Origin of the sequence: Streptomyces sp. NPDC056835, assembly GCF_042789485.1 — a bacterium.
In the GTDB taxonomy this organism is placed as follows: domain Bacteria; phylum Actinomycetota; class Actinomycetes; order Streptomycetales; family Streptomycetaceae; genus Streptomyces.
Window position 1 is genome coordinate 173015 of record NZ_JBHUBB010000009.1, and the last position, 102994, is coordinate 276008.

Consider the following 102994-nt stretch of genomic DNA (forward strand, 5'->3'; position numbering starts at 1 on the left):
GAAGGTGAGACGTTCGACGATGGCAGAGCCGGGGATCGGTGAAGGTCTTCGTCCAGCCGCTGAAAGACTCGTTGGAGACGATGGCGACGCAGTTCTTCTCCCCGCGTTCGGTCAGCACCATGAACAGCGGCTCAGCGCCCCGCCGGTCCAGTTCCATGCAGCCGAGTTCATCGATGCGGAGAAGGTCGACGCGGCCGTAGCGGGCGATCGTCTTCGACAACTCCTTCTCGTCGGCCGCCTCGGCGGCCCGCGAAGGGCTGCCGCGAGGGCGTGAGGAGCGGTCGGCGGTGCCGGCTTCGCCGTGACGGTGTCCGCGGGGTGTCACTTGGCCGGGCGGCGGCGGGACATCCCGGCTCCGCGGCAACGTGAGCGATTGGCCGTCCGCCGTCGACACCGCGGGCACAGCCGCGTCCGGCCTCCGGGTGTCAACGGTGCGTTCTTGTGGGTGGTCCGGCACCTGCATAATGGACTGGGAAGTCCATTTCGGGAGGGTAGCGATGAGCGGTGTGCTGACGGCGAAGGGGCAGGCCACGAGGGCTCGGATCATTGACGGCGCGGCCGAGGTGCTGCGGGAGAAGGGGGTCACGTTCACGACGCTGGACGATGTGCGGGCGCGCACCGGTACCAGCAAGAGCCAGCTGTTCCACTATTTCCCCGAGGGCAAGGAGCAGTTGCTGCTCGCGGTCGCGCAGTTCGAGGCGGACCGGGTACTGGACGATCAGATGCCGTATCTGGGGTGCCTGAACTCCTGGGACGCCTGGGAGCAGTGGCGGGAGGCGGTTGTGAAGCGCTACGAGGAGCAGGGGGACCACTGCCCGCTGGGCTCACTGACCATGCAGGTCGGGCGCTCGACGCCGGGCGCGCGGGGGATCGTCACGGAGTTGCTGCGCCGGTGGCAGGAATATCTGGCTGTGGGCATCAGGGCGATGCAGACGGCCGGATGCCTGCCGGCGTCGTTCGACGTCGACCGTAGTGCCGCCGCGCTGCTCGCGGGTATCCAGGGTGGTGTATCGATCATGCTGTCGACCGGCCGGTCCACGCATCTGCGGGCGGCGCTGGACAGCGGTATCGGACAGCTGCGCATGGCCGGGGTCGGCTGAGACCTCCAGTGCCGGCGCGGCCGCCCCGCGCAGCCACCGGGGCACCCGGTGGTGTGCGGAGCGACCGCATGGCCGGCGGATACCGCGCGGCCCTCACGGCCCCCCGACGCGGCGGCGTCCCGCGTCCGAGTCACACATCGTAGGATCCGCCGTCGATGTGCAGGGTCGTGCCGTTGATATAACCGGCGGCCGGGCCGGCCAGAAAGGCGACCAGGTTGGCGTACTCGTCGGGCCTGGCGATATGACCGACATCGTTGGGGGCGAGTGCAACGGCCTTCGGTTCGATTTCAGCCCAGGTCTCTCCCCAGCCCCGCGCCTTGCCCGCCCCGACCACGAAGTCCAGTGCGGCGGGGGTGAGGATGCCTCCCGCCGCGACAGCGTTGGAGGTGACGCCGGAGTGCTTCAACTCGCGGGCGAGCGAGGTGGCGAGGTTGTTCCGGGCGGCGTTGGTGGCGGCGTAGTGGGGCTGGCTCGCGGTGGGCCGGTGGCCGGTGACGCTGCTGATCTGGATCACCCGTCCCCAGCCGCGTTCGCGCATACCCGGCAGGAGGCGCTGGACCATACGCACACTGGCGATGACGTTGACGTTGTACATCTCGGCCCAGGCCTCGGGCGGGGTCTCGCCCCACCGCGCCGCAGGATCGTAGATACCGGCGTTGTTGACGAGGATGTCGATGGGCCCGTCCTCGACCGCTGCGGCCTGGACTTCCCCGGCACCGGCATCCGTGGCGAGGTCGCCGATGGCGATGCCGGCGATACCGCCGTCTTCACGGATGGACCGCGCCACCGCGGCGGTCCGTGTCCGGTCCCGTCCATGCACCACGACAGCGGCGCCTTCGGCAGCCAGGCGCCGCGCGATCGCCTCGCCGAGGCCGCTGCTCGATCCGGTGACCAGTGCCCGCCTGCCAACGAGCTGAAGATCCATTGTTCTGATTCCTTTCACGGGGACGGGACGCCCGGGCGGGGGGTGCCGGCGGCGTCGGCGACTGCGGGTCCGTGCCGTCAGGGCAGGAGCAGCAGTTTTCCGGTGGTGCGGCGGGATTCGATGTCCCGGTGCGCCTTCTCGGCGTCTTCGAGGGCGTAACGCTGCCCGACGCGCGGCCTGAGCTGTCCCGCCGAGACGAGACCGAAGATCTCCGCGCTCCGGGTGAGGAGCGCGTCGCGGGTGGGCACATGGTCGGCGACGGCCGGGTAGGACAGCAGGATGCTGTTGGGCAGCTCCATCGGGTTGAGCGAGAGGTTGCCCATCAGTACGCCGTAGTAGGCGAGCACGCCGTGGCGGCGCAGGGACAGCCGCGACGAACGGAAGGTGGCCGGACCGGCGCCGTCGTACACGACGTGCGCCCCCTCACCGCCCGTGAGCTCTTTCACCCGGTCCTCGAAACCGCCCCCGCTGGAGACCAGAACGTGGTCGGCCCCGGCCTCCTGCGCTACCGGAACTTTCTCCGCGCGGGAGACCAGGCCGATCACCGTGCCCCCGCGCGCCTTGACCATCTGCGTCACCATCAGGCCGACGCCGCCCGCCGCCGCGTGCACGACAGCGACATCGCCCGGCTTGACCGCGTACGTCTCCGTGGTGACGTGGTTGGCGGTCAGCCCCTGCATCATCACCGCCGCCGCGCTCTCGTCGTCCACGCCTTCGGGGACCTTCACCAGACGGTCGGCGGGAATGGCGAGCTGTTCCGCGTAGCTGCCCCGGTGGTAATACCAGGCGACACGGTCGCCGACCGCGAGCCCTCGCACGCCCTCGCCGAGTGAGGCGACACGGCCCATTCCTTCCACCCCCAGGACGGTGGGGACCGACCACCCGGGCAGGGGCCTGGTACGGACGCCGACGTCCATGAAGTTCACGCCCGCGACACCGAGCCGCACCAGCACTTCTCCCGGTCCCGGAACAGGGTCCGGGAGCTCGGTCCAGGTCATGACCTCCGGGCCGCCGCGCTGCTCCACGAAGATCGCGCGCATGGGACACCTCCTCGTCTCGCTTCGGAGTACGGCGGACTGGGTCTCCCGCCGGACACTGGCGACCGTAGGGCGACAAAAGTGGACTAGCAAGTCCAGAAATATGCGGTGTCGGCCCCCGGGCGAACCACTGTGGATCGGTGTGCCGACCGGTCGCGTCCGATACCTGACGGTCCCGGTGAGGTAGTCGCGCACGGCAGAGAAGGAACTTGGTCAACTTGGAGGCCGCCCCACCTATCCGCGCGGCCTCTTATGCGGTCCCGGCCCGACGGTCCGTACGCCGCTGCGAACGCGACCGGCCCGGCGCACTCGTCCACGTGGACATCAAGAAACCCGGCGACATCCCCGACGGCGGAGGCCACAAGACGAAGGAAGCCCACCTACGCCGCCGGGCACTCCGTCAAGTCGCCCGAATCCAGGAGAGCTTGCGGCGCAGCGCCGACAAGAGACAGCAGGCTGGAGCTGGAACGCCTGCGAGCCCAAGCTGACGGAGGCGAGCACGGTGTTACCGCGCTGAGCCAGGCGATCACGCTTCGGCGATGATCTGGGCCTTCAACCGGTCGTACTGGTCCAGGGCATCGGGGAGGTGGTCGAAGTAGTCCTCCCAGAAGCCGGGTCGTTGCCATTCCTTGGGTGCCAGCGTCAGCCCACCGTCATTGAGCCCGGCCACCCAGCAGGCCGGCATCCGATCGGACACGACCTCGAACATGGCCGCATCCCACAGCCCAGGGGTGTCGACGGAATCCCAGCTGTCGGCCCGAGGAGGGATACGGAACATCACCCGGGTCCGGTTGGCGAGGACTTCGAGAACCTGGTACTCCTCACCGATGTGGATACCGGGGTGTTCGCTCACCACCGCCATGGTCGCGGGGCTGATGATCTTTACGCATCGGACGATCACACACGCAGACTAGGTCCTGTCACCGCCTTTCCGGACAGTGATGCGACCGCTTGACACAACCAGCGCGTGAACGTCCCTGAGCTGTTGGAGGCCGCTTTCCCACTGAGGGTGGGCCAGTTGTGGGAACCGCGACGATTCTGGAAGTCCAACCTCCCGTGTGGAGAAGTGTGTTCGCCTCTTGTGGCCGGGAAGCCTTCTTCGAAGGCCACGTCCACGCGCTGCGGACACGGGGCGGGTTCCCGCGGACCACGGTCGGCTGCGCCAACCTGAAGGCCGCTGTTGCCCGGGTGCCGGGGTGGAGTCGAGATCGAGGAGATCCTGAACGCGATGGAGCCCTCCAACGGCTATGATCGACGCTCCCAGCGAGGTTCGGGCAGCGCACTGCCTGTCCGGGGGAGGGAGCGCGAGCATGCAGGTCGCCATCGTCATCGACGGAGAGGCCGACGCGGAAAGCGACGACCAGCCGTTGACGTCCCTGTACCGCTGGTTGACCCAGGACCCCGATGTGTCACGGCATGCCGTGATTTCGCTGGTGCCCGAAGAGTCACGGGCGGGGGACATGGGGGGCGCGTTCGAGGTGATCAACGCGGTCGTCGCCCAAGGGATCGCCCTCGGCAGCCTGGCTGTGGCGTGTGCGACATGGCGGGCTTCTCGTTCCGCAGCCCCGGTGGTGCGCCTTGAACGCGACGGAGTAACAGTGACTGTGGAGGACGGCTCTCCGGAGACGGTGACCCGCATCGTGGATGCCTTGAACCGGCCACAGCCAGAGGCTCGTGGAGACAGGACGGACGAGCCGTAGCCATGGGGACCGTCCTGCCCGATCCCGCCGCCTCACAGGCGCTGCTCATCGGCGTCCATACGTACGACAGGCTTGAGGACTTACCCGCGGTCAGGGAGAACCTGGCCGGACTCGCGAAGGCGTTCACCGATCCGGACTTGTGGGGGCTGTCTCCCTCGCACTGCACCCCGTTGCTCCAGCCGCGCAGCGCACAAGAAATCCTCGACACCCTCACCGACGTCGCGATGCGCGCCACCGACACTCTGGTGGTCTACTACGCCGGTCACGGCCTCTCCGACCCCCACAGTGACGAACTGCACCTCACGCTGACCGGCTCGGACAAGGAGCGCCTGTACACCACGCTGCCGTACGAGTGGCTGCGCCGGGCGGTGCTGGATCCGCGGGTCAAAGCCCGGCGGAAGGTGGTGATTCTGGACTGCTGCTACAGCGGACGCGCTCTGCTGGGCGGGATGGGCGGCACCGACCAGGTCGCCGACCAGGCTCTCATCGAAGGCACGTGCCTGCTGGCGGCCTCAGCGGGAACGCGCAGGGCCCTGTCGCCACCAGGCGAGAAGTTCACCGCGTTCACCGGGGAACTGATCACCGCCCTGGACGAAGGCATCGCCGACGGTCCACCCCTGCTCGACATGGACACCCTGTACCGGCACCTGTACACCACGCTCGCGGCGAAGGCCAGACCGCTGCCTCAGCAGCGCAACCGCAACACCGGGGGGCGGATCGCACTTGCCCATAACCGCGGCCACGTCCCCTGCCCCGTCCCTGTCCCCGCTCCCGCCTCCGCTCCTGTCCCCGTTTCCGTGCCCCGCCCCTCGGAGCCGGGGACGCCGAATCCTCCGGATGATTCCCCCTCGGGGGTTCTCCCAGGGGATGCTGCCGTCGAGGGCACGCTGCCCGTACCTCCTCCGAGGCCCGTCGCCCCCGCGGCCGGTGAGCCTCGTACCCAGCCCGGCCGGACGATCCCGGCCCAGCAGAGCCCGACGCCCGCAGGCCGCCCCGGCCTTCCCCCGGCCCCGGTCGTACGTCCTGGAAGATTCGGCTCTGCCCGGGTCGTCTTCGGCGCCGCCACCGCCGTATGTGTCCTGGCCGTGGCAATCCCCATGGCTCTCAGCTGGCGCGAGGATTCGCCCGGCTCCAGTGATGACGGCTCTCGAACCGGGTACAACGCCGCCATCACGGGTGTCGTCAACGCGTCGGACGCCAAGGGCGGCACGCTGAAGTTCGTCAGTGCCCAGGACGCCGACTCATGGGACCCGCAGCGCGGATACTACGGATTCATGTGGAACTTCTCCCGTTACTACACCCGCCAATTGGTCACCCACGCGCCTCAGCCGAGCGGCACAGGCGCCGAGACCCCCGAACTCGTACCGGACCTGGCCACCTCGCTGGCCAAGGTGTCCGACGGCGGCAGGACGTACACCTACACGCTGCGCGCCGGGATCACCTGGGAGGACGGCTCGCCGGTCACCTCCAAGGACATCAAGTACGGCATCGAGCGTATCTGGGCCAAGGAGACCATCACCGGCGGCCCGGTCCACCTGCGCTCGGTCCTCGACCCCGCGGGGACCTACGAGGGTCCGTACAAGGACACCGCCAAGGACAAGCTCGGCCTGAAGTCCATCGAGACCCCCAACGCCCGGACCATCGTCTTCAAGCTGCCGCTCCCTCATTCGGACTTCGAGCAGATGCTGGCGATGCCCTCCGCGTCCCCGGTGAAGGCGGAGAAGGACACCGGGGCCCGGTACGGGCTGGATCCGTTCTCCAGCGGCCCGTACAGATTCCAGTCGTACGCGCCGAACAAATCGCTCGTGCTGGTGCGCAACACCCATTGGAAGAAGTCGTCCGATACGGTCCGCGCGGCACTGCCGGACAAGATCACCGTCACCTTCACCAGCACCAGCCCGGGCGTTTCGCTCCTCTCGGACGTCTACGACCTCGATCTCACCACGGTGGGCCTGGACGGGGTGAACCGAGCCCGGGCGCTGGCAACCAAGGACCTGAAGAAGTACCTGGACAACCCCCGCACCGGCTTCGTCCGCTACGCGGCCCTCCCGCAGACGGTCAAACCCCTGGACAACATCCACTGCCGCAAGGCCGTCATCTACGCGGCAGACAAGCAGCAGTTGCAGACCGCGAGAGGGGGTCCGTCGGTTGGCGACATCGCCCCGAACCTGCTCCCGCCGGGCCTGAGTGGTGCCGACCCCACGTACGATCCGTACGGCACACTCCAGAACGGCGGCAAGCCGGACGTGGCCAAGGCCGAGCGGGAACTGAGGGCGTGCGGCAAGCCGGAGGGATTCTCCACCACCATCGTGGTGGGCAACGGCGGAGCCGCCGACGTCGGCTCCGCCGAGTCCCTGCGGGATTCCCTGGCCAAGGTCGGCATCGACGCGGAGATCAGTCAGTTGGGCAAGGAGATCTACGAGAGCATCGGTACGCCGAACGTCGTGAAGGACAAGGGCTACGGCGTCATCCTGGCGAGCTGGGCCGCCGACTTCTCAAGCGGGCAGAACTTCCTCCAGCCGCTGACCGACGGCCGCTGGATCACACCGAGCGGCAACCTCAACTACGCCGGGATCGACGACCCCGCGATCAACAAGCTTTTCGACGACGCCGTCGCGCAGACCGACCGGGACAAGGCCGGTGAGATCTACCGGCAGATCAACCGCAAGGTCTCGGAAGGGGCTTACCTTCTGCCGCTTCTCTACCAGAAGAGCACTCTGTGGCACAGCCCTCGCCTGACCAATGTCTATGTCTCCGGCGCCTACGGCGGCTACGACTACGCGTCGTTGGGGGTAGGGAACACCTGATAGGCGGATCCGTCACTGTTCGGGGAGGGGAGAGCCATCTCGGTGCGCGGATATCCCACATCGCGCCCGGCCGCGTACACATCATGCTTCCCAGTCGGCCCGAAGTCACCCAGCAGTACGGGTACTTCCACGCGGGCGCGACCAGCGCCATCGCGGACAGCGCCGGCGGCTACGCGGCCTACACGCTGTTCCCCGAGAACACCGAAGTGCTCACGGTCGAGTACAAGATCAACCTGCTGGCGCCCGCCGTCGGCGACCACATCGAGGCGGTCGGAACCGTCCTGAAGTCCGGACGCACCCTGACCGTCTGCCAGTTGGAGGTGTTCGGCGTGCAGGATGGCAGGCAGAAGCTCGTCGCCAACGGTCAGCAGACGCTGATCCGGGTCAATAGACCGGGCGGTGAGTAGCCCGCAGCCGCTGCCGACGGCGACGGGGAGGTGCGCCGCAAACCTTCCCCCAAGGAGACCCCCGGCTTCCATCCAGCCGATGACGTATCTGGCGTCACACCGCCTCGGCGTTTGTCCGGACCGGCGAACCGCCGGCCGCTCCGTCGGCCGCGCCGGCCAGGACTTCGACCAGTTCCGCACCGAGAGGTCGGGGGTGGCCGCTACCACCCCCGACCAGCGCCGGGTCAGATCGGTGTCGAAAACGACGGGGCGGCCCCTGACGTCCAGCACCACGCCCTGCGGCTCGGCCGTGATGGCTGAGTCACTTTCCGGCTTTGACGCCCGCCTTGTGGAGCGCCAGGTAAAGCGCCTTCGTCGTTTCGGCGACAGCGTTCTTGTTCGAATCGGTTCCGGACAGCGCGTTGAGCATCATGAAGTCATGCGTGACGGCCGGGTAGTGCGTGAGTGTGACGGGTACGCCTGCCTTCTTGAGGTTGTCGGCGTACGCCGTGGCCGCGTCGAGCAGCACGTCGGAGTCCGTGATCACCAGCGCGGGCGGCAGCCCGCGCAACTGGTCGAGGCTCGCGCGCAGAGGGGAGGCGATGGGGTTGTCGCGGTCCTTGACGTTGGGGGCGTAGGCGTCCCAGAACCACTTCATGGCCGGCCGGGTGAGCCAGCAATTCTCTTTGAAGCGGTGGTAGGAGGACGTGTCGAAGTCCGCGTCCGTCACGGGGTACAGCAGCACCTGCTGCTGGAAGTGCGGGCCACCGCGCTGCTTGGCCAGCAGGGTGACGGCGGCGGTCATGTCGCCTCCGACCGAGTCGCCCGCGACGGCGAGGCGTGTGGGGTCGACGCCGATCCGGCGGCCATGTGCCGCGACCCACTTGGCGACGGTGTACGCCTGCTCGACGGGGACGGGAAACCGCGCCTCGGGTGACGGGGTGTAGTCGACGAACACGACGGTGGCACGCGCCCCGTTGGCGATCTGCCGCACCAGCCGCTCATGCGTCTTGAAGTTGCCGAGCACCCATCCGCCACCGTGGATGTAGACGATGCCGGGCAGGTCCCCGCCGGCGTCCTTGGGGCGGACGAGGTGTACGGACACCGGGCCGGTGGGACCGCCGGGGACGGACCGTACGGTGATCTCGGCCGGCAGCATGTTCACCGGTCCGGCCTGCAGCTTGTTCAGTACCTCCCGGGCCGCGGGGTATGACAGCTTGTAGAGCGGCGGGCCATCGGCGGCAGCCAGCCCGTTGAGGAAGTCCTGGTCCTGTTCCTCAAGCTTCACCGGCGGATTTCCGCACGGGACGTTGGCGGCGGAGGCCGCCGCGAGGGCGGGATGATCCAGAGCGCCGGGGCTCTTCTTCTGTGTGCCACACGAGGAGAGAACAGTGGCCAGAGCGAGCGTGAGGGCTATGGCGCCGGTGCGGCGAGCCTTGCGCCGCGATCCGGAGAGCACTCTCGGACGGGGACGGTTCATAGTCGGGGCTCCTAGCTCACGTGTGAACCTGGGGCCCAGCCTGTTTGCAGAGGGACGTTCCGGACCAGTGGAGATGAGCTGGTGGAGTGATCGGCGGAGGGACCCGGGGCGGGCGGAGGGACTGCGGTCAAACACGCCGCTCGGTCATGACACACCCCTCACGCAGCTCGGGGGCAGCACACGTTCATGCCACACGTCGATGTGGTTCCTGGTCACGCAGTGCTCAAGGCGCATGGCCGCACCGTGGCCGGCCCCTTGATGCCCTGACGGGCCCGCCGGTCGCGCGGACTCTCTTGCGGCACGTGGCTAACGATGTTAGCTTATTGGCTACTGAGCTAAATCAAGGAGGTTCTCATCATGGTTGGGACCACACACTCCACCCAGTTCCTCGCCGTCGACGGCGGCCGGATCGCCTACGACGACACCCGGGGCGACGGGCCGCTGGTGGTCTGCCTGCCCGGGATGGGCGACAACCGCACCACCTATCGCTTCCTCGCCCCGGTCCTCGCCGAGCGCGGCTACCGGGTCGTCACCGCCGACCTGCGCGGCGCCGGAGAGTCCGACGCCGCGTTCGCCGACTACTCCACCACCGCGGTCGCCGCCGACCTGCGCGCCCTGGTCCGGCACCTGGACGCCGGACCGGCCGTCGTGGTGGCCAACTCCTATTCCGCCGGCGCCGCCGTGATCGCGGCGGCCGACGAGTCATCGGCCTTCGGGGGCCTCGTCCTCACCGGCCCGTTCGTGCGCAGCCCGAAGCAGCCGGGCGTCGCGACCCGGCTGGCCATCGCCGTCGTCGGGCGCTTCCCGCGCGCGTGGACGGCCTTCTGGGGAACGCTGTTCGCCGGTGCGAAGCCGGACGACTTCGCCGCGGCCCGCGCCCGGCTGCTCGGGCAGCTGCGCGAACCGGGGCGGATGGCCGCGCTGCGCGCCATGGCCGCGGGCGGGCATGACGCGAGCGAGCGACGGCTGGGCGAGCTCGCCGCCGCCGGGCAGCCGGTACGGATCGTGATGGGCAGCAAGGACCCGGACTTCAAACCGGACCCGCGTGCCGAGGCCGACTGGATCGCCGAACGGTCCGGCGGGGACGTGGTGATGGTCGACGGCTCCGGCCACTACCCGGCCGCCGAGGACCCGCGGGCCACCGCCGACGCGGTGCTGCCCTTCCTGGCAGGGGTCGCCGGTGCCGCGCAGTAGGACGGGCACCGGGAAGGCCGGGAGCAGGGCGGGGCTGAGCCCGGCCGCGGTGGTGGACGCGGCACTGGCCACGGTCGACGAACAGGGCCCGGCGGCGCTCACCCTCGCCGCCGTCGCCGCCCGTACCGGGGTGGCCGTGCCCTCCCTCTACAAGCACGTCAAGGGATTGCCGGAGCTGCGGTTGATGCTGGTGAAGCGGGTGTTCGGCGAGCTGGCGGAGCAACTGCGGGACGCGGCGCTGGGGCGCAGCGGCGACGACGCGGTCGCCACCGTGCTGCACGCGTACCGCGACTACGCCCGCGCGCACCCCGAGCGCTACGCGCTGCTGCCGCAGGGCGCGGGCCCGCAGGCGACCGAACTCGGCGCCGAGGTCGTGAAGGTGATCTTCGCCGCGCTGCGCGGCTACGGCCTGGCCGACGCCGACCTGGTGCACGCCACCCGCTGCCTGCGGGCAGCGGCGCACGGCTTCGCCGCCCTGGAGACGGCCGGTGCCTTCGGCCTCCCGGACAGCGTCGATACCTCCCACGACCACCTCGTCACCACGATCACCTCCGGCCTCGCCACCGCGTTCCGTATCGGCGCCTGACGACGAGCTTCACTCAGGCTTGTCGTAACGATTCCCGTCTACCTCGCCGAGATAGGTGCCCAGCGGCTGGAGAGCCGCCCAAAGCTGATCAAAATAGGCGGTGAAGTAACTCATGAAAGTGGGATCCTCGATGCTGAGGCCGTTCAGCTTCTGACGTGGGCCCCCGGAGAACGCCAAGAACACCACCCTGTCGTCGATCAGCGCCATGTTCAGGCCGTCAGCCGACGCGGTCCACCGCAGCACGTTCGCCTCGTAGTTGAGGATGTGCTTGCTGTCCTTATAGTGCTGGCGGGCCCAGGACAGCATGTCCTTGTCCGGGCTTCCGCCGTGTTCGGGCACGCCGATGACGCGTCGCACACACCGCTCGTCATCACTGTCTTCGCCGGCCCACCCCAAGATGGACGCGAAGTACTCGGCGGATGCTCGGGTGGTGTACTGAGTCGGTGGATAGCGACGCGTGTAAGTGACTCGAATCTCTGACCGGGCCTGGCGGACGCGTTCCGAAGCCGCCTCGTAGAACTCACGATTGTTCCGGTACCAGCGCGCGGCCAGCATCGCCTCCCCAGTGGCATGAAGCCCCTCCACGATCGGCATCCGCGCGACCGCTGTGGCGGAACCCTTCGAGCTTTGGCGCAGTTCGTCGTTCTGCCGCTTGGCCTGTAGCCATCGCTCCTGCCAGTCCTTCGTGATCCCACCACACGTCTCCACGAATGCCGCGGTGTGTGGCCAGCTCGGAAACCGGCGACCGTTCAGGATGGCGGAGACCGTGCTGCGCGCGCAGCCCATCTTCCGGGCGAGGGTCTCCTCGGTGGGTTCGTTGAAGGTGCGTCGCCGAAGCTCGCGCAGCTGAGCCGCGAAAGCGAGCTGGGGCTCCGGCAGAGGCGATGGTGTGCGCTGGCCAGACACGATTCTCCCCCATTGATGGACACAGAACGCTACTGAGTGTCCGTCATTGTCCTTCATTGCCACGGGCGTTCGCCGGCTTTCGTGGATGAGTCCCCTCTGCCCGTGAAGTTCTACGCGCGTCTCCAAGGCGTTGTCCCTGTACGGCCCCGGCTCCACACTCTGGGGAGCGGCCGCCACTGGCCGCTCCGGCAAGAGGAGGGAGCGTCCCATGTGATCTGTCCAACCCCTGCGAAATAGGCCTCGGACCCCGAAGCAGGCCACGGGCCGGCGCCGTACCAAAAGCCAAGGCCGCCCCCTGATGCTTCTGGGTGGAAGCAGGGAGCGGCCTTCTGCTCAAACACAAGGAGACCTCGTGTTCGTCAAGTTCAGGATAGACCTGCCATGTATGAGCGTGGCCTTCGTGGCCACGCTCGTGATGGGTATCGTGCTGGTGATGTCCCCCTCGGCCCAGGTGGCCGTCCTCCAGGAGGAATGGCTGCTGCCGGCAGTCGCCTGCCTCCTGATCGCTGTACGGCCCGACGAGAGGGGTCGGCGATGACATCTCGCGATCCCGTAACAGCATGCCCGCAGTGTGGGGAGAACACCTCGCGCTTGACCTACACCGAGCTCGTCCGCACATGCAACGACGACTTGAAGGTCGCTGAGTGGTCGGAGTGCGGACGGTGTCACAGGTGGCTCACCTACCGCATCGGGGGGCATGGGGAAACGCGCCCCAGGACGTCGGCGCCGTAACCGGAGCCTCATCCGCTTGGCTGCCCATCGGGGAGGGATCCGTCCAGTACCTCGCCCGCCGGCCGCGCGATGCCCACCGCGACGGGCAGCCCTTCCAGCCGTCCCGCCTGGCCGACCTGACACCGGCTCTGCCCGGTACGAGCCGGCCGCCGACCATCGCATCCGAACCGGACGCCGTGGCTGGGGGCCGGCAGGGGCTCAAGGGCTGTCCCGTGATGCCCGGCCGGCGTGCGACACCACGTGCGTAACGTACTCGTTCGGGTGCCGAGGCCAGGAGCGCGAGGTCGTCATACTCCTTGAGTGTCAGAGCCACCACGGCCTGACCGTCGACGACAACGTGCCGGGGATCGGGCTTCGCCCTATGGTGCCTTCCGCCACTCGACTCTCAACGTGTCCGGTCTGCGGGGCTGCTGCCCGCTCGTGGCCGGGCCGGGGCGGACACCCATGGGTCTCCGCCCCGGCGCGATGGGAATCAGGGGTTCTCGGAGGCCAGTTCCGCGCGGATCTCACGGGCGGCGGTGACCAGGTTCTCCAGTGAGGCCCGGGTCTCGGGCCAGCCGCGGGTCTTCAGACCGCAGTCGGGGTTCACCCACAGTCGTTCGGCCGGGATGGCCTCAAGTCCCTTACGGAGGAGAGCCGCCACCTCCTCGGCGCTGGGGACCCGCGGGGAGTGGATGTCGTAGACACCGGGGCCGGCCTCGCGCGGGTAGCCGTGCTCGGCCAGTTCACGTGCGACCTGCATGTGGGAGCGTGCGGCCTCCAGGCTGATGACGTCGGCGTCGAGGTCGTCGATGGCCTGGACGATGTCCCCGAACTCCGCGTAGCACATATGGGTGTGGATCTGGGTGTCCGGCCGTACGCCGCTGGTGGTGAGCCGGAACGACTCGGTCGCCCAGGCCAGGTAGGCGGCATGGTCGGCGGAGCGCGGCGGCAACGTTTCACGCAGGGCCGGTTCGTCGACCTGGATGACCGATGTACCCGCCGCCTCAAGGTCATTGACCTCGTCGCGCAGGGCGAGCGCGACCTGGCGCGCGGTGTCGCCGAGCGGCTGGTCGTCGCGGACGAAGGACCAGGCGAGCATGGTGACCGGTCCGGTGAGCATGCCCTTGACGGGGCGGTCGGTCAGCGACTGCGCGTACGTCGTCCAGCGCACCGTCATCGGCTCGGGACGGGAGATGTCCCCGGCCAGTACCGGGGGCCGGACGTAGCGGGTGCCGTAGGACTGTACCCAGCCGTGCTGGGTGGCGAGGTAGCCGGTGAGCTGTTCGGCGAAGTACTGCACCATGGCGTTGCGTTCGGGCTCACCGTGGACCAGCACGTCGATCCCGGCCTTCTCCTGGAAGGAGAGGACTTCCCGGATCTCGTCCTTGATCCGCTCCTCGTATCCGGCGGTGTCGATCCGCCCGGTCCGCAGGTCGGCCCGCGCGGTGCGCAGTTCGGTGGTCTGCGGGAACGAACCGATGGTCGTCGTCGGCAGCGGCGGAAGGCCGAGGTGTGCGCGCTGGGCGGCGGTCCGTTCGGCGTACGGCTGCGTGCGCCGTCCGTCCGCGTCGGTGATGGCCGTGGTGCGGGCACGCACGGCGGGATCATGGGTCAGCGCGGACCCGGCCCGGGATGCCAGGTCGGCACGGTTCGCCGCGAGTTCGGCCGCGATGGTGTCGGTGCCCCGGTCAAGACCGCGCGCCAGGACGGTGATCTCCTGTGTCTTCTGCCGGGCGAAGGCGAGCCAGCGGGCGATCTGCGGATCGATATCGCGTTCGGCCGCGGCGTCCAGCGGTACGTGCAGGAGCGAGCAGGACGCGGAGACGTCCACGCGGTCGGCGAGACCGAGGAGCGTGCCGAGGGTCGCGAGAGACTTCTCGTAGTCGTTGATCCAGACGTTGCGGCCGTTGACGACACCCGCGACCAGGCGCTTGCCGGGCAGTCCGCCGACCGCCGCGAGGTCTTCGAGGTTGGCGCCGCCCGATTCGGTGAAGTCGAGGGCCAGCCCCTCGACCGGTGCCTTGGCCAGAACGCCCAGCGCGTCGCCGAGCCGCCCGAAGTACGAGGCGACCAGCAGCTTCGGCCGGTCGGTGGCGGCGCCCAGCTCACGGTAGGTCCGGGTGACGGCGTTCAGCTCGGCCGGAGTGCGGTCCTGGACCAGGGCGGGCTCGTCGAGCTGGACCCACTCGGCGCCGGCCGCGCGCAGATCGGCGAGCACTTCGGCGTACACCGGCAGCAGCCGGTCCAGCAGGGTCAGCGGCTCGAAGTCCGCGGCCACGCCCGGCGCGGGCTTGGCCAGCAGCAGATAGGTGACGGGGCCGACGAGGACCGGTCGGACGGTGTGTCCGAGCGTGAGGGCTTCCGTCAGCTCGGCGACCTGCTTGGTGGAGTCGGCGGAGAAGACGGTGTCCGGGCCGAGTTCGGGAACCAGATAGTGGTAGTTCGTGTCGAACCACTTCGTCATCTCCAGCGGGGCGACATCCTGGGTGCCCCGGGCCATGGCGAAGTACCCGTCCAACGCGTCGGCCTCGACCGCCGCGCGGTGCCGCTCGGGGACAGCGCCGACCATGACGCTGGTGTCCAGGACATGGTCGTAGTACGAGAAATCACCGGACGGCACTTCGTGGATGCCGGCGTCGGCCAGCCGCCGCCAGTTCGAACGGCGGAGATCCGCCGCGGTCTCCCGGAGGGCGTCGGCGCTGACGCGGCCCTTCCAGTAGCCCTCGACGGCCTTCTTCAGTTCACGGTTCTGTCCCTGGCGGGGGTAGCCGTACACGGTGGCTCGTGCTGCCGCGGCTGCGGGCTTCGCTGTCACGGAACTCTCCTTCGCGAAGATGTGTCCTGGTATCCCGGAGACGGGACCGAGGACGCGAAGGGACGACCGACCGGGCGGCCCACGACGCTGTGCCGTCCGTGTCTGCCGCTCGATATGTACGCCGACCCGCCCACGAGGTCACCGGGATGTCCGCACGCGATCGGTCGCGTGCGGGCAACGGGCAGGTCTTCGGACTCACGGGCCCGCCTCGTACGTACTGTCACGAGACACCTACTGGCCGTCGCTTCCCAGACCCGTCCGGGTCCAGTGCGTATGACGGCGGTCGTTCCCACTCACCGCTGCGGGGCAGTCCCGGATTTCCACCGGGTTCCCTCTTGCGACGCCCCGCCTGGCGGACAGGGCGAACCAGTTGCAGGGCCACCCTAGAGGGAGGAGGGGGGAGCGCGCATCCCTGCCCGGCCCCGGAGCGCGATACGGGCCTCCGCGCGCGGAGGCGTCGCGGCACGGCGGGGCGCGCCCGGCGGGCACGAGGAAGACGTCACGTCTCCCGGTGGAAGCTCACGCGCCCCTCAGAATTGAATGGGCCCGCTCCGTGGTGGTGCGGAGTGGTTCAGCGGCCGACCGTGTCGGCGTGGGCTCCGTCGCCGGGGACGAGGAGGGCGAGGTGGCCCCCGTCGTCGAGCGGTGTCGGGACGGTGAGTGTGACCAGTTGGACCGCTCGCTCCGCGTCGAAGAGGTGGATCTCGCCGTGCCCGCCCCGGGAGACGGCGACCAGTGTGCCTCCCGGCGAGCCCGCGATCGCCCGGCGCTGGACGCCGTCCCACGGTGTACCGCCGCGACGAGGGGCCCCGGTCATCGCCGGCAGAGGGAGCCGTGCCGTGACGTACGGACGCCCGCCGGGGCCGGTCGGCGCGGCGAGGAGGACGAGTTCGTCGCCGTCGGGGTGGACGCGGGCGTACGCGATATGGCGGGCGGTCACCGCCAATCGGAAGACGAGGCCGGGGCCCAGGTCCAGCCGGCCGGTGCCGCCGGTGTCGAGGTGGTGCCACCAGGCGTCGTTGGTCCAGTCCGGCCACTGCTCGGGATCGGCGGGCCCGCCTCGTACACAGGACCACAGGATCCGCCGGACAGGATCGAGCCGCAGGTAGAAACCTCGTCCGCCGGTCCTGCCGTCGGCCTGCCAGGGCAGTGGCGGCTCGGCGACGAGCCTGTCGCCGTTCCGTCGGGCGCGGTGCACACCTGAGCCCGCCGCGGCGAACAGCCGTCCGGTGAGCGGGTCCAGGGCGTCCCCGTGCCCGTCGTCGTCCGGGAGAGGGAGGCGCTGAACGGCTTCGGCGGGCGGGCAGGCGGGAGCGGCGGCCATCAGGTCGCTGTGCCGGTGGACCGTCAGCTCACCCGGTTCGCGGTGGCGCAGGACGACCAGCGGCTCCCGGCCGCCCACGACGGTGACTCCCGGCTCGCCCACCCGCGTGCGTACGCGCACGGCGCCGGCGCGGCCGGGCGCGCCGAGGTCGACGGCCGTCAGCAGGTCGGTCCACGCCTCGCCGTTGCGCCCGAGGCCAGTGGTGACGGCGAGGTGTCGCCCGGTCGGGTCGGCCGACAGGTGTTCGGCCGGCGTGGCGACCGGCACCGCGGTCTCCACCAGGGGTCGTCCCGCGTCGGGACCGTAGGGATCGAGGACAAGCAACTCGCCGGCCCGGTCGTCGACGAACGCGGTCCGGTCGCCGCTCAGTGCGAGGAACCCGGCGTGCTCGGCGAGGTGCCGGCCGCTCATCACCGTTCGTTCCGTGCCGTCGGGAAGGTCCAACAGGGTTATTCGGCCCGCTACTTGGTCGGCGACCAGCAGGCGAGGGGACAGGGTCACGGCGAACTCCGATGTCGGGGCGGCTGGTGTGGGGCGCCTCGTGTGGGGGCGGCGACCCGGGGGAGTGATGGATGCGGTTATTGGTAATGATTATCATGACGGAGTCTTGGTTCGTAACGGGCAACACCGGGCCCCGCCGAGACGTCTGCCATGCCCCGGGACGACGGAACTGAGGAACCAACCCCATGCCACGCACAGTGCTGAGAGCCCGCCGATGGATCGCGACCGCCGTACTGGGAGGTCTGCTGGCCGGCTGCGGTCCCGGAGTCACAGGCGGCGACGACTCAGCGGGCAACGCCGAGAAAGATGACAACTCGCGCACGAGCGTCGAAGTGCGGCCCATCGAGGCAGCGACGAAGATCACTGACGCCAAGGGCATCACCGTCTCCCTGGCGAAGCCCCCGAAGAAGGTCGTCTGCCTGGTGGCCCTCTGCGACGACATCCTCGTGGAGCTGGGCATGACGCCGGCCGCCACCAACTCCCGGTTGCCGGCGCATCCGAAGTTCCTGGGCAAGGAGAAGGCGGCGAAGATACCGGTCGTGCCGGGCGGCTTCCTGAGCCCCGAGGCCGAGGCGATCCTCTCGTACAAGCCGGACCTGGTGATCGGTCTGGAGGACACCCACGGCAAGCTCGCGCCCGCGCTGAAGGGCGCCACCGCCTTCTGGCCGGTCCAGCCCGGCTCCTGGCAGGACAGCGTCGGCTATCTGCGGAACCTGGCCGCGCTGACCGGGCGCACCGAGCAGGGAGAGCAGGCGGAGCGGACGTTCCGTACCCGCCTGGCCGAGGCGGAGAAACACAAGAGCGACAAGACCGCTCTGATCATCTTCGGCAGCGACGAGAACTTCGGCGTCGCGACCCCTCAGACCGATGTCGCGGCCGGGCTTTTCCCGAAGCTCGCCCACTATCCGTGGAAGAGCCGCGGAGTGGACGGTACGTACAGCCTGGAGGAGATCCTTGCCCGGGACGTCGACGTGCTGTTCGTCGAGACTCTCTCGTTCGGCGCTCCCGACGGCAAGCTGTCCGACAAGCTCGCCAAGAACCCCCTCTGGTCACGGATTCCCGCTGTCAGGAACGGCAAGGTCATCGAGGTCGACTCGGAGGCGTGGGCCAAGGGGCGCGGAACCCGCTCCCTGGGCCTGGTCCTTGACGAGGCGACGGCCGCCCTCCGGTGACACGCCGGCCGGTCGCGCTCGTCTGTCTGCTGACGGCGGCCCTGGCGAGCGCTGTGTGTGCCCTGTGCCTGGGAACGCCGTACGTGGCACCGACCCGGATCGCGCGAGCGCTGGGAGGAGACGGCCTGGAGAGCGTCATCGTCGGCCAACTGCGGCTGCCACGACTGGTGCTGGCGGTGGTCGCCGGGGCCTGTCTGGGCGCCGCGGGGCTTGTGCTCCAGGAGGCGTTGCGCAACCCGCTCGCCGTACCGGAGATGCTTGGCGTCTCCTCGGGCGCCGCGCTCGGTGTGGCGGCTCCGCTGGTGCTCGCCCTGTCCGTGCCGCTCGCCGCGCAGCCGTTCCTGGCTCTGGGCGGGGCGGCGCTCGGCGGGGTGCTGACCCTGCTCGCCGCGGGATTCGGACGCGGTCCCTCGGCGGTGCTGCTGACCGGAGCCGCCGTCGCGGCGGCGCTCCAGGCCGGGCTGTTGGTACTCATGGTGCTGGCCGACCAGCTCGATCTCCAGCTCATCTACCGCTATCTGCTGGGCGGTCTGTCCGCCCGGACCTGGGACGACGTCACGGGGCTCTGGCCGTGGCTCGTCGTGGCGGTACCGGCGCTCGTGCTGTGTGTGCCGGTGCTCGGGGTGCTGCGGCTGGGGGATGACGACGCCCGCGCACTGGGCGTACGGGTCGGACGTGCCAGGGTGGCCGCGCTGGCCATCGCCGTCGTCCTGATCGCTCCGGTCGTGGCGGTCTGCGGACCGGTGGCCTGGGTCGGCTTCCTCGCGCCCCATCTGGCCAGACGGCTTCGGCCGGACGGTGGCGCGGCGCTCTGGCTCGTCTGGTCCGCGGCGTGCGGTGCCGTCGTGGTGCTCTGCGCCGACCAGCCGGCGCGACTGGCCCTGGCTCCCGTAGAGACGCCGGTGGGCGCGTGGACCGCGCTGGTCGGGGTGCCCGTCGGGGTGGCCCTGCTGAAGCTGGGGCGGCGACGTCCCCGGACCGGGGTCCGCGCCCAACCGGTCGTGCGGTACGAGGCGGAGGACGATCCGGTACGGGACGCCCCGCCCGCCCTCCTGCGGAAGGCGGAACGATGAGTGTGCCACGGGCCGTCGCGGAGCCGGTCCACCGCGCGGTACGGAGCGGGCCCGCCAGGATCGCGGCCCTCGCGCTGCTCGTCGCCGTGGTCGGCTGCGCCGATCTGGTCGCCGGGCGTGCCGTCTCCGTCGCCGATGTCCGGGACGTCCTGCTCGGCGGCGGTGACCCCATGGCCCGGCACATCGTGCTCCAGCTCAGAATGCCCCGGCTGCTGGTGGCACTGGTCGCGGGCGCGAGTCTCGGACTGGCCGGGCTCGTGATCCAGTCGGCGCTGCGCAATCCGCTGGCCGGGCCCGAGGTCACCGGCGTCACCCCGGGCGCGGTGCTCGGCGCCGTGACCGCCACGGGGCTCGGCCTCGCCGGCTGGGAGTCCCCGGCGGCGGTGGTCGTGGCGGCGTGTCTCGGCGGCTTCGCCGGAGCGGGACTGCTCTGGCTGCTCACCGGGCGGGAGAAGGGCGATCCGGAGCAGACCGCGGTGTACGGCGTACTCGTGTCGGCGGTGCTCGCCGGATGCACCGCCATGGTGCTGCTGGTGGCGCCCGGGGAGCTGGGCAGTGTCGTCCAGTGGCTGATCGGTTCCACGGAGGGGCGGGTCTGGCAGCACTGGCACCCGCTGTGGCCCTGGGCCCTGGTGTGGGCCGGGGTGGCCTGGCTGCTCGCCGGGCCGCTGACGCTGCTGCGCTGCGGCGACGAACAGGCCGCGGCGGTCGGGCTCGACACCGGCCGGGGCCGGGCAGCGGCCCTGGTGTGCGCGGTGGCGCTGACGGCCGGTGCCGTCTCCGCGGTGGGCGCGCTCGGTTTCGTCGGGCTGCTGGTGCCGCATCTGGCGCTGGCGCTCTTCGGCGCCGATCTGCGCGTCGCGCTCCCCGGCGCGGGGCTGCTCGGGGCGGTCGTGGTGTGCGGAGCCGACGCCGCCGCGCAGGCGCTGTCCCGGGTCCTGGCCCAGGCGCTCGACACGGACCGGCTCACGGTCCCGGTGGGCGCGCTGACCACATGTGCCGGGGCGGGGCTGCTGCTGATCGTGGCCCGCCGACGTACGGATGAGCGATGAACAGCCGGCGCGATTCCCCACAAGGGGCGCGCCGCGCGGGTGGGAGAGAGGGTGGGAGAGAAGGCGACATGATCACTGGAGATCGCGGTGCCGTCCGGGCGGAGGGCCTTTACTTCGGGTATCCGGGGCGCGAAGTCCTGCGCGGCGTCGACCTGCGTATCGGGGCCGGGGAACTGGTGGCCCTGATCGGGCTGAACGGCTGCGGCAAGAGCACCTTCCTGAGGCTCGCCGCCGGGCTGCTCGCCCCGAGCGGGGGCCGCGTACTGCTGGAGGGGGACGAGGCGGCCGGGCTGACCAGAAGGGCCGCCGCGCGCCGCGTCGCGCTGCTGCATCAATCCGCCCCGGCCGTACCGGGATTGACCGTACGCCAGCTGGTGCGGCAGGGGCGGTACGCCGCCCGGGGGCCGCTCGGGATGCTCCGGGAGGGGGACGACGAGGTGAGTGCCCGGGCGCTCGCGGATGTCGGTGTCACCGCTTGGGCGGACCGTCCGGTGGACGCGCTGTCCGGGGGCGAGCGCCAACGCGTGCGGCTGGCCATGGCGTTGGCCCAGGACACCCGGGTGCTCTTCCTCGACGAGCCGACCACCTATCTGGACCTGCGGCACCAGCTGGAAGTGCTCCAAACGGTGGTGCGGCTGCGCGAGGAGCGCGGGCTGACGGTGGTGATGGTGCTTCATGACCTCAACCACGCGGCCCGCTTCGCGGAGCGGATCGTGGCGTTGCGCGATGGCCGGGTGGCCGCCGACGGAAGCCCGCACGAGGTGGTCACGCCCGGACTGCTGGCCGAAGTGCTGGGTGTCCAGGGCCGGGTGGACCTGGATGCGGAGGGCGGCTGGCCGGTCTGTTACCCAGATCACCCTTTCGACTCTCGCAAGCCATTGCGGAATGAAAATCATATTCATTAGTGTCTGTGGTGCGGCGAGCACAACAGCCGTAACTGTCAACCGAAGCACAAGGAGGCATCAACTCATGGAGCACAACAAGGTGTTCAGCCCGATCGCCGACCAGGGGCAGCTCGCCCACCTCTCCGCGACCCACTCGAACGCCCTCGTCGAGAACCCTTTCGACGACGCCGTCGAGGCCGACACCGCGGCGGAGAAGTAGAGCGACCGCTGCTGACAGCAGCAGGTTCGTAGACCGCGTGACGGGCCCGCCCGGCTGTGATCCGGGCGGGCCCGTCCCGTTCGTGGCCCTGACAGTGACCATTACTCCGGAGGTTTCCGTGCCCCCCAGCCGACTCGCTCCCGGCACCGGGATCGTCAACGTCCCCGGTGCCGGACTGGCGCTCCGCACCGCGGACGGCGCATTCCTGCGCATCGACACCGGCCACGCCGACGGCGAGGCGCTGACGAAGCGGCTGGTCACGGGAGAGGGAGGGAAAGGTACGGAGGCGAACGACGAACTCGCCCCGCTCGTCACGGCGTTCGAGGAGGCCGGCTACGCCGTGCCGGAAGCCGCGGGCCCCCGGCCACGTCCACTGCGCGGACACACGGTGCTCCTCCTGGGCGACACCTGCCTCACCGCGCCGCTCGCACGCTTCGCCGCCGCCGAGGGCGCCGATGTCCGCGCGACGGAACCGAAGAAGGTGACCGAACTCGTCCAGGGCCCGGCGCCCGACGTCCCGACCGCGGTGGTCTGGTGCCTCGACTCGCCCGTTCCGGAAGGGCTGTGGGACGAGGCCGACCGGCTGCCCGGACTACGTGTCGGCTGGCTGCGCTGCCACCGCGAGGGCGCTCACACATGGATCGAACCGGTCGCCTCGTCCCCCGGGGACGTCACCTCCGCCCACGTACGCCTGCGCAGGCTCGCCGCGACCCCCGCCCACCGCGAACTCGCCGCCTACTGGGCCGGCCGTCGCACCCCCGACACCGGCCCGCACCCCACCGAGGCGTCCGCCGCGCTCATCGCCTCACTGCTCACCGCCGACCTCGTCGCCTGGGCGGCCGGAGAGCGGCACCGGGCCTCCGCACCGCCCGCACGCCGCAGACTGCGGCGCGTGGACCTGAGGGACCTGACGGTCACCGAGCACCCTGTCCTGCCCGTTCCTCGGGTCGCTCCGATGCCCGCCCCCGCCGGGCCGGCGGGCAGTCGGCCATGACCATCCGGACCCTGTACGTCACCGCGCCGGACGGCGTCCGGCTGGCCACCGATGTGTGCCTGCCGCGATCATCCGGGCCTCACCCCACCGTAGTGATCAGGACCCCCTACGGCCGTACCGCCCACCGCGCCGAGCTGCGCGGCTGGGCGGCACACGGCTTCGCCGCCGTCGCCCAGGACGTACGGGGCCGGCACGGCTCGGAAGGGAAGTGGCATCCGTACCGCAGCCACGAGGAGGAGGACGGCGCGGCGACCATGTCCTGGGTGCGCGGCCACGTCTGGAGCAACGGCCGGGTGGTCGCGGCCGGAGCCTCGTATGCCGCCTACTGCGCGCTCGTCACCGCCGTGACCGGTGACGGCGGTGATGGCGGCGACGGTACGCCGGATGCCGTGATCGCCGCCGTGCCCGCCCTCAGCCTCGCCGAGACGGCCCGCGAGGCCACCGGTCCCGAGCGGCTCCGGGCCCGGGCCGGATGGTGGACGGCGCACGGCGACCGGCCCGACTCCGACCCGGACGCGCTGGAAACAGCCTTGGCCAGGGACCCCCGGCTGCTGGAACACCTCCCGGTGAGCGGACTGGGGAACCGGCTGGACCGTGAACTCCCCTCATGGACCCGGGTATGGGACGACTGCCGGCGCGGAAGGCTGGTCCTGCACGGGGCGGCCGCCCGGATGCCCCTCCTCGCGGTCGGCGGCACCCGCGACCCGTTCGCCGAGGACACGGTGGCGCTGTGGCGAGGCTGGGGCGGCCCGTCCCGACTGCTGCTCGGACCGTGGGGCCACCGTCTCACCGCGGGGGAGGAACCGGCCGCACACGGCCGGATCAACCTCGGCACGCTGTACGTACGGTGGTCGAAGGCGGCCCTCGCGGGCCGGCTTGAGCACACCCGGCGCGGCGTCATCGCGCTCGGCGGCAGCGGCCGGTGGTACCGCGCACCAGGACCGGACGACGGGCCATGCCCCGAAACGGCGGACGCGGTCCGGCGGCAGGTGCTCACGGGCACCGGCCGGCCGGGGACGGACCGCACCACGCCTCCATCCCCGCCTCCGTCCCGGACAGCACAGTGCGCGCGGGGCGAGGGGACGGCGCCGAGCGGCATCAGGGGTGCGGCATCCACCCGGCCCACCGTCTGGGCCTTCGGTACCCCCACGGGCCTGCGGCTGCTGCACGGCGCGGATTTCACGGCCGACCCGGCCCAACCCGTGCGCTCCGACGATCTCGTGGTCCCGGCGGGCGGCGATGGCGCCGACCGCTGTGTGCTGCTCTCGCGGCCGCTGGCCCGCCCGCTCGATCTGGCCGGGCATGCCGAGGCCAGAATCAGAGGCGTCACCGACGGGCCGTGCGCCGACTGGGCGGTCCGGGTCACCGCTCTCGACCCGTCCGGCCGCGCGGAACCGCTGGCCTTCGGCATCGTCCGGCGCACCGATCCGCCGGGCGACGCCGTGGGCATCACCGTGCCGCTCGGCACCCTGGGCCGCCGGCTCGACGCCGGAACCAGACTCCGGGTCGAGATCGCCGGACACCACTTCCCCGCCCACGCGCGCAACCCGCACACCGGCGAGAACCCGGTGACGGCCACCCGGCTCACACCGTCCCGCAGGACCGTACTGACCGGGGGCAGCGCCCTCGTCCTGCCCGTCACCGCCCGACGTCGCTACGTCGAGCCCGTACCGGAGATATGCCGTTGAGCAGCGTCCAGCCGTTGAACACCGTCCAGCCATTGAGCACCGTTCCGCCGATGAAGAGCGTTCTGCCGATCGAAGCCCTTGTCGACCCCGTCTGCGGGCTGATCCGTGATGTGGAACCCGTCGAGCACCCGGACGGCGCACCGCCCCGCTACATCGCCATGACCGCCAATGTCGCGGACGCCCGCCGGCTCGGCGCCTGGCCGGCCGACCGGGTCTCGCTCGGCACCACGTTCGGCGACCCCGACGGTGCCTGGATCGCCGCCGTCGCCGAGGCCGTGGAGCGCTACTGCGGCAACCGCCTCCCGCCGCCGGGCCACCCGAACGCGCCCCGCCGGGCCACCGCCGCCCAACTGGCCGCCGAGGGGCTGCGGCTGTACGGGCCGGGGGAGCTGCCCTCGTACGCCTCCTGGCAGTACGGACGCCAGAGGTTCCCGTACGCCGTGCTCGGGCCCGGAACACCGGCGCTGTGGACGCCGGGTACCGAGAACGGGCGGGAGTGCTGGGCGCCCGTAGCGCTGACCCACCTCAACTGGCGCCAGGGCGAGCTGCGTTCGCTCCCGCGTACCCATCACCTCAACTACGCGGGGATAGCCACCGGGCAGGGATACGACGACGCCGTCGAGCGTGGCCTCCTCGAAGTCGTGGAGCGCGACGCCCTGGAGCTGTGGTGGCATCTCGACGGCCCCACCCGTGGCATCGACCCGGCGACCGTGCCCGGTCTCACCGCGGACCTGGCGGGCGCGGACCTGGACGTCCACATCGTGGAGATGCCCTCCGAGTTCGCGCCTTGCATGGCGGCCCTGGTCCATGATCCCCGGAGAGGCATCCACGCGGCCGGATTCGCCTGCCGCTACGACCCGGCCGCAGCGGCCCGCAAGGCGGTCCTGGAGGCCGTGCACACCTGGGTGTTCACCCAGGGCGTGGTGGACGCCGACGGCTGGGTGTTCCAGGCCGTGGAGGCCGGAATGCTCGCCCGCGGCCTCTACCTCGACCACCGGGCCGACCGGCGCTATCTCGACGACTGCGGAACGCGCTTCGCCGCCGTACGCGACCTCGGCGCCCATGTGCAGGTCTGGCTGGACGACCGGATGGCCCCCCTGGCCCGCCGCTTCACCGAACCCGCCCTCGGTACCGTCCCCGTCACCGAGGCCGCCCACGGCAGCCGGGAGGCGCTGGACGCCGCCCTCGCCGCCGGGGGACACCGCGTGATCACCTTCGACCTGACCACCGAGGACATCGCCGAGACCTCGCTGCGCGTGGCCCGCGTCCTGGTCTCCGGCCTGATCCCCAACGCCCCCGCCGCCTTCGGCTACTTCGGCTGCCCCCGCTTCGCCGAGGCCGCGCTCGGCCGAGGCTGGCGGGCCCAGCCACCGACCGGGCCCGCGGACTTCACGCTCGCTCCGCCACCACACATGTGAAGGCACCCCGTCCATGACTCACGCTCCCGTATCCGCCGCCGGACAGGCACTGAGGCATGCCCTCGCCCACGCCAGGTCCGCCCGCGTTCCCGCCCGTGCCGCCCTCGCACCGCGTCGGCCCTTCCCCTGGGCCGGTGAATCGTTCCCCGTCGGGCAGCCGGGTGGGCCGCGAAGCCCCGGGCAGTACGGCGGCCCCCGACAGGCGTCCCCGGGCGGCGAACCGGTGGACCTGGACCGCCTGCTGCGGCTGTCGCTCGCGGTGCCGGGCGGCACGACGGGCCGACGGCGCCCCGTACCCTCGGCGGGCGCTCTGCACCCTGTCCGGGTCCACCTGCTGCTCGGCGCGGGCTGTTCGCTGCCGCCCGGACGGTACGTCTACGCTCCGCACACCCACCGGGTACACCGCCGCGGCCCGGCCCCGGCCCACGTGCCGCGGGGAGCGATCGCCGTACTCACGGTCACCGCCGGGAACACGGTCACCCACTACGGCCACCGGGCCTGGCCCCTGCTCCTTCTGGACGCCGGCCACGCCGCGGCCGCACTGGTACTGGCAGCGGACGGAACCGATCCGGAGGTCTGCCTGGACGCGGACGGTGCCACCCTCTCCGCCGCGGCCGGACTTCCGAGCGCGGGCGACTGGACGACCCACTGGCCCGGGACCGAACCGGAACAGCCACTCGCCGCCGTCCGTTTCACAACCCCGGAGACCGGCCGCTCGGACGACCCCCTGTCCGTCTGGACCTCGCTCCCGCTCGCCGGCGCCCCCGCCCCCAGCTCCGGCGCGGACGTCGTACCGCCCGGCGCGCTCGCCGAAACACGGCACCTGCTGGAGATCCTTGCCGCCGGCGAACAGACCGAGGCCACCTGGCAGACCGCGCGACGCCCCGCGCCCGTCACGGACAGCGTGCTGCCGGAGCGCCGGAGCGCCGACCCGGCGGATCTCACGCGGCCGCCCCCCGAAGACCTGCTGGCCCGGATCCTCACCACGGCCGTCGCCGCGTGGCCGGGCGGACCGCCATGGAGCGCGGCCACCGGCGGCCCCACGCCCGCGCTGCTCACCCTCGCCGCCCCGCACCCCTCCCGTACGTTGCCCGGCACCCGTAGCGGACCGGACGCCACCCCGACGGCCGGAACGCATACCGGGCTCCGGACGCCGCCTGCTGCCGGATCCGCGCCGCCCCTGCGCGTCCTGGCCACCGGGGAGGCACGGCCCACCCTCGCCCACTGGGCGGCCGGACAGCACTGGATCGCCGAAGCGGGCGCCGTACTGCTGGCCCACGGCTGCCCCTTCGACGCCCCCGCCGCCCGGGTCAGACTCGACCATCTCGCCGCCGGATACGCCGCCGGAATGGCTCACGCCCACGCCGCGGCGGAGGGGCTTCCGGCACGGCCCATCGGCTCCTGGCAGCAGGCCGACCTCGGCGCCGCACTCGGCGAGGCACCCGACCGCGACTGGATCGTGCACGGTCTCGCCCTCGGCGGCCCGCCCGCCCCGACCTCTCCGTCCCGCGAGGAAGAACGCCCATGATGCTCCACCCGGAACTCCTGCGCGCCGCGCGCGGCGCGGCCCGGCCGCTGGCGGGCGCGACCGCCCTGCTCGCCGCGGTCACGGTCACCCACCTCGCGCAGGCCGTACTGCTCGCGGTCGTGCTCTCCCGGATCGCCCGGGGCGACCTGAGCGGACTCCCCGCACTGCTCGGGGCGGTGTTCGCCGTCGTTCTGGCGCGCGCCGCGCTGGGCAGGACACAACGACTGACAGCGGTGAAGGCGGGAGCCACTGTCCGGGTCCGGCTCCGCGACGACCTGCTGAGACGCCTCGGACAGCTGGGGCCGACCGCGCTCACCGGCGCCCGGGCGGGAGCGGTCCGGGCGACCGTCGTCGACGGCGTGGAGGGCGTGGACGCCTATGTGTCGCGCTACCTTCCGCAGTTGCTCATCACCTGCACCGTGCCGCTTCCGCTGCTCGCCGCCGTCGCCCGGGTTGAGCCGCACGCCGTTCTGGCCCTCGGGCCCGCCCTGCTGCTCGCGCTGTTCGGGCCGCGCGGGTGGGACCGGCTCCTGGCGCGCCGCGGCAAGGAACACTGGGACAGCTACGAAGCCCTCGCGGCCGACTACCTGGAAGCGTTGCAGGGCATGGCGACGCTGCGTGCCACCGGAGCCGTCGGCCGCACCCGGGAACGGCTGGAGCGGCGTTCGGCCGCGCTGCACCGCGCCACCGTGGCCAAGCTGCGCGTCTCGCTGGTCGACACCGGTCTCACCGATCTGGCGGTCCAGGGCGGAACCGCGGCGGCGGTCCTGGTCGCGTGCGCCTCCGCCACCACCGGGCGTACCACCGACGTCGGAACGTATCTCCTGCTGATGCTGGCATCGGAGTGTTTCCGCCCGGTCCGTGACCTCTCCCGGGAATGGCACGCCGGCTATCTCGGGGTCTCCGCGGCCGACGGCATCGCCGCGCTGCGCACCGCGGAGGGCGGGGTGGCCGACCGTGGCACGGCCGCCACGAGCCGGCACAAGGCCCCGGAAGTCACCTTCCACGATGTGTGCTTCACCCACCCCGGGGCGGATCTGCCCGCCCTGAGCGCGGTCACCTTCACCGCCGCCGCCGGACGCACCACGGCCATCGTGGGGCCTTCCGGAGCCGGTAAGTCGACTCTCCTGAGCCTGCTGCTGCGTCACCGCGACCCCGACAGCGGCCGGATCACCGTCGGCGGGACGGACACCACCGCGTACGCGCTCGACTCACTCCGCCGGGGCATCGCGGTGGTGTCACAGGACACCTACCTGTTCCACAGCACGGTCGCGGACAACCTGCGCCTGGCCCGGCCCACCGCGACGGACGCCGAACTGCGCGAAGCGGCACGCACGGCGGGCATCCACGACGAGATCGCCCGCCTGCCGGACGGGTACGCGACTCTCGTCGGCGAACGCGGTGCCACGCTCTCCGGCGGGCAGCGGCAACGGCTGGCGCTCGCCCGGGCGTTGCTCGCCGACGCACCGGTCCTGGTCCTGGACGAGGCGACCAGCGCGGTGGACGAACGCGGCGAGGCCCGGATCGTGAGGGAACTGCTGGCCGCGAGCCACGGGCGCACCTGCCTCGTTGTCGCACACCGGCTCGACGCCGTACGCCACGCCGACCACATCGTGGTCCTCGACGCCGGCCGTGTCGAGGCGGTCGGCGATCACCCGAGCCTGCTGGCGGGCGGTGGCGTGTACGCCTCGCTCGTCGCCGCGGGCAACAGCGCCACCCCGGAGGAACAGGCCGCATGAAGCCGACCCAGCAGCGACCGGACGAACCCCGCGAACTCCCGGCCGGGCACGAGGACCAGCGGTCGGGTGCCCTGCGCTCCCTGCTGCCCGTCCTCGGCGCGCACCGCGCCATGGTGGTGCGCACCTGCCTGGCCTCCCTGACCGACCAGACGGCGCTGGTCGCTCTGGTCACCCTCGGTGCGTACACCGTGGGCACAGCGGTGATCGACCACCGCCCCCCGTCCGCCGCCACGGTCACCGCACTCATCGTGCTCGTCCTGGTCAGAGGAGTGTCCACCTGGCGGGAGATGGACCTCTCGCACGACCTCGCCTACCGGATCCTCGCCGAACTGCGGGTACGGGTCTTCGACGGGCTCGCCCGCAGCGCGCCCGCCCGGATCGCGGGGCGCCGCAGCGGCGACCTCGCCGCGACCGCACTCGGGGACGTGGAGGCGCTGGAGTTCTTCTACGCCCACGCCATCGCCCAACTCCTCGCCTCCGGAGTGGTCTTCGGCTCGGCGGCGGTGGTGCTCGGCACCCTCGAACCCTGGCTGCTCGCCGTCGTACTGCCGGTCGCCCTGCTGCTCGTTTGGGCGCCCGTCCTGGACGGACGCGGACGTGCCGTACGAGGGGCCCGCACCCGGGCCGCGCTGGCGGAACTCTCCGCGGAGACGGTCGAGACCGTCGACGGCCTGCGCGAACTGCTGATGGCCGGGGCGCTGAACCGCAGGCGGGCCCGCCTGCGGTCCTACGGTCGCCGGCTGGCCCGGGAACAGCGGGCCGAGCAGTCCTGGGAAGCCGGCGCGACGGCCATCCGCGATCTGCTGGTCGTCGGCGCGCTGATCGGGGTGGTCGCCGCGACGGCGCACGTGGTCGCCGAAGGCCGGCTCGGCGGAGCCTGGGCCCCGGCCGCGATGGCCCTGGCCCTGGGCGCCCTGGCACCGGTCGCCGATTCCACGGCCTCGCTGGGCCAGGCGGGCAGCCTGCGCGCCGCGGCCGTTCGGGTCCGTGCGGCACTCCAGGCACCGGCCGGCGCCCCGGAACCGGCGACCGCCCGCCCGGTGCCGGCCGGCCCGCTCGGGATACGGCTGCGCGGCGTACGGTTCGGGTACGGCGCCGAGGCCGTACTGGACGGCCTGGACCTGACGGTCCCGCCCGGGGCGACCGTGGCCCTCGTCGGAGCGTCAGGTGCGGGCAAGACGACCTGCGCTCACCTTCTGGCGCGCTACTGGGACCCGCAGGAGGGGTGTGTCGAATTGGTGCCGGAGGCTATGCCGGAGGCTGATGCCGAACCCGCCGACCTGAGGGATCTGCCCGAGCGGGACATGCGTGCAGCGATCGCCGTCGTCGGACAGGAGGCTCCGCTCTTCCACGGCACGCTCGCCGAGAATCTGCTGCTCGGAGCCCCCGACGCCACCCCGGAGCAGCTGCGTACCGTGATCCGCGTCTGCGGTATCGATTCCATCGTCGACGCCCTCCCCGAAGGGCTCGGCACGGCGGTCGGCGAACGGGGCGCCACCCTTTCGGGCGGACAGCGGGCCCGGGTGGCCCTGGCCAGAGCGCTGCTGAGCGACCCCCGGGTTCTGGTCCTCGACGAGACCACGGCACATCTCGACCACCGGGGCGACGCGGAACTCGCCGGGGCCCTGGCCCGGGTCTCCGCCGACCGTACGACCCTGGTGATAGCGCACCGCCCCGCCACCGTCCGCAGGGCCGATCGCATCGCGGTGCTTGAGGAAGGGCGGATCGTCGAGGAGGGAACATGGGACGAACTGACGCTGGCCGACGGTGCGTTCGCGCGCTTGTTCTCTCGCCGAGTGGTACCTGCGACGTAGGTCTCCGGTCGCGGAGGCGTGCCGGGGGAGCAGTCTCCGGTGACGGGTGACAGCTGGCGTGGACAGTTCCGGCACCGGTCCTTCGACGGTCATCCCGGGTACGACGTCGTTGATCGGCAGGGCCCACACCGGAGGTGCCGGTACGCCCAAGCCGGCAAGCCAGGAAACCAGTTGCTCCGAGGAGACCACGTAGACGATCCGCCCCAGTCCCACCCAGCCATGCGCCGCGGCGCACATGGGGCCATGCTCACCGGACGTGTAGACGGCCGCGGCCGCCCGTTCCCGCGGCGTCAGATGAGACGCCGACCAGCGTGCCAGTTCGAATTCCGGATGACGGGTGCGGTCACCGGAAGCCACCCGGTTGCGGTCTTCGGCCAGTACCGTGCCGTCCGCCGCCACAAGGACCGAGCCGAAGGGTTCATCGCCGGCCTCCAGCGCCTCGGCGGCCAGCTCCACACAACGCGCACGTGCCGTAGCCCGCTGTCGTACCCGTCCTGTCTACGGAGATGCCCACGCCGTCAGCGTGGGCGCACTGCCCACGTGGGGCTGTCGCGCCACCTGTGCGCTCCGTCCTGGTCGTACCCGTTTCCGTTGACGGCCGGCACGCGGCGACCGGCAATCACGTGGACCACATCGCCGACACCGGCTTTACCACGACCGGGGTCATTCGTGACGGCGTGACTCACCGCGCCGTTCGGGTACGGAGTACAGTTCCCCGCCGTTCGAACTCCAGCACCGCTTCGACAGAGGTCGCGGCGCTGCTTCCGATGAACCGCTCCAGGAGCCACAAGGCGCCGTCGAGCCCGGAAGAGACTCCGCCCGCCGTCACCAGATCGCCGTCGTCGACGACCCGCTGGTCGACGACAGTGGCGCCCTGTTCCGCCAGATAGCTCTTCGCCCGGTGATGGGTGGTGCATGTCCTGCCGTCGGTCAGCCCGGCGGCGGAGAGCAGGATGACGCCGGTGCAGACACCGAGGGTGGTCAGTCCTCGGCGCTGTGCGTCGCGCAGCGCGGTGGGGAGCGTGCCCTTGTCGATCTCGGACCAGATACCGGCCTCGTTCCGGCGGGCGAAGCCGCCTCCTGGGACCACCATGAGATCCGCGTCCTGTGGAGACCAGGCGCCCGCTGCCACACGGGTGCCGTAGCGATAGGTGACCTCGGCCGGCCCTCCGCAGGTCACCAGGCTCACCGTCACGGGATGGCTCTGTGACGCGACGGAGAAGACCTCAAGCGGCCCGAAGACATCCAGTTCCTCCACTCCGTCGAAGGTGACGATGTGGACCCGCAGCGGATCGGTGTCGTTCGGAGCTGTTGACGGATTCGCCGCGTGGGCGGGACCGGAAACGAGGGACGAGCCGGCCACCGTGCCGAGCGCGGTCACGGAGGACCGCAGTAAACGCCTGCGATTCATGAATGCCCAACCACCTTCACCGGAGTGTGTGTTGTCCTGTCGAGGAGGTAGTCGGCCCCGGGTCTCGCCGAGTTCCCGTGGTGCCCGCTTCCGATACGTCGCGGAGGGCGGGTGGTGGCCTGAAGTGCCGCTACGGAACGAGGTGGACTGATAGGCGGCGTGTGCCTGTCACCTTCGCGAATGATCAAGGCGCTGACACCAGCAGGCCGAGGTGTACGGGACGTTCTCCGAGGTGCTTGTCCGCTTCCCGTACGACCCTTGATGCGTCACCCACCGAGGTAGCCGATCTGCACCGCCGCTCCATCCCACTGGAGAGCATGGAGTTGGTGCGGGTACGCGAGAGACGGTCCTCGGACCCCCTGCGGTGCAGGCTTGGTGGCCCTGACCGGCTACGGCAGTGCGGCGCCGCGCGCGTTGATCCAGAGCGCGTACCACTCCTCGTGGGTGAGATCGGGGTCGAGCCGCGCCGCGTCGCCGCACGCGCGGATGCGCTCGGGGCGGGCACTGCCGACGACCGGTGCGATACGGGCCGGGTGCCTCTGCAGCCACCACAGCAGAATCGTCTCCGGCGTAGTGCCCTTCGACTCGGCGAGCGCGGCGACGTGCCGCGCCGCCGCCTGCTCCGTGGGGGTCTCCTGAAGGCCGGTGAAGCGGCCCCGGGCGAGAGCGCCCCACGCCTGGAGACGGATCCCGTTGGCCCGGCAGTGCTCCAACGTCCCTGAGGGAAAGCCGACGGACACCGCTTCCGGCGTGTTCACCAGCACACCGCCCTCCAGCCAGTCCCTGCGGTGCAGGCTCATTTCCAACTGGTTCGCCACCAAAGGAAAATCCAGGTGCGCCTGAAGGAGCGAGATCTGCGCGGCGTTCATGTTGGACACTCCGAACCTGCGCACCAGCTTCTGCCGGTGCAGCGAGGTCAGGGCGCGGGCTGTGTCCTCGGGATCCGCCAGCGGGTCCGGCCGGTGCAGCAACAGCACATCGATGACGTCCGTGCGCAGGCGGCCAAGGCTCTCCTCGACCCGGCTGACGATGGACTCACCCCGCAGGTCGTACATGCCCGGCCGGTCGCCGTCGGCCAGCCGGATTCCGCACTTGGTCTGCAGCACGATGCGCTCGCGCAGCCCGGGTGCCCGTGCGAGAACCTCACCGAACACCGCCTCCGACTTCCCGTACCGATAGATGTCGGCGAGGTCGAACACCGTGATCCCACTGTCGAGTGCCGCCTCGACCGCCGCCTCGGCCTCCGCGATGTCCGCCGCGCCGTACGGTGTGGTGTCCCAGCCCCCGCCGAGCCCCATGCACCCGTACAGCAGCCGCTCGTCGCCCGGATCCCGGGCTATTTCCGCATTCGTCGTCACGGGCGGCCAGCCTTCCACAGGCGGGCACGCCGGCCAAATGACGTCGCGGCGGCCTGGGAAGTACAGCTCGCGGTCACGGCAACGTGTCCCCGGCCGCTGGTGCGGACCAGGTGGAGGGCGACCTGACCTTCTCGACCCGCACGGACCGTTTCGCGATCCGGCCCCTCAGCGCCACCAGGGTGTGAGGTCGAGCCCCGGATACCGCAGCGCCATCCCGGCAAGCGTCTCCGGTGTCCAGTAAGGATGTCCAGGCGGGGGGAACCCGAAAGCCTGGAGCTGACGTGGCGTGGCCCGTTCGACGAACCTGAACCAGTCCTCCTGCACGGCGGAGTGGGCCCAGCCCCGGCGCTGACCCCATTGGACGCCGGAGGGACGGAAGTTCACGTGCATGGTGTACCGGGCAGATATCTGTCGGGCACGGCAGGCAGGTCGCGCGTGTGTTTCCGGGAGACGAGGTGAGCCGGTCCGAATTCCTCGGGCACGTCCGCCAGGTACACGAACATCTCCAGCTGGCGGAAGCCGGGCGCGGTGCTGGGCACCAGGAGGGTGTGTCCCAGGTAGTCGCGGTGCGGATCCTGGTCGTAGTCGCCGGCACCGGCATACTTCGCCCAGGCCTCGGCCCCGTGCGGGTGACCGGGCGGATCGTCGAGGTGCGGCCCCCTCCGTATGAGCGTTTCAAGGTCACCCACCACCTCCAGGACGGCCGACACGGGTTATCCGCACGGGGGAGCCGGGGCACCGTGATCCTGCGGGCTGCGGGCTGCGGGCTGCGGGCTGCGGGCTGCGGCGCGGGCAACGGGCCACCGGGGGCGCACACCGGCGTGGGTCACATGAAGTTGCGGGTGTGCAGGGCGGAGAGGTCCGCGGCCTCGCGGTACGGGAAGCCCAGGTGTACCAGTCGCCGCTGGCGTCCCTCGTCCATCTGCGCCTGGAGCCGCAGGACGTCGCGGTGGCCGCGCGCGATCGCCCGGGGCGTCCACTCCCCGGCCGCCATGACGATCAGCGCGTCCGTCACGTCCTGGTTGAGACCCGCGGTGTCGGCCAAGGCGTCGTGTCGCCGCTCGACGGCCGCCCGCAGCCGGTGGCGCAGTCCCGGATCGACCGTGGCCTGGTGTTCCAGGTGGGCGATGCCGAACGCCACGTGGCGGGCCTCGTCCTGGCGGGCGAGTTGGACGACGCGCCGGGTGACGGGGTCGGGCGCGTGGCGGTCCAGGAAGGCCAGCAGGTTCAGGAAGCTGCCCTCGCCGAGTACGGAGAGCAGGAAGGAGGCCAGGGAGTAGTCGGGCTCGGCCAGCAGCGTGGTCAGCGAGGCCCGCCCGCCGACCGACGAGGTGCCCATGCGGCCGCCCTTGAGGAGCGCCCTGCGAGTGAACACCTCGATGTGTCGCGCCTCGTCGGCCGCCTGCACGGCAAGCAGTTGCAGCACCTCGCGGAAGTGCGGATGCACCCGGGCGAGCAGCCGCGCCGGGATGATCAGCGCGGCCTGCTCGTTCTCCACCAGGTAGGTCATGATCTGTACGACGACGGCCTGCTCCACGGCGTCGGGGAGCGTGAAGGGGCTGTCCCAGGGGACCGCGGTGGCAGGGTCCCACTGGGCGGCCGCGGCGTGGGCGTAGAGGGCGGGTGCCATGTCGCTCCACACGATGTCGCGGTCGGCGAAGTCGAAGGCCATCTCGGGCCCGCCGGCCTCGACGAGCGCGCCGCGCGCGGCCAGCCCCCAGTGTGCCGGCGGCCGGGCCATGACACCGTCGGGGGACGCGCCTCCGGCGCGCTCGGCCCCCGACCAGCGGTCCACCGCGCGGCGCCCGGGCCGCACCCACGCCCGCGGCCCGCCGCCCGGCCGACCGTCCCGCGCGTCGGACGGGCCGGGGAGCCGGACCTCGCAGCCCTCGCGTCGGCACCAGGCCGCGAGGTCGGTCGTCAGGTCAGGGCGGCAGCCCAGTACGGCGATCTCCTCGCCCGGCGGCACCCGCGCCAGCGCGCGGCCCACCAGGAGGTGGGCTCCCTCGTCGAAGCCGAGGTCCTGGAGATCGACGACAGGAGACCCGTCGGTGGCCCCACCACTGTCGAGAGACGCGTCGGCGGTGGGGCACTCTCCGGTCACGGCCGGTATTCCCGCGCGGTGACCCGGCCCTCGGCATCGTAGAAGCCGCTCTCCCGCACCGCGAGGTCCAGCGCGGCGTGCCCTTCGGTGCGTGCCGGACACCAAGCTGTCATGCCTTCGAGGTCCAGGAGGCGGCGGGCGTCCGGATCCGCGTACGACATGGAGAGCAGCAGCGCGGCGAGCCGGTCGACGGTGTCGGGCGGTGCTGTCTCGCCGGCCACCAGAAGGCAGTGGTCGTAGCGGGCGGTTTGGGTGAGGATGCATGTAGCGCCGACCGGCACCGTTCCCTCACGGCCGAACAGCAGGTGGTCGGCGTCCAGGAGGCAGGCCGCGTCGGCCCGTCCGGCGAGCAGGGCGCGGACGGCGTCGCGCTCACCGCCGATGTGGTCGCCGTGCAGGCCCACGCCCACGTCGTGCCGTGCCACCCGGAAGTCTGTGTGGGGGCGTAGGCCGAGGCTGTTCAGATGGGACAGCGGGATCAGCGTCGCCTGGGGCGAATCGAGGGCTCCGACCGCCACGGTGGTGTCCTTGAGGTCGGTGACGTTGCGGTGCGGGGAGTCGTGCCGCACCACGACCACCGAGGTCAGGTCGCGGTCGGTGTCGCGCATGAGCAGCGGGCGCAGGGCGACGCCGCGGGCCGCGGCCAGCCGCCGGGCGCGCAGCCAGGCGAGCGGGGAGTTCCAGGCCACCTGGATGCGGCCGGCCACAAGGTCCTCGACCTGCCGTTCGTAGTGGGAGTAGAGCACGAAGTCCGTTGCCGACCCCCGCTCGGCGAGCCAGGAGCGGAAACCCGCCCAGATGGTGACGGTCTTGGGGTCGTAGGCGACCGCGCCCACCAGCAGCGTCATCTGCCGGCCTCGCCGAAGACCGGGAGGCCCAGGCTCGCCCGCGCGACGAAGTCGTACAGAGCGTCGGTGGTGGGGGCCATGACCCGGGAGGCCAACGCGTCGCGGAAGCGGCGTTCGAGGCCCGACTCCCGGCGCAGGGCGGAGCCGCCGCACAGCCGCATGGCCTCGCTCGTCACGTCGTGCGCGGCCTCCGCCGCGACGGCCTTGACCTGGAGCACGCGTAGTGTCGCGTCCGCGCGACCGCACTCCAGGGCGGCCACGGTGTCGTGCAGGAAGGCGGCCACTTCGTCGGTCCGGATGCGCAGGGGAGCGAAGCGGGCGCGGACGGTCGGCTGGTCCGCGAGGGTCTGGTCGAGGTGGGAGAGACGGGCCCGGGTCAGATGGGTCCGGGTCAGCTCCATGACCGTGTCCATGGTGCCGAGCGAGCAGGCGGCGCTGAGGACCAGGAAGCGGGGCAGCGCGGTCTCCAGTGCCAGGTCCAGGCCCGCGCCGTCCGCGCCGAGCAGCGCGGTGGCCGGCACGGTGAGCCCTTCGGCGGCCATGGGGCAGGAGGCGTTGCCGCGCAGCCCCAGCCCGTCGAAGGTACCCGCGACGGTCAGCTCGGGGGCGTCGCCGGGCACCAGCCACAGGCTCATCGGCCCGTCGGCCCGCAGCGGGCGACTGGACCACACGTAGCTGTCCGCCTGGCCGGCCGAGGTCACCCAGCTCTTGCGCGCGTCGAGGCGGACGGAGTCATTGTCGGGCGTCGCGGTCCCCTCAGGGGTCCAGAAGTGGCTGCGCGAGCCGACCTCGGAGAACGCGAGGCTGGTCAGGTGGGTGCCCTCGGCGATCGCGCGCCGGGTCTTGTCGGGGCCGTGCTTCTCGATCACCGCGGTGGCGGCGTAATGCATGAGCACCACCATCGCGGTGGAGCCGCAGGAGCGGGCGATCCGTCGTACGACGTCGGCGGCTTGGCCGAGCGGGACGCCGCCGCCCCCGACAGTGGTCGCGCTGGTGGCGCCGAGGATGCCGGCGCGGCCCAGCGCCTCCACGCCGGACCGGGGAAAGCGACCGGTGGCGTCGACCTCGTCGGCCTGGGGGGCGATGGTCTGCTCGATGACCGATTCCAACGCGGCCATCAGAGCGGTGGGGTTCCCGGTCGTGTCCGGGGTGCCGCATGGGGAGGGGGGCAGTGGCATGACGGTATCCAATTCTTCGGGTAGATATGCCGCAAGAAGGTGCAAAAGCCATCAATCAACGCCCGAGCATAGAGGGGTTCGCCGAGCCCGCGGTGCACATCCGCGCCGCAAGCGTGCCCGGGCCACGTCGTGCCGGTACTCGGTCGGATCGGCGGGTGCCGTCAAAGCTCGAACTACTGGTCTCCCGTGGTCTCCTGGCGGCCTTCGCGCCTTGACAGCAGGGGGCAGGGGACTGGAAGCGGATCGTCAAGCCACCGCCGTCCGCCGGAGACGAACGCCTTGTGGCCGGGGCATCCGGCCTTGGGGCGCTGGACCCGGTCTCGGTGCCGTCGATCCGCAGCTCGACCACGGTGACCAGGAACGGTCGGTGAAGACCAGTCGGTTGTGATGGCCCGGCGCTGATGGCCCGGCCGCCGCGGAGTGCTGCTCCGCTGGTCGGAAGAGAAGACGGTAGATGAAATCGAGGACCGTCCTGAGGCCGTCGACGATTGCGGGTCCGCTTCGGCGGGCAGACCGCCGCTGCCTGTAGACGCACCGTCAAGGATGTGTCGACGCATGGTCAAAGACGTGCCGGGGATGCAGCGGAATCCTGAAGAAGTGCCTGGCCCTCGGTCTCACCACGGTCATGGTGAATCTCTTGCGAGCGATTCACGCGAGGCCGGCGGACGGTGACTCCGGGCATGCGGTGAATTGGTTCCTTTGGTCAAAGGGAACTGAATCTCTCCCATTTCTGCCCGCAAAAAACGAAGGAGGAAATATGCGCACGTTCAGTCGATCCGCTATAGGAATATCGGTGGCAGTCCTTGTCGTTCTACTCGGTCCGGGCATGGCCTCGTCCGCCACGGTCTCCACAGGCGAAGACGTTATGGTTGCCCCGACCGCGAATTCCTTCACGAGGACGTACGCCCAGTTGAACTCGGAGGAAGTAGGCGCACTCGCCACCATTTGCGGCGGAAACTACCTACTTGGCTCTTCCGACCCGATGCCCTTTGGAGTGGACCCTGCGAAGCGTAAGGGTGTGCCATGAGGGATGGCAGTGGAAAGGTGCTGGTTAACACTGGAATTCGTTACGGCGTCAGCTGCTGAACTTCCCTGTCCCGCCGCGCCCGAGATGAATATTCCAGCCCTGAGGTGAACGGCAGGGGCTCGATCATTTCGTCAATCGCCCTCTGTGGCCTGCGCGTCCTCGTGGTTCATAGGTACTCGTTGAGAATTCTCGGAGGCGCGGTGGCGCAGAGCAAGTAGCCGGCCTACCGAGCCCGCATGACCTTCCTCGGCCCGGCAGGCCGACAGTTCTACACCCGCTGGAGCCGCACGGCCCAGGCAACCGCGGGCCACCTTGCCGTCGTTCACCGGGACCCCGGCACCGTGGCCGGCTCTCCGCCGCCCGCCGCTGAATCCCCAACAACTCCAGAACCACCGTTCACCGGACAGACCCTCACGAGGGTGAACTCCTCGCCCCGGACGCATCCAGTGATCGGTTCCCCGCGGCTCGCCCCGGAGACAGCGCACGCTGCTGCTGACACCTGCCTTGGATACGTGAGAACTCCAACGAGCAGCATGATCGGGGGGACAAGTCCTCGGAGTGGCCAACTTTCAGCGACCGGTGACGATTTGTGCGCGAAACCCTGAAGAAATGAACTCTACTGGACAGGTCCATGCGTGTCGGCCTGTGGTTTGATTGCCTGGTAGGTACACAGACAAGGGGACCGCGGATGGCGTCAGTGCAGGCACGGTGGAGTGCCCTGCTGGAGATGTTGACGCGTGACGGCCGCATCGAGGTCGACGCCGCCGCAACGGAACTGGCCGTCTCCACCGCGACGATCCGCCGGGACCTCGACGAACTCGCCCGGCAGAACATGGTCACGCGCACCCATGGCGGTGCCGCGATCAACGCGATCGCATACGATCTGCCCCTGCGCTACAAGGCGGCCCGCAACGCGCCGGAGAAGGGGCGGATCGCTCAGACCGCGGCGGGCCTGGTGAAGGCCGGTGCGGTAGTCGGTCTGAACGGCGGCACCACGACCACCGAGATCGCGCGAGCCCTGTCCGCCCGCGCAGATCTGACCTCGAATGGCGCCGAAGCCTCGTTCACGATCGTCACCAACGCGCTGAACATCGCCAACGAACTGGTCGTACGACGCCATGTGAAGCTCGTTGTGACCGGTGGCGTGGCACGACCGGCGTCCTACGAGCTCGTCGGCCCGCTGGCTACCGAGTTGCTGGCGGAGATCACCCTCGACCAGGTCTTCCTGGGCGTTGACGCGATCGACGTCGCGCATGGCGCGACGGCGCGGCACGAGGGTGAGGCAAGCATCAACCGGGCTCTGGCCCAGCGGGCCCAGCAGGTCGTAGTGGTGGCGGATTCGACCAAGCTGGGCCAGCGAGCCTTCGCCAGGATCTGTCCGGCGCGAGACGTCGATGTGCTGGTGACGGACAAGGGCGCGGCGGCCGAACTCACCGAGCCGTTCAGCGCTGTTGGCGTGGACGTCATCCGCGTCTGACGTTCGGGAATCGTAGTCCCGGCCTGACGCCCGGAACTCGTCGTCCCGCGCCTGACGTCCGGGACTCGTCGCCCCACGGGGCCCTTCCTCTCCGGGCTTGTCGCTCCCGGGCTCTCAAGACCGGTGCCGTCGTATCGTCCACGGGTCCCGCTCCAGCGCCTGCCGAGCGCCGGCCCCGCCGCCTCGCGTCCGCGTCCCGGCCGGGCCGGCGCTGGAGTGTCGGAACCTGTCTGGTTCGGCTCAGAACCGCCGTCTGCCGCCGAACGTGCCGGGCTCGCCATCATCCGTGGGCGGATTCAGACCTATCGGAACGATGTGGCCTTCAACTGGGGGAACACCCTTCGCTGTTCCCCGACGTGAGCCGGAAGCGTCAGGGTGAGCTCCAGTAGCGCGGACTGCTCATTAATGCTTGTTTGGCCAGCATCCTTGACAGTATCGAGCATGAGGGTGGAATCTCGCTTCACCGTACGGTCACATAGCCCCTACACGTCATGGAGTTGCTATGCAGTCCCGTCCACCTCGGCATCGATTCAACCGACGCTCGCTCACTTCCCCGGGTTCCCTTGGAGGGCTCATCTGCGTGACGGTCCTGACCGGAGCGCTCGCCTACGCTGGTATGCCCGGGGCAGTCGGTGCGCCGAATACCCGGAGCACTGCGGCGGCCGTGCTGCCGCCGGTCGTGCCGCAGCCGGAGTCCGAACGGGCTCTCAAGGGGCCCGGGTTCACCATCGGGGCGGAAACACCCATCATCGTGAAGAGCCCTGACCCCGACTCGCGAGAGGTGGGCAGATACCTGGGTCGCCTACTCCGTCCCGCGACGGGTTACGACCTCAAAGTGGAGGCGGGCAGGCAAGATCACCGTCCCGCCATCACCCTGGACCGGGGCGGACCGAAGTCGCTGGGCGAAGAGGGCTACATACTCACCTCTCGCGCCGAGGGGGTGCGGCTCACCGCGCGCGGTGCCGAAGGTCTGTTCCGCGGGATTCAGACGCTGCGTCAACTGCTGCCCGCCGCAGTCGAGTCGCCGACGGTCCAGCGCGCCCGCTGGACTGTCGCCCCCGTCCACATCACCGACAAACCGCGCTACGGCTACCGCAGCACGATGCTGGACGTGGCCAGACGCTTCTACCCGGTTGCCGACGTCAAGCGCTACATCGACCAGGCCGCCGCGTACAAGATGAACACTCTGCACCTCCATCTGACCGATGACCAGGGCTGGCGGATCGCTATCGACGCGCTCCCCAACCTCACCAAGGCCGGCGCCAGTACGCAGAGCGGCTTCACGGGAGGTTCCTGGTTCTACACCAAGGCGCAGTACCAGGAGATCGTCGCCTACGCGAAGTCGCGGTTCATCACCGTGGTCCCCGAGATCGACGGCCCTGGCCACACCAGCGCCGCGCAAGCCTCGGTGCCTGATATCAACTGCGACGACAAGACCATTCCGCCGTACTCGGGCTTCGACGTCAAAATCAGTGTGGTGTGTCTCCGCGATCCGCAGCACATCGCCAATGTGACCAAGTTCCTGACCACAGTGATGACCGAAGTGGCCGCGCTCACCCCCGGCCCGTACATCCACGTCGGTGGTGACGAGGTCCCGGCGCGGCCTGCTGAGGAGTACAAGGCCTATGTCCAGGCGGCGACTTCCGCCGTACAGGCGCAGGGCAAGAAGGTGATCGGCTGGCACGATCTCGGCGCGGGCACCATCCCCGCCGGCAGTCTGATGCAGTACTGGGGCGACGAAGGCGCAAGGGAAACGATCGGCACGGCCGAGGAGCACAAGGATATCCTCCTGGCGAGGAAGGGTGTCGCGCAGAACGCATCGTTCATCATGTCCCCGGCCGACCGTTCCTACCTCGACATGAAGTACGACGGCTCCACGCCTTACGGGCTGAGGTGGGCCGGCTATGTGCCGGTCAAGAACGCGTACGACTGGGATCCCACTACGGTGACCGCGAAGCCGGACGGGACTTCTCCCGTTGTCCCCGCCAACCGGATCGCGGGCGTGGAAGCGGCGCTGTGGGCCGACCGCGCGTACACCGGCAGCAATGAATTGCCGACGTCGACGTCACAGTTCGTCGAGCCTTCGGTCTACACGGACTTCATGGCCTTCCCTCGGCTGCCCGCGGTCGCCGAGATCGGCTGGTCTCCGAAGTCCACACACGACTGGACTCGGTTCAGCTCCCGCCTGGCAGCCCAGGGCCCGCGTTGGAAGGCTGCGGGCATCGGCTTCTACGCCGCGCCTGATGTCCCCTGGGTGAACGGTAGCTGACGTACCGTCAGTTACGTAGAGCCAGAAAGTGACCAGGATTGGTCGGGCGCCCGTCGACACCTCCGGTGTCCCTGATGCCCGGAGTGGCCTCGCTGGTCGCTCGACGGGGCGGTCAGGTAGTGGTGGCTGTGGACTACCAATCGCGCCGTGAATCCCCGGTTTCGGTGACCGGGGATTCAGCGTGACAAGGCCCGGGATATGGCTGCCACGCGCGGTGTGACGGCTCGGAACAGAGGGAGAGGCCGGCATCACACCGGCGCGCGGACCCGGCAAGTCGTTGTGATCGCCGAAGCGTCCAACTGGCCACGCGGGCCTTCGCCCACATGTGCGCGGTGGATGACGACGACGTACCGGTGACGGACAACGCCGCACCCTGAACGGGGCTCGCCGGCACACGACTCGTTCTGCCCCATCACTGCACGCGACATGCGCGATGTAGTTCATCCGAGAGTCTGAACAAGCAGCCACATACATCGGGCACGCCCCCGCGTGCGACGAGTCAAGGCTCACTTCCGCGTCGTGGCGCCCGAGTTGGTGCCGGAACAGCCTGCTCTCGACGCATCGCATCTCTTGACATGGTGACGTTTACTGCAAGAATTGGCTTTGAAAGCAACAGAGTTGAGCATTCTTGATCGATGATCGGCGTTGAGTCACGTGCCCTCGCTCGCACCTGTGGATCAGGGGCGCATCGCTTGAAGGTGTCGCTCACTGATCGAGCACCTCCGAGCGTCACGTTTCAGGAACCAACACGCCGAGGCCCGGCCCGGGTGCGGTCAAGTCCGCCCCGGCCGCCGTCCAAGCGGCATGGTTCGAAAGCCGCTTCCGTCGCGCTCCGCGAGCGCGCACAGGAGGCTGTCTTGAAAGAGGTAACTGTTGTGAACAGGCAGGTGCTCACCCTCGTGGCGGTCTCCACGGTCGGTGCTCTCACGCTCACCGCGTGCGGCGGCGGGGGTGACAACGGCGCTTCCGGCGACGGAACCGTCACCCTCAAGGTCGTTGCCGCCGACTATGGCGACAAGGCGACGAACAGCTCCCAGATCTACTGGGGCGATGTGGCCAAGAGATTCGAGGCCGCGCACGCGAAGATCAAGGTCGATGTCCAGATCGTCAACTGGAACGACATCGACAAAAAGGTCAAGACGATGATCCAGAGTGGCAACATGCCGGATGTGCTGCAGACCGGTGGCTACGCGGAGAAGGTCGCCGACGACCTTCTCTACCCGGCTCGCGACGTGCTGTCGCCGGCCACGCACGCCAACTTCCTCGACACATTCTCGGATGCCGGGAAGGTCGACGGCGTCCAGTACGGCATCCCCTTTGTGTCCTCGACCCGCGCGTTCTTCTACAACAAGGCGATCTTCGCCAAGGCCGGCATCACCGAGGCCCCGAAGACCTGGGCAGAGGTACAGGCTGACGCCGAGCTCATCAAGGCGAAGGTCCCCGGCATCACCCCCTACGCCCTGCCGCTCGGCCCGGAGGAGGCGCAGGGCGAGAGCATGATGTGGGAACTGGGCAACGGGGGTGGCATCACGGACGCCTCAGGGAAGTACGCCATCAACAGCCGGCCCAACGTGGAGACATTCAACTGGCTCAAGACCAATCTGGTGGATCCGGGGCTCACGTACACCAACCCCGCGACGACGGACCGTAAGACCGCGTTCGCGGACTTCGCCGCCGGCAAGACAGCGATGCTCAACGGGCATCCGTCGCTGATCCAGATGTCGCGGGAGGGCAAGATCGACTATGCCGTCGCGCCGATCCCCGGTAAGGCCGGCGCCCTCAAGTCCACCCTGGGCGTGGCCGACTGGATGATGGCCTTCAAGGACAACGGCCACAAGGAGCAGATCAAGAAGCTCCTGGACTTCGTCTACTCCAAGGAGAACATCACCAAGTTCGACGAGACGTACAACCTGATGCCGGTGACCAAGGACAGCCTGCGGGAGATGAGTTCCGGCGGGAAGCACAAGGACTTGGAGCCGTTCTTCGCCCTGTTGCCCCAGGCGGCCTTCTATCCGCTGGGTGACACCAGCTGGGACGCCGTCTCGGCCGAGATCAAGAAGACGGTCGGCACCGCCCTTTCGCGCGATCCAGGCGAGGTATTGGGCGACCTTCAGAAGAAGGCGGAGGAAGCCTCCGCCGGGAACTAGGCCCTGCCCGGTCGGTCTTCATGGACCCGCGACGCCTGGCACGCACCTCGTAGCGTTGTCCGAGTCGCACCGCTCAGGAAGTGCCTGCCCAGGTGCTGTGACAGTTCCGGCACCCGGGCACGGCCCGAGGCCGCGGAGGGGCCTTCTCGTACCGCCCTCCATCAGCACGTCGCTCACCGCGCGGCATCTGCCGCACACACGGAAGGCACAAACCGTGTCTCTCAGTTCTGCCACCACCACATCCCGGGGATCGCGCCCGGAAAGGCCCGTGGGCAGGCGATCGGGCCTTGCCGCACTCGGTCCGCTGCCCTGGATAGCCCCTGCCGTCCTGCTGATCCTGGGTGTTGTGGTCTGGCCCGTCTACGAGATGGTCCACACATCCTTTCAACGGATCAGCGCCAGCGGATTCGTTCGTGGCTCAGCCGGACTGGACAAGTACCGCGAGCTGTTCGACGAGCCCGGGCTCGGCAAAGTCCTCATCTCCACCGCGGTCTGGACGGTCGGCGTTGTCGGGCTGACAATGCTCCTCTCGCTGGCGCTGGCCCAGCTCTTCAACCAGCGGTTCCCGGGGCGGCGGCTCACCCGCTGGGCGCTGATCGCGCCCTGGGCCGCATCCGTGCTGATGACGGCCATCGGCTTCAAGTGGATGCTCAACCAGACCGCAGGGATCCTGAACACCGCGATGACCGACCTCGGTCTCATCGACAGCCCCAAGGACTGGCTCGGTGACCCCGCCACCGCGTGGCCGTGGATGATGTTCGTCGCGGTCTTCGTGTCACTTCCCTTCACCACCTACACACTGCTCGCCGGTCTTCAGACCGTGCCCGCGGAGGTCTACGAGGCCGCGAAGGTCGACGGCACCAGCACCTGGCAGACCTACCGGCTGATCACCTTGCCGCTGCTGCGCCCGGCCTTCCTGGTCGGCCTGGTCATCAACCTGATCAATGTCTTCAATTCGTTCCCCGTCATCTGGGGCATGACACAGGGTGGCCCGGCCAGCGAAACCGCCACCTCCACCGTGTTCATGTACCAGCTCAAGGACACGGACATCGGTGAGTCCGCGGCCATGTCCGTGGTGAACTTCGCACTCGTCGTCGTGATGGTGCTCGTGTTCCTCAAGGTCAGCCGCTGGAACGAGGAGGAGAGCTGATGGCTCAGCAATCACAGACGATCAGCGGCCCTGCTCGCCCATCGGTGACATCGCCGTCCACGGCGGTGCGGAAACCCGCGGCATCCACTGACGGTTCGCCGAACAGCGGTCGACGTCGCCGCATCAGGCCCCGCACACTCGTCGTATCCGCGACCGCCTGGCTCCTGGCAGCCGTGTTTCTGCTGCCGTATGTGCAGATGGTGATCACGGCTCTGCGTCCGGCGACCGAACTGCGCGACGCCACGTATCTGCCGCGGCAGTTCGCCTGGTCCAACTTCATCGACGTGTGGCGCGAGTCGAGCCTGGGCGCGAACCTCCGCGTCACACTGCTGGTCGCTGTCGGCTCGACACTGCTCGTGCTGCTGGTGGCACTGCCCGCCGCCTACTACACCGCGCGTGTGAAGTTCCGTGGCCGCACGCTCTTTCTGCTCCTGGTCCTGGTCACCCAGATGTTCCAGCCGACCTCGCTGCTGGTCGGTCTGTACCGCGAGTTCTATCAGCTGCAGATGCTCAATTCGGTCTGGACGCTGATCCTCTGCAACGCCGCCTTCAACTTGGCTTTCGCCATCTGGATTCTCACCGCCTACATCAGGTCCATCCCGGTGGAGCTGGAGGAGGCCGCGATGATCGACGGTCTCGGCCGGGTTCGCGCCCTGCTCAAGGTGACGCTGCCGCTGGCCATGCCCGGCGTGGTGACCGCGGTGATCTTCACCTTCATCGCGGCCTGGAACGAGTTCGTCATGGGCCTGACCCTGTCGACCGTTCCCGAGAATCAGCCGCTCACCGTCGGCATCAACAACTTCATCGGCAACTACACCGTCCAGTGGAACTACTTGTTCGCCGGATCGGTCGTCGCCATCGTGCCGGTGGTCGTGCTCTTCGCTGTCATCGAGCGCCATGTCGTCTCAGGACTCACCGCCGGATCGGTGAAGTAGCGACCACTCCACGCTCCATCCGCATATCCCTCTTCATCCGGCCCACGGTCCCTCGAAGGAGCCGTCGCATGTCGACCACCAGGTCATCTTTCATCACAGCCGAGATCGCTTCCCAGCCCGTTTGCTGGAGCAGGGCGGTGGAGGCGCTTCCCCAGCACACCTCGGCCCTGCCCCGCCCGGGCGAACGGGTCGCGGTCGTGGGCTGCGGCACCTCCTGGTTCATGGCGCAGTCGTACGCCGCCCTGCGCGAGAGCGGAGGCCATGGCGAGACGGACGCCTTCGCGGCCTCCGAATTCCCTGAAGAGCGCGGCTACGACCGGATCCTGGCCATCACGCGCTCCGGGACCACTACCGAGGTGCTTGAGCTGCTCGACCGGGTGCGTGGCCTGGCGCCCACCACCGCGATCACCGCGGCCCCCGCGACACCGGTGACGAAGGCTGCCGACGCGGTCGTGGTGCTCGACTTCGCCGATGAGGAATCGGTCGTACAGACCCGGTTCGCGACCACCGCGCTGGTCCTGCTGCGGGCCCATGTGGAGTCCGGCGGCATGCTGCCGGCCGGTGTGAGAACCGTCGCCGAGGCCGTGGAGGACGCCCGGCGCGCACTCGCCGAGCCGCTGGCGCCCGCGTGGTTGTGCGCCGGTCAGATCACGTTCCTCGGCGCCGGTTGGACATACGGGCTCGCGCTGGAGGCGGCGCTGAAGATGCGCGAGGCCGCCGGTGCGTGGACCGAGGCGTATCCGGCGATGGAGTACCGCCACGGACCGATCAGCGTCGCCGGTCCGGGCCGACTGGTCTGGGGATTCGGCTCGCTGCCCGCCGGTCTTGTCGACGACATCGAGCAGACCGGAGGAACCGCGGTCGCCGCATCCCAGGACGCTGCCGGGGACCTCGACCCGCTGGCCGATCTGATCAGGACTCAGCGCCTCGCGGTCGCGACCGCCGACGCCCGTGGCCTCGACGCGGACCGGCCCCGCAACCTGACCCGTTCCGTCGTGCTCGGGGCCCGTGATGCGTGACGGGTTCGGTCCGGGCGAGTGTGTGGTGGGTCTCGACGTAGGGGGCACGGGAATGAAGGGCGCGCTCCTGGACCGGGAGCTGCGGCCGTTGTTCGTGGCACGTCGCCCGACCCCCCGGGGCGAAGGACCGGATGTGGTCGTCTCCGAGATCGCCGCCGCGCTGACGTCGCTGGCACAGCAAGCAGCTGACCAGGACCTCGCCGTCCGTGGAGCCGGGGTCGTCGTGCCCGGAATCGTTGATGAGGACATGGCCCGGGCGGTGTGGTCCGGGAACATCGGGTGGCGCGACCTGCCGCTCGCCGAACTGCTCGAATCACGCACGGGGCTCGCGGTGACACTCGGACACGACGTGCGCGCGGGTGGATATGCCGAGTCCGAGCTCGGAGCCGCTCGTGGCGCGAAGGACGTCTTGTTCGTGGCCATCGGGACCGGCGTCTCCGCCGCCGTGATCTGCGACGGCCGTCCCGTCGTGGCCGGCGGATTCGCGGGGGAGCTGGGCCATCTCGTCATCGAGCCGGGCGGTTCACCGTGTGTCTGCGGTGCCCAGGGATGCCTGGAAACCGTGGCTACCGCATCGGCCATCGCCTCGTCGTACACCGCCCGCACCGGCCGTACCGTCAAAGGCGCCAGTGATGTGACCACTCTGCTCGGCGAGGGCGATGCCGAGGCACAGACAATCTGGGACCGCGCGACCGATGCGCTCGCGGCGTCCCTCGTTATGGCCACGACACTGCTCGGCCCCGAGCTGATCGTGCTCGGAGGCGGCCTCGCGGAAGCGGGGGATCTGCTGCTGGAGCCGGTCCGCACTCGGCTGGAGGAACGGTTCACGTTCCAGCGGCGCCCCGGTGTCGTACGTGCCGCGCTGGGCGATGCGGCCGGGTGTCTGGGCGCCGGTCTGTACGCCTGGCGAGCGGTGTACGACGCCCCGGGAACCCAGCCGGCCGAATCGGTGGAGGCGACGGTGCGTCCGCTGTGATTCTCACCGTCACCCTCAATACCGCACTGGACGTGACGTACGTCGTCGACAGCATGGTGCCCCGGACATCGCACCGGGTCCGCGAGGTGCACGAACGAGCGGGCGGCAAGGGCGTCAATGTCGCCAGGGTGCTCAACGCCCTGGGGCATCCCTCCGTCGTCACCGGATTCTGGGGCGGAACCACCGGGTACCGTCTGCGCGAGGAACTGCTCGACGTCGGGCTCACGGACGAACTCGTACCCATCGCGGCCGATTCACGGCGTACCCTCACCGTCGTCTCGCGCGAGGACGGCGACGCGACCGTCTTCAACGAAACCGGACAGCTCGTGAGGCCGACCGAGTGGAGCGCGTTCACCCGGCACTACCGAGGGCTGATTCGCGACGCCGACGTGGTCGTGCTCTCCGGAAGTCTTCCGCCGGGGCTGCCGATCAACGCATACGGGGTGCTCATCTCGCTTGCCGCGGCCGCCGGTGTGGCGACGGTGCTCGACACGAGCGGGCCCGCGCTGCGCGCGGCACTTCCAGCGGGGCCCGATGTGATCAAGCCCAATGCTGCCGAACTCGCCGAGATAACAGGCAGGTTGGAGCTGGTGGAGGCGGTTGCCGAGCTGCGGGCGCTGGGCGCCCGTGCCGTGGTGGTGTCCTGTGGCGCCGAGGGACTGTATGCCACCACATCGCGAAGCGGCTGGCGGGCCGCGCCACCGGAGCGGTTGGCCGGCAACCCCACCGGTGCGGGCGACGCCTGTGTCGCCGCGCTCGCACGGGGACTCGCGGCGGGCACGCCATGGCCGGACATGCTGCGTGAGGCCGTGGCGCTCTCGGCGGCCGCGGTTCCCTGCCTCGCCGCCGGCGACTTCGATGCCGATGTCTACCAGCGATTCCGTACCGCAGCGCAAGTGGAGGAAACCGATGACGCTCACATTCACCCATGACATCGTGCACATCGCCAGAAAGAAGGGCGTGGGTGTGGGCGCGTTCAATGTCATACAGATCGAGCACGCCACCGCCATCGTGGCCGGTGCCGAAGCCGTCGGACTTCCGGTGATACTTCAGATCAGCGAGAACACGGCCAAATATCACGGGTCGCTCGAACCGATAGGCATGGCCGCACTCGCTGTCGCACGGGCAGCGGAGGTCCCGGTGGCCGTGCACTTGGACCACGCCGAGTCGGTACAGCTTGTACGGCACGCGGCCGAACTCGGCTTCACCTCGGTGATGTTCGACGGTGCCAAGCTCCCGTACGAGGAGAACGTCGCCACCACGAGGGACGTCACGGCCTATTGCCACGCGCGCGATGTCCTCGTCGAGGCGGAGCTCGGCGAGATCGGGGGCAAGAACGGTGCGCATGCTCCGGGTGTCCGTACCGACCCGGACGAGGCCCGTGAGTTCGTCGCGGCCACCGGTGTGGACTTCTTGGCCGTGGCGGTGGGCAGTTCCCACGCGATGCTCACGCGGGACGCCGTCCTGGACGTCGATCTCATCAGCGTGCTGCGGGAAGCCGTGAGCGTGCCTCTGGTCCTGCACGGCTCCTCCGGAGTCGATGATGTCGGACTGGTCAGGGCGACCCGTGCGGGAATGACCAAGATCAATGTCTCCACCCATCTCAACAAGGCGTTCACCCGCGCGATCCGGGACCGTCTCACCGCGAACCCGCGGGTCGCCGATCCACGCACATACGTGGGACCCGCTCGCGACGCCGTCGCGGCGGAGGCCGCCCGCCTTCTGAGGGTCTTCGGCGGTGCCGGACTGCACTAGTACTGCAACCGCATCTGGAGAATGTGGCCTGGGCGTTTGTAGTGGGAGTGGCGGGCTCGGGCCTGGCTGCGTCGTCGGAAGCGTGACCAGTGCAGATGGTGCTTGTTGCTGTGGCAGTGGCGCGTGACGACGACGTGGCCCATCAACCGGCGGATCTCCGGGACGCTGAGGGGTATGAGGTCTTGCTCGTCGTCGAGAGTGCCCCCCTTGTGGCTTCTGCGGCGCGGATGGCCGTCAGATAGGCGAGGGCGGCCATGGCCAGGGTGATGTGGCGGTACCAGGCCCGGTAGAGCCGCACCTGGTAGTGGTCCAGACCGCACTCTCCCTTCGCGGTCTGGAAGCACTCCTCCACCGCCCACCGCGCGGCAGCCACTTTGACCAGGTCTTTCAGTCGGGAGGTGGCCGGGCCGTAGCAGACGTAGTAGGCGATCTCGCTCGGGTCGCTGACGCTGCGTCGGGCCAGTACCCAGTGTCCGAAGCCGTTCTCCCAGTACGGGCGGATCGCGACACGCGCCCAGTCGTAGATCCGTTCACCGTGTGCGCCGCCCCCACCGGAGATCCGTTTCCACCGCTGGCGGGGCAGCACGGCGACCAGCTGGTCCACCCGCGCGTCCGCCCCGTGGGCGGTGATCACGGTGTCGTTGACCTTCGTGGCCAGCACGTGCGCGACCCGACGTTCCTCCAGCCACACTCGCAGGTGCTTGACCTGCCCGTATGCCTCGTCAGCGGTGACCCACGCGAACGGGACACCCGCGTCGATGGCGCGTTGCAGCATCCACGTGAAGTGCTCGTTCTTGGTCGCGAAGGGGACTTTGTCGTCGATCCCGGCCGCGCGGCAGCGGTCACGGTCATCCGTCCAGGAGACGGGGATGTAGAGCTCGCGGTCGATCAACGCCCGCCCCCTGGCGGAGGCGTAGGCCAGGAATGTTCCGATCTGGCTGTTCTCCGTGCGGCCGGCGGTGCCCGTGTACTGCCGCTGGACACCGGCGGACTTGGTGCCGATCTTCAGGAAGCCGGTGTCGTCGCCGATCAGCACCGCGTCCTTGGCGCCGATGGTCTCCACGACGAAGTCCCGCACATCGTCGCGGACCGCGTTCTCGTCCCAGTCGGAGTGGTTGAGCAGGCGCTGGACGCCGTCGGGGCGCAACTGCCCGACCTGCTCCGACAGCGTCCACCCGTTCTTCTTCTCAAGCGGCGCGAGCAACCCGTTCAGGTAGTCCGACGCCCGCTCGCGGGGCTCCGACCTGCCGAAACGGTGGGCGAACCGGGCATGGAACCCGGCTATCCCCTCGGACCACGACTCGACCCGCTCAACCGTCAACGATTCATCACACAGTCGGAACAACGAGCCAATCCACCACCCGTCACGGCAGATGCGGTTGCAGTGTTAGTTCCGTCCTCATCGGCACGGGCCTGCTCCTGGCGCTCGACGCGCCCCGCGAGGTCGTCGCCCTGGTCGCCGCCATGATCGCCGGCCTGCTGCTGACCATGGCGGTCACTGTCTGGTGGAAGGTCAGTGTCCACACCGCCGTCGCCGTCGTCATCACTGTCGCCTATGGCTAGTGGGCCGCCCTCCTCTTCCTCGGCGTCGCCGCCGTCGGCTGGTCCCGTGTCTCCCTCCGCGACCACACCACAGCCCAGGTCATCGCGGGGGCCATCCTGGGCGGCACGGCGGCGGCTGTGGTTTTCGCAGGGCTGCGCTGACCTCCAGCACTTCTTCGGAGCGCTGCCACGCTCCGACCACACGGCTGGTTTACCGTCGCACCTGAATGAGACGGTGCATGCCGCTGGCACGGGCGGTGCGCTAGATGAATGAGTCCAAGGGATGGCCTGCGGACATAGGACGAGGGCGTCCAATGTCGGTGTGTGATGACAGACCTGGACACCCTCGCGACAGCACTCTATGCCCGGATCGACGACGAGTTGAAGGCTTCACCATGGTTGGCCCCGTGGCGCCCGGCAGTCGGGATCGCGCCCACGCTCAGTGACGCCGAACTGGTCACCCTCGCGGTCATGTCAGCGCTGCTCGGTTACACCTCCGAGCGGCGCTGGCTTCGCCGCGTCGAGCGGGACTTCGGCCGCCTGTTTCCCTACGTGCCCAAGCAGTCCGGCTACAACAAGCGGCTGCGCGGCGCATCCTCGCTGGTCACCAGCATGATCCGGATCCTGGCAGCGGATACCTCTCTGTGGAACGACGACGTGTGGCTGGTCGACTCCACCCCGGTCGGCTGCGGCTGTTCCCGCGAGACAGCCAAGAGATCGGACCTGGCAGGCTGGGCCCAGTACGGCTACTGCGCGTCGCACTCCCGGTATTTCTGGGGACTGCGACTGCACCTGGTGTGCACGCTCGGCGGCTTGCCGATCCTGTTCGCGCTCACCGGCGCGAAGGCCGACGAGCGCGAGACGCTGCGCGACATGCTCGACACCGCACCCGGCGTCGCAGCCGCCCACCCCGGCCAGACGATCATCGGCGACAAGGACTACTACGGCCGCGAGTTCGAGCACGACCTCGCCGAGCGTCACCTGCAGTTGCTGCGGCCGGCCCGCAAGGGGGAGGCCGAGCGGGCCGGCGCGCACCTGTTCAAGCCTCTGCGACAGGTCATCGAGTCGATCAACCAGACCTTCAAAGGGCAGCTGGACCTGGAACGACACGGCGGCAAGAGCCCAGCGGGGGTGGCAACCCGCGTCCTCTGCAGGATCCTTGCGCTCACAGCGGCGATCTGGCACAACGACAAAACCGGGCAGCCCGTCAAACGGTCACTGACCGCCTACGATTACTGACCGCAACGACACCCCTTGGACTCATTCATCTAGTGTGACGCGGCCGCAGGTCAGGACCATGCTGTAGGACCGCTGGTCAGCAAACTCCCAGCATGAGTCAGGAGCGGTGCACGTGGCGACCAAACTCATCCGTGGGATGGGCAGTTTCTTCAAGACCTGCAGCTGCAAACGGCAGGGCGGATGCGCACACCCCTACGCTATCTGGTTCCGCAACGGAGCGGGGCTCCATGACCGCCTCGCCCGCCGCCAATACCGCTCCTTGAGGAGGCGAGGCACGAAGCGGTCTCAGTCCGGCAAGGTTGCCAGTGCTTCGCGCAGCTCATCGGTTGAGTACCCAGTGCGTAGGGAAATCTCCCGGGGACTGTGAGCATGGAGGACCCAGCGCGCTGCGGGGGCCCACCACTGCGCGACGCTGGCGGGAACGGTGACGGTGGTGTGGGCGGGCGCCGCCCGAGTGTGGTTGTCTCCGTCGCGGGCAAGAGCTGGTGCGGCGTCCGATTCAGGGAGCGTCGTCGAGAAGACAAGTGTCAAACGGTGAGCTTCCCCATGCTCTTTGGACTGCCGACGAGCGCTCCTGAGCCGTGACAACAGATCTTCCAGTTCTTCGGCATCGCATCCGAAACCCTGCAGTCTCTCGGCGGGGAACTCATTGAGTTCGCGTGTCAGGAAGTAAAGCCTCGTGAACTCCGAGTGGGAGAGACTGACGCTGCGGCTGGTTTGCTCGGACATACCGCTCCTCTTATTCCAGGTCCTCGAAGTAGGAGTATCCCTGCTTGGGGGTGAACACGGTGCCCCCCGTCACCGTCCACGATGACCACGGCCTCCTTGTCCGGGTCCCAGAAGGCCTCTCGACCATTTCGCAGTCCGTATTTCGGTTCGATGTTGGGTATGCGCTCGTTGATCACTCCGTCGACGTAGAACTTCAGGGCCTTGGGGTCGACTCCTCGCACGTAGTGCGTTCCGTTGCCGTCGGGGCGGAGCGCTTCACCGTTGGCGTGGTCCGCGATCTTCTCCGACTCGGGTTCGAGGTCGTAGGGAGCCAGTCCGAGCGGGTCGGTCAGCCGGATCGGGTTTCGAGGGTACGCATGGTGGTTGTCCGAAGGGGTGAGACCGAGCGGGTCTGGGGTGAGGAATCGAGCCGTTTCCGGGTCGTAGTACCTGAAGTAGTTGTAGTGAAGGCCGCTCTCGGGGTCGGCGTACTGGCCTGGGAAGCGGAGGGGGCAGGTCTCCACGTCGGAGGGAGCAGGGACAGGGGTTCCCCAGAGGGTAGTCCGGTGCTGCCACGTCATTTCGCCGTCTGGGGTGAGCAGTTCGGTGGGCGTCCCCGTGGCATCCGTGACCACGACACGGAAGCGTGAGGTTCCCACTTCGCCGACCGTCTGGGTCAGGGGGCGGTGAGTCTCCGGGGCGTGGTCCCAGGTACAGGTCGCACCGCCCCGGGCGGTCTGTTCCGCGAGGCGGGTCGTATCCCAGGCGAGGGTGAGAGTCGCGCCCTTCGGGTCGGTCTTGCCGATGCGGCGGCCCAGGGGGTCATAGGAGTACGTCCACGTCTCGCCGTCCGGCGTCACGACCCGCGTGAGCTTGTCCTCGGCACTCCACGCGTAGGCCCACGTCCGGGTCTGACCGTTGAGCAGCTTGCGGGTCTTACGGATCAGGCGGCCCGCGGCGTCGTGTTCGTACACGGTGCGGCCCGCCTTGCGGACCAGGGTTCCGGTGAACTCCCTCTCGCCAGAGGCTTCCTGTCCTGGCGCCGAGGCGTGGGTTTGGTTCCCGGCCGCGTCGTAGGCGTAGCGCTCGGTCCAGCCGTGCGCTTGTACACCCGTGACCCGGCCGACCGGGTCCAGGGTGAAGTGGCGAGTACCGGACGTCAGTTCGCGAATCTGAATGACGTATCCGTCGGGCCGGTAGGCGTAGGTGCGGTGTTGGATGAGGTCATCGGCGGCGGAAGTAACCGTCTGTGCGGTGATTCGGCCGGTATCGTCCCAGCGTTGACTGAGGGTGACACCGCCGACGGCACGCTGTGTCTCGTGACCGGTGGCGTCGTGGGTGAAGGTAAGGGTGTTGCCCGCCGTCGTGAGGGTCAGGGGTCGGTCGGCGGCGTCGTACGTCCAGGTCGATGCCAGCCCGGACGGAGTCGTGCGAGTCAAACGGTTGCCCACCGCGTCGTAGGCGGAGGTGATCGTGCGGCCATTGACCGTCTCCGCCAGGACTCGGCCCAGGGGGTCCCGCTCCAGGGTCAGGACCGCGTCGCTGTTGGAGGCGCGGGCGAGGGCCCCTCGCGTACCGTAGGCGAAGGTCGTCAGTTCGTCCGTCGTCTCGTCCTGCTGGGTGAGCACCCGCCCCATCGCGTCATGTGTGTACCGCAGCGTCTGGCCAAGCGCATTCGTCCGGGCGGTGAGGCGGCCCGCCGCGTCGCGCTCGTAGGAGCGGGTCACCCCGTTGAAGTCCGTCTCGGCGACCAGGCGGCCGACGGTGTCGTACTCATAGCGCCATTCATGCCCCTGGGGGTTGGTGACGGTCACCAGGCGCAGTTCGGTGTCGTAGGTGAAGGCGTAGTGGGCGCCGTCGGGGTCGGTGCGGGTGGCGGGCAGGTCGAAGTGGGTGTAGGTGTACTCGGTGGTATGACCGGCCTGGTTGGTGTGTTTGGCGAGGTTGCCCTCGCAGTCCCACTTCCATTCCTCGCGAGTGCCGTCAGGGTGCTCGCGCCAGGCGGGCTTGCCCTCGATGGTCCAGCCGAAATGGGTGGTGCGGTCGAGCGGGTCGGTGAGGGCGGTGACGCGGCCGTGGGGGCCGCGGCGGACGTGGGTGGTGTGTCCCAGGGGGTCAGTGACCGTCACCGGGAGCCCCGCCGCGCCCGTCGTCACTGTCGTCGTGCGCCCGAGCACGTCCGTGACTGAGGTGAGGTGGCCTGCCTCGTCGTACGTCCAGTGCGTAGTAGCGCCCGTCGGGTCCGTGGTGGAGGTGCGTGCGCCGCGGCCATCGTAGGTGTGGCGCCATTCCACACCATCGGGCTCGCGGATCTCCGTCGGGAGGCCGTTCTCGTCGTAGACCGCCTCGGCGCTGCTTCCGTCCGGACGCTCGATGTGGGTGAGGTTGCCGTCCTCGTCGTACGTGTACCGCGTCGTGTGGCCGAGTGCATCGGTGACGGTGAGAGGGAGGCGGTTGGTCTCGTCCCATTCGGTGCGGGTGGTGTGACCAAGCGGGTCGGTCACCTCGACGACCTTGTGCGCCTCGTTGAGGACGTACGTGGTGACGTTGCCCTGGGAGTCGGTGTAGCGGGTGGTGCGGTGGGCGTCGTCGTAGTGGAAGCGGCCCGAGAGGATGCCGGTCGGCCCCACAGTACGCAGGACGCGACCGCGGTGGTCGTAGACGTAGGCGAACGCGGTGCCGTTGCGGTCCTTCCAGGATGTGATGCGGTGCTCGTCGTAACGGTAGAGTTGCGGCTTGCCGGTGGAGTTGGCGACCTCGATCAGGTCGCCGCTGTCGTCGTAGGTGAAGGCGACGAGCCGGGCGCTGTGTTCATGTTGCTCGCCGTGCAGGAGACGCAGGGCCGTGACGCGATGCAGGGCTGTGTCGGTGTCGACGACGATGCGGTAGCCGCCGGAGTGGGTGATCCGGGTGGGTACGCCGTGCTCGTCGTACACGAAGTCGATGCGGTCGCCCTCACCGCTGCGGTCGGTGATCGCGTGGAGCGCCAGTTCTGGGCCTCCCACCGGGAGCCGGGCAAAGTGCAGGCGGCGGTTCTCCTCCGGGATAGTGAGGGTGAAGGCGCCGTCCGGTTTGCCGTCCCAGCGCAGCGGCCAGCGCGGGCCGGAGACGGGCAGGGTGAGGGTCTCCGGCTCTGGTACCGGGTATCGCAGCACCATGCCGTCGGCCGCGATGTAGACGAGTCCGGCATCGTCCAGTTCCAGGCGCTGATCGAGGGTGGCCGCCCAGGTGGGACCGAACCAACCGCCGCACGGGTGACCGGAGACGTAGTGCCGCTCCAGTACGAGCGGCAGGGCGCCGGGCAGACTGACGTCCGTGGCGGACATGAACATCTCGCCGGTTGCGACGTCGACCGGCTCGCCCTCTCCGCACTTCTCCTTGGTGCACTTGTCGTGCTTGTTCGGCACGCTCGGCGGCGCTGCCGTCGCGACGCAGCGCCCGCTCGCGTCCCGCCAGCCGCTGAGCGGCAGTCTTAGCGGTCGAGGCGCCCTTCCGCAGGGCGCCCCCGCCGCCGGTGGCCAGGGCGAGCAGCAGATCCGGGGTGAGCTGGCCGGCGGCACGGCTGGGGTTCCGCTGCCACTCCTCCCAGTTGGTGACGGCCTTGGCGAACTCCTTGGGGTGGTTCGCGGCGTAGGCGGCCCCGTCGATCGCGCCCGCCAGTTGCAGGCTGGCGCCACCGGGGCCGTCCTCAGCCATGTACTCGAACTGCTTCCACATGTCCTTGGCGCTGTCGCCCATGCCGCCGAAGAAGTCCCCGACGCCCTTCTTGAAGCGGTTCCAGCCCTCGGGCGCGTTGGGGGCCTTCTCGGCCGCCTTGGCGAGCTTGGCCTTGGAGTCGTCGACGACGCCCTGCAGCTCGCTCTCCAGTTTGTCGAGCCGGCGATAGCAAGAGTCCAGCCCGGTGATGGGATCGTCGTCCGGCGGCCGCTCGGGCAGCGTGTCATCCCCGCGGTCGACAGCGGCGTTGTAGGCCGTGACGTTCTCCCAGTATTTCTTCGACGCAGCCCTTACCTCGTCCGCGTCCTCGATGATCGGCTTGGCCCGGTTCTGCACGGAACGCAGCTTGTCGGCGTAGGCGTCCAGAGCGCCCGCCGCGGAGGTGAAGTACTTGCGTGCCGACTCCAGCTCCCTGGGCAGACGTTTGCTCGCGTCCTGGAAGCTATCTGCTGCGGCACCGGTCCACGGGAGCAGGGACAAGTCGGTCAGCTTGTCGTAGCCGTCCTTGAACGCGCCCGCATAAACACGGAGCTTGATGACCAGGTCGTCAATCTTCTGGGGTTTGCCCGGTATGACCTCGTCGGGCTTGGCGTGCGGGGGTATGCGCTCAGAAGCGCCGCCCTCCATGGCGTCCTTGTGCGTCATGCGACAGGGCCCTTTCCACCGCCGTCGACCACCCAGCCCTCACCGCCTTCACCGGCCACGCGGTAACGAGGATTGCTGGTTGGATCGCCCGTGACGACCGTACCGTCACCACTGCCGCTACCGCCGTCGAGCCACGGCTCCTGGTAGATCTCGGGAGGCGGATCGAAATGAGGCCGGTCTCCGTTCCTCCACGCACGCAGGCCGTGTTCGCCCATGGGGAGTTTGGCGATGTTGTCCTCAGTCGGCGCAAAGTTCTCGAGCTGCAGCAGGTCCGCCATCATGTAGGCCGCGATGGCCTGCCGCAGGCCTTCAACGATGGAGTCGGCGTGCTCGGCGAGCCGCCCCATGCCGAAACCCCACTCGGACAGCACGTCCTTGGCCGGCTTCTCGATGTCGACGGTGGCCGCGTTCTGGATCCCCTGAGCCATGGACTTCCAGTCACGCTTGATTTGGTGCGCCGCGACGACGGACTCCTCCATCGGCGTCATGATCTTGCGCACCTCAGCGATCTCGATCCTGTAGCCATCCCCCGGCGCAGGCCCATCCGCTCCGCCCCCTGCCATGTCTACTCCCCCTCCACCTCTGCCGGCTCCTCCAGCATCGCGGCCTCCAACAAGAACGGGTTCGGCCCCAACAGGTCCACCAGCGCCCGCACCCCTTCAGGCAACAGCCCTACCAAGTCCTCGGCCGTGGTCGACGCCCAGTCACATGCTCCTGCGAACAGAGCCAGCTCCTCCCAGGAGGTGAAGACCGGCACTATCGGACCATCCACGGTCTCGGACACAAAAAAACCGGGGCTCTCCGGCCGCTGGAAGTACAGCCGTGCGGCGCGCAGTTGAGCCAACCGTTCCGCCGGAGACATCCGCGCCATCGCCTCGTCGCGGACCAAGTCACGCAACGACATCCCTATTCCCCCTCTTCCATCCGAGCCCTGAGCTGGATGAAACACGGGAAGTATCATCGCATATCCATCGGCGCTGGTCGGGAGAGCAATGAAACCGACTGGAACGATCCTGTGGCACACGCCGACACCACAGCCGGCTCCCTCGTGTCACAACGCCCCGGACTCCGCCCCCCTGCCAGTCGCAGATAGCCGTCGTACGCTAACGTCCCCACTCACCGATACCGCTGTCCGCTGAACCTTGCAGGCGCGAAGTTCCCCAGGGCCGTCACGAAGATCACCGGTGATCAGGAGCAGTTGCTGGCGTTCTTCGACTTCCCCGCGGAGCACTGGATCCACCTTCGGACGACCAACCCGATCGAGTCCACATTCGCCACCGCCCGGCTGCGGACCAAAGTCACCCGCGGTGCCGACTCCCGCGCCGCCGCCCTAGGCCCTGTCTTCAAAGTCCCGCCTGCTCGGCGGCGGTCGGCACGCACGCTCGCCGCGTTGTCGGGATCACCCCAGTACATCCAGTACTGGGGCGACCCTCCGCCTTGCGATCGCACGCACCGACCGCCGCCGAGCCCGCCCTCCGGGCGGACGGCGCTACTTTGAAGACAGGACCTAGTACTGCAACCGCGTTTGGCGTGACGATGTGTCGTTGTTCCTGTCATGGGAGGGGATCTCGAAGTCGGTGACGTGTGGCGGTGGGCGGCGGAGCTGAGGGAAGTGCATGAGCGGTTCATGCACCGGTTTCAGCGCTCGGAACCCCGGGAATCGGCGTTGGCCTATATGCGTGGGCTGGTGTCGTCGCTGGAGTGGAAGAACGCGTGGACGGTCGCCGAGCGGGTGGGGCATGACCGGCCGGACCGTTTGCAGCGACTGCTCAACACGTGTGACTGGGATGCTGACGAAGTCCATGACGACATACGGGAGTTCGTTACTGAACGGCTCGGTGACCGGCAGGCGGTACTCGTCGTGGATGACACCGGGTTCCTGAAGAAGGGTGTGCGCTCGGCCGGGGTCCAGCGTCAGTACACCGGCACGGCGGGCCGGGTCGAGAACAGCCAGGTCGGCACGTTTCTGGCCTATGCCACTGATGTCGGTCACACGCTGATCGACCGGGAGCTGTACCTGCCTGCGTCCTGGACCGAGGACCATGAGCGGTGCCGTACTGCCGGGGTCCCGGACGAGGTCGCCTTCGCCACGAAGATCGAACACGCCAAGGCTGTGGTCGAACGGGCCCTCGCCGCGCGGGTACCGTTCGCGTGGCTGACCGCCGACGAAGCGTACGGGCAGGTCAAGGGCCTGCGGTACTTGCTGGAACAGCGCGGGGTGTTCCACGTGCTGGCAACCCGTCGCACCGACACCGTCGTCACCGCCTCACGCATGGACCACCCCGTGGACGAACTGGTCGCCGGTCTGCCACGGCAGGCGTGGAAGCGCCGGTCGTGCGGGCGAGGCGCCCACGGTGAGCGCGTCTACGACTGGGCCCGGGCGCCTATCCGCCCCCTGGCGCGAGGAAGGTGTCGGGCACTGGGTCCTCGCCCGCCGCAGCATCACCGATCCCACCAAGATCGCCTACTACGTGTGCTTCGCACCCGAAGGCACCACCCTGAACACCCTCCTGACCGTATCCGGCCGCCGGTGGACGGTCGAAGAATGCTTCCAGACCGTGAAGAACGAATGCGGACTCGACCACTACCAGGTACGCAGATACCACGCCTGGTACTGGCACATCACTCTCGCCATGGCGGCCCACGCCTACCTGGCAACGGTCCGCGCGGAGGAACTCAAAAAAGGGGATCAGAAGCCGGTGAACAGCACCTCGTCCCGCTGAGCCTGCCCGAGATCCGCCGCCTGACCGCCCACCTCACGGCACGACTCCTTCCCGGGTCGCCCAGGCCCTGCACCTGGTCCCACTGGCGACGACGAGCACAACACCGAGCACGCATCAGCCACTACAAACGACGAGGCCACAACTCATAAACCGAATCATCGTCACGCCAAACGCGGTTGCAGTACTAGGCCCTGTCTTCAAAGTCCCGCCTGCTCGGCGACGCCCGGCACGCACGCTCGCCGCGTTGTCGGGATCACCCCAGTACATCCAGTACTGGGGCGACCCTCCGCCTTGCGATCGCACGCACCGACCGCCGCCGAGCCCGCCCTCCGGGCGGACGGCGCTACTTTGAAGACAGGACCTAGGGGTTCTGTCCGACGGGTCAGGCCCTGGTGCCTGTCCAACAGGGGCTTGCGCTTTCCGTTGCGGCAACTTCTACGGTCATGTGTGTGGCCGGAGAGACCGGCCCGGCGAGGGAGGCACCGGCAATGGCCTGGTCGATCGCGGAGGTGGCGCGGATGTCCAAGGTGACATCGCGGACGCTGCGGGATTACGACGAGCCTGCTGCCGCCCGCATGGATCGGGAGCGACGGACACCGCTACTACGAGGTCCGCCGCCCAGCAGCGGTTGCGCGGATCGGAGCGGGAGAGAGCGGCCGTGCCGGAGGGGTCCGGTACGGCCGCCGACTCGTGAGGGGACTACTCGCTGACACTGAACCCTTGGTCGGTGCCGTACTTGATGCTCGCCTGCTGCCAGTCCTCCAGCCCCTTGCTCAGGGGGGTCGAGGAGATGTACGCCTTGCCCACGGTGTCGTTGAAGATGGAGTTCGCGTACACCTGGTACGGCAGGTACGACCAGCCGGTGCCGACGTTCTTGGCCGAGTCCGCGAAAATCCTGTTCGCCCGCTGGCCGCCGAAGTAGGGGAACGCGGCGTCCAGGAACGTCTTCGCCTCCAGGTCCGCCTTGGTGGCGGGGAAGGAGCCCTCGGCGACGCGGGCCGAGGCCCCGGCGCCTGTGGTCGCGTACTCGATGAAGGCGTAGGCCAGTTCCTTGTTCTCGGCGGCCTTCGGTACGGCGAGGGAACTGCCGCCGTTCTCGGCGCTGGCCTTGTCGCCCTTGGTCCACTGCGGGAGCGGGGCCACTCGCCAGTCACCGGAGGCGGACGCGACGCCCGAGGTGAAGCTGGCGGGCATCCAGGCGCCTATGGCGAGCGTGGCGATGCTGCCGTCGGCCAGGCCCTTGTACCACTCGTCGCTCCATGAGCTGATCGGAGCGATCAGGTCCTCACTGAGCAGCTTCTGCCAGGTGTCCGTGTAGGTCTTGGTGCCGGCGTCCTTGAAGCCGATCGAGACGTCGGTGCCCTCGGTCTTGTAAGGGCGGCCCCCGGCCTGCCAGATGAGGCTGGTGGTGGCGCCCGCGTCGCCCGTGTCGTTGGTGATGAAGATCTTGGGGTCGGCCTTGTGCAGGGTGCGCGCGGCCTCGACGTACCCGTCCCAGGTGGTCGGGACCTTGGCGCCGTGCTTGTCGAAGACCTTCTTGTTGTAGAACAGCGCCATGGGACCCGAGTCCATGGGCAGGGCGTAGACGGACTTGTCGTACTTCACGGCGTTCCATGGACCGGTGGTGAAGGTCTTGTCGTACGCGTCCGCGCCGTAGCCGGCGAGGTCCTCCAGTGACTTGCCGATGGCGAACTGGCCGAGGGCGTAGTACTCGACCTGCGCCACGTCGGGGGCGCCGGAACCAGCGGCGATGGCGTTCTGCAGCGCGGTGTACTGCTTGTCGCCGGTGCCGGCGTTGACAAGTTCGACATCGACCTTGGGGTACTTCTTCTCGAAGTCGGCTGCCGCCTTCTTCAGTGTGGGTTCCCAAGCCCACACCGTCACCTTCCCGCCCTTCTCCAGTGCGGACTTGACGTCCTTCGTGCCGCCGCCGTCGGTGGCCGGGTCGGACGAGCCGCAGGCCGTCGCGCCGAGGGCCATCACGCAGGCCGTGGCGACGGCAGCGAGAAGCCGGCGGGTGCTGTTCGTTCTCATGGGTGGTGCTCCTGGTTCGGTGTGCGGGTGGGAGAGGGGACAGAAGCGGGGAGAGGGACGGGAAGAACGGGGCGGGGCCGGGATCACTCCTTGACGCTGCCCGCGGCCAGGCCGGACTGCCAGTAACGCTGGAGCAGGAGGAAGATCGCGACGATCGGCACGATCGTGAGCAGGGAGCCGGTGATGATGAGATCGAAGACGGCCTCGCCGCCCGCGGTCTGTCCCTGGGCGTTCCAGGCGTTGAGTCCGAGCGTGAGCGGGTACCAGTCCGGGTCCTTGATCATGATCAGCGGCAGAAAATAGTTGTTCCAGGTCGCGACCATGGAGAACAGCAGCACGGTGACCGTGCCCGGCATCAGCAACGGCAGAGCGATGCGGAAGAACGTACGCAGTTCGCCGGAGCCGTCGATGCGGGCCGCTTCGAGGAGTTCGGCGGGTACGGCCTCGGCGGCGAACACCCACATCAGATAGAGCCCGAACGGGGAGATGAGCGAGGGGATGATGACGGCCCAGGGGGTGTTGGTCAGTCCCATACCGCTGAACATCAGGAACGTCGGCACCGCCAGGGCCGTGCCCGGTACGGCCACGGCTCCGATGACGACCGCGAACACGGCGCGGCGGCCGGGGAATTCGTACTTGGCGAGCGCGTAGCCGCCGAGGACGGCGAGGACCGTGGCGCCGCCCGCTCCCACGGCGACGTACAGCAGGGTGTTCAACAGCCAGCGGACGAAGACGCCGTCGTCGTAGGACAGCGTGCGGGAGATGTTGTGCCAGAGGTTGAAGTCCTTGCCGAACCACAGTCCGAAGGAGTCGAGCAGGCCCTTCTGGTCCTTGGTCGCGTTGATGACCAGCCAGGCGAGCGGGAGCAGTGTGTAGAGGAGGACCAGCCCGACCATGAGCGTGAGAGGGACGCTGGGGCGGGGGTTGAGCGGGGTGTGGGGGCGACGGCGGCGGCGCGGGACCGGGGCGTCGGCGGCGCGGGCCGTCCCGGGGGAGCCGGTCTTGTCCGTGGGGTCGGTGGAGTTCGTGGGGATGCTGGAGACATGCACGCTCATGGCTCAGCCCTTCCGCATACCGCGCAGCTGGACGGCGTAGGCGATGATCGCGGTGATGACGCCCATCACGATCGCCACGGTCGCTGCGTAGTTGTGCTGCTGGCCGGAGAAGGACAGCGAGTAGGTGTACAGATTGGGAGTGAAGTCGCTCGTGATCGCGTTCGGGGCGAGCTTCTGCAGAATGCTCGGCTCGTTGAAGAGCTGGAAGCTCCCGATGATCGAGAAGATCGTCGCGATGACCAGGGAGCCGCGGATGGCCGGCAGCTTGACCGAGGTCACGAGCCGCCACTCGCCGGCTCCGTCGATCGCCGCCGCCTCGTACAGCGATCGTGGGACGATCCTGAGCGCGGAGTAGAAGATCAGCATGTTGTATCCCACGAATTCCCAGGTCACGATGTTGCCTATGGAGGCGAGCACGAGCGAGGGGGAGAGCGGGTCGGGCAGAGAGATGCCGAAGGTGTCGTTGATGTTGCCCACCAGGCCGAATCTGGTGCCGTAGATGAAGCCCCACATGAGGCTGGCGACGACGGCAGGCACGGCGTACGGCAGGAAGATCGAGATACGGAAGAAGCCCTTGCCGTACAGCCGGCCGCTGTCGATCGCGAGCGCCACCAGCAGCGCGATGCCCAGCATGATCGGCACCTGTACGGCCAGGAAGAGTCCGACCCTGGTCAGCCCTTCCCAGAACCGCGCGTCGGTCAACGCCTGGGTGTAGTTGTCCAGGCCCACGAAGGACGTGCCACCGATCAACCGGTCCCGGAACAGGCTCAGATACAGGGCGTATCCGATCGGCGCGAGGAAGACGAGCGCGAAGACGGCGACGAACGGACCGGCGAATCCCCAGCCGACGAGGGCCTGCTTGCGGAAGAGGGACAGCGCTCGTGGGCGGGGTGGTGGTACTGCCTTCGCGGGCGTCGACAGGAGCGTCATGGCTGGTTCCTCGAATCGGTGGCCGACCGGTCTGGAGAGAGGGAGGGAGAGGGCCTTCGGGCCGGAAACGGCCGGGCGTAGGCTGGCCCGATGGGAAATGTTTACGTAATCATCGGTAGCGTGATGGTGACACTCCCGCTGGGGGGCGTCAAGCACGAAGCGGTAGTGAACGGAAGGGATTTCGATGGCGGACAAGGACACAGCCGTTCCCGCGAAGACGGTTGACAGTGGGGGCCGGCGTGCCGCGAAAGGGCGGCAGCGCCGCGTCTCGATGGCGGACGTCGCGCGGGTCGCCGGCGTCTCGTCGCAGACGGTCTCCCGGGTCTCCAACGGAGACCCGGCCGTCATCGAGAACACCCGGCGGAGGGTGCTGGACGCCATGAAGGAGCTCGGCTACCGGCCCAACAGCGCCGCCCGCGCCCTCAAGCGCGGAGACTTCCGGACCATCGGCGTCATCACGATGAGCCTCTCCAGCACCGGCAATGTGCGGACCTTGGAGGCCATCGCGAACTGCGCGTCCCGCGCGGGGTACGCGGTCACGCTGATCCCGCTCGACGCGCCGACACAGGACAACGTCAGGGGAGCCTTCACACGGCTCGACGAGCTCGCGGTGGACGCGGTCGTCCTGATCATGGAGGTACACCTGCTCGACACGACGTCGCTTGCGCTGCCGCCTCATGTGAAGGTCGTCGTCGTGGACTCCGACGCCGGTGACCGGTTCCATGTGGTGGACACCGATCAGCAGCAGGGCGCGCGTACGGCCGTGCGGCACCTGCTGGAGCTCGGCCACCGCACGGTCTGGCATCTGGCGGGACCCCAGGAGTCGTTCGCGGCGGGCCGTCGCGAGGTCGCCTGGGAGGCGGCGTTGCGTGAGGAGGGGCGCGAGGTGCCGCCCCCGCTGCGCGGCGACTGGACTCCCGAATCCGGCTACGAGGCGGGCCTCCGGCTGGCGGAGGAGCCCGACTGCACGGCGGTGTTCGTCGCGAACGACCAGATGGCCCTGGGCGTGCTGCGGGCGCTGCACGAGCGCGGCAGGCGCGTGCCGGAGGAGATCAGCGTCGTGGGTTTCGACGACATAGCGGAGACCGCCTCCTTCATCCCGCCGCTGACGACGGTCCATCAGGACTTCGCCAAGGTCGGGGAACTGTGTGTCGACGCCGTTCTGCGGGAACTGCGCGGTGAGACGGTGGAGGGCGGTACGACGCTCGTACCGACCCGTCTGGTCGTCCGCCGGAGCACGGCCGCGTGCCCGCCGGACACCGTGGGGGAGGGGTGAGGAAAGCCGGGGCCGCGCGGGTGTGGCGGTGGACCGGACAGGGCCTACGCGGTACGGCGGTGGGTCCGGCCGGCTGAGTGGGCGCCAACTCCCTCCGGGTGGGCGGCCCGTGCCGTCCGCCCCACGGTTCACCACACGGCCGGGGGACCGCGCCGCCCGCACGGCCCCTCACCGGACGGTCATCGGCCCATGTGCCGGCCGGCTGTCGGTTCACCACTCGGCCAGTGAGCCGTCGTCGCGGCGCCAGACAGGGCTTCGCCAGCGGTGGCCCCTCCGCGCGGCGTGCTCGACGGCCTTCTCGTCGACCTCGATACCGAGCCCGGGCGCCGTGAGCAGGGCCACGTGCCCGTCCTCGTACTGGAACACCGACGGGTCGACGAGGTAGTCGAGCAGGTCGGAGCCGGCGTTGTAATGGATCCCCAGGCTCTGCTCCTGGATCAGCAGGTTCGGGGTCGCGAAATCCACCTGGAGGCAGGCGGCGAGCGCGATGGGGCCCAGCGGGCAGTGCGGGGCGAGCGACACGTCGTACGCCTCGGCCATCGCCGCGATCCTCCGGACCTCGGAGATGCCGCCGGCGTGCGACGGATCCGGCTGCGCCACGGCGATCCCCTGCCGCAGGACCCGCTTGAAGTCCCAGCGGGAGTAGAGCCGTTCGCCGGTCGCGATGGGAATGGAGGTCGACCGTACGACATCTCCGATGTGCTCGCTCAGTTCCGGAACGACCGGCTCCTCGACGAAGAGCGGCAGATACGGTTCGAGCAGGGGAAGCACCCGGCGCGCCATGGGGAGCGTGAGCCTGCCGTGGAAGTCCACGGCGATGTCGAACGTGTCGCCGACCGCCTCCCGTACGCTCGCCACGCGGTCGGCGATCTCGTGCACGGCCGCCGGGGTGTCGAGGGGGCGCAGCTGTGCGGAGGCGTTCATCTTGATCGCCGTGAAGCCCTCGGCCTTGCGTGCCGCCGCCGCTTCGGCGACATCGGTCGGATGGTCTCCGCCGATCCAGCTGTAGACACGGGCCCGGTTCCGTACGCTGCCGCCGAGCAACTGCCAGACCGGTACGCCCAGCGCCTTGCCGGCGATGTCCCACAACGCCTGGTCGATGCCGGCCACCGCACTGGAGAGTACGGGGCCGCCCCGGTAGAAGCCGCCCTTGGTGAGGACCTGCCAGTGGTCCTGACCGCATCGGATCCTGGTCGACGAGATAGTCCGAGAGCTCCGCGACAGCGGCGGCCACCGTATGGGCGCGGCCCTCGACGACGGGCTCGCCCCAGCCCGTGATGCCCTCGTCGGTGTCGATGCGGAGGAAGCACCAGCGGGGTGCGACCAGATAGGTGCGCAGAGACGCGATCTTCACTTGGACTCCTTCTTCACGGTCCAGCCGCCGTCCACGGTCAGGGTCGTTCCGGTGATGTAAGAGGCCTCGTCCGAGGCCAGGAAGGCGACCGCGGCCGCCACCTCCTCGGGCCGGCCGAGCCGGCCCAGGGCGGTCGCGCGAGCCGACAGGAGGCGGCCCTCCTCGTCCACGTCGTCCCAGGCCGCGGTGAGGATGGGTCCTGGCAGCACGGCGTTGAATCGCACCAGCGGTCCGTACTCGACGGCGAGCTGACGGACGAGCGCGCAGAGGCCGCCCTTGGCCGCGGCGTAGGCCGGGTGGCCGGGCACTCCGAACAACGCGTGCACGCTGGAGGTGGCCACGAACGAGCCGCGCGTCTCCTGGAGATCGCCGAGGAACGCGCGGACCGCGAGGTGGGTGGCCGTGAGATTGACGGCGATCTCACGGTCCCAGCTGTCGGCGGCCAGTTCGTGGGCGGAGCCGTGGACATGCGTGAACGCGTTGCTGTGGACGACGGAGACGGAACCGAACAGCTCGTGGGTTCGGTCGCGCAGCGCGGCCCACTCCCGCTCGGCGGAGACGTCGCAATGGACGAAGGCCGCGCGGCCGCCGTAGGCGCGGATCCTCTCCTCGACGGCCTCGCCCGCCCGGTTCGCCGGGCCCTGCGGATACCGTCCAGGAGCGTGTGGGCCCGCTCCCGGAGGGCGTCCAGGTCGCCGCCCTCGCACGCGTCGCCGACCAGCGGGCTGCCCATGCCGAGGGCGGTGGCCCCGGCCGTCAGGTAGTCGGGCGCCTGAGCTTGTCGTTTAAGGTCCAGTGTCGAACGCGGCTCGAACTTGGTCGGCGTTTTCGCAGTTCAGTGGACGTGAGGACGGCCTCCGTCTGATCCTTTGCTCCGTCCCAGAGGCAGAGGAACAGTACGAAGGCCGTGGTCGTGAGTCTGGAATACCCAGGTGTCCTGCGGGACGCGTTCGCGGAAGTGTCACGCTTCCGGACGGAGTTGTACGCGTGTCTGACCGCCCGGGGCGACGCGCTGTTCGAGTTATGCGATGCCCTGTTGTGCACGGACGGGCCGGTGCGGACGCTCGTCGACCTGGCGCTCGCCCCGGAACACCGCCGCGGGCACGGGGCGCTCTACGGCGGCCTCAACCAGGGGCAGATCGATGTCACCCGGCTCCGTCGCGCTCTGATCTCGACGCCGCTGCCGAGGGCTGCGGACGGTCGGATCGTGCTGGCCGCGGATGTCTCTCCGTGGTTGCGGCCGGACGCGAATACCTGCCCTGACCGGGCCTTTTGCCACACGTTCGGCCGGGGTGAGGGCAAACACCTGATGGTGCCTGGCTGGCCGTATTCGATCGTGGCCGCGCTGGAAACGGGCCGCACGTCGTGGACGGCAGTGCTGGACGCGGTCCGCCTGGAGCCCGGAGCCGACGTCGCCGTGGTGACCGCCGTCCAGCTCCGCGAGGTTGTTGAGCAACTCGTCGAGTCCGGCCAGTGGAAGCCGGGCGACCCGCACGTCCTGGTCGTGCTGGACGCCGGCTACGACGCGCCCCGCATCGCCCACCTGCTGACCGGCCTGCCCGTCGAAATCCTCGGCCGACTCCGCTCAGATCGGGTGATGCGGCGTCCGGCCCCCTCCCGCAACGAGTTCGCCCTGGCCAACCCCCTGGGCGGCCGACCGCCCAAGCACGGTGGCGAGTTCGTCTTCGGCGATCCCTCCACCTGGGGCATCGAGCAGGCCGTGACGGTCACCGACACCCGCCTCTACGGCAAGGCGACCGCGCGGGCATGGGACCGGCTGCACCCAAGGCTCACCCGGCGGGCGGCCTGGATCGAGTACGACGGACCGCTGCCCCTCATCGAGGGCACCATCATCCGCCTCGCCGTGGAACAGCTGCCGTCCGGCGGGGTGAACAAGCCGGTCTGGCTGTGGTGGTCGGGCACCGGGGCCAGCGCGGCGGACGTCGACCGCTGCTGGCAGTCCTTCCTCCGGCGCTTCGACCTGGAGCACACGTTCCGCCTGCTCAAGCAGACGCTTGGCTGGACCAAGCCCCGGCTTCGCAGTTCGGAAGCGGCCGACCGGTGGACCTGGCTGGTGATCGCCGCTTATGCCCAGCTCCGGCTCGCCCGACCGCTGGCCGCCGACCTCCGCAGGCCCTGGGAGAAGCCGGCCGAGCCGCACAGACTCACCCCCGCTCGCGTCCGACGGGGGTTCAGAAACCTGCACGCGAAGACCGGCTCACCAGCCGGTGCACCGAAACCGTCCCGCCCCGGACCAGGTCGGCCCCCAGGTTCGAGAAACCGCAGCCCAGCCATCCGTCACGGCGTGGGCAGAGTCCTCGCCACCGGCGAGGCGTACAGCCGCCCAGCCCACCACAAGAAGGGAACAAAACCGCGGCGCATCGCATAGATCACCTGGCCAGACGACGGCGTCACCTATTCAATGACGCCCGCTCCAACCGCCGATCCAGCCGATGAAACGCCAGGCAGGCCTCTCACTCTGAAGTTCCCCCGTGATCTTGGACACTCGTCTGTTATGCCGCGAGGGCGTGTGGATGCCGCTGCCTGGTCTCGGCCGGGGTGAGGTAGCCGAAGATCTTGTGCTTGCGCAGGCGGCGGCGGTTGTAGAAGGTCTCGATGAAGGTGAAGACCTCGGCGCGGGCGGTGGCCCGGTCGGGCCAGATGCGGGTGCCGATCTCTTCCTTGAGCAGGGCCCAGAAACTCTCCGCGGCCGCGTTGTCGAAGCATGATCCGGTACGCCCGCAGCTGTTCCGCAGTCCCAACGCCCTTATTCGGTCGCAGAATTGGGTCGATGTGTATTCGCTGCCGCGGTCACTGTGGATCACGCAGTCGGGCTCCAGGTTCCCTCGGCCGTAGGCCATGTCGAGGGCGTCCACGACGAGTTCTGCGCGGTGGTGATCAGCCATGGCATAACCGACGACCTCGCGGGTGGCCAGGTCGAGCCAGCAGGCGAGGTAGAGCCAGCCCTCGGCAGTGGGCAGGTAGGTGATGTCGCCGACCAGCTTGATCCCGGGCCGCTCGGCGTGGAAGTCGCGGCCGATCAGGTCAGGGGCCGGCTTCGCCTTCTTGTCGGGCCGGGTCAACGAGCGGCGCTTGCGCCGGGTGACGCCTCGGATGTCGCGCTCGCGCATCACGCGGGCGATGCGCTTGCGGTTCACCCGCCGCCCCAGACGCCGCAGTTCGGCGTGGATGCGCGGGACACCGTAGGTGCGGCGGGAGGCGACGTGCAGCACCGCGATCTCGTGCGCGAGCGCGTCGTCGGCAGCCTGCCGCGCATGGCGGGCGGCCTCGCCCTCGCGCCACGCGTAGTAGGAGGAGCGGGCGACGTGCAGCACCCGGCACAACAGAACGATCGGGTAGTTCGCCTTCTCCGCCTGGATGAACCGGCACAACTCGCTCACCGGTCGTTGTCCTTCACGAAGAAGGCGGTCGCTTTTTTCAGGATCTCGATGGTCTGCTGCTGCTCGCGGTTCTCCCGCCGCAGCCGCTTGAGCTCCTCGCGCTCGGCACTGCCCAATTCGCCGGCAGTGCCCTCGCCCTGCTCCGCCTTCGCCTTGCGGTACCAGCCGCGCAGGGACTCGGAGCTGATGCCGAGTTCCCGGGCCACCGCCGTGACCGTCTTGCCCGAGGAGTCGACGAGCGCGATCGCGTCCCGCTTGAACTCCTCGGTGTACCGCTTCGTGTACTTGCTTCCCACCTGGTGCTACTTCCTCTGGAACCTCAGATCCCAGTCTCCAGGTGTCCACGATCAAGGGGAAGGTCCACTCTGTCGGCTCGTATGCCGATTCGTTTCCCATGACAGCGGGCTGCCGCCGTACGCGCGAGTTGACAGGCGGTTCACCTCTTCCTCAACCCTGCGGAGGTGCCTGCCGATGCGCTGTATGCCTTGATTGCAGTCCCGTAGCCAAAGTAAGCCCAGGATGACACTGAGGGCAGCGAGATACAGGTTGGGCTTGTGTGGGGACAACCCCCCTGTCGTGATGAGGGCAGCGATCACGCCTGCGAACCCCAGTATCTGCATCCTTGCCGCTACCCGTTGTGAGACCTCGGCCCGAAGCGACTCATACTCGCGCATAAGCAGAGAAATGATCTCAGCATCGTGACTGCTCTGTTGTGTCACCGATTCCCCCAGGATCGCCGCGCACGTCTGATCCTGGTTTTCCCTGCGAAACCCGCGGCCGAACCTCAAGGCAAGCGGTGCGTACAGGCCACTCCGGCTGGTCGTTAAACGACAAGCTGAGTGCCTGTTTCTGAACCCCGTAACAGCAGGTCGAGGGCCGTCAGTCCGGAATGAGAGCTTTAGGGGTGCTGCGAAGGACTCAACTACACCCCGGACGACTGACACGTCCTTCCGCGCTGATACTGGTGTGCATACGGTCTCGGTATGACAATTTCCGAGGACCCGCGCCCCGTTCCGCCGCTCGGATGGTGCTCCGAATGCCTGTTTGAGGGTGTCTGGATCCGCGCTGCGACCCTCTACCGAGGGAGCGCGTTGTGCGCCCAGCACGTGGTGAGCCGGTACGGACCCACGGCACCGACGGTCGAGGGATCGGCCAGGAGGCGGCAGGCGGTCCTGGACCAGCTGCGCCAGGGGATACACGATCGCCCCCACGAGGTGCCGCGTTTCTGATCTGACTATGCGACACGTTCTACGGCCCAACCCTGTCGGCAGGCCTGAGCCAGCGCACGTAGCCCGTCGGAACGCCGCCATGCGGGCCGCGTACGCCCGCAGGGTGGACCAGGACACGGTCAGCCGGAAGGTAGGGCTGGGAGGCGAGCAGGTCCGTAAAGGCCCTGCGGGGTGAGATGACGACGGAATAGCGCCAGCACAGCGACACCCCGGCCCCCTTCGTAGGGTTCGGGGGTGTTCTGCTGCCCGCCGCCCGTCTACTCGAACGGGACCACGGTCACCTTGAGATCGATCAAGCTCGCGGCCGCCTGGGTGCCTCCCGGTGGCACTGATGACCGTCAGCTCCACGGCGTTCGTAGCGTCTTTCGCTCGCCCACACCAGCTGCAACGGTTCTCGTTCGGGGAACGGTCACGGTGACCGTTCCCCGAACGCTTACACAAAGCTCTCACTCCGGACTGACGGCCCTCGACCTGCTGTTACGGGGTTCAGAAACAGGCACTGATCGAGGGCGATGCCACCGGTCGGGACCAGGGGGATGTCGGGCAGCGGTGCGCGCACGGACCGCAGGTACGAGGGTCCGCCCACCGAGGCGGGGAAGAGCTTGACCATCGCCGCCCCCGCCCGCCATGCCACCAGTATCTCGCTCGGTGTGAACGCGCCCGGGAGCACGGGGACTCCGAGCCGGCCGGCCTCGGCGATGACGTCGGGGCAGACGGCCGGGGTGATGAGGTAGCGGGCGCCGGCCTCCACCGCGCATCGCGCGTCGGCGGGAGTGGTGACCGTACCCGCGCCCAGCGCGAGCCCGGCCGGTTTCGTGCCCGCGTACTCGCGCAGCGCCCCCAGCACTCCTGGAGTGGTGAGTGTGAACTCCACAGCGAGGATGCCGGATCGATGGAGGGTGTCCGCCACTTCGGCGAAACGTACGGCCGTGTCGGAGCGCAGGATGGCGATCACGGGGGCGCCCGTGAGGGCTTGGTTCAGGTCCGTCATGACAGGGATTCCTGCTCGTCGGGGCGGGACTTTGAAGACACGGCCTAGGTGGGCAGTCCGACGGCTCGTTCGCCGTTGCGGCGCTGCTGGATGACGACGACGGCGACGACGAGGAGTGTGCCCTGGGCGACGTTCTGCCAGAAGGAGTTGATGCCTTCGACGGTGAGTCCGTTCTCCAGGCAGCCGAGCAGGGCGACGGCCAGCAGTGTGCCGCCGATGCCGCCCTTGCCGCCCTTGAGGGCGCAGCCGCCGAGGGCCGCGGCGGTGATGGCTTTCAGTTCGAGTCCTTCGCTGCCGGAGGTGGGCTGGCCGGAGCCGGTACGGGCGGTCAGCAGGATGCCGGCCACGGCGGCGACGATGCCGATCAGGGCGTATACGAAGACGAGGTACTTGTTGATGTTGATGCCGGCGAGGCGGGCGGCGGTGTCGTTGCCGCCGATGGCGTAGATGTTCCGGCCGATGTCGGTGTACTTGAGCAGGAGGTGCACCGCGCCGGCGACGACGGCCAGGATCCAGACCATCACGGGCAGCCCGGCGATCTTGCCGCGGCCGAGGAAGATGAAGACGTCGTTGTTCAGGACGTAGCCCTGCGCACGGCCGTTGGAGATCAGTTGGGCCAGGCCCTTGTACGCGGCGAGGCCGGCGAGGGTGGCGATCGTGGGGTTGACCCGTCCGTAGACGATGATCAGTCCGTTGAGGATGCCGACGAGGAGTCCGACGCCGACGGCCGCGGCCATGCCGAGGAAGGCATTGGAACCCGTACTGGTGAAGACCATGGCACTGATGACCGAGGCCACACCGACCTGGGAGCCGACGGAGATATCGAGCCCGCCGCAGATGATGACGACCGTCTGCACGATGGCGAGCAGGCCGGTAATGGTGGCGGCCTCGGCGATGACCTGCATGTTCGTCAGGCTGAGGTAGTTGTCGTTGAGGGCACCGAAGAGGGCGAGGACGACAACGAGGGCACCGATCAGGCTGAGATTCTGCCCGCCGATGGAGGCCAGAAGCCTGGCCCGGCCCTGGCTCCGGCTGTCGTGTGCCGGGCCTTTCACGGCCGGGTCCGGGGTGGTGGTGACGGTCATGAGGAGGCTCCAGGTGCGGGGGAGATGTCGTCGGCCATGGCCAGGGCGAGGAGGGCTTCTTCGGTGGCTTCGCCGCGGTCGAGCTCGCCGGTGATCCGGCCTCCCTGCATCACGATGACGCGGTCCGACAGCCCGAGGAGCTCAGGCAGTTCGGAGGAGATCACGAGCACGGCCACACCGTCCGCGGCCAGGTCGGCGATGATCTGGTAGATCTCGGCCTTGGCACCGACGTCGATACCGCGGGTCGGCTCGTCGAGGATCAGCACCTTGGGCTTGCGCGCCAGCCAGCGGGCGAGCACGACCTTCTGCTGATTACCGCCGGAGAGTTTGCGGACCTCGTGTTCGATGGAGGGGGCGCGGACCCTGAGCCGGTCGGCGTAGTGCTGTGCCAGTTCGCGTTCGGCCTTGCGCCGTACGAAGCGGAAGCGGCGGAGCCGGTCGAGGACCACGAGCGAGGTGTTGTCCCGGATCGAGCGGTGCAGGAACAGCGCCTGGGCCTTGCGCTCCTCGGGTGCGAGGCCCAGTCCCGCCCCGATCGCCTCGCGCGGGCTGCCGAGGCGCAGTGGTCTGCCGTCGAGCGTGATGGATCCGCTGCGCACGGGGAGATCGCCGGCCAGGGCGAGAGCGAGCTCCGAGCGGCCCGCTCCGATGAGTCCGGCCAGACCGACCACCTCGCCGGAGCGCACGTGCAGGGTGATGTCGTGTACGTCGTCGGTGGTGACGTTCTTGACGTCGAGGACGAGCCGTTCGGTGGCGACGCGTTGTCGTACGAACATGGTGGAGAGGTCGCGGCCGACCATGAGCCGGACGAGGCCGGCCTCGTCGGTGCGGCCGACCTCCTCGACCCCCACCAGCGTGCCGTCCCGCAGAACGGCGATGCGGTCGGCGAGCTGGAATATCTCCTGCATGCGGTGGGAGACGTAGACGACGGCGATACCCTCGGCGCGCAATCGCCGTATGAGGCCGAAGAGAGCGTCGACCTCGTGCTCGGAGAGCGAGGAGGTGGGCTCGTCGAAGGCGATGACCTTCGCCGCACTCTCACCGGTCAACGCCCGCATGATCTCGACGAGTTGCCGCTGAGCCGGGGTCAGCCGGGAGCCGAGGAGGCGCGGGTCGAGGACATCGGCGAAACCGAGCCGGTCGAGGTCGGCCTCGACACGCCGGAACAGTTCACCGCGGTCGAAGAGCCTGCCTCGTCTGCGGGGCAGCGCCCCGGCGTAGACGTTCTCGGCGACGGAGACGTGCGGGATGATCTCCGGTTCCTGCGGGATGATGCGGATTCCGGCGGCGCGTGCCCGGGCGGGCGAGTCGAGATCGACCCGCAGACCGTCGATGAGGACATGGCCCTCGGTCGGGCGGTGATCGCCGGTGAGGATCTTCAACAGGGTGGACTTGCCGGCGCCGTTCTCTCCCATCAGCGCGGTGACCTGGCCACGGGGAAAGTCCAAGGTGATACCGCCGAGCGCCTGGACCGCGCCGAAGCGCTTGACGATCCCCTGAACGCCGACGGAAGGGGGTAGATCCTCACGCCCCTCGGGCGAGGAAGAAGGATCGGGGGCCGGACTGCGCGTGGAGCTCATGGGTCACCTCGAAGGCGTTGTACGGGGGCGGGCGGGCCGGAGAGCGCCGGAGCCCGACGGGTTGCCCCGGCCCGCCAGGGGTGTAGGGCGGGCCAGGGCCGGAACCGGTCTCGGTCGCGAACTGGCGGGGGGTCAGCCGCAGGTGAGACCGGAGGACTTCCAGTTGGACGGGTCGACCATGGTGGTGGGTGCGAAACCCTCGGCGGGGAACTCCTTGCCGTTCTTGAGCTTGTCGTACATGGTCTGTACGGCGAGCGCGCCGACGTCCTTGCCGTTGATGAACAGCGCGGCCTTCATGCCGCTGGGCTTGCCGGAGCCCCATTCCTTGCACGCCAGGTACGCACCGAGGCCGACACCGATGACACGGTCGGGGCTGATGCCGGCGTTCTGCAGGGCGGTGACGCCACCCGCGACGTTCTCGTCGTTGCAGCCCCACACCACCCAGTTCTTGACACCGGAGTTGGCCGTGATGGTCGCGGCGATCTTGTCCTGGGCTCCTGTGGGGGTGTTGTCCGTGGGCACGTCGATCGTCTTCACCCCGGGGACGGCCGCACCGAATGCCCGCTTCGCGGCCTTGACCCGGTCGCCGCAGACGGTGACGTCCTGCTTCCAGGCGGAGATGACCCGGGTGTCGGCGGCCTTCCAGTTCGCCTTCTTGTACTCGGCGGCGGCTCGCTTGCCGACCTCGCCTCCCATCTGGGTACCGCTGAAGCCGATACGGGGGACGAGGTCGGCCTTGCCGCAGGCCGCCGGGTCGGCGCCGGTGGCGCAGATCTGGTCGTCGGAGGTGAGCAGGGCGACCTTGCCGTCCTTCGAGGTCTGGACGACCTGGGGGCCCACCGCCGGGTCGGGCACGACGATGATCACGCCGTTGACCTTCTGGGCGATGGCGGCCTGTACTTCGCTGACGGTCTTGTTGGCGTCGTTGCCGAGGTTGACGACCTTGAGGTCGATGCCGAGTTCATCGGCCTTCGCCTTGGCTCCGGCGGCCTCGCCGATGAAGTACTCCTGGTCTCCCTGCTTCTGCAGATAGGTGACGGAGATCTTGCCTGTCACCGGGCCGGCCTCGCCCTTGCCTGTGGACTCCTTGCCGGAGGAACAGGCGGTCGTCAGGGCCAGACCGCACAGCAGGCCGACGGCCGCGGCGGCGCGAGTGCGGTGGGAACGGGGCATGGACGGACTCTCCTTGGTACGGACACCGGTCGGCGGTGCCGGGGCGTGCCGGGCGCGTGCGGGTACAGGCCGGCGTATGCGTGGAGGTGCGGAGGTGCGGAGGAGCGCTGAGTAATGGACCGGTCATCCGACTGCTACGAGGGCGGTGATGTTGGAAAACGTGACATTGCAGCCAGGGGGTCGCGTGAAGTCGACCGGGATAGGCGCCGAGCGAGCAGTAAAACGTCAAAAGGCAACATGTTCGAACGCGATGCGACATATGACACCGCCGTTACGGCTGGACGTCAAGGGGGTGGCCCCGTCGAAACGTCCTCGTGATGTTTCGGGGCCGGGGGTGGGCTCGGCTGGATGTCTCGGGTCCGCCGCATGGCGGCTATGGATCAGGGACTTGCCATCACCAGCGTGTTTACGTAAACATACTCATGAGGTACGGCTCCCCGCCGGTTCGCCACGCCTCCACCGTGCATCCCCCTCCAGCACAGGAGCAGCAGCACATGCCCGTTCTCCAGATCGACGGCGGCGGATTCCGCCTGGACAGCGAACCCTTCCGGCTCCTGTCCGGCGGACTGCACTACTTCCGGGTCCATCCCGCGCAGTGGGCCGACCGGCTCCACAAGGCCCGCCTCATGGGCCTCAACACCGTCGAGACGTACGTCCCGTGGAACCTCCACCAGCCGCGGCCGGACCTGTTCCGCATGAACGACGCACTCGATCTGCCTGCCTTCCTCGACCTCGCGGCTGCCGAGGGCCTCCATGTTCTGCTCCGTCCCGGGCCCTACATCTGCGCCGAATGGGAGGGCGGCGGCCTGCCCTCCTGGCTGCTGGCTCAACGCGGAATCCGCCTGCGCACCCGCGACCCCCTCTTCCTCGCCGCGGTCGATGACTACTTCACCCGGCTTCTCCCCCCGCTCCTGCCCTACCTCGCCACGCGCGGTGGGCCGGTACTCGCCATGCAGGTGGAGAACGAGTACGGGGCCTGCGGAGACGACACCGCCTATCTGGAACACCTCGCCGACTCACTCCACCGGTGCGGTGTCGACGTACCCCTGTTCACCTGCGACCAGCCCGCCGACCTGGAGCGCGGCGCGCTGCCGGGGGTCCTCGCGACGGCCAACTTCGGCACCCGCTCCACCCAGAACCTCGCCGCCCTGCGCGCACACCAGCCGAACGGCCCCCTGCTGTCGGCCGAGTTCTGGATCGGCTGGTTCGACCGCTGGGGCGGCCACCACGTGCTCCGCGACCCCGACCAGGCGGCGCGGGAGCTGGACGAACTGCTGGCGACCGGGGCCTCGGTCAACTTCTATATGTTCCACGGCGGCACGAACTTCGGTTTCACCAACGGTGCCAACGACAAGCGCACCTACCGGCCCACCGTCACCTCCTACGACTACGACGCGCCCCTCGACGAAGCCGGCGACCCCACCGAGAAGTTCACCGCCTTCCGCGAGGTCATCGCCAAGTACGCGCCGGTCCCTGCCAGTCCTGTGCCGGCGCGCGCGGCCAAACTCGCCCTCCCCTCGGTCCCGTTGACCACCAGCGCCGCCCTGCTGGACTGCGCTCCGGCCCTCACGGACGCCGTCGAGTCCTCCCACCCGCTGACGATGGAACAGCTCGGGCAGGACTTCGGATTCGTCCTGTACGAGACCGTCCTGGGGGCCCCGGGGCCCGTGCTCCTCGAACTGGAGCAGGTCTGCGACCGCGCTCAGGTCTTCCTCGACGGGCAGCCCGTCGGGGTCCTGGAGCGGGAGAACCACGAGCACGCCCTCGCCTTCACCGTGCCGCGCTCCGGCAGCGTCCTGAGTCTGCTCGTGGAGAACCAGGGCCGCGTCAACTACGGGCCCGGCATCCACGACAGGAAGGGGCTGCCCGGCAAGGTGCTGCTGGACGGCACGGAGCTCGCCGGCTGGACCAGCCGGCCACTGCCGCTGACCTCCCTGGAAGCGATTCCGTTCGCGCCCACCGCAACCACACCGACCGGTCCGGCCTTCCACCGCGGTACCTTCGAACTGGCCGAGGTGGCGGACACCTTCCTCCACCTCGACGGCTGGACGAAGGGCAACGCGTGGATCAACGGTTTCTCGCTGGGCCGCTACTGGTCACGTGGACCCCAGCGGTCCCTGTACGTTCCCGGCCCCGTACTGCGCGCGGGAACTAATGAGATCGTCGTGCTCGAACTGCACTCCGCCCACCGCGCACGTACGGTCGACTTCCGGACGACGCACGACCTCGGCCCGACCGAAGAGTAGGACCGGAGTCCTGGCACGGCACACCGCAACGGGCGGGCACCGACTTCGGGGTCGGTGCCCGGCCGTTCAGATCAGCCCAGCCCGATCTGCCGGTCGGTGCCGCCGTCGCCGGTGAAGGTCCAGGACTGATTGCCGCCCGTCGTGGGCTGGTAGACGCCGACGGGGGCTCCGTCGCCCGTGGCGGCCCACGTGACGTCGAGGAGCTTGCCGGTGGCGCTGTTGATCAGTGTGGCGTGACCGTCGCCGGTGGTCGAGCGCATCCATTTCTGCCGGGCCGTGGAGGATGATCCGGGTTTGGCGAACGTGAGCACTTCTTCCGACGTCGCGAGGGCCTCGCCCGTCTTGACGTTGGTGACGCGGTAGGCGGCGGTGCTGCTCCAGTCGGACGGGGACAGCTTGGTGAAGGTCCACTGCTGGGCGGGGTCGGAGGGGTCGGGAGTGCGCTGCACCGGTGTGCTCTTCCCGTTCACCGTGGCGACGGCGAGCGCCAACCCGCTTTTGTCGTTGACCAGTTGGCGGGGTACGCCGGTGGGAGCCGTGCCGGCCTCGGTGTTCACGCCGGCGACTATCGGCAGTACGAAGGTCGTGACGGAACCGGCGCCGACGGTGACCTTCAGGATCTTGCCGTCCGTCGTGACGTCGCTCTCGCGCTGGAGGTTCTTGGTGGCGTCGGTGGTGTAGCGCTCGACGGGGGCGCCGCCGACGCTCCGGAACCCGTCGAGGTTCAGGGTGAGTTCCTGATCCACGCCGGTGGGGTTGGTGTGGACGACGACGGCGCCTTGTCCGCCCGGGCGCAGCGCGGCCAAGGTGTCGGTGCCGTCGGTGTTGATGACGCGCGCGCCCGGACGCACGAAGCGGCTGTAGTTGGCCATCGCCCAGTACTTCTTGTTCTTGCGCAGCGGCTCGGTGGCGGCGTCCGCCGGGGTGAAGTCCGCTTGGATCAGGCCCCAGTTGGAGTTCTCGTGGGCCGGGGTCATGTTCTCGTAGTCCTCGATGGCCTGCCACAGCACCCAGGCCCGGGGTTCCAGCTCCCTGATGTCGTCGTTGATGCGATCGACCAGGTCGAGTGCGGGGCTCATGTCGGTGAAGCTCTGAGGGACGCTGCCACCGACGTCCACCTCGGACATCCACAGCGGGGCGGCCGCGGCCTTGGCGATGTCACGCACGCCGGTCCGGCCGTTCGTTCCGTAGGTGTGCGTGTTGAGCCGGCCGACGGCGTCGCGGACGGCCGGCGCGTACGACTCCCAGTTGGTCCGGAACAGGGCGGGGTTCGTCTCGTCCATGGCCGCGATCGGGGTGGTCATGCCCTTCGCGTCCAGGGCGGCGCGCAGTGTGGAGATCATGCGTGCCTGCGAGGCGGGGTCCCAGTGCGAACCCTCCTGGCGGCCGCCGGCGCGCCAGTAGTCGGTGTTGGGCTCGTTGACCGGGGAGATGGAGCCGAACGTGACGCCGGTGGCGTCCTGCGCGCGCTGGAGGGCGCCGGAGAGATAGGCGGCGAACATCTCGTACTGGTCGGAGCGGAGATTGTCCTGCCAGCCGTTCACCGCACCGGAGACGCGCCCGCTGTTGGTCATGAAGTACGGGGCGGAGTTGGAGAACGCCTCGAAGGTCTTGGCGCCGCGCGCCTTGGCCGCGGTGAGCCACCAGCGCTGGTTGGCGTCGGCGTTCGGGTTCCAGTGGTCCGGGTCAGCGGGGTCCCACCAGCCGGGTGCCTCGGGACCCGGCCGGTTCCAGTAGCCGGGGACCGCCGCTCCGGCACGCAGATAGGGGGCGGTCTCGGGGCTGTCGCCGCCGCCGATGTTGTAGCGGGCGATGGTGAACCCGAGCCCGTTCTCCCCGTAGAGGTCATCGGCCAGCCGGTTGCGCTGGGCGTCGGGCCATCCGCCGGTGACATTCGCGAACCAGGTGAGGGCGGTGCCCCATCCCTGGAACGGCGGCTGCTGGTAGCTGGGATCGAGACGGACGGTCACGGCCGCACTCGCGGCCGCCGCGGGCGGTCCGGTGAGGCCGGTGGCGGCGAGGGTGACCGCGGTGCCGGTGGCGGCGAGAGTCGCTCCGGTACGTCGGAGACCTGGGCGAGGGCGGGGACGGGACGCTGATCGCTTGCGGCTGGGGAACACGTACTACTCCCTGGTCAGTGGGGGGGGGTGTCGTGGGGCGGCCGGACCCGCTCCGAGGTGCCGCCGGGGCGCACCCCGCGCCCGGAGGCGCGGGGCACGCGGGGTGACGCGGGGCTCTGGGCAGGGGAACCCTGCGCCGGTCAGGCGGCCGACCGTCGCCACTTCTGGTTGTCGCCGGTGTTACAGGTCCACTGAACGAGCGGTGTGCCGTCGGCGGTGGACTGGTTGGTGACATCGAGACACTTGCCGCTGTGCCGGGCGGCGAGTTGTACGGTCGCGCCGGTCTTCAGCACGGTCCACTGCTGGTCGGTGCCGCCGTCACAGGTGTCCTGGACAACCGCGGCGCCGTCGTTCGTGGAGGCATCGCGGACGCCGAGGCACTTGCCGCTGTGGCGCGGCACGATCTCCACCGTGTCGGCGCCGCGGCTCTTGAGCCAGAACTGCTGGTTGACGGCGTTCGTGCCGCAGGGCCACTGGATCAGGGCGGCCCCGTCCGCCGTGGACCGGTCTGCGGTGTCGGCGCACTTGCCACTGTGCACGGCCGTCAGCGTCTCCCAGGTGCCGAGGCCTTTCACCGTGCCCGCCGCGGTGTCGATGCCGATCTGCGGGAAGTAGTCCATGTTCATCGTGGTCTCGGTGGGGAACTTCAGCGGCAGCCAGACGTACTGGGAGTCGTTGACCATGCCGCCCATGGAATTGCCCCAGCGGTCGCCCATGTACATGTACGAAGTGCCCTCGGTGCCCTGGACAGGCAGGACGTACGTGGTCTGGGAACCGTAGGTCGTGGAGTCGCCGATGTCCCGCAGACCGCTCCAGGTGCCCGTGACACTGGTCGCCGTGCCGTACTTCTGCTGGTTCGGCGACCAGCCGGTCGCACCGGAGGTCAGCAGGAAGTACACGCCGTTGCGCTTGAACATGGCCGGCGCCTCGCGCCACTGGCCCGCCCAGAGCTTCTGGACCTGCGACTCCACCGCGGTGTAGTCGGACGTCAGCCGGTAGACGTGCAGATCGGCGTTCTCGTTGGCGGCCGAGATCATGTACCCGGTGCCGTCGGTGTCGACGAAGGTGGTGATGTCACGGGACATATGGCCCTGCGGACGGAAGCTGCCCCGCCAGGTGTAGTCACCGTCCACGGTCGAGGAGACCGCGACCGCGGCGCGCGCCTCGGAGTAGTCGGTGGCGTTCTCCTTGTGCATCCACATCACGAACGTGCCGGTCGCGCTGTTGTACACGACCTTGGGCCGCTCGATGTTGGCGGACTGGAGCTCCGGGTCGGTGGCCTGGGTGAGGACGTGATTGCGGAACTCCCACGTTTTGAGGTCGGTGGAGCGATAGGCGGAGACGTACCGGAAGGAGTTGTCGGCGTTCCGGTTCTCACCGAACCAGTAGTAGTACTGGCCGACCTTGACGACCCCGCCGCCGTGGGCATGCACGGGGTCGCCGTTCGGATCGGTGAACTGCGTGGCGTTGCTGACGGGCAGCGGGGCCGCCTGGGAGGTTCCCATGGCGCTGAGGAGAGACAGAAGGAGGGCGGACAGAACGGCGATAGCCATCGCCGCTCCGGGGAGCTTGCGTCGCATGATCGCGTACCTCTTGCTGTTCGGTGGACAGGGCAGGACCGCGCGTCGGCGCGGGAAGAACCAGCCGATGACGGGGTCGGCGCACACGGCCGTGGTGGAGTGCGCGCAGCGAAGAGAAGCCCGGGGGCAGAGCCCCCCGGACTGCCGGGGGTGTGCAACCGCCGTGTTACCTCGGATGGATCGCCCTTCCATGTTCGCGTTAACACGAGCGGTTCGGGGGAGAGTTTGGGAGCGGCGCCCAGGCCTGTCAAGGACTTGGGCAGGAACGCTCGCCGGATTGACCGACCGCTATGTTTGCGCCAACATGCTGGTACAAGGGCTGTTGTTGTATCCCGCGTCAAGGAATCCGGAGTCCCCGGCGAAAGGCCCGCGTATGGCGACAGAGAAGAGGACGAGATCGCCGCGGTCGCGGCCGCCCCGCCAGTGGCCCTCCATGGCGGATGTCGCGGCGATGGCCGACGTCTCCTCGCAGACCGTCTCCCGGGTCGCGAACAACCGCGAGAACGTCGACGCGGCCACGCGCGAGAAGGTGCTGTCCGCGATGCAGACGCTGGGCTACCGCCCCAACACGGCGGCCCGCGCGCTGGTGACCGGCAGGTTCGGCGCCCTGGGTGTCGTCAGCTTCGACGTCGGCGCCCACGGCAACGCCAGGACCCTCGCCGCGATCGCCGACGCCGCGCGCGAGGCCGACTTCTCCGTGAACTTCATGGGCATACGGGCGCAGACCGAAGCCGCCGTACGGCAGGCGTTCCAGCATCTGATGCTGCAGTCCGTCGACGGCATCGTGCTGGTCGAGTCGCAGATGCTCGACACCCCGTCCCTGCATCTGCCACCCACCATGCCGGTCGTCGTCGCCGACGGCGACACCGGACACCGCTACCCCAACGTCGACTTCGACCAGGCCCACGGCGCCCATGGCGTGGTCGCCCACCTGCTCGGCCTCGGCCACCGCACGGTCTGGCATGTGGCCGGCCCCCGCGACTCGTTCGCCGCGCGCCGGCGCGCCGAGTCCTGGCAGAGCACCCTCGCCGACACCGGTGCCCCGGTTCCCGATGTGTTGTACGGGGACTGGACCGCGGAATCCGGGTACAGGGCCGGACGGGAGCTTGCCGGACGCCCTGAGGTGACCGCGGTCTTCGCGGGCAACGACCAGATGGCGCTCGGGCTGATGCGCGCGCTCCACGAGGCAGGCCGTGACGTACCGGGCGACATCAGCGTGGCCGGGTTCGACGACATGGCGGAGGCCGCCTTCTTCCAGCCGCCCCTGACCACCGTGCGCCAGGACTTCGACGTGGTGGGACGACACTGCGTCACCCTGCTGCTCGACCAGATCGAGGGAAGGACGGACGGGCCCCGCCGGATGGCGGTGGAACCCGCCCTCGTGGTGCGCGCCAGCACCGCCCCTCCGCCCCCCGGGCGTACGGCCTGAAAGGGACGGCCGGGTATCTGGCTCCGGCCGACAACCCGTCGTGGAACAGGGGAGAGCGTTCCGCCCCACACCGCCCCACACCGCGCCGCACTGGGGCGGCTTCTCATGCACCGGCCAGGGCCAGTACGCGCCGGGCTCGCCGCAGGAGCGGCAGATCGACCATCTGTCCGTCCACGCGTACCGCGGCACCGTTGCTGTCACCCCCTGCCCGCACCACACGTCGAGCCCACCGGATCTCGTCGTCACCGGGCTGCCACGCACGGTGCACCGTGGCGATCTGACGCGGATGGACACACAGCCGGCCGCCGAATCCCAGGGCCCGGCTTCGTCTCGATGAGGATTCCAGGCCTACCGGGTCATCCAGGTGGGTGAAGACCCCGTCCAGCGGGGCCGGAAGGCCGGCTGCCCGTGAAGCGTTCACAAGAGCGGAGCGGGCCCAGAGCAGTTCCGGCTCGTCCGGCCCGGACGGTGTGATGCCCGTGTCGAGCGCGTAGTCGATGCTGCCGAACAGCATCCGTCCCACCCGCGGAAGACCGGCGATCGCCGCGGCCTCGCGCAGGCCGATCGCGTTCTCGACCAGCGCCAGCACGGGTATCCCGTGAGGAAGCCGCTCGATCACGCCGGCCACTTGCGGTGCGGTGGAGCTCTTGGGGAGGACAACACCGCGCAGGGCTCCGGCCTCGGCAAGAGCGGCGAGATCGTCAGCATGCCAGGGGCTGCCGACAGCGTTGACGCGCACCAGCCCGGGGCTTCGTGCCAGCCAGCCGACTGCCGCCTCGCGGGCCTGGACCTTGTTGCCCGCGGGGACCGCGTCTTCCAGATCGAGCAGGACGGCGTCCGCACCGCTGGACGCGGCTTTGGCGAAACGTTCGGGCCGGTCGCCCGGGACAAACAGCATGGTTCGCGCTGAGAACCGCATGATGGTTTCCTTTGTCAGGCGGGGCCGGGGTCAGACGACCACGAAGATCAGCCAGGCGGCTATGGGAGCCAGTACGCACACGCCCGCTCCCCAGCGCAGCAGTCCGCGGTAGGCACCGTCCCGCTGGTGCTCGGGGGTGTTGGCGACAACGAGGGCACCGTTGGTGGAGAAGGGACTGGCATCGACCACAGTGGCCGCTGTGGCCAGGGCGATCACCATGCCGGTTGTCCCGATGGCGCCGGAGGCGAGGAAGGGAACCGCCAGTGGCATCAGAGCGCCCAGAATGCCGGTGGTAGAGGCGAAAGCAGAGACAACGCCGCCCACGTAACAGATGATCAGTGCGGCGAGCAGCGGCGCACCGATCCCCGCGATCATCCGCCCCAAGGAGTCGACAACGCCCAGGCTCTGCAGGAGCGCGATGTAGGTGACGATCCCGCAGACCAGCAGGACCACGGGCCAGGCGATCTCCTGGTACGCCTTGCGGGCCGTGCGCCGGAACAACAGAGCCAGCGCGGCGGTCAGCGACAGAGCGAGAAAGCCGGTGTCCAGGGAGAAGACGGTGGTCCCCAGTACCAGGACGAGCATCGCACCCAGGGTTGTCGCCTGCTCGGCTCCCAGCGTGACCGCGGAAGCTATCGGGTCTTCGGAGCCGGAGCCGGAGCCGGTGCCGGAGCCGGAGCCGGTGCCGGAGCGGGAGCGGGAGCGGGAGCTGGTGCCGGAGCCGGAGCCGGAGCCGGAGCTGGTGCCGGTGCCCGCCTGCTGTCGGGCACGCCGGCGCCCGAAGACCAGCTGAGTGACCACGCCGACGGCGACGTTGAAGGCGAACGTGCCGGCGAACAGCTGCCAACTGCTCGCGTGCAGACCATTGTTGTCGAGAGTGGAATTGATGATGCCGCCCAGGATGCCGGTCGGCGCGAAACTGCCCGCGGCAGCCCCATTGACCACCATCAGACCGACGAAGAGAGGGCTGACGCCCTGTCGCACGGCGAAGGTGATGCCGATGGGCGCGACGATGGCGACGGCCGCGGGAGACGCCGCCCCCGTCGCACACAGCAACGCGGCCAAGCCGAACAGGACCCAGGGCATGATGGCCAGGCGCTCACCTGCTCCCCGCATGGCAGCACGCACCATCCACTCCACGGTCCCGTTGACCCGCGCTATCCCGAACAGGAATGTCACCGCGACAAGGACGACGAACATCTCCGCGGGAAACCCGTCCAGCACCTGCTGGGGAGTGCGGCCCAGCCAGACACAGCCCAGCAAGAAGGCTGCCACCAGGGCCAGTACGCCCATGTTCAGTCCCCGCAGGCTGGACAGTGTGAAGACAACTGCGAGCACCAGCACGCCGATCAGTTCTGTGGGCATCGCGCACCTTCCTCACGCGTGCCGGACGGGGAGGCGGCCAGCCAGGTGAGAACAGCCTCGGTGTGCTCGCCCAGCCCCGGAACGGGCCTCAGGCGCGAAGGGCCGTCCGCTTCGCCGTGGAAGGTGACCGGCGGAATCAGCCCCGTCAGTGGTCCGACAGGGCTGTCGAAGGAAGCCCAGCGGCCGCGCTCGCGCAATTGGGGGTGGTCGCTGAACTCCCGCATGCCGCGCCGGCGTGCGTAGGCGATCCGCGCCTCCTCCAGGCGGTTCACCAACTCCTTGCCGGACAGGCTTCCCGTCACCTCGCGTACCAGCTCGTCCAGTTCGGCCCGGTGCGCCACACGGTCGGCGTTTCCGGTGAACCGGCTGTCACCGAGCAGATCGTTACGGCGCAGGACGGTCTCGCAGAACGAGGCCCACTCCCGCTCGTTCTGCAGCCCCAGCACGATGGTCTGCCCGTCCCGTGTGAGGAACGGACCGTAGGGGGCGATCGTGGCATGGCTGGCGCCTGTTCGTTCCGGCGCCGTCCCCCCGTAGCGGGTGTAGTACTCGGCATATCCCATCCACTCGCCCAGCGCCTCCAGCATGGAGACCTCGATCTGGGACCCGCGGCCGGTACGGGCCCGTTTCAGCAGGGCGGTGAGGATGCCGGAGTAGGCGTACATCCCGGCGCAGATGTCGGCGATCGACAGGCCGACCTTCGACGGTGTGTCGGGGGTGCCGGTGATGGACAGCAGTCCGGCCTCGCTCTGGACCAGGAGATCGTAGGCTTTGCGGTCCCGGTAACTGCCGCTGCTGCCGTAGCCGGAGATGTCGCAGGTGATCAGACGGGGATGGCTGAGAGCGAGGGCGGGGTGCCCGATACCCAGCCGGGCGGCGGCACCGGGAGCCAGGTTCTGGACCAGGACATCGGCTCGGTCGACCAGATCACGCAACCGCCGGTTGCCCTCCGGCGAGCGGACATCGATCTGCACACTCTCCTTGCCCCGGTTGAGCCAGACGAAATGGCTGGACATGCCGTGCACGGTACGGTCGTAGCCTCGCGCCAGATCACCACTGCCCGGTCGTTCGATCTTGATGACGCGCGCGCCCAGATCGGCGAGCTGCCGCGTCGCGAACGGGGCGGCAACGGCCTGCTCAAGTGATACGACGACCAGCCCGGCCAACAGGCCGGCCGTGCGGTCGGGCGGAGCGTCGTCCTCGGGGGAATACGGCTCGGACATGGGGTCCCTCCCATGGAGTCCTGATGGATGTGAGGACACCTTCCAGCCATGGCCGCCTGCTGTGAAATGACGATTCTCTCCACAGTCCATGCGTCTGGCGTATAGTCCGTGCATGGAGATCAGGGAGCTGCAGTGGTTCACGGCGCTGGCCGAGTGCGAACACGTCACCCTGGCCTCGGAGCGGATGAACATTTCCCAGCCGACACTGTCCCGGGCGATCAGGAGGCTGGAGGCTCGCGTTGGCGTGCCACTGTTCGACAGGCAGCAAAACAGGTTGCGGCTGAACAAGTACGGCGAGGTCTTCCGCGCTCACGCCTTGCGTGCCATCGCTGAGATCGAGACAGCGGAGCAGCGCGTCGCCGCACTGGTCGACTCGGACGCCGGCACCGTGGCGCTCGGGTTCCTGCACTCCTATGGGACATGGCTGGTGCCCGAACTGCTCTCCGGATACCGCTCCATCGCCCCGCGGACTACGTTCGAGCTGCGGGGCGACGCCGCTGACTCGGTGGTGGACGGTGTCCGGCAGGGGCGCCTGGACCTGGGTTTGACCGGTCCGCGGCCGGCCGGGGATGACCTCGTATGGATACCGCTGCGGGACGAGCCTTTGTGCGTCCTCGTTCAGGCCGGCCACCGCCTGGCCGTGCGGCGGCGGGTCAAGATGGCCGACCTGGCCGAGGAGTCCTTCGTCGCTCTGCAGCCGGTCTTCGGTCTGCGTCAGATCACCGACAGGCTCTGTGCGGCTGCCGGCTTCACCCCGCATGTCACTCTGGAAAGTACTGAACTGAGCACCCTGCGCTCACTGGTCGGGGCGGGCCTGGGTGTTGCCATCACACCCACCACGGGCTGTCCGGTGGACCGGCGGGGGCCCGTCGTCGCGGTCGCTCTGGACGAGGCGGAAGCCGTGCGGACAGTAGGTGTCATCACTCCCATGTCGGGTATCCGCTCGCCCGTGGTCCGACGTTTCCTCGACTACGTCCGCTCCACCTCCCATGCGTCATACGCATAGTGTCGGTGAAAATTTGCTATTTCACAGACGTGTTCAAGACTCCGAACAATGAGCGCATGACCACCCTGAGCCGCACAGAGGACACATCCGCACCGCAGCCTGTGCCGGGCTGGACCGGCCGGTACTTCGAGGACTTCACCGTCGGCGACATCTACCGGCACCCCCTGGGGCGCACTGTGCTCGAAACCGACAACTCATGGCTGTCCCTTCTCACGCAGAACACGGCCCCGTTGCACTTCGACCGGCACTACTCCGCGGGAACACACTGGGGCAAGCCGCTCGTGGACTCCACCTTCACACTGGCACTGGTCACTGGACAGAGTGTGACCGACGTATCCCAGCACGTGATGGCCAACCTCGGCTGGGACCGCGTACGCCTGCCCAATCCTGTGTTCGAAGGCGACACCATCTACTCGCAGTCCGAGGTCCTCGGGGCCCGGGAGTCGAAGAGCCATCCCGAAACAGGGATCATCACCGTTCGGACGATCGGCTATAACCAGACCGGCGTCATCGTCATCACCTTCGAGCGGACCCTGATGGTCTACCGCCGAGGCCATGGCCCCACCTTCGCCGCCGTGGAGCCCGTCTGGGACGAACGATCCCGTAAGGCCGCCGGCCTGAGTGAGTGATCTCGACGCGGGGGGACTGCCAACTTGACGGCCCTGGCTCACATTCGGCGGCGGAGGAGGGCGAAGCCTGCTCTGCCGTACATCCGCCGGGCGATCAGCTTGGTCTTCGTGTTGACGCCCTCGTCGGGTCCGTTGCTGTACGGGAGTGTGAGACCGGCGATGACGGCGTCGTGGTCTCGCTCCAGGCCCTGGACGAGTAAGTCCGAAGTGGCGTCGTTCGCCCGAAGGGCGGGCCCGGGGGCGTCTGGAGCGTGCGTGCAAGACGCCCCCGGGCTGACACTTCGGACTTACTCGTCTAGACCTGGCCGTTGAGTCCTTGGGCGGCCTGGGCGATGACAGCGGCCACGACGGCCGGGCGGGACACGTAGACGGCGTGGCTGCCGGGGGTTTCGGTGACGGTCGATGCGGCGCGCTCGGACATGGCGCGCTGGGCAGGCGGCGGAATCGTGCGATCGTCGGTGGCGACGAGGTACCACGACGGCTTGGTCTGCCAGGCCGGTTCGGAGACCGCCCCTTCGAGGGCGTCGACGCCGTGGACTCCGGCAACGGCAGGGGGCCGAGGACGAGCCTGCGGACGCCCTCCAAACCTGCCGGCAACCGCCGGGTGGTGATCAGCGCCCGGCCGGTGCCCCCTCCCGGCAGCAGCGGGCGCACCTGCTCCTCCGACGCGGCGTTGTCGAGGACGACCAGGACCCGCTTGTCGCGCAACAGCGACCGGTACAAGGATGCCCGCTCCTGGGTGTCACCTGGGATGTGCTGGTCCGCGACACCGAGCGCACGAAGCAGCGACCGCAACGCGTCATCGGCGGCCAGAGGCCGCTGGGACATGCCGAACAGATCGATGAACAGCACGCCGTCGGGAAAGCTCGGCCGTACGGAATGAGCGGCACGGACGGCGAACGAGGTCTTCCCCAGGCCTGCCGAGCCGGTGATGAGTCCCACCACACCGATGCCCGGCGCACTCTCGGTATACACCAGTTCGCTCATCCAGATCAGTTCCGCGGTACGACCGGTGAAGTCCCCGACCGTCCGGGGAAGTTCACACAGACCACTTGGACGCGTCCAGTGATCCCGCAGCCTGCCATCGCGCGCCAGCTCGACCAGTTGCCGGCGAGCACCCTCTTCCAGCGCGAGCGCGTCCGCCAGAGCGGTGACGGTCCGATGCTGAGGGCCTCTGCTGCGTCCACGCTCCATGTCCGACAGCGTCCGGGCGCTGACCCCCGACGCCTCCGCCAACTGCTCCAACGTCAGACGTGCCGTGCGCCGGTGACCGCGCAACACCTCCCCGAAACCGAGACGTTCGGCGATGGAACCACACCCCCTCTGAGCTGCGAAGGTACTCGTTGGCAGCCAAGCCCGCGAGCCTGCTCGGACCGTGCTCGACGCGCAGGTTCTACCACGTCCGCCCGCTGCCGGGGCTGTGCCGAGGGCGCTGCTCGGTTCCGCGGGCACTGATCCACTGATCCTCCACCATCAACCGGATAGATCTACGATGTACTCCTGCAGGTCGTCGCGGGGTTCCTCCGCGGCCCAGCCGGCCAGCAGGTTCAGGGCGTCGCGTGCGGGTGTGGCGGGTTCGGCGCTGTAGGCCATGATGGTCAGTCCGGTGTCGGCGGGTAGTTCCAGGGCTTCGTACTCAAGGGTGAGTTCGCCGACGAGGGGGTGGCGGAGGTGTTTGACACCACCGCGGTGCAGGTGGACGTTGTGGGTGGCCCAGCGGGTGCGGAATAGGTCGCTCTGGGTGGAGAGTTCTCCGACCAGGTCGGTCAGGGCTTTGTCGTGGGGGTCGCGTCCGGCTTCGGCGCGCAGGATCGCGACGGTGCCGGCGGCCATGCGTTCCCAGTCGAGGTAGTAGTCGGTGGCCGCGGGGTCCAGGAACATGAAGCGGGCTACGTTGGGCGGCCGGCGCGGGCCCGCGAGGATCGGGTTGAGGAGGGCTCTGCCGAGTTGGTTGGTGTCCAGGATGTCGAGGCGGCGGTTACGTACGTAGGCCGGGGTGGTGGACATGGAATCCAGGATGCGCTGGACGCTGGGGCGCACGTGAGGTTTGGGAGTACGCCTGGGTGTCCGTGTGCTGGTGCTGGCGGCGTGGGCCAAATCAAACAGGTGTGCGCGTTCGGCCTCGTTGAGGTGGAGGGCGCGGGAGAGGGCTTCCAGGACGCCGTCGGAGACGCCGCGGGCGTTGCCGCGTTCGAGTTTGATGTAGTAGTCGGCGCTGACGCCGGCCAGTAGCGCGACCTCCTCGCGGCGCAAACCGGTCACCCGGCGGTTTCCGCCGTTGGCGGGCAGGCCGGCTTGTTCGGGGGTGATCTTGGCGCGGCGGGAGGTGAGGAAGTCGCGGAACTCGGTGCGGGCGTCCATGCCCACAACGGTACGTCCGTTTCTGCGAGCGTGGGGGGCTCTGACAGTACCCGCAACAACAGGAACCCCCTGGTGGGAGGCCATAAGTTGCGGTTCGTGCCACGGTAGGGAGTGAAGGCAGCCGCCTTCTTGAGAGCAAGTACACAAGTCCACATCACCGAGCGGGAGCAGGCCATGGAGTACACGCGATTGGGAACGTCAGGGCTCAAGATCAGCCGGATCGCCTTGGGCTGTATGAGCTTCGGCGACCCCGCCAAGAGGGACACCTGGGTGCTTGACGACAATGCGGCCGAGCCGATCTTCCGCCAGGCCGTCGAGCTCGGCATCACGTTCTGGGACACCGCGAACATCTACGGCCTGGGCACCTCGGAGGAGATCGTCGGGCGGGCGCTGCGCAAGTACACCCGGCGTGAGGACATCGTTCTGGCCACCAAGTTGTGGGCGCCCATGCACCAGGGTCCGGGCGGGGCGGGTCTGTCCCGCAAGGCCATCATGGAGCAGATCGACGCCTCGCTGCGGCGCCTGGACACCGACTTCGTCGACCTCTACCAGATCCACCGCTTCGACCCCCAGACGCCGGTCGAGGAGACGATGGAGGCACTGCACGATGTGGTCAAGGCAGGCAAGGCCCGCTATATCGGTGCTTCGTCGATGTGGGCCTGGCAGTTCGCGACGATGCAGCATGCCGCGCAGGCCCACGGGTGGACCCGGTTCGTCTCCATGCAGGACCAGTACAGCCTGATCCACCGCGAGGAGGAACGCGAGATGTTCGGCCTGCTCGCCCACCAGGGCGTGGGAAGCATCCCGTGGAGCCCGCTGGCTGGGGGACTGGTCACCCGACCCTGGGGCGAACGCTCCACGCAGCGCGCGGAGATCAACCGGAAAGTCGACCAGCATGACCGGCCGATTTTCCTCGACAGCGACCGGGCCATCGTCGAGGCGGTCCAGCGCATCGCCCTGGCCCGCGGCGTGTCGATGGCGCAGGTTGCGATGGCCTGGGTGTTGAAAAACCCGGTGGTCTCCGCCCCGATCGTGGGCGCGACCAAGCCGAACCACCTCGCCGACGCCGTCGCCGCGCTCGACATCGAGCTCACCGCTGAGGAGATCGGCTCCCTCGAAGAACCCTACTCCCCGCGCCTGCCCACGTTCTTCTAGGGCGTATCGCGAAGGTCCAGCCTGGCTCGCGACGCCCGGCACGCGCGCTCTCCCCCGTAGCCTTAAGGGCACGGGGAGACCCCCTCCGTTGTCGGAGTCGTCCAGTGGAATGGCTCGGCCGAAGCCATGGGACGTCGACGGCGCGCGGTCATCGCCGTCGACCAGCCCAAGCCGACGTCTCATTGTGCTTGGCTCAGAGTGCGCCACTTCGCCATCTCGGCCACCAGCTGGTCGAGCGACAGTTCGGGGGTGGAGGGTTCCAGGTGGCGGTATTCGGTGTACAGGTTCGCGACGATGCGCTCGCGGTTGTCGAGGGAGGCGAAGGGTCCGAGTTCGACGCTGTGTGCGGCCTCGGACCATGGACGCCCGGCCGCGTGGCTCTCGGCCGCGAACTGGCCGATGAAGTGCAGGTAGTCCTGGACCTGTTGGATTCCGGGGATGTCTGTCACGGGGCCGTGCCCGGGGACGACGATCTCTGGTTCCAGGGCGATCATCCGGTCGCAGGCGGCACTCCATGAGCCGGCCGGTCCCGCCCACATGACGGGTGTTCCCTGAATGAAGAGCAGGTCTCCCGCGAAGAGGACCCGGCTGTCCGGTACCCATGCGATCACATCGCTGGAGGTATGCGCGGGGCCGAGATGGTGGAGGTCGACGCGGCGCCCCCGATGTCCGTCGGGTCGAGCTCGTCGGATGTGACGAGGCAGGGATCGAGGGTGGGGGCTCCATCCTTGCCCTTGGCCTGCCCGATTCCCTGGGCGTTGTCGAGGAGTTGCAGGTCGCGGGCCGTCCAGTCGCAGAAAATGGTGTAGTCGGCGATATGGTCCATGGCCTGGTCCGGGGACAGGTCGCGGCCGGGGCGGCCGATGACGACCCCGATCTCCGCTTCGAAGTCGAACCATTTCGCGCCGGGGAAGACCGGCACGTCGTCACGTCCGCCCAGGAGCGCGGCAGGATTGGCGAAGTAGAACGCCGGGACGTGGTGCCATACGTCGGGCAGGTCACCCGAGTTGCCGATGGCGCGCAGACAGCCGCGCACGTGGTCGAGGAAGCACGCGCCGTCGCGCACGGATCCGGGACGGGGAACGGTCGGCCGGAGTGCCACCTCGCTGATGTCGGCGACGGTTCCGCCTCGGCGGGCCTCGCGGGCGGCCGCGGCCAGGACATCCGGTCCCAGGCCGATCAGCTCCTGGATCCCGAGGTCGCTGTCGAGGGCGAACAACTCGTCGCCCACGAGTACGCCCGTCCGTGTGTGACTGTTCCATCGGTACGTTGCCCACTTCACGGGATCAGCCCCAGTCGAGCGGCGTTGCCACCGGCCACCCTGTCCTGCTGGTGCGGGGAGAGCCCTGCGGCGGTCAGGCGGTCCAGTGGATCGGTGACGCCCATGTCGAAGGGGTAGTCGGACCCGAGCAGAACCTGACCGGACCCGACGGTGTCGATGAGGCGCCGCAGCGCATGCGGGGTGTAGACGAGCGAGTCGAAGAAGATCTCGTCGAGGTACTCGCTGGGCGGGCGCTCGCATGATCGGGCGTCGGATCGTTCACGCCAGGCGTGGTCCGCCCGGCCCAGGTAGACCGGCAGATAGAGCCCGAGCGCCATGACGGCGAGCCGGCCCGTCTGCTGAAGGGCGAGTAGACATGCCCCGCGCCTCACGGCGTCGGGGCGACGCCGTCAAACGGCACGCGGAACCATGCGGTTCGTGCTGTTCGGGGCCCGACCCGCAGGGCTGATGTTCCACCAGCTGACCCGCGTGACCAGGCGCCTCGCCCGGCAGGCTGCCACGCCTGGCCGGCCGAGGGAAACGGCGCCGGCTGACAGCTGAGCTGACCACCGACTCGTCTCCCTCGCCCGCACCCGGCTGCGATCCAGCCGGGCTGTCGCACTGGACGTCCAGCAGTACCTTTCCCTGCGCGCGGCGCTGGTCGAGTGCGAGCAGAGCCTGCGATGCCTGCTCAAGCGGGAAGCGCCGCCCAATCACGGGCTGAAGCTCGCCGGTCCGCAGGATAGGCAGTAGCCCGGCCCACTGCTCCTGCAGACAGGAAGGCTGCTCCAATCTCTGACATCCCCGGTTCACGGCCCCGGGAGTGGTGGGCCCACATGTTCAGGAGTCGCGTATTCGCCGTAGCCGTCGGTCGATCGTCACCCTGTGTCGGTGCTCTGCGGCATGATGATCGGCGTGAACTCCGAGATACTGATAGACGTCTGGCAGCGGCTTCTCGCCGACCCTCGCAAGTCGTGGGTGCTGTTCGAGCATGGCACTTGTGTCGTGCTGACCGCTCCGGAAGGGGAGCTTGCTGAACAGGCCACCGACCTCCTGAAGAAGTTCGGCCCGGCGCATGCCGGATCTTCGGCAGGAGACTTTGGGGTGATCGGCCTCAAGGACGTCGAGGGATGGGTCGTCACCGGGCATCACAACGACGTTCTTACCTATGTCGGCCCTGATGAGCCTCAGGATCAGTCGGAGATCGCTGTCGGGCTGTTCGGACGTTCCAAGCGCCACCGAGACGGCACCGGGCTTCACGTCGTCCACGTTGAGGACAAACGAGGCTCAGCGGACCCAGCGTGAGTACCGCGCTTCATCGCTGGTGGTCGCCGGGGGCGTATCGGCTCCATGTGCCCCCGGCTTCGGTGACCAGGCGGGTGGCTGTCTTGTCGTGGTAGCCGAGCGCCTTCGCGATGACAGGAGCCTCGGCTTGCTGGCACTGCCCGATCGCGCGCCCTCGGCCGGCGAGCCATGAGAGGAAGGCGCCGGCCTGGGTGACTTCCTGCTTGGTGTGGTCGGTCTGGGCCGCAGAGCGGCCTCGATGGTGGCGTCCAGGACGCGTCGCAGGGAGCGGGTGCGGAAGTCGGAGGAGACGCAGGTGTAGATCGCGGTGGTGGAGGCATGGTCGTGGCCGACCTGCTGTTGGACGAACAGCGGGTCGTGGCCGTCCTCGCTCGGACGGCCAGAGGGCCCGGCTGGTCGAGTCCCGCATTCCGGGACGCGCCTCGCTGATCCATTCCTCGATCGTGCCGGGCGTCCAGCGCCAGATGGTCAGCACGCTGCGGCGCTTCGGTGGCGATCCCTTCTTGGCCTTGCCGTAGCGGACCAGCAGGGTGCCGTGCTCACCGAACTCCCGGCCCTCCGGATTGCGTCCGAAGTCGGTGAGATCCAGCATTCGGGTTTCGTCGCGGCGCAGGCCGTAGGCGTACGCGACCTTGAACAAGGCGGCATCCCGGAAGGCCGGCAGCCAGCCCTTGCGGCCCTTGCCGTGAACACGCAGCACTTCCTCGTCGGCGTGGTCGAAGAACGCTTCCAGCTCGGGCCGGGTGAAGGCCCGTCGTTCCGGCTCGCCCTCGGCTTCGTCGGCGTGCGTTGCAGCGTTCCAGTCGTAGACCACCTGGACACGCAGGGTGTAGCCCTGGCCGCGCCGTACGGACACGCCCTGGTCGAGCGTGGCGAGCTCGGCGGCCCGCGGCCCGTCGTACGTCAGCTCCCGTCGCAGGTCGCGCTGGAGTTCGCCGGCGGCCACGAGGGTCTGGACCATGAACTTCACCGTGGACAGCAGCTCGCCGGTGCGCGGGTGGCGGGCGGTGAGGTCCATCGCGCAGAACGCGCCGTCGTGGATGCGCAGTGCGAGGTTCTGGCGGTCGGTCGACTGCTGGTCGGTCGGCTGCGCGAGGGTGGCCACGGGAGTTCGGGCGCGTTCTTCGTCGTACGCATGACGATGTGCGACCCGTTCCAGGTGAAGGCGTTTGGTACGTTGCGCGGGGTTCAGTCCTTGGTGACGTAGGCCAGGCGGGTCACGTCATGGGCCGGCGGCTCCTGGCTGATCGGGCGGTTCAGAACCTCGATGATCTCGTTCGGCCGCGTGGTTCGGTTTCTCCTTCTCAGCGCAGTTGCTCGGCCAGTCCGACGATGATTCCCTCCGGGCCGCGGACGTAGCAGAGCAGATAGCTGTCCTCGAACCGGGCGATCTCGCCGACGAGTTCGGCGCCGTGAGGGCGCAGGCGGGCAACGGTGTCCTCGATGTCGTCGACGGCGAACATGACGCGGTGCGTGCCCAGAATGTTGTGCGGCTGGTTGCGCGGCCCGGCGCTGATCACGGCGGGGCTGCGGTACTTCGCCAGTTCGAGCCGGCTGTGGCCGTCCGGGGTCCGGACCATCGCGATGTCACAGCGGACGCCGTCGAGTCCGGTGCACTGGTCGGCGAAGAGGCCCTCGACCTCCGCCCTGCCCTCCAGCTCCATACCGAGTTCCACGAAGAACGCGATGGCGGCATCCATGTCCTCGACGACGATGCCGACGTTGTCCATCCGCTGAATCGCCATGCTGGTTTCTCCTTCTTCTTCGTGCGGCCGGTGGTGGCCGCTGATGTCCCTGGGACGGAGCCGGTGGCACGTTCTCGACATCCTCAGACCGCCGAACTCCGAAAAATCTGGATCGCGCCTCAGCACCGCTACAGCACACCCGCGAGTCAGGCACCACCACCGAGGGTGAGTGCGGCGCAGGTGGCCGCTCCCATGAAGACGATCAGCCGCGGCGTGCCGTCCTCGCTTTTCAATGCTTCCTCGACGATTCGCGGCGTGCGCGCTTGAGCATTGCGCCTCCCCAATTAACTCACGGTGCCGGGTCACCCTTGGCGGGGGGAGTTCCCCGTGGCGCTCGCCTTCGCCGCACCCGTCCGGGCCCCGCCGCGCGGCGCCGGCGCGAGCTGGGGGCCGCGCTGACCCCCGGCGGGCCCGAGCATCCGTGGACGAGAAGGCAGATCAGCGCTGGATGGGGGCTCTGGGAACACGCTCCGGTACGTCACCGTCCAGCCGTACCTCGTCGCCGGGGTACGCGCTGACACAGCGGTAGACCGCGGCCGGCACCGGCACCCAGTGCGCTACCCGCGTATTCGGGATGACCTCACCCCTGGCGACATCGCGGCGGCGGGGTGACCGATGCGTCGGCGCCTGATGTCTCATGAGACATCAGGAAGTCTGGAGAACGACGGTGACCGGCAGGTCCGCATTCGCCGCGGCGACGGTGTCGGCCCGCAGGTAGAACTGGTCGACGTGGCCCAGGCGGGAGCGGGTGAGTGCCTCGTGGCCGGGGTTGGTGACCGGGGTCAGGCCGATGTTGCGCGCTTCGCCCACCAGCGGCGCGACGAACGAGGTGGTCAGGTCCTTCATCCGGGTGGTGCCGACTCCCAGGTGCACGAAGGCGTCGAGGAACCCGGTCCAGGAGTGGACCTCGTACAACAGGTCCGGCAGGTCGATCTTCGGGAGCACCTTCTCGACCCGCTGACGGGCATGTCCAAGCTCAGCCCGGTCAGCACACACACCACGTACGCGTCCCGGTCCACCGACCCTTGCGGCAGGCCGGCGTTCGCGTACACCGCCTTGCGCCCCGGCCCCGGCACCAGCTTGTCGTCGCCCTCGCGCGGCAGCAGCGGCTTGTCCTTCACCCGCCGCCGGGTCAGCGCGGGCAGCCGCCGCACCCCGGCCAGCACCCCCGCGCCGACGGTCGCCGCCTGGAGAGCCTTAGGGACGGGTCGTCTGCGCAACGGTGCTGGGGCCGGGCGGCGAGCCCAAGTCGCGGCCGGTGAACCAGGTTGGCGGGCTTCGATGGCCGACTCAAGTCATTGCGGGCAGCCGACAGCGGCAGCTCGCCAACTCTGGCATAGCTGTTGTCGAGCCGCGCAGCCGCATCAGATCTGGTTCTCGCCGCCGTCGACGTACAGGTTGGCGCCCATCATGTAGCTGCTGTCCGCGGAGGCGAGGAAGGCGACCGCGGCGGCGACCTCCTCCGGGCGTCCGATCCGGCCGATGGCGACCTTTGAACCGATGTCCGCCTTGAAGGCGGCTGAGTTCTCCTCGCCGACGAGTTCGGTGATGCCGGAGGTGTCGATGGGCCCGGGCGAGATCGCGTTGACACGAATGCCCCGGCTGTTGAGTTCGTTGGCCCAGGTCCGCGCGAAGGACCGGACAGCGGCCTTGGACGCCGCGTACGCGCCGAACGCCGGTGTGCCGTGGTCGGCGGCCGTGGATGCGTTCAGGATGACCGAGGCGCCGTCGTTGAGGAGAGGAAGTGCCTTCTGCACGGTCAGGAGTGTGCCCTTGACGTTGACCGCGAAGATGCGGTCGAAGTCCTCGCCGGTGATCTGCTCCAGCGTCGCGAACGAGGCGGTGGCCGCGTTGGCGAACAGCACGTCCAGGCCCCGCCCCTGCTCGCGCACCATGTCGTACAGCCGGTCCAGATCGGCCGGGTCGGTGATGTCGCCCGGCACCGCGGTGACCGCGGAGCCGATGGATTCGACCGCCTCCTTCAGCTCGGCCTCGCGTCGGCCGGTGATGAACACGTGCGCCCCCTCGGCCGCCAGCCGTGCGGCAGTGGCCCGGCCGATCCCCCGCGTTCCGCCACCCGTGACGACAGCCGTCTTACCTTCGAGCGTTCCCATGATGTGACCTCTCCCTATTTCTGTTCCGATCGGAACAGAAATAGACCGTAGCACTTCTGGTCCGATCGGAACAGAAGAAGTACGATCTGGAGCGTGGAAGCTACGAGCAGGGCACCAATCGGCCGGCCGCGAGGGTTCGACACCGACGAGGCCCTGCAACGGGCCATGGTCGTCTTCTGGGAACACGGCTACGACGGCGTCAGCCTCACCGACCTGACCCGAGCCATGGGAATCACCAAGACCAGCATGTACGCGGCCTTCGGCAACAAAGAAGACCTCTTCCGAAAGGCCCTGGAACGCTACGCCGAGGGCCCCGCCTCCTACAGTGCCCGCGCGCTGCAGGAGCCCACCGCCCGGGAGGTGGCCACCGCCTACCTCACCGGCTCCATCCAGGCCTCCACCCGGGCCGGCTGTCCGGCCGGATGCCTCGGCGTCCAGGGCTTCCTGGCCGCAGAACACCTCGGACAGAGCGTTGCCGACGCGCTCGCCGCGTGGCGCAACGACAACCGAGCACACCTTCGCGACCGCTTCCAACGAGCCATCGACGAAGACGACCTGCCCGTCGGCACCCACCCGGACACCCTCGCCCACTACCTCATGACCGTGGCGAACGGCATCGCAGTCCAGGCGGCCACGGGCGCCACCCGCGACGAACTCCAGCGGGTCGCGGACGCCGCCCTCCACAACTGGCCACCCGCCTGAGCTTGCTCTTTGACCTACCAGGGTTTTCCAGGCTTGCCGATGGCCTTGAGGGTATCGGGGCGTTCGACGGTGTTGCCGACGTCGTAGCGGGGTGCCTGGTGCTTGTTCTTGACGCCGGGTGGCCGTCCGGGGCCCGCTCCTCGGGGTTTGGGAACACGGGCCGGGCAGGCGAGGTGAGCGTGGATGTTCCTGAACCCCGGCGGGCCCGGGCCGGTGCCCCTGTTTGACGATTGAGCAGGCGGGTTGTTGTGGACCACTTTCGCGACGCGGGCAGCCGGGGTGTCGCATTCCGGGAGCGTTGATGTGATGGGGGTCGCTCTCTGGGTGCTTCGGGTCGGGCATGCGCGATCATGATCGGCATGGACGCTCGTTTCCTTGGTATCGCTGATCTGGTCGAAGTCCCGTCCGTGGCGGTCGTAGTCGACGTCATGCGTGCTTTCACCGTGGCTGCCTGGGCCTTTGCCCAGGGAGCGGAAAAGATCGTTCTCGCTGAGTCGCTGGACGAAGCCCTGGCGCTCAAGGCTCGCCACCCGGATTGGGTGGCGCTCAAAGACGGTCCGCCCGCGCCCGGGTTCGACATGGTCAACTCGCCGGGCCTGCTGCGGTCGGTTGACCTTGGCGGACGGACCGTTGTGCAGAAAACCACAGCAGGGACGGTAGGCGCCCTCGCGGTGAGGGAGGCGTCGCTGGTGCTGTGCGCCGGCTTCGTGGTGGCGGAAACGACGGCTCGGCTCTTGCGGACGCACAAGAGTGACAGTGTTACGTTCGTGGTCACCGGCGAGGATGGGCAGGCCGATGAAGATCTGGCGTGTGCTCAATACATCGCTCGGAGGGTCACCGAGGCTGGGACGGATGCTGCTGAGTTCGTCCGCCGCGCCGCCGAGTCGCGCGCCGCCGCCGAGTTGACGGAGGGGGTGCGTCAGGGAGTCCATGCTGATGACGTTGCGCTCTGTCTTGAGGTGGACCGGTTCCCCTTTGCCATGGTGGCGACCTTGGAAGGTCCGCTCATGGTCCTCCGTCCGCGCGCCATGCCTTCGCTGACCGACGATGCCCCGATCTGATCGCTGGTGAGGTCGAACTCGCACCATGCGAGAGCCGGCACCCAGTCGGGTATACGGCAACAACCGCACGTCCCGATGACGGTGGTTCGGGGTGGCGGCAGGCGGCTGACCCGGGTTGTGCCGGCGGCGGCAGCGGCACGGGCTGCTCTTCCCGCAGCAGGCGAGCGGACTTCGGCCGCTTCTGGCGGGCGAAGTACGTCGACGGCGACAGGTTCAGCTTCCGGCAGACGGGACCGACCCGTGCGGTGTTGAGAGGGTGGAGCGCGGTCCGCGGGGGGCCGGCGTTCGACGTTCCGGTCGCCCTTGGGCCAGGGGTTCTGCGGGTGTGTTGGTGGTGGACACGGCGCCGGTATCCCTGTCGCGTGACGTTTGTTCTCATCCTCATGTCTGTGGCAGGCCTCAAGCACGACATGGTGTACTGATCGGCTGTCTGTGCCGATGAGGGCGGCGCAGGACCGAGAGTTGGGGAGCAGGCGGGTATGTGGGACGGTCCCTTTTACCGGGTCGGACGTGATGGCTACGAGATCTGCTTCGTGCCAGGAGCAGGAGAGGATCTGGCCGAGGTCTGCAACGTGGACATGTGGGTGATCCGCGATGATGGCGAGCGCTGGTCCGGAACCGTGTTCACGCTTGACGAGGTGCGCCGCATCATGGACCGGCAGCGCCGGGCGGGTGACCCGGAAGGCGACTACTGGTGGTACTGGGACGGTCTCATCGTCCGTGATCCGGGGGTGCTGTCGATGGCCGAGGTCATCGACGGACTCGTCGCCGCGGGCGAGCACGAGACAGTCCTTCGTTATATCGGACCCGGAGAGGACATCTGATCCGAGTCGTCGAGGGGGACTGATCCCGATCGACTGGACGGTCATGCGGCGTAGGGCGGTCGCAGCCGGCTCCATGGCCCGGCCGAGCCGCTGAGGCCGGTCGGGCCCGGCTCCGCGAAGGGACGCCGGAGCCGGCGTACCGGCCGGCGGTGGACGCGCGGTTGTGCGAGCTGCTGGTCTCCAGCAGGGAAATGGCCGGGTTTCTGTCGGTGATGTGTGCGGGCGTCGGCGTCCGCCTGGTACGCGGTCCCCGTACCACCGGCGCGGCCCGGCCCGGCCCGGAGTGCGGGAGCCGGCACACCGGCCCGCTTCCGCCTTGGCGCGGGTCTCCTCCCGCGTTTCCCAGGCCGGCGTCTCTTCCGGCGTCTGAACGTCCTTGATGACGATGCGGGTCACGCGTGTGTGTATCCGTCGGCGCTGCCGTTCGCGGGCCCGGCCCGAGGGGGCACCGGTGAACGGGCCGGCGGATCTCTGCGGTGCCGCCTGTGGTGCGGGCTGGGCGCTCTCTGTCGTGCGGGCCGGTGGGTTGGTGGGGCGGGTTGTTTCGGTTCCCGGG

77 protein-coding genes, 16 pseudogenes and 1 riboswitch (1 of these 94 only partly in view) are annotated in these 102994 nt (G+C 69.0%); of the genes and pseudogenes, 45 read left to right on the forward strand and 48 right to left on the reverse strand.

The window, feature by feature from the left end:
* A pseudogene (locus ACFRMN_RS12845) lies at positions 1-241 on the reverse strand (ATP-binding protein) (its annotated part extends 45 nt beyond the left edge of the window); the annotation flags it as partial.
* A gap of 256 nt (positions 242-497) precedes the next feature.
* On the opposite strand from ACFRMN_RS12845, the gene ACFRMN_RS12850 reads away from it, so the two are divergent.
* Positions 498-1100 carry a TetR/AcrR family transcriptional regulator gene (locus ACFRMN_RS12850; protein ID WP_383017631.1) on the forward strand — a complete coding sequence of 201 codons (603 nt, stop codon included), beginning with the start codon at positions 498-500 and terminating at the stop codon, positions 1098-1100.
* A 130-nt stretch (positions 1101-1230) separates the two neighbouring features.
* On the opposite strand, the gene ACFRMN_RS12855 is transcribed toward ACFRMN_RS12850, so the two are convergent.
* From ACFRMN_RS12855 to ACFRMN_RS12865, 3 genes are all read right to left on the reverse strand, one after another.
* Complete coding sequence (locus tag ACFRMN_RS12855; protein ID WP_383017634.1) at positions 1231-2025, reverse strand: SDR family NAD(P)-dependent oxidoreductase; 795 nt, start codon at positions 2023-2025, stop codon at positions 1231-1233.
* Positions 2026-2102: 77 nt separating this feature from the next.
* Positions 2103-3065: a quinone oxidoreductase family protein gene (locus ACFRMN_RS12860; protein ID WP_383017637.1), complete on the reverse strand. Its 963-nt coding sequence runs from the start codon at positions 3063-3065 to the stop codon at positions 2103-2105.
* 523 nt (positions 3066-3588) lie between these two features.
* Positions 3589-3924 carry a hypothetical protein gene (locus tag ACFRMN_RS12865; RefSeq protein WP_383017852.1) on the reverse strand — a complete coding sequence of 112 codons (336 nt, stop codon included), beginning with the start codon at positions 3922-3924 and terminating at the stop codon, positions 3589-3591.
* A gap of 448 nt (positions 3925-4372) precedes the next feature.
* On the opposite strand from ACFRMN_RS12865, the gene ACFRMN_RS12870 reads away from it, so the two are divergent.
* From ACFRMN_RS12870 to ACFRMN_RS12880, 3 genes are read left to right on the forward strand one after another with little or no spacing between them, the layout of a single operon-like run.
* Positions 4373-4762, forward strand: a complete 390-nt coding sequence (locus ACFRMN_RS12870) for a hypothetical protein (protein WP_383017640.1) — start codon at positions 4373-4375, stop codon at positions 4760-4762.
* A 2-nt stretch (positions 4763-4764) separates the two neighbouring features.
* Positions 4765-7569 (forward strand): ABC transporter substrate-binding protein, encoded by a 2805-nt coding sequence (locus ACFRMN_RS12875; RefSeq protein WP_383017643.1) that lies wholly within the window; start codon positions 4765-4767, stop codon positions 7567-7569.
* The gene (locus ACFRMN_RS12880; RefSeq protein WP_383017855.1) at positions 7566-7976 is read left to right on the forward strand and encodes a PaaI family thioesterase; all 411 of its coding nucleotides are present in this window, start codon (positions 7566-7568) and stop codon (positions 7974-7976) included. Before ACFRMN_RS12875 ends, ACFRMN_RS12880 begins: the two co-directional genes overlap by 4 nt.
* Before the next feature lie 301 nt (positions 7977-8277).
* Here ACFRMN_RS12880 and ACFRMN_RS12885 read toward each other — a convergent pair whose 3' ends face one another.
* Positions 8278-9435: an alpha/beta hydrolase gene (locus tag ACFRMN_RS12885; protein ID WP_383017646.1), complete on the reverse strand. Its 1158-nt coding sequence runs from the start codon at positions 9433-9435 to the stop codon at positions 8278-8280.
* Between the two features lie 357 nt (positions 9436-9792).
* On the opposite strand from ACFRMN_RS12885, the gene ACFRMN_RS12890 reads away from it, so the two are divergent.
* Both ACFRMN_RS12890 and ACFRMN_RS12895 read left to right on the forward strand, forming a co-directional pair.
* Entirely contained in the window at positions 9793-10629 is an 837-nt protein-coding gene (locus tag ACFRMN_RS12890) for an alpha/beta fold hydrolase (protein WP_383017649.1), read from the forward strand.
* Complete coding sequence (locus ACFRMN_RS12895; protein WP_383017652.1) at positions 10616-11215, forward strand: TetR/AcrR family transcriptional regulator; 600 nt, start codon at positions 10616-10618, stop codon at positions 11213-11215. The genes ACFRMN_RS12890 and ACFRMN_RS12895 overlap by 14 nt, the downstream gene beginning before the upstream one ends.
* A gap of 9 nt (positions 11216-11224) precedes the next feature.
* On the opposite strand, the gene ACFRMN_RS12900 is transcribed toward ACFRMN_RS12895, so the two are convergent.
* The gene (locus ACFRMN_RS12900) at positions 11225-12121 is read right to left on the reverse strand and encodes a helix-turn-helix domain-containing protein (RefSeq protein WP_383017655.1); all 897 of its coding nucleotides are present in this window, start codon (positions 12119-12121) and stop codon (positions 11225-11227) included.
* 385 nt (positions 12122-12506) lie between these two features.
* Between ACFRMN_RS12900 and ACFRMN_RS12905 the strand changes: the two genes are divergently transcribed.
* Positions 12507-12659: a hypothetical protein gene (locus tag ACFRMN_RS12905; RefSeq protein WP_383017658.1), complete on the forward strand. Its 153-nt coding sequence runs from the start codon at positions 12507-12509 to the stop codon at positions 12657-12659.
* Between the two features lie 666 nt (positions 12660-13325).
* Here the strand turns inward: ACFRMN_RS12905 and metE are convergent.
* Together metE and ACFRMN_RS12915 are read right to left on the reverse strand one after the other, a co-directional pair.
* Positions 13326-15650 (reverse strand): 5-methyltetrahydropteroyltriglutamate--homocysteine S-methyltransferase, encoded by a 2325-nt coding sequence (gene metE, locus ACFRMN_RS12910; RefSeq protein ID WP_383017661.1) that lies wholly within the window; start codon positions 15648-15650, stop codon positions 13326-13328.
* Positions 15651-15812: 162 nt separating this feature from the next.
* Positions 15813-16036, reverse strand: a riboswitch (cobalamin riboswitch).
* Between the two features lie 185 nt (positions 16037-16221).
* Positions 16222-17475, reverse strand: coding sequence for a hypothetical protein (locus tag ACFRMN_RS12915; RefSeq protein WP_383017664.1), 1254 nt, complete (start codon positions 17473-17475; stop codon positions 16222-16224).
* Between the two features lie 185 nt (positions 17476-17660).
* On the opposite strand from ACFRMN_RS12915, the gene ACFRMN_RS12920 reads away from it, so the two are divergent.
* From ACFRMN_RS12920 to ACFRMN_RS12970, 11 genes are all read left to right on the forward strand, one after another.
* A complete protein-coding gene (locus tag ACFRMN_RS12920) occupies positions 17661-18647 on the forward strand; it encodes an ABC transporter substrate-binding protein (protein WP_383017668.1) in 987 nt (328 codons plus the stop codon).
* Entirely contained in the window at positions 18644-19720 is a 1077-nt protein-coding gene (locus ACFRMN_RS12925; RefSeq protein ID WP_383017671.1) for a FecCD family ABC transporter permease, read from the forward strand. Before ACFRMN_RS12920 ends, ACFRMN_RS12925 begins: the two co-directional genes overlap by 4 nt.
* Complete coding sequence (locus tag ACFRMN_RS12930) at positions 19717-20772, forward strand: FecCD family ABC transporter permease (RefSeq protein ID WP_383017674.1); 1056 nt, start codon at positions 19717-19719, stop codon at positions 20770-20772. The genes ACFRMN_RS12925 and ACFRMN_RS12930 overlap by 4 nt, the downstream gene beginning before the upstream one ends.
* A 68-nt stretch (positions 20773-20840) precedes the next feature.
* Positions 20841-21677, forward strand: a complete 837-nt coding sequence (locus tag ACFRMN_RS12935) for an ABC transporter ATP-binding protein (RefSeq protein ID WP_383017677.1) — start codon at positions 20841-20843, stop codon at positions 21675-21677.
* Positions 21678-21741: 64 nt separating this feature from the next.
* Positions 21742-21876 (forward strand): streptamidine family RiPP, encoded by a 135-nt coding sequence (amiA, locus tag ACFRMN_RS12940; RefSeq protein ID WP_257136712.1) that lies wholly within the window; start codon positions 21742-21744, stop codon positions 21874-21876.
* A gap of 118 nt (positions 21877-21994) precedes the next feature.
* A complete protein-coding gene (locus tag ACFRMN_RS12945; protein ID WP_383017680.1) occupies positions 21995-22870 on the forward strand; it encodes a hypothetical protein in 876 nt (291 codons plus the stop codon).
* The gene (locus tag ACFRMN_RS12950) at positions 22867-24558 is read left to right on the forward strand and encodes a CocE/NonD family hydrolase (protein WP_383017683.1); all 1692 of its coding nucleotides are present in this window, start codon (positions 22867-22869) and stop codon (positions 24556-24558) included. The genes ACFRMN_RS12945 and ACFRMN_RS12950 overlap by 4 nt, the downstream gene beginning before the upstream one ends.
* Positions 24559-24608: 50 nt before the next feature.
* Positions 24609-25976, forward strand: coding sequence for a YcaO-like family protein (locus ACFRMN_RS12955; RefSeq protein WP_383017686.1), 1368 nt, complete (start codon positions 24609-24611; stop codon positions 25974-25976).
* A gap of 13 nt (positions 25977-25989) precedes the next feature.
* Positions 25990-27504 (forward strand): nitroreductase, encoded by a 1515-nt coding sequence (locus ACFRMN_RS12960; protein WP_383017689.1) that lies wholly within the window; start codon positions 25990-25992, stop codon positions 27502-27504.
* Complete coding sequence (locus ACFRMN_RS12965) at positions 27501-29243, forward strand: ABC transporter ATP-binding protein/permease (RefSeq protein WP_383017692.1); 1743 nt, start codon at positions 27501-27503, stop codon at positions 29241-29243. The genes ACFRMN_RS12960 and ACFRMN_RS12965 overlap by 4 nt, the downstream gene beginning before the upstream one ends.
* Positions 29240-31057 carry an ABC transporter ATP-binding protein gene (locus ACFRMN_RS12970; protein WP_383017695.1) on the forward strand — a complete coding sequence of 606 codons (1818 nt, stop codon included), beginning with the start codon at positions 29240-29242 and terminating at the stop codon, positions 31055-31057. The genes ACFRMN_RS12965 and ACFRMN_RS12970 overlap by 4 nt, the downstream gene beginning before the upstream one ends.
* A 33-nt stretch (positions 31058-31090) precedes the next feature.
* On the opposite strand, the pseudogene ACFRMN_RS12975 reads toward ACFRMN_RS12970, so the two are convergent.
* Positions 31091-31513: pseudogene (locus ACFRMN_RS12975) on the reverse strand (nucleoside deaminase); the annotation flags it as partial.
* 50 nt (positions 31514-31563) lie between these two features.
* Here ACFRMN_RS12975 and ACFRMN_RS12980 point away from each other — a divergent pair.
* Positions 31564-31704: pseudogene (locus tag ACFRMN_RS12980) on the forward strand (hypothetical protein); the annotation flags it as partial.
* Between the two features lie 35 nt (positions 31705-31739).
* Here ACFRMN_RS12980 and ACFRMN_RS12985 read toward each other — a convergent pair.
* The 6 genes from ACFRMN_RS12985 to ACFRMN_RS13010 all read right to left on the reverse strand — a co-directional run bounded on the left by ACFRMN_RS12985 (position 31740) and on the right by ACFRMN_RS13010 (position 37956).
* The gene (locus tag ACFRMN_RS12985; RefSeq protein ID WP_383017698.1) at positions 31740-32468 is read right to left on the reverse strand and encodes a DJ-1/PfpI family protein; all 729 of its coding nucleotides are present in this window, start codon (positions 32466-32468) and stop codon (positions 31740-31742) included.
* Between the two features lie 389 nt (positions 32469-32857).
* Positions 32858-33826 (reverse strand): aldo/keto reductase family oxidoreductase, encoded by a 969-nt coding sequence (locus ACFRMN_RS12990; protein WP_383017701.1) that lies wholly within the window; start codon positions 33824-33826, stop codon positions 32858-32860.
* A 380-nt stretch (positions 33827-34206) separates the two neighbouring features.
* The gene (locus ACFRMN_RS12995; protein ID WP_383017704.1) at positions 34207-34536 is read right to left on the reverse strand and encodes a hypothetical protein; all 330 of its coding nucleotides are present in this window, start codon (positions 34534-34536) and stop codon (positions 34207-34209) included.
* A gap of 116 nt (positions 34537-34652) precedes the next feature.
* The gene (locus ACFRMN_RS13000) at positions 34653-35930 is read right to left on the reverse strand and encodes a ferritin-like domain-containing protein (RefSeq protein WP_383017707.1); all 1278 of its coding nucleotides are present in this window, start codon (positions 35928-35930) and stop codon (positions 34653-34655) included.
* A complete protein-coding gene (locus tag ACFRMN_RS13005) occupies positions 35927-36778 on the reverse strand; it encodes a phosphate/phosphite/phosphonate ABC transporter substrate-binding protein (protein WP_383017710.1) in 852 nt (283 codons plus the stop codon). The genes ACFRMN_RS13000 and ACFRMN_RS13005 overlap by 4 nt, the downstream gene beginning before the upstream one ends.
* Positions 36775-37956: an acyl-CoA dehydrogenase family protein gene (locus ACFRMN_RS13010; protein ID WP_383017713.1), complete on the reverse strand. Its 1182-nt coding sequence runs from the start codon at positions 37954-37956 to the stop codon at positions 36775-36777. Before ACFRMN_RS13010 ends, ACFRMN_RS13005 begins: the two co-directional genes overlap by 4 nt.
* Positions 37957-39671: 1715 nt before the next feature.
* On the opposite strand from ACFRMN_RS13010, the gene ACFRMN_RS13015 reads away from it, so the two are divergent.
* The 9 genes from ACFRMN_RS13015 to ACFRMN_RS13055 all read left to right on the forward strand — a co-directional run bounded on the left by ACFRMN_RS13015 (position 39672) and on the right by ACFRMN_RS13055 (position 50711).
* Positions 39672-40460, forward strand: a complete 789-nt coding sequence (locus ACFRMN_RS13015) for a DeoR/GlpR family DNA-binding transcription regulator (protein WP_383017716.1) — start codon at positions 39672-39674, stop codon at positions 40458-40460.
* 616 nt (positions 40461-41076) lie between these two features.
* A complete protein-coding gene (locus ACFRMN_RS13020) occupies positions 41077-42729 on the forward strand; it encodes a beta-N-acetylhexosaminidase (protein ID WP_383017719.1) in 1653 nt (550 codons plus the stop codon).
* Between the two features lie 875 nt (positions 42730-43604).
* Complete coding sequence (locus ACFRMN_RS13025) at positions 43605-44876, forward strand: extracellular solute-binding protein (RefSeq protein WP_383017723.1); 1272 nt, start codon at positions 43605-43607, stop codon at positions 44874-44876.
* 268 nt (positions 44877-45144) lie between these two features.
* On the forward strand, positions 45145-46026 hold the full coding sequence (locus ACFRMN_RS13030; protein WP_383017726.1) for a carbohydrate ABC transporter permease: 882 nt from the start codon (positions 45145-45147) through the stop codon (positions 46024-46026).
* Positions 46026-46961 carry a carbohydrate ABC transporter permease gene (locus tag ACFRMN_RS13035; protein WP_383017729.1) on the forward strand — a complete coding sequence of 312 codons (936 nt, stop codon included), beginning with the start codon at positions 46026-46028 and terminating at the stop codon, positions 46959-46961. Before ACFRMN_RS13030 ends, ACFRMN_RS13035 begins: the two co-directional genes overlap by 1 nt.
* Positions 46962-47029: 68 nt before the next feature.
* Positions 47030-47980 carry an SIS domain-containing protein gene (locus ACFRMN_RS13040; protein WP_383017732.1) on the forward strand — a complete coding sequence of 317 codons (951 nt, stop codon included), beginning with the start codon at positions 47030-47032 and terminating at the stop codon, positions 47978-47980.
* On the forward strand, positions 47973-48956 hold the full coding sequence (locus ACFRMN_RS13045; RefSeq protein WP_383017735.1) for an ROK family protein: 984 nt from the start codon (positions 47973-47975) through the stop codon (positions 48954-48956). The genes ACFRMN_RS13040 and ACFRMN_RS13045 overlap by 8 nt, the downstream gene beginning before the upstream one ends.
* Positions 48953-49888 (forward strand): 1-phosphofructokinase family hexose kinase, encoded by a 936-nt coding sequence (locus tag ACFRMN_RS13050; protein WP_383017738.1) that lies wholly within the window; start codon positions 48953-48955, stop codon positions 49886-49888. Before ACFRMN_RS13045 ends, ACFRMN_RS13050 begins: the two co-directional genes overlap by 4 nt.
* Positions 49866-50711: a ketose-bisphosphate aldolase gene (locus ACFRMN_RS13055; protein WP_383017741.1), complete on the forward strand. Its 846-nt coding sequence runs from the start codon at positions 49866-49868 to the stop codon at positions 50709-50711. The genes ACFRMN_RS13050 and ACFRMN_RS13055 overlap by 23 nt, the downstream gene beginning before the upstream one ends.
* 142 nt (positions 50712-50853) lie before the next feature.
* On the opposite strand, the gene ACFRMN_RS13060 is transcribed toward ACFRMN_RS13055, so the two are convergent.
* A complete protein-coding gene (locus ACFRMN_RS13060; protein ID WP_383017746.1) occupies positions 50854-52032 on the reverse strand; it encodes an IS701 family transposase in 1179 nt (392 codons plus the stop codon).
* Positions 52033-52286: 254 nt separating this feature from the next.
* On the opposite strand from ACFRMN_RS13060, the pseudogene ACFRMN_RS13065 reads away from it, so the two are divergent.
* Positions 52287-52415: pseudogene (locus ACFRMN_RS13065) on the forward strand (phosphatase PAP2 family protein); the annotation flags it as partial.
* Between the two features lie 162 nt (positions 52416-52577).
* A complete protein-coding gene (locus ACFRMN_RS13070; RefSeq protein WP_383017749.1) occupies positions 52578-53492 on the forward strand; it encodes an IS982 family transposase in 915 nt (304 codons plus the stop codon).
* Between the two features lie 1037 nt (positions 53493-54529).
* Here ACFRMN_RS13070 and ACFRMN_RS13075 read toward each other — a convergent pair.
* The 3 genes and pseudogenes from ACFRMN_RS13075 to ACFRMN_RS13085 all read right to left on the reverse strand — a co-directional run.
* A pseudogene (locus ACFRMN_RS13075) lies at positions 54530-58562 on the reverse strand (DUF6531 domain-containing protein); the annotation flags it as partial.
* Positions 58559-59125: a hypothetical protein gene (locus ACFRMN_RS13080; RefSeq protein WP_362211931.1), complete on the reverse strand. Its 567-nt coding sequence runs from the start codon at positions 59123-59125 to the stop codon at positions 58559-58561. The pseudogene ACFRMN_RS13075 and the gene ACFRMN_RS13080, both read right to left, overlap by 4 nt.
* A 2-nt stretch (positions 59126-59127) precedes the next feature.
* Positions 59128-59466: an SseB family protein gene (locus tag ACFRMN_RS13085; RefSeq protein ID WP_362211928.1), complete on the reverse strand. Its 339-nt coding sequence runs from the start codon at positions 59464-59466 to the stop codon at positions 59128-59130.
* A gap of 246 nt (positions 59467-59712) precedes the next feature.
* Between ACFRMN_RS13085 and ACFRMN_RS13090 the strand changes: the two are divergent.
* From ACFRMN_RS13090 to ACFRMN_RS13100, 3 pseudogenes are all read left to right on the forward strand, one after another.
* Positions 59713-59940: pseudogene (locus tag ACFRMN_RS13090) on the forward strand (transposase); the annotation flags it as partial.
* Between the two features lie 177 nt (positions 59941-60117).
* Positions 60118-61285 (forward strand): annotated as a pseudogene (locus tag ACFRMN_RS13095) (IS701 family transposase).
* 488 nt (positions 61286-61773) lie between these two features.
* Positions 61774-61894: pseudogene (locus tag ACFRMN_RS13100) on the forward strand (MerR family DNA-binding transcriptional regulator); the annotation flags it as partial.
* A gap of 90 nt (positions 61895-61984) precedes the next feature.
* Here the strand turns inward: ACFRMN_RS13100 and ACFRMN_RS13105 are convergent.
* From ACFRMN_RS13105 to ACFRMN_RS13115, 3 genes are all read right to left on the reverse strand, one after another.
* Positions 61985-63319 carry an ABC transporter substrate-binding protein gene (locus tag ACFRMN_RS13105; protein ID WP_383017753.1) on the reverse strand — a complete coding sequence of 445 codons (1335 nt, stop codon included), beginning with the start codon at positions 63317-63319 and terminating at the stop codon, positions 61985-61987.
* A gap of 83 nt (positions 63320-63402) precedes the next feature.
* Positions 63403-64374 carry a carbohydrate ABC transporter permease gene (locus ACFRMN_RS13110; RefSeq protein ID WP_383017756.1) on the reverse strand — a complete coding sequence of 324 codons (972 nt, stop codon included), beginning with the start codon at positions 64372-64374 and terminating at the stop codon, positions 63403-63405.
* A gap of 3 nt (positions 64375-64377) precedes the next feature.
* Complete coding sequence (locus ACFRMN_RS13115; protein ID WP_383017759.1) at positions 64378-65304, reverse strand: carbohydrate ABC transporter permease; 927 nt, start codon at positions 65302-65304, stop codon at positions 64378-64380.
* A gap of 271 nt (positions 65305-65575) precedes the next feature.
* On the opposite strand from ACFRMN_RS13115, the gene ACFRMN_RS13120 reads away from it, so the two are divergent.
* The gene (locus tag ACFRMN_RS13120; protein ID WP_383017858.1) at positions 65576-66580 is read left to right on the forward strand and encodes a LacI family DNA-binding transcriptional regulator; all 1005 of its coding nucleotides are present in this window, start codon (positions 65576-65578) and stop codon (positions 66578-66580) included.
* Between the two features lie 210 nt (positions 66581-66790).
* Here ACFRMN_RS13120 and dgoD read toward each other — a convergent pair.
* Both dgoD and ACFRMN_RS13130 read right to left on the reverse strand, forming a co-directional pair.
* Positions 66791-67934, reverse strand: a pseudogene (dgoD, locus tag ACFRMN_RS13125) (galactonate dehydratase).
* Positions 67931-68641, reverse strand: a complete 711-nt coding sequence (locus tag ACFRMN_RS13130; protein ID WP_383017762.1) for an SDR family NAD(P)-dependent oxidoreductase — start codon at positions 68639-68641, stop codon at positions 67931-67933. The pseudogene dgoD and the gene ACFRMN_RS13130 overlap by 4 nt, the downstream one beginning before the upstream one ends.
* 206 nt (positions 68642-68847) lie before the next feature.
* Between ACFRMN_RS13130 and ACFRMN_RS13135 the strand changes: the two genes are divergently transcribed.
* Positions 68848-70323, forward strand: a complete 1476-nt coding sequence (locus ACFRMN_RS13135; protein ID WP_383017765.1) for an NF041680 family putative transposase — start codon at positions 68848-68850, stop codon at positions 70321-70323.
* A 124-nt stretch (positions 70324-70447) separates the two neighbouring features.
* On the opposite strand, the gene ACFRMN_RS13140 is transcribed toward ACFRMN_RS13135, so the two are convergent.
* From ACFRMN_RS13140 to ACFRMN_RS13165, 6 genes are all read right to left on the reverse strand, one after another.
* Positions 70448-71335 (reverse strand): IS3 family transposase, encoded by an 888-nt coding sequence (locus ACFRMN_RS13140; RefSeq protein ID WP_383017768.1) that lies wholly within the window; start codon positions 71333-71335, stop codon positions 70448-70450.
* Positions 71332-71631, reverse strand: coding sequence for a transposase (locus tag ACFRMN_RS13145; protein ID WP_383017771.1), 300 nt, complete (start codon positions 71629-71631; stop codon positions 71332-71334). Before ACFRMN_RS13145 ends, ACFRMN_RS13140 begins: the two co-directional genes overlap by 4 nt.
* Positions 71632-72997: 1366 nt before the next feature.
* A complete protein-coding gene (locus ACFRMN_RS13150) occupies positions 72998-73555 on the reverse strand; it encodes a bifunctional 4-hydroxy-2-oxoglutarate aldolase/2-dehydro-3-deoxy-phosphogluconate aldolase (protein ID WP_383017774.1) in 558 nt (185 codons plus the stop codon).
* Between the two features lie 44 nt (positions 73556-73599).
* Entirely contained in the window at positions 73600-74640 is a 1041-nt protein-coding gene (locus ACFRMN_RS13155) for an ABC transporter permease (RefSeq protein ID WP_383017777.1), read from the reverse strand.
* Positions 74637-76220 carry a sugar ABC transporter ATP-binding protein gene (locus ACFRMN_RS13160; protein WP_383017779.1) on the reverse strand — a complete coding sequence of 528 codons (1584 nt, stop codon included), beginning with the start codon at positions 76218-76220 and terminating at the stop codon, positions 74637-74639. Before ACFRMN_RS13160 ends, ACFRMN_RS13155 begins: the two co-directional genes overlap by 4 nt.
* Before the next feature lie 132 nt (positions 76221-76352).
* Positions 76353-77393 carry a substrate-binding domain-containing protein gene (locus ACFRMN_RS13165; RefSeq protein ID WP_383017782.1) on the reverse strand — a complete coding sequence of 347 codons (1041 nt, stop codon included), beginning with the start codon at positions 77391-77393 and terminating at the stop codon, positions 76353-76355.
* A 494-nt stretch (positions 77394-77887) separates the two neighbouring features.
* Between ACFRMN_RS13165 and ACFRMN_RS13170 the strand changes: the two genes are divergently transcribed.
* Positions 77888-79639, forward strand: a complete 1752-nt coding sequence (locus tag ACFRMN_RS13170; RefSeq protein ID WP_383017785.1) for a beta-galactosidase — start codon at positions 77888-77890, stop codon at positions 79637-79639.
* A 71-nt stretch (positions 79640-79710) separates the two neighbouring features.
* On the opposite strand, the gene ACFRMN_RS13175 is transcribed toward ACFRMN_RS13170, so the two are convergent.
* Both ACFRMN_RS13175 and ACFRMN_RS13180 read right to left on the reverse strand, forming a co-directional pair.
* Positions 79711-81759 carry a glycoside hydrolase gene (locus tag ACFRMN_RS13175; RefSeq protein WP_383017788.1) on the reverse strand — a complete coding sequence of 683 codons (2049 nt, stop codon included), beginning with the start codon at positions 81757-81759 and terminating at the stop codon, positions 79711-79713.
* A gap of 140 nt (positions 81760-81899) precedes the next feature.
* A complete protein-coding gene (locus ACFRMN_RS13180) occupies positions 81900-83339 on the reverse strand; it encodes an RICIN domain-containing protein (protein ID WP_383017792.1) in 1440 nt (479 codons plus the stop codon).
* Between the two features lie 433 nt (positions 83340-83772).
* Between ACFRMN_RS13180 and ACFRMN_RS13185 the strand changes: the two genes are divergently transcribed.
* Entirely contained in the window at positions 83773-84768 is a 996-nt protein-coding gene (locus ACFRMN_RS13185; protein WP_383017795.1) for a LacI family DNA-binding transcriptional regulator, read from the forward strand.
* 103 nt (positions 84769-84871) lie between these two features.
* Here ACFRMN_RS13185 and ACFRMN_RS13190 read toward each other — a convergent pair whose 3' ends face one another.
* Genes ACFRMN_RS13190 through ACFRMN_RS13200 form a run of 3 tightly spaced genes read right to left on the reverse strand, consistent with a single transcriptional unit; the run spans position 84872 to position 88275 of the window.
* Complete coding sequence (locus ACFRMN_RS13190; protein ID WP_383017798.1) at positions 84872-85687, reverse strand: HpcH/HpaI aldolase/citrate lyase family protein; 816 nt, start codon at positions 85685-85687, stop codon at positions 84872-84874.
* 30 nt (positions 85688-85717) lie between these two features.
* Entirely contained in the window at positions 85718-87052 is a 1335-nt protein-coding gene (locus tag ACFRMN_RS13195) for an SLC13 family permease (protein ID WP_383017802.1), read from the reverse strand.
* Positions 87037-88275 carry a CaiB/BaiF CoA transferase family protein gene (locus ACFRMN_RS13200; protein WP_383017805.1) on the reverse strand — a complete coding sequence of 413 codons (1239 nt, stop codon included), beginning with the start codon at positions 88273-88275 and terminating at the stop codon, positions 87037-87039. Before ACFRMN_RS13200 ends, ACFRMN_RS13195 begins: the two co-directional genes overlap by 16 nt.
* A gap of 112 nt (positions 88276-88387) precedes the next feature.
* On the opposite strand from ACFRMN_RS13200, the gene ACFRMN_RS13205 reads away from it, so the two are divergent.
* Together ACFRMN_RS13205 and ACFRMN_RS13210 are read left to right on the forward strand one after the other, a co-directional pair.
* Positions 88388-89281 carry a LysR family transcriptional regulator gene (locus ACFRMN_RS13205; RefSeq protein ID WP_383017808.1) on the forward strand — a complete coding sequence of 298 codons (894 nt, stop codon included), beginning with the start codon at positions 88388-88390 and terminating at the stop codon, positions 89279-89281.
* Between the two features lie 56 nt (positions 89282-89337).
* Positions 89338-89910 carry a MaoC family dehydratase gene (locus ACFRMN_RS13210; protein ID WP_383017811.1) on the forward strand — a complete coding sequence of 191 codons (573 nt, stop codon included), beginning with the start codon at positions 89338-89340 and terminating at the stop codon, positions 89908-89910.
* A 38-nt stretch (positions 89911-89948) separates the two neighbouring features.
* On the opposite strand, the pseudogene ACFRMN_RS13215 reads toward ACFRMN_RS13210, so the two are convergent.
* The 4 genes and pseudogenes from ACFRMN_RS13215 to ACFRMN_RS13230 form a co-directional block, all read right to left on the reverse strand.
* Positions 89949-90098 (reverse strand): annotated as a pseudogene (locus ACFRMN_RS13215) (transposase); the annotation flags it as partial.
* Positions 90099-90205: 107 nt separating this feature from the next.
* Complete coding sequence (locus ACFRMN_RS13220) at positions 90206-90637, reverse strand: alpha/beta fold hydrolase (protein ID WP_383017861.1); 432 nt, start codon at positions 90635-90637, stop codon at positions 90206-90208.
* 389 nt (positions 90638-91026) lie between these two features.
* Positions 91027-91362: pseudogene (locus ACFRMN_RS13225) on the reverse strand (helix-turn-helix domain-containing protein); the annotation flags it as partial.
* Positions 91363-91383: 21 nt separating this feature from the next.
* Positions 91384-92271, reverse strand: coding sequence for a helix-turn-helix transcriptional regulator (locus ACFRMN_RS13230; protein WP_383017814.1), 888 nt, complete (start codon positions 92269-92271; stop codon positions 91384-91386).
* 174 nt (positions 92272-92445) lie between these two features.
* Between ACFRMN_RS13230 and ACFRMN_RS13235 the strand changes: the two genes are divergently transcribed.
* Positions 92446-93426, forward strand: coding sequence for an aldo/keto reductase (locus tag ACFRMN_RS13235; protein WP_383017817.1), 981 nt, complete (start codon positions 92446-92448; stop codon positions 93424-93426).
* Positions 93427-93605: 179 nt separating this feature from the next.
* Here the strand turns inward: ACFRMN_RS13235 and ACFRMN_RS13240 are convergent, their stop codons facing one another.
* Genes ACFRMN_RS13240 through ACFRMN_RS13250 form a run of 3 tightly spaced genes read right to left on the reverse strand, consistent with a single transcriptional unit; the run spans position 93606 to position 95079 of the window.
* On the reverse strand, positions 93606-94130 hold the full coding sequence (locus ACFRMN_RS13240; RefSeq protein WP_383017864.1) for an MBL fold metallo-hydrolase: 525 nt from the start codon (positions 94128-94130) through the stop codon (positions 93606-93608).
* Positions 94034-94657 carry a fumarylacetoacetate hydrolase family protein gene (locus ACFRMN_RS13245; RefSeq protein ID WP_383017867.1) on the reverse strand — a complete coding sequence of 208 codons (624 nt, stop codon included), beginning with the start codon at positions 94655-94657 and terminating at the stop codon, positions 94034-94036. The genes ACFRMN_RS13240 and ACFRMN_RS13245 overlap by 97 nt, the downstream gene beginning before the upstream one ends.
* Positions 94658-94704: 47 nt before the next feature.
* A complete protein-coding gene (locus ACFRMN_RS13250) occupies positions 94705-95079 on the reverse strand; it encodes an amidohydrolase family protein (RefSeq protein ID WP_383017820.1) in 375 nt (124 codons plus the stop codon).
* Between ACFRMN_RS13250 and ACFRMN_RS13255 the strand changes: the two are divergent.
* Positions 95064-95182: pseudogene (locus ACFRMN_RS13255) on the forward strand (RacP protein); the annotation flags it as partial. The gene ACFRMN_RS13250 and the pseudogene ACFRMN_RS13255 overlap by 16 nt on opposite strands.
* 147 nt (positions 95183-95329) lie before the next feature.
* Here ACFRMN_RS13255 and ACFRMN_RS13260 read toward each other — a convergent pair.
* Positions 95330-95500: pseudogene (locus ACFRMN_RS13260) on the reverse strand (zinc-binding dehydrogenase); the annotation flags it as partial.
* A 90-nt stretch (positions 95501-95590) separates the two neighbouring features.
* Here ACFRMN_RS13260 and ACFRMN_RS13265 point away from each other — a divergent pair.
* Positions 95591-95992: a hypothetical protein gene (locus tag ACFRMN_RS13265; RefSeq protein WP_383017870.1), complete on the forward strand. Its 402-nt coding sequence runs from the start codon at positions 95591-95593 to the stop codon at positions 95990-95992.
* A gap of 877 nt (positions 95993-96869) precedes the next feature.
* Here ACFRMN_RS13265 and ACFRMN_RS13270 read toward each other — a convergent pair.
* The 4 genes and pseudogenes from ACFRMN_RS13270 to ACFRMN_RS13285 all read right to left on the reverse strand — a co-directional run.
* Positions 96870-97097, reverse strand: a pseudogene (locus tag ACFRMN_RS13270) (hypothetical protein); the annotation flags it as partial.
* Between the two features lie 199 nt (positions 97098-97296).
* Positions 97297-97737, reverse strand: coding sequence for a VOC family protein (locus ACFRMN_RS13275; RefSeq protein WP_383017823.1), 441 nt, complete (start codon positions 97735-97737; stop codon positions 97297-97299).
* A gap of 675 nt (positions 97738-98412) precedes the next feature.
* Positions 98413-98936: pseudogene (locus ACFRMN_RS13280) on the reverse strand (Tn3 family transposase); the annotation flags it as partial.
* 165 nt (positions 98937-99101) lie between these two features.
* Positions 99102-99851, reverse strand: coding sequence for an SDR family NAD(P)-dependent oxidoreductase (locus ACFRMN_RS13285; RefSeq protein ID WP_383017826.1), 750 nt, complete (start codon positions 99849-99851; stop codon positions 99102-99104).
* 93 nt (positions 99852-99944) lie between these two features.
* On the opposite strand from ACFRMN_RS13285, the gene ACFRMN_RS13290 reads away from it, so the two are divergent.
* A complete protein-coding gene (locus ACFRMN_RS13290) occupies positions 99945-100553 on the forward strand; it encodes a TetR/AcrR family transcriptional regulator (RefSeq protein ID WP_383017829.1) in 609 nt (202 codons plus the stop codon).
* Between the two features lie 14 nt (positions 100554-100567).
* Here the strand turns inward: ACFRMN_RS13290 and ACFRMN_RS13295 are convergent.
* Positions 100568-100750: pseudogene (locus ACFRMN_RS13295) on the reverse strand (transposase); the annotation flags it as partial.
* Positions 100751-100912: 162 nt separating this feature from the next.
* Between ACFRMN_RS13295 and ACFRMN_RS13300 the strand changes: the two are divergent.
* A complete protein-coding gene (locus ACFRMN_RS13300) occupies positions 100913-101614 on the forward strand; it encodes a 2-phosphosulfolactate phosphatase (RefSeq protein WP_383017831.1) in 702 nt (233 codons plus the stop codon).
* A 533-nt stretch (positions 101615-102147) separates the two neighbouring features.
* Complete coding sequence (locus ACFRMN_RS13305) at positions 102148-102438, forward strand: hypothetical protein (RefSeq protein ID WP_383017834.1); 291 nt, start codon at positions 102148-102150, stop codon at positions 102436-102438.
* Positions 102439-102994 lie beyond the last annotated feature (556 nt).

Coding starts and splice junctions, on each gene's coding strand:
- ACFRMN_RS12870 (WP_383017640.1), top strand. CDS start 4,373: ATGCAGGTCGCCATCGTCATCGACGGAGAGGCCGACGCGGAAAGCGAC.
- ACFRMN_RS12920 (WP_383017668.1), top strand. CDS start 17,661: ATGCCACGCACAGTGCTGAGAGCCCGCCGATGGATCGCGACCGCCGTA.
- ACFRMN_RS13185 (WP_383017795.1), top strand. CDS start 83,773: ATGGCGGATGTCGCGGCGATGGCCGACGTCTCCTCGCAGACCGTCTCC.
- ACFRMN_RS13040 (WP_383017732.1), top strand. CDS start 47,030: ATGTCGACCACCAGGTCATCTTTCATCACAGCCGAGATCGCTTCCCAG.
- ACFRMN_RS12890 (WP_383017649.1), top strand. CDS start 9,793: ATGGTTGGGACCACACACTCCACCCAGTTCCTCGCCGTCGACGGCGGC.
- ACFRMN_RS13150 (WP_383017774.1), bottom strand. CDS start 73,555: ATGACGGACCTGAACCAAGCCCTCACGGGCGCCCCCGTGATCGCCATC.
- ACFRMN_RS13010 (WP_383017713.1), bottom strand. CDS start 37,956: ATGCCACTGCCCCCCTCCCCATGCGGCACCCCGGACACGACCGGGAAC.
- ACFRMN_RS13180 (WP_383017792.1), bottom strand. CDS start 83,339: ATGCGACGCAAGCTCCCCGGAGCGGCGATGGCTATCGCCGTTCTGTCC.
- ACFRMN_RS12955 (WP_383017686.1), top strand. CDS start 24,609: ATGAAGAGCGTTCTGCCGATCGAAGCCCTTGTCGACCCCGTCTGCGGG.
- ACFRMN_RS13210 (WP_383017811.1), top strand. CDS start 89,338: ATGACCACCCTGAGCCGCACAGAGGACACATCCGCACCGCAGCCTGTG.
- ACFRMN_RS13120 (WP_383017858.1), top strand. CDS start 65,576: ATGGCGGACGTCGCGCGGGTCGCCGGCGTCTCGTCGCAGACGGTCTCC.
- ACFRMN_RS12850 (WP_383017631.1), top strand. CDS start 498: ATGAGCGGTGTGCTGACGGCGAAGGGGCAGGCCACGAGGGCTCGGATC.
- ACFRMN_RS12960 (WP_383017689.1), top strand. CDS start 25,990: ATGACTCACGCTCCCGTATCCGCCGCCGGACAGGCACTGAGGCATGCC.
- ACFRMN_RS12930 (WP_383017674.1), top strand. CDS start 19,717: ATGAGTGTGCCACGGGCCGTCGCGGAGCCGGTCCACCGCGCGGTACGG.
- ACFRMN_RS13195 (WP_383017802.1), bottom strand. CDS start 87,052: ATGCCCACAGAACTGATCGGCGTGCTGGTGCTCGCAGTTGTCTTCACA.
- ACFRMN_RS13170 (WP_383017785.1), top strand. CDS start 77,888: ATGCCCGTTCTCCAGATCGACGGCGGCGGATTCCGCCTGGACAGCGAA.
- ACFRMN_RS12855 (WP_383017634.1), bottom strand. CDS start 2,025: ATGGATCTTCAGCTCGTTGGCAGGCGGGCACTGGTCACCGGATCGAGC.
- ACFRMN_RS12985 (WP_383017698.1), bottom strand. CDS start 32,468: ATGAATCGCAGGCGTTTACTGCGGTCCTCCGTGACCGCGCTCGGCACG.
- ACFRMN_RS13200 (WP_383017805.1), bottom strand. CDS start 88,275: ATGTCCGAGCCGTATTCCCCCGAGGACGACGCTCCGCCCGACCGCACG.
- ACFRMN_RS13300 (WP_383017831.1), top strand. CDS start 100,913: ATGGACGCTCGTTTCCTTGGTATCGCTGATCTGGTCGAAGTCCCGTCC.
- ACFRMN_RS13005 (WP_383017710.1), bottom strand. CDS start 36,778: ATGACGCTGCTGGTGGGCGCGGTCGCCTACGACCCCAAGACCGTCACC.
- ACFRMN_RS13235 (WP_383017817.1), top strand. CDS start 92,446: ATGGAGTACACGCGATTGGGAACGTCAGGGCTCAAGATCAGCCGGATC.
- ACFRMN_RS13105 (WP_383017753.1), bottom strand. CDS start 63,319: ATGAGAACGAACAGCACCCGCCGGCTTCTCGCTGCCGTCGCCACGGCC.
- ACFRMN_RS13285 (WP_383017826.1), bottom strand. CDS start 99,851: ATGGGAACGCTCGAAGGTAAGACGGCTGTCGTCACGGGTGGCGGAACG.
- ACFRMN_RS13230 (WP_383017814.1), bottom strand. CDS start 92,271: ATGGACGCCCGCACCGAGTTCCGCGACTTCCTCACCTCCCGCCGCGCC.
- ACFRMN_RS13165 (WP_383017782.1), bottom strand. CDS start 77,393: ATGCCCCGTTCCCACCGCACTCGCGCCGCCGCGGCCGTCGGCCTGCTG.
- ACFRMN_RS12860 (WP_383017637.1), bottom strand. CDS start 3,065: ATGCGCGCGATCTTCGTGGAGCAGCGCGGCGGCCCGGAGGTCATGACC.
- ACFRMN_RS12885 (WP_383017646.1), bottom strand. CDS start 9,435: ATGAACCGTCCCCGTCCGAGAGTGCTCTCCGGATCGCGGCGCAAGGCT.
- ACFRMN_RS13045 (WP_383017735.1), top strand. CDS start 47,973: ATGCGTGACGGGTTCGGTCCGGGCGAGTGTGTGGTGGGTCTCGACGTA.
- ACFRMN_RS13110 (WP_383017756.1), bottom strand. CDS start 64,374: ATGAGCGTGCATGTCTCCAGCATCCCCACGAACTCCACCGACCCCACG.
- ACFRMN_RS12865 (WP_383017852.1), bottom strand. CDS start 3,924: ATGGCGGTGGTGAGCGAACACCCCGGTATCCACATCGGTGAGGAGTAC.
- ACFRMN_RS13015 (WP_383017716.1), top strand. CDS start 39,672: ATGGCGTCAGTGCAGGCACGGTGGAGTGCCCTGCTGGAGATGTTGACG.
- ACFRMN_RS13190 (WP_383017798.1), bottom strand. CDS start 85,687: ATGCGGTTCTCAGCGCGAACCATGCTGTTTGTCCCGGGCGACCGGCCC.
- amiA (WP_257136712.1), top strand. CDS start 21,742: ATGGAGCACAACAAGGTGTTCAGCCCGATCGCCGACCAGGGGCAGCTC.
- ACFRMN_RS13085 (WP_362211928.1), bottom strand. CDS start 59,466: ATGTCGTTGCGTGACTTGGTCCGCGACGAGGCGATGGCGCGGATGTCT.
- ACFRMN_RS13155 (WP_383017777.1), bottom strand. CDS start 74,640: ATGACCGTCACCACCACCCCGGACCCGGCCGTGAAAGGCCCGGCACAC.
- ACFRMN_RS13160 (WP_383017779.1), bottom strand. CDS start 76,220: ATGAGCTCCACGCGCAGTCCGGCCCCCGATCCTTCTTCCTCGCCCGAG.
- ACFRMN_RS13115 (WP_383017759.1), bottom strand. CDS start 65,304: ATGACGCTCCTGTCGACGCCCGCGAAGGCAGTACCACCACCCCGCCCA.
- ACFRMN_RS12965 (WP_383017692.1), top strand. CDS start 27,501: ATGATGCTCCACCCGGAACTCCTGCGCGCCGCGCGCGGCGCGGCCCGG.
- ACFRMN_RS13275 (WP_383017823.1), bottom strand. CDS start 97,737: ATGGCGATTCAGCGGATGGACAACGTCGGCATCGTCGTCGAGGACATG.
- ACFRMN_RS12970 (WP_383017695.1), top strand. CDS start 29,240: ATGAAGCCGACCCAGCAGCGACCGGACGAACCCCGCGAACTCCCGGCC.
- ACFRMN_RS12935 (WP_383017677.1), top strand. CDS start 20,841: ATGATCACTGGAGATCGCGGTGCCGTCCGGGCGGAGGGCCTTTACTTC.
- ACFRMN_RS13205 (WP_383017808.1), top strand. CDS start 88,388: ATGGAGATCAGGGAGCTGCAGTGGTTCACGGCGCTGGCCGAGTGCGAA.
- ACFRMN_RS13055 (WP_383017741.1), top strand. CDS start 49,866: ATGACGCTCACATTCACCCATGACATCGTGCACATCGCCAGAAAGAAG.
- ACFRMN_RS12875 (WP_383017643.1), top strand. CDS start 4,765: ATGGGGACCGTCCTGCCCGATCCCGCCGCCTCACAGGCGCTGCTCATC.
- ACFRMN_RS13265 (WP_383017870.1), top strand. CDS start 95,591: ATGATGATCGGCGTGAACTCCGAGATACTGATAGACGTCTGGCAGCGG.
- ACFRMN_RS12950 (WP_383017683.1), top strand. CDS start 22,867: ATGACCATCCGGACCCTGTACGTCACCGCGCCGGACGGCGTCCGGCTG.
- ACFRMN_RS13020 (WP_383017719.1), top strand. CDS start 41,077: ATGCCCGGGGCAGTCGGTGCGCCGAATACCCGGAGCACTGCGGCGGCC.
- ACFRMN_RS13035 (WP_383017729.1), top strand. CDS start 46,026: ATGGCTCAGCAATCACAGACGATCAGCGGCCCTGCTCGCCCATCGGTG.
- ACFRMN_RS13080 (WP_362211931.1), bottom strand. CDS start 59,125: ATGGCAGGGGGCGGAGCGGATGGGCCTGCGCCGGGGGATGGCTACAGG.
- ACFRMN_RS12905 (WP_383017658.1), top strand. CDS start 12,507: ATGAGCGTGGCCTTCGTGGCCACGCTCGTGATGGGTATCGTGCTGGTG.